Annotated in this window: 104 protein-coding genes (2 of these 104 running past the window's edge); 35 read left to right on the plus strand and 69 right to left on the minus strand. The window is 54.6% G+C overall.

The features are described from left to right. A protein-coding gene (locus DYU11_RS18870) for a PAS domain-containing sensor histidine kinase (protein WP_119669258.1) crosses the window boundary here: on the minus strand, positions 1-2,201 show its 5' portion. 103 nt of this gene lie to the left of the window's left edge; the window shows 2,201 of its 2,304 coding nt (coding positions 1-2,201); its start codon is at positions 2,199-2,201; the stop codon falls past the left edge of the window. A 280-nt stretch (positions 2,202-2,481) separates the two neighbouring features. Here DYU11_RS18870 and DYU11_RS18875 point away from each other — a divergent pair, with 280 nt between their 5' ends. Further along, positions 2,482-4,152, plus strand: coding sequence for an MFS transporter (locus tag DYU11_RS18875; protein WP_158600312.1), 1,671 nt, complete (start codon positions 2,482-2,484; stop codon positions 4,150-4,152). Between the two features lie 13 nt (positions 4,153-4,165). Here DYU11_RS18875 and DYU11_RS18880 read toward each other — a convergent pair whose 3' ends face one another. Then, positions 4,166-4,642 (minus strand): hypothetical protein, encoded by a 477-nt coding sequence (locus DYU11_RS18880; RefSeq protein ID WP_119669460.1) that lies wholly within the window; start codon positions 4,640-4,642, stop codon positions 4,166-4,168. Between the two features lie 183 nt (positions 4,643-4,825). Between DYU11_RS18880 and DYU11_RS18885 the strand changes: the two genes are divergently transcribed. Then, on the plus strand, positions 4,826-5,296 hold the full coding sequence (locus tag DYU11_RS18885; protein ID WP_119669260.1) for a nuclear transport factor 2 family protein: 471 nt from the start codon (positions 4,826-4,828) through the stop codon (positions 5,294-5,296). Between the two features lie 481 nt (positions 5,297-5,777). Here DYU11_RS18885 and DYU11_RS18890 read toward each other — a convergent pair whose 3' ends face one another. Genes DYU11_RS18890 through DYU11_RS18910 form a run of 5 tightly spaced genes read right to left on the minus strand, consistent with a single transcriptional unit; the run spans position 5,778 to position 10,346 of the window. Further along, on the minus strand, positions 5,778-7,223 hold the full coding sequence (locus DYU11_RS18890) for a M48 family metalloprotease (protein ID WP_119669261.1): 1,446 nt from the start codon (positions 7,221-7,223) through the stop codon (positions 5,778-5,780). Continuing rightward, positions 7,184-7,825 carry a hypothetical protein gene (locus DYU11_RS18895; RefSeq protein ID WP_119669262.1) on the minus strand — a complete coding sequence of 214 codons (642 nt, stop codon included), beginning with the start codon at positions 7,823-7,825 and terminating at the stop codon, positions 7,184-7,186. Before DYU11_RS18895 ends, DYU11_RS18890 begins: the two co-directional genes overlap by 40 nt. Beyond that, positions 7,825-9,054, minus strand: coding sequence for a sigma-70 RNA polymerase sigma factor region 4 domain-containing protein (locus DYU11_RS18900; RefSeq protein WP_119669263.1), 1,230 nt, complete (start codon positions 9,052-9,054; stop codon positions 7,825-7,827). The genes DYU11_RS18895 and DYU11_RS18900 overlap by 1 nt, the downstream gene beginning before the upstream one ends. 36 nt (positions 9,055-9,090) lie before the next feature. After that, entirely contained in the window at positions 9,091-9,774 is a 684-nt protein-coding gene (locus DYU11_RS18905; protein ID WP_119669264.1) for a tetratricopeptide repeat protein, read from the minus strand. Then, positions 9,720-10,346 (minus strand): RNA polymerase sigma factor, encoded by a 627-nt coding sequence (locus DYU11_RS18910; RefSeq protein ID WP_119669461.1) that lies wholly within the window; start codon positions 10,344-10,346, stop codon positions 9,720-9,722. Before DYU11_RS18910 ends, DYU11_RS18905 begins: the two co-directional genes overlap by 55 nt. A 149-nt stretch (positions 10,347-10,495) precedes the next feature. Between DYU11_RS18910 and DYU11_RS18915 the strand changes: the two genes are divergently transcribed. Both DYU11_RS18915 and DYU11_RS18920 read left to right on the plus strand, forming a co-directional pair. Then, the gene (locus DYU11_RS18915; RefSeq protein WP_119669265.1) at positions 10,496-10,675 is read left to right on the plus strand and encodes a hypothetical protein; all 180 of its coding nucleotides are present in this window, start codon (positions 10,496-10,498) and stop codon (positions 10,673-10,675) included. A 108-nt stretch (positions 10,676-10,783) separates the two neighbouring features. Then, on the plus strand, positions 10,784-10,972 hold the full coding sequence (locus DYU11_RS18920; RefSeq protein ID WP_119669266.1) for a hypothetical protein: 189 nt from the start codon (positions 10,784-10,786) through the stop codon (positions 10,970-10,972). A 53-nt stretch (positions 10,973-11,025) separates the two neighbouring features. On the opposite strand, the gene DYU11_RS18925 is transcribed toward DYU11_RS18920, so the two are convergent. From DYU11_RS18925 to DYU11_RS18995, 15 genes are all read right to left on the minus strand, one after another. Next, positions 11,026-13,830, minus strand: coding sequence for a CHAT domain-containing protein (locus tag DYU11_RS18925; protein ID WP_119669267.1), 2,805 nt, complete (start codon positions 13,828-13,830; stop codon positions 11,026-11,028). Between the two features lie 89 nt (positions 13,831-13,919). Then, a complete protein-coding gene (locus DYU11_RS18930; protein WP_229365930.1) occupies positions 13,920-14,921 on the minus strand; it encodes a matrixin family metalloprotease in 1,002 nt (333 codons plus the stop codon). Positions 14,922-15,138: 217 nt separating this feature from the next. Then, entirely contained in the window at positions 15,139-16,851 is a 1,713-nt protein-coding gene (locus DYU11_RS18935; RefSeq protein ID WP_119669269.1) for a GMC oxidoreductase, read from the minus strand. 11 nt (positions 16,852-16,862) lie between these two features. Further along, the gene (locus tag DYU11_RS18940) at positions 16,863-17,387 is read right to left on the minus strand and encodes a gluconate 2-dehydrogenase subunit 3 family protein (protein WP_119669270.1); all 525 of its coding nucleotides are present in this window, start codon (positions 17,385-17,387) and stop codon (positions 16,863-16,865) included. Between the two features lie 62 nt (positions 17,388-17,449). After that, the gene (locus DYU11_RS18945) at positions 17,450-18,214 is read right to left on the minus strand and encodes an NIPSNAP family protein (RefSeq protein ID WP_119669271.1); all 765 of its coding nucleotides are present in this window, start codon (positions 18,212-18,214) and stop codon (positions 17,450-17,452) included. A gap of 118 nt (positions 18,215-18,332) precedes the next feature. Beyond that, the gene (locus tag DYU11_RS18950; protein ID WP_119669272.1) at positions 18,333-20,111 is read right to left on the minus strand and encodes a glycoside hydrolase family 9 protein; all 1,779 of its coding nucleotides are present in this window, start codon (positions 20,109-20,111) and stop codon (positions 18,333-18,335) included. Between the two features lie 63 nt (positions 20,112-20,174). After that, a complete protein-coding gene (locus DYU11_RS18955) occupies positions 20,175-20,666 on the minus strand; it encodes an OsmC family protein (RefSeq protein WP_119669273.1) in 492 nt (163 codons plus the stop codon). 211 nt (positions 20,667-20,877) lie between these two features. Then, positions 20,878-21,390 (minus strand): GNAT family N-acetyltransferase, encoded by a 513-nt coding sequence (locus tag DYU11_RS18960; protein WP_119669274.1) that lies wholly within the window; start codon positions 21,388-21,390, stop codon positions 20,878-20,880. A 51-nt stretch (positions 21,391-21,441) separates the two neighbouring features. Further along, positions 21,442-22,767 (minus strand): MFS transporter, encoded by a 1,326-nt coding sequence (locus DYU11_RS18965; RefSeq protein WP_119669462.1) that lies wholly within the window; start codon positions 22,765-22,767, stop codon positions 21,442-21,444. Positions 22,768-23,080: 313 nt separating this feature from the next. Next, positions 23,081-23,662, minus strand: a complete 582-nt coding sequence (locus DYU11_RS18970; protein ID WP_158600313.1) for a DMP19 family protein — start codon at positions 23,660-23,662, stop codon at positions 23,081-23,083. Positions 23,663-23,706: 44 nt separating this feature from the next. Beyond that, positions 23,707-24,336 carry a Uma2 family endonuclease gene (locus tag DYU11_RS18975; protein WP_119669276.1) on the minus strand — a complete coding sequence of 210 codons (630 nt, stop codon included), beginning with the start codon at positions 24,334-24,336 and terminating at the stop codon, positions 23,707-23,709. 152 nt (positions 24,337-24,488) lie between these two features. Continuing rightward, positions 24,489-25,994 carry an acetyl-CoA carboxylase biotin carboxylase subunit gene (accC, locus tag DYU11_RS18980; RefSeq protein WP_119669277.1) on the minus strand — a complete coding sequence of 502 codons (1,506 nt, stop codon included), beginning with the start codon at positions 25,992-25,994 and terminating at the stop codon, positions 24,489-24,491. Between the two features lie 226 nt (positions 25,995-26,220). Then, on the minus strand, positions 26,221-27,030 hold the full coding sequence (locus DYU11_RS18985; protein ID WP_119669278.1) for a hypothetical protein: 810 nt from the start codon (positions 27,028-27,030) through the stop codon (positions 26,221-26,223). 641 nt (positions 27,031-27,671) lie between these two features. Continuing rightward, positions 27,672-28,364: a response regulator transcription factor gene (locus DYU11_RS18990; RefSeq protein WP_119669279.1), complete on the minus strand. Its 693-nt coding sequence runs from the start codon at positions 28,362-28,364 to the stop codon at positions 27,672-27,674. A gap of 5 nt (positions 28,365-28,369) precedes the next feature. Further along, positions 28,370-29,905: a sensor histidine kinase gene (locus tag DYU11_RS18995; protein WP_119669280.1), complete on the minus strand. Its 1,536-nt coding sequence runs from the start codon at positions 29,903-29,905 to the stop codon at positions 28,370-28,372. Positions 29,906-30,044: 139 nt separating this feature from the next. Here DYU11_RS18995 and DYU11_RS19000 point away from each other — a divergent pair, with 139 nt between their 5' ends. The 4 genes from DYU11_RS19000 to DYU11_RS19015 all read left to right on the plus strand — a co-directional run bounded on the left by DYU11_RS19000 (position 30,045) and on the right by DYU11_RS19015 (position 35,418). Next, positions 30,045-30,845, plus strand: coding sequence for a GLPGLI family protein (locus tag DYU11_RS19000; protein ID WP_119669281.1), 801 nt, complete (start codon positions 30,045-30,047; stop codon positions 30,843-30,845). A gap of 77 nt (positions 30,846-30,922) precedes the next feature. Further along, positions 30,923-33,670, plus strand: coding sequence for a TonB-dependent receptor (locus tag DYU11_RS19005; RefSeq protein ID WP_119669282.1), 2,748 nt, complete (start codon positions 30,923-30,925; stop codon positions 33,668-33,670). Between the two features lie 107 nt (positions 33,671-33,777). Beyond that, entirely contained in the window at positions 33,778-35,088 is a 1,311-nt protein-coding gene (locus tag DYU11_RS19010) for an aminotransferase class I/II-fold pyridoxal phosphate-dependent enzyme (protein ID WP_119669283.1), read from the plus strand. A gap of 144 nt (positions 35,089-35,232) precedes the next feature. Beyond that, entirely contained in the window at positions 35,233-35,418 is a 186-nt protein-coding gene (locus DYU11_RS19015; protein ID WP_009281143.1) for a BF3379 family histone-like protein, read from the plus strand. Between the two features lie 162 nt (positions 35,419-35,580). Here the strand turns inward: DYU11_RS19015 and DYU11_RS19020 are convergent, their stop codons facing one another. Then, a complete protein-coding gene (locus tag DYU11_RS19020) occupies positions 35,581-35,994 on the minus strand; it encodes a MaoC family dehydratase (protein ID WP_119669284.1) in 414 nt (137 codons plus the stop codon). 142 nt (positions 35,995-36,136) lie between these two features. Here DYU11_RS19020 and DYU11_RS19025 point away from each other — a divergent pair, with 142 nt between their 5' ends. Continuing rightward, positions 36,137-37,372, plus strand: coding sequence for an acyltransferase family protein (locus DYU11_RS19025; RefSeq protein WP_119669285.1), 1,236 nt, complete (start codon positions 36,137-36,139; stop codon positions 37,370-37,372). 9 nt (positions 37,373-37,381) lie between these two features. On the opposite strand, the gene DYU11_RS19030 is transcribed toward DYU11_RS19025, so the two are convergent. The 10 genes from DYU11_RS19030 to DYU11_RS19070 form a co-directional block, all read right to left on the minus strand. After that, entirely contained in the window at positions 37,382-38,278 is an 897-nt protein-coding gene (locus DYU11_RS19030; protein ID WP_119669286.1) for a 3-hydroxyacyl-CoA dehydrogenase, read from the minus strand. 171 nt (positions 38,279-38,449) lie between these two features. Further along, positions 38,450-39,220: a hypothetical protein gene (locus DYU11_RS33005; protein ID WP_147367971.1), complete on the minus strand. Its 771-nt coding sequence runs from the start codon at positions 39,218-39,220 to the stop codon at positions 38,450-38,452. A 16-nt stretch (positions 39,221-39,236) separates the two neighbouring features. Then, positions 39,237-40,139 carry a DUF4097 family beta strand repeat-containing protein gene (locus DYU11_RS19035; protein WP_119669287.1) on the minus strand — a complete coding sequence of 301 codons (903 nt, stop codon included), beginning with the start codon at positions 40,137-40,139 and terminating at the stop codon, positions 39,237-39,239. Further along, positions 40,136-40,801, minus strand: coding sequence for a hypothetical protein (locus DYU11_RS19040; protein WP_119669288.1), 666 nt, complete (start codon positions 40,799-40,801; stop codon positions 40,136-40,138). The genes DYU11_RS19035 and DYU11_RS19040 overlap by 4 nt, the downstream gene beginning before the upstream one ends. Beyond that, positions 40,798-41,328: an RNA polymerase sigma factor gene (locus DYU11_RS19045; RefSeq protein ID WP_119669289.1), complete on the minus strand. Its 531-nt coding sequence runs from the start codon at positions 41,326-41,328 to the stop codon at positions 40,798-40,800. Before DYU11_RS19045 ends, DYU11_RS19040 begins: the two co-directional genes overlap by 4 nt. Positions 41,329-41,495: 167 nt before the next feature. Next, positions 41,496-44,627, minus strand: a complete 3,132-nt coding sequence (locus DYU11_RS19050; RefSeq protein ID WP_119669290.1) for an efflux RND transporter permease subunit — start codon at positions 44,625-44,627, stop codon at positions 41,496-41,498. A 109-nt stretch (positions 44,628-44,736) separates the two neighbouring features. Further along, entirely contained in the window at positions 44,737-45,792 is a 1,056-nt protein-coding gene (locus DYU11_RS19055; protein ID WP_119669291.1) for an efflux RND transporter periplasmic adaptor subunit, read from the minus strand. Between the two features lie 21 nt (positions 45,793-45,813). After that, positions 45,814-47,142, minus strand: coding sequence for a TolC family protein (locus tag DYU11_RS19060; RefSeq protein ID WP_119669292.1), 1,329 nt, complete (start codon positions 47,140-47,142; stop codon positions 45,814-45,816). A 59-nt stretch (positions 47,143-47,201) separates the two neighbouring features. Further along, complete coding sequence (locus tag DYU11_RS19065; RefSeq protein ID WP_229365931.1) at positions 47,202-47,585, minus strand: MarR family winged helix-turn-helix transcriptional regulator; 384 nt, start codon at positions 47,583-47,585, stop codon at positions 47,202-47,204. Positions 47,586-47,958: 373 nt separating this feature from the next. Next, complete coding sequence (locus DYU11_RS19070; RefSeq protein ID WP_119669294.1) at positions 47,959-48,396, minus strand: YybH family protein; 438 nt, start codon at positions 48,394-48,396, stop codon at positions 47,959-47,961. Positions 48,397-48,621: 225 nt separating this feature from the next. Between DYU11_RS19070 and DYU11_RS19075 the strand changes: the two genes are divergently transcribed. Next, positions 48,622-49,497, plus strand: coding sequence for a diacylglycerol/lipid kinase family protein (locus tag DYU11_RS19075; RefSeq protein WP_119669295.1), 876 nt, complete (start codon positions 48,622-48,624; stop codon positions 49,495-49,497). Between the two features lie 125 nt (positions 49,498-49,622). Here DYU11_RS19075 and DYU11_RS19080 read toward each other — a convergent pair whose 3' ends face one another. The 8 genes from DYU11_RS19080 to DYU11_RS19115 all read right to left on the minus strand — a co-directional run bounded on the left by DYU11_RS19080 (position 49,623) and on the right by DYU11_RS19115 (position 57,004). After that, the gene (locus DYU11_RS19080) at positions 49,623-50,168 is read right to left on the minus strand and encodes a DUF7010 family protein (RefSeq protein WP_119669296.1); all 546 of its coding nucleotides are present in this window, start codon (positions 50,166-50,168) and stop codon (positions 49,623-49,625) included. Between the two features lie 157 nt (positions 50,169-50,325). Continuing rightward, a complete protein-coding gene (locus tag DYU11_RS19085; RefSeq protein ID WP_119669297.1) occupies positions 50,326-50,856 on the minus strand; it encodes a hypothetical protein in 531 nt (176 codons plus the stop codon). A gap of 229 nt (positions 50,857-51,085) precedes the next feature. Further along, complete coding sequence (locus DYU11_RS19090) at positions 51,086-51,769, minus strand: hypothetical protein (RefSeq protein ID WP_119669298.1); 684 nt, start codon at positions 51,767-51,769, stop codon at positions 51,086-51,088. 182 nt (positions 51,770-51,951) lie between these two features. Then, on the minus strand, positions 51,952-52,995 hold the full coding sequence (locus DYU11_RS19095) for a DUF262 domain-containing protein (RefSeq protein ID WP_119669299.1): 1,044 nt from the start codon (positions 52,993-52,995) through the stop codon (positions 51,952-51,954). A gap of 1 nt (position 52,996) precedes the next feature. Then, on the minus strand, positions 52,997-53,578 hold the full coding sequence (locus tag DYU11_RS19100) for a hypothetical protein (protein WP_119669300.1): 582 nt from the start codon (positions 53,576-53,578) through the stop codon (positions 52,997-52,999). A 274-nt stretch (positions 53,579-53,852) separates the two neighbouring features. Continuing rightward, positions 53,853-54,572, minus strand: coding sequence for an FRG domain-containing protein (locus DYU11_RS19105; RefSeq protein WP_119669301.1), 720 nt, complete (start codon positions 54,570-54,572; stop codon positions 53,853-53,855). A gap of 403 nt (positions 54,573-54,975) precedes the next feature. Continuing rightward, positions 54,976-55,662, minus strand: a complete 687-nt coding sequence (locus DYU11_RS19110) for a hypothetical protein (protein ID WP_119669302.1) — start codon at positions 55,660-55,662, stop codon at positions 54,976-54,978. Then, positions 55,655-57,004, minus strand: coding sequence for a B12-binding domain-containing radical SAM protein (locus DYU11_RS19115; RefSeq protein WP_119669303.1), 1,350 nt, complete (start codon positions 57,002-57,004; stop codon positions 55,655-55,657). Before DYU11_RS19115 ends, DYU11_RS19110 begins: the two co-directional genes overlap by 8 nt. A 237-nt stretch (positions 57,005-57,241) precedes the next feature. Between DYU11_RS19115 and DYU11_RS19120 the strand changes: the two genes are divergently transcribed. The 4 genes from DYU11_RS19120 (at position 57,242) to argC (ending at position 61,476) form a co-directional block, all read left to right on the plus strand. Beyond that, positions 57,242-57,793: a hypothetical protein gene (locus DYU11_RS19120; protein WP_119669304.1), complete on the plus strand. Its 552-nt coding sequence runs from the start codon at positions 57,242-57,244 to the stop codon at positions 57,791-57,793. A gap of 167 nt (positions 57,794-57,960) precedes the next feature. After that, positions 57,961-59,172 carry an argininosuccinate synthase gene (locus tag DYU11_RS19125; RefSeq protein WP_119669305.1) on the plus strand — a complete coding sequence of 404 codons (1,212 nt, stop codon included), beginning with the start codon at positions 57,961-57,963 and terminating at the stop codon, positions 59,170-59,172. Next, positions 59,153-60,412: a glycosyltransferase family 4 protein gene (locus DYU11_RS19130; protein ID WP_119669306.1), complete on the plus strand. Its 1,260-nt coding sequence runs from the start codon at positions 59,153-59,155 to the stop codon at positions 60,410-60,412. Before DYU11_RS19125 ends, DYU11_RS19130 begins: the two co-directional genes overlap by 20 nt. Before the next feature lie 83 nt (positions 60,413-60,495). Next, positions 60,496-61,476 (plus strand): N-acetyl-gamma-glutamyl-phosphate reductase, encoded by a 981-nt coding sequence (gene argC / locus DYU11_RS19135; protein WP_119669307.1) that lies wholly within the window; start codon positions 60,496-60,498, stop codon positions 61,474-61,476. Positions 61,477-61,856: 380 nt separating this feature from the next. Here the strand turns inward: argC and DYU11_RS19140 are convergent, their stop codons facing one another. From DYU11_RS19140 to DYU11_RS19175, 8 genes are all read right to left on the minus strand, one after another. Further along, positions 61,857-62,615 (minus strand): response regulator, encoded by a 759-nt coding sequence (locus DYU11_RS19140; protein ID WP_119669308.1) that lies wholly within the window; start codon positions 62,613-62,615, stop codon positions 61,857-61,859. A 30-nt stretch (positions 62,616-62,645) separates the two neighbouring features. Next, entirely contained in the window at positions 62,646-64,562 is a 1,917-nt protein-coding gene (locus DYU11_RS19145; protein WP_158600314.1) for a 7TM diverse intracellular signaling domain-containing protein, read from the minus strand. Next, positions 64,480-65,199 (minus strand): transmembrane-type terpene cyclase, encoded by a 720-nt coding sequence (locus DYU11_RS19150; protein WP_119669310.1) that lies wholly within the window; start codon positions 65,197-65,199, stop codon positions 64,480-64,482. Before DYU11_RS19150 ends, DYU11_RS19145 begins: the two co-directional genes overlap by 83 nt. Continuing rightward, complete coding sequence (locus DYU11_RS19155) at positions 65,196-66,359, minus strand: oxygenase MpaB family protein (RefSeq protein WP_119669311.1); 1,164 nt, start codon at positions 66,357-66,359, stop codon at positions 65,196-65,198. Before DYU11_RS19155 ends, DYU11_RS19150 begins: the two co-directional genes overlap by 4 nt. Before the next feature lie 168 nt (positions 66,360-66,527). Continuing rightward, positions 66,528-66,959, minus strand: a complete 432-nt coding sequence (locus DYU11_RS19160; protein WP_119669312.1) for an energy transducer TonB — start codon at positions 66,957-66,959, stop codon at positions 66,528-66,530. Between the two features lie 14 nt (positions 66,960-66,973). Beyond that, positions 66,974-67,918: an alpha/beta hydrolase family protein gene (locus DYU11_RS19165; RefSeq protein WP_119669313.1), complete on the minus strand. Its 945-nt coding sequence runs from the start codon at positions 67,916-67,918 to the stop codon at positions 66,974-66,976. A 289-nt stretch (positions 67,919-68,207) separates the two neighbouring features. Next, positions 68,208-68,816: a GNAT family N-acetyltransferase gene (locus DYU11_RS19170; RefSeq protein ID WP_158600315.1), complete on the minus strand. Its 609-nt coding sequence runs from the start codon at positions 68,814-68,816 to the stop codon at positions 68,208-68,210. A gap of 41 nt (positions 68,817-68,857) precedes the next feature. After that, a complete protein-coding gene (locus DYU11_RS19175) occupies positions 68,858-70,147 on the minus strand; it encodes a hypothetical protein (protein ID WP_119669315.1) in 1,290 nt (429 codons plus the stop codon). A gap of 185 nt (positions 70,148-70,332) precedes the next feature. Between DYU11_RS19175 and DYU11_RS19180 the strand changes: the two genes are divergently transcribed. Then, positions 70,333-71,316 carry a helix-turn-helix transcriptional regulator gene (locus tag DYU11_RS19180; protein WP_119669316.1) on the plus strand — a complete coding sequence of 328 codons (984 nt, stop codon included), beginning with the start codon at positions 70,333-70,335 and terminating at the stop codon, positions 71,314-71,316. A gap of 42 nt (positions 71,317-71,358) precedes the next feature. On the opposite strand, the gene DYU11_RS19185 is transcribed toward DYU11_RS19180, so the two are convergent. The 5 genes from DYU11_RS19185 to DYU11_RS19205 all read right to left on the minus strand — a co-directional run bounded on the left by DYU11_RS19185 (position 71,359) and on the right by DYU11_RS19205 (position 77,081). Beyond that, complete coding sequence (locus DYU11_RS19185) at positions 71,359-72,630, minus strand: replication-associated recombination protein A (protein ID WP_119669317.1); 1,272 nt, start codon at positions 72,628-72,630, stop codon at positions 71,359-71,361. A 137-nt stretch (positions 72,631-72,767) separates the two neighbouring features. Next, entirely contained in the window at positions 72,768-73,256 is a 489-nt protein-coding gene (locus tag DYU11_RS33010; protein WP_147367972.1) for a hypothetical protein, read from the minus strand. 155 nt (positions 73,257-73,411) lie between these two features. Further along, positions 73,412-74,014, minus strand: coding sequence for an RNA polymerase sigma factor (locus DYU11_RS19195; protein ID WP_009281182.1), 603 nt, complete (start codon positions 74,012-74,014; stop codon positions 73,412-73,414). A gap of 103 nt (positions 74,015-74,117) precedes the next feature. After that, positions 74,118-75,827, minus strand: coding sequence for an adenine deaminase (gene ade, locus DYU11_RS19200; protein ID WP_119669319.1), 1,710 nt, complete (start codon positions 75,825-75,827; stop codon positions 74,118-74,120). Positions 75,828-75,830: 3 nt separating this feature from the next. After that, positions 75,831-77,081 carry an acyltransferase family protein gene (locus tag DYU11_RS19205; RefSeq protein WP_374755994.1) on the minus strand — a complete coding sequence of 417 codons (1,251 nt, stop codon included), beginning with the start codon at positions 77,079-77,081 and terminating at the stop codon, positions 75,831-75,833. Between the two features lie 143 nt (positions 77,082-77,224). Here DYU11_RS19205 and DYU11_RS19210 point away from each other — a divergent pair, with 143 nt between their 5' ends. The 8 genes from DYU11_RS19210 (at position 77,225) to DYU11_RS19245 (ending at position 90,502) form a co-directional block, all read left to right on the plus strand. Further along, a complete protein-coding gene (locus tag DYU11_RS19210) occupies positions 77,225-78,898 on the plus strand; it encodes a UxaA family hydrolase (RefSeq protein ID WP_119669320.1) in 1,674 nt (557 codons plus the stop codon). 114 nt (positions 78,899-79,012) lie between these two features. Beyond that, positions 79,013-79,786 (plus strand): SDR family NAD(P)-dependent oxidoreductase, encoded by a 774-nt coding sequence (locus DYU11_RS19215; protein WP_119669321.1) that lies wholly within the window; start codon positions 79,013-79,015, stop codon positions 79,784-79,786. A 181-nt stretch (positions 79,787-79,967) separates the two neighbouring features. Beyond that, positions 79,968-83,045, plus strand: coding sequence for an amidohydrolase family protein (locus DYU11_RS19220; RefSeq protein ID WP_119669322.1), 3,078 nt, complete (start codon positions 79,968-79,970; stop codon positions 83,043-83,045). Between the two features lie 63 nt (positions 83,046-83,108). Further along, positions 83,109-84,416, plus strand: a complete 1,308-nt coding sequence (locus tag DYU11_RS19225; protein ID WP_119669323.1) for an amidohydrolase family protein — start codon at positions 83,109-83,111, stop codon at positions 84,414-84,416. 166 nt (positions 84,417-84,582) lie between these two features. After that, positions 84,583-85,533: a magnesium/cobalt transporter CorA gene (gene corA, locus DYU11_RS19230; protein WP_119669324.1), complete on the plus strand. Its 951-nt coding sequence runs from the start codon at positions 84,583-84,585 to the stop codon at positions 85,531-85,533. A gap of 168 nt (positions 85,534-85,701) precedes the next feature. Then, complete coding sequence (locus DYU11_RS19235) at positions 85,702-86,679, plus strand: helix-turn-helix transcriptional regulator (RefSeq protein ID WP_119669325.1); 978 nt, start codon at positions 85,702-85,704, stop codon at positions 86,677-86,679. Between the two features lie 182 nt (positions 86,680-86,861). Continuing rightward, positions 86,862-88,166: a vanadium-dependent haloperoxidase gene (locus tag DYU11_RS19240; RefSeq protein ID WP_199736743.1), complete on the plus strand. Its 1,305-nt coding sequence runs from the start codon at positions 86,862-86,864 to the stop codon at positions 88,164-88,166. Between the two features lie 128 nt (positions 88,167-88,294). Continuing rightward, positions 88,295-90,502: a TonB-dependent receptor family protein gene (locus DYU11_RS19245; RefSeq protein ID WP_119669326.1), complete on the plus strand. Its 2,208-nt coding sequence runs from the start codon at positions 88,295-88,297 to the stop codon at positions 90,500-90,502. A gap of 28 nt (positions 90,503-90,530) precedes the next feature. Here the strand turns inward: DYU11_RS19245 and DYU11_RS19250 are convergent, their stop codons facing one another. The 3 genes from DYU11_RS19250 to DYU11_RS19260 form a co-directional block, all read right to left on the minus strand. Next, positions 90,531-91,217 carry an ATP-binding cassette domain-containing protein gene (locus DYU11_RS19250; protein ID WP_119669327.1) on the minus strand — a complete coding sequence of 229 codons (687 nt, stop codon included), beginning with the start codon at positions 91,215-91,217 and terminating at the stop codon, positions 90,531-90,533. Then, entirely contained in the window at positions 91,187-91,504 is a 318-nt protein-coding gene (locus DYU11_RS19255) for a hypothetical protein (RefSeq protein ID WP_119669328.1), read from the minus strand. Before DYU11_RS19255 ends, DYU11_RS19250 begins: the two co-directional genes overlap by 31 nt. Before the next feature lie 235 nt (positions 91,505-91,739). Further along, entirely contained in the window at positions 91,740-93,440 is a 1,701-nt protein-coding gene (locus DYU11_RS19260; protein ID WP_119669329.1) for a M14 family metallopeptidase, read from the minus strand. 179 nt (positions 93,441-93,619) lie between these two features. Between DYU11_RS19260 and DYU11_RS19265 the strand changes: the two genes are divergently transcribed. Together DYU11_RS19265 and DYU11_RS19270 are read left to right on the plus strand one after the other, a co-directional pair. Then, entirely contained in the window at positions 93,620-94,072 is a 453-nt protein-coding gene (locus tag DYU11_RS19265; protein ID WP_119669330.1) for a hypothetical protein, read from the plus strand. A 230-nt stretch (positions 94,073-94,302) separates the two neighbouring features. Continuing rightward, positions 94,303-95,076: a hypothetical protein gene (locus tag DYU11_RS19270; protein WP_119669331.1), complete on the plus strand. Its 774-nt coding sequence runs from the start codon at positions 94,303-94,305 to the stop codon at positions 95,074-95,076. On the opposite strand, the gene DYU11_RS19275 is transcribed toward DYU11_RS19270, so the two are convergent. After that, positions 95,073-95,549, minus strand: coding sequence for a YdeI/OmpD-associated family protein (locus DYU11_RS19275; protein ID WP_119669332.1), 477 nt, complete (start codon positions 95,547-95,549; stop codon positions 95,073-95,075). The genes DYU11_RS19270 and DYU11_RS19275 overlap by 4 nt on opposite strands. Before the next feature lie 110 nt (positions 95,550-95,659). Here DYU11_RS19275 and DYU11_RS19280 point away from each other — a divergent pair, with 110 nt between their 5' ends. Continuing rightward, positions 95,660-95,881 (plus strand): VF530 family protein, encoded by a 222-nt coding sequence (locus DYU11_RS19280; RefSeq protein ID WP_119669333.1) that lies wholly within the window; start codon positions 95,660-95,662, stop codon positions 95,879-95,881. Between the two features lie 80 nt (positions 95,882-95,961). Continuing rightward, positions 95,962-97,197, plus strand: a complete 1,236-nt coding sequence (locus DYU11_RS19285) for a DEAD/DEAH box helicase (RefSeq protein WP_119669334.1) — start codon at positions 95,962-95,964, stop codon at positions 97,195-97,197. 13 nt (positions 97,198-97,210) lie between these two features. Here the strand turns inward: DYU11_RS19285 and DYU11_RS19290 are convergent, their stop codons facing one another. Further along, the gene (locus DYU11_RS19290) at positions 97,211-98,926 is read right to left on the minus strand and encodes a GMC oxidoreductase (protein ID WP_119669335.1); all 1,716 of its coding nucleotides are present in this window, start codon (positions 98,924-98,926) and stop codon (positions 97,211-97,213) included. Between the two features lie 198 nt (positions 98,927-99,124). Between DYU11_RS19290 and DYU11_RS19295 the strand changes: the two genes are divergently transcribed. Next, on the plus strand, positions 99,125-99,994 hold the full coding sequence (locus DYU11_RS19295) for an SDR family NAD(P)-dependent oxidoreductase (protein WP_158600316.1): 870 nt from the start codon (positions 99,125-99,127) through the stop codon (positions 99,992-99,994). Between the two features lie 109 nt (positions 99,995-100,103). Here the strand turns inward: DYU11_RS19295 and DYU11_RS19300 are convergent, their stop codons facing one another. From DYU11_RS19300 to DYU11_RS19310, 3 genes are all read right to left on the minus strand, one after another. Further along, the gene (locus DYU11_RS19300; protein ID WP_147367973.1) at positions 100,104-100,352 is read right to left on the minus strand and encodes a hypothetical protein; all 249 of its coding nucleotides are present in this window, start codon (positions 100,350-100,352) and stop codon (positions 100,104-100,106) included. Between the two features lie 118 nt (positions 100,353-100,470). Continuing rightward, on the minus strand, positions 100,471-100,815 hold the full coding sequence (locus DYU11_RS19305) for a hypothetical protein (RefSeq protein ID WP_119669338.1): 345 nt from the start codon (positions 100,813-100,815) through the stop codon (positions 100,471-100,473). Positions 100,816-101,034: 219 nt separating this feature from the next. Continuing rightward, positions 101,035-101,268 carry a hypothetical protein gene (locus DYU11_RS19310; RefSeq protein WP_119669339.1) on the minus strand — a complete coding sequence of 78 codons (234 nt, stop codon included), beginning with the start codon at positions 101,266-101,268 and terminating at the stop codon, positions 101,035-101,037. Between the two features lie 404 nt (positions 101,269-101,672). Between DYU11_RS19310 and DYU11_RS19320 the strand changes: the two genes are divergently transcribed. Next, a complete protein-coding gene (locus tag DYU11_RS19320) occupies positions 101,673-103,139 on the plus strand; it encodes a PQQ-dependent sugar dehydrogenase (protein WP_119669341.1) in 1,467 nt (488 codons plus the stop codon). 52 nt (positions 103,140-103,191) lie between these two features. Here DYU11_RS19320 and DYU11_RS19325 read toward each other — a convergent pair whose 3' ends face one another. Next, positions 103,192-104,238 carry an SDR family NAD(P)-dependent oxidoreductase gene (locus DYU11_RS19325; RefSeq protein ID WP_119669342.1) on the minus strand — a complete coding sequence of 349 codons (1,047 nt, stop codon included), beginning with the start codon at positions 104,236-104,238 and terminating at the stop codon, positions 103,192-103,194. Positions 104,239-104,371: 133 nt separating this feature from the next. Between DYU11_RS19325 and DYU11_RS19330 the strand changes: the two genes are divergently transcribed. Continuing rightward, positions 104,372-104,911: a DUF4136 domain-containing protein gene (locus DYU11_RS19330; protein WP_229365932.1), complete on the plus strand. Its 540-nt coding sequence runs from the start codon at positions 104,372-104,374 to the stop codon at positions 104,909-104,911. A gap of 52 nt (positions 104,912-104,963) precedes the next feature. Here the strand turns inward: DYU11_RS19330 and DYU11_RS19335 are convergent, their stop codons facing one another. From DYU11_RS19335 to pheS, 5 genes are all read right to left on the minus strand, one after another. Continuing rightward, the gene (locus DYU11_RS19335) at positions 104,964-106,010 is read right to left on the minus strand and encodes an SDR family NAD(P)-dependent oxidoreductase (RefSeq protein ID WP_119669344.1); all 1,047 of its coding nucleotides are present in this window, start codon (positions 106,008-106,010) and stop codon (positions 104,964-104,966) included. 93 nt (positions 106,011-106,103) lie between these two features. After that, the gene (locus DYU11_RS19340) at positions 106,104-107,462 is read right to left on the minus strand and encodes an OmpA family protein (RefSeq protein ID WP_119669345.1); all 1,359 of its coding nucleotides are present in this window, start codon (positions 107,460-107,462) and stop codon (positions 106,104-106,106) included. A 139-nt stretch (positions 107,463-107,601) separates the two neighbouring features. Next, positions 107,602-107,808 carry an exodeoxyribonuclease VII small subunit gene (gene xseB, locus DYU11_RS19345; protein ID WP_229365934.1) on the minus strand — a complete coding sequence of 69 codons (207 nt, stop codon included), beginning with the start codon at positions 107,806-107,808 and terminating at the stop codon, positions 107,602-107,604. Beyond that, on the minus strand, positions 107,805-109,052 hold the full coding sequence (locus DYU11_RS19350; protein ID WP_119669347.1) for an exodeoxyribonuclease VII large subunit: 1,248 nt from the start codon (positions 109,050-109,052) through the stop codon (positions 107,805-107,807). Before DYU11_RS19350 ends, xseB begins: the two co-directional genes overlap by 4 nt. 120 nt (positions 109,053-109,172) lie before the next feature. Beyond that, positions 109,173-110,237, minus strand: coding sequence for a phenylalanine--tRNA ligase subunit alpha (gene pheS, locus DYU11_RS19355; RefSeq protein WP_119669348.1), 1,065 nt, complete (start codon positions 110,235-110,237; stop codon positions 109,173-109,175). Positions 110,238-110,602: 365 nt separating this feature from the next. Between pheS and DYU11_RS19360 the strand changes: the two genes are divergently transcribed. Then, complete coding sequence (locus DYU11_RS19360) at positions 110,603-111,034, plus strand: LytR/AlgR family response regulator transcription factor (protein ID WP_119669349.1); 432 nt, start codon at positions 110,603-110,605, stop codon at positions 111,032-111,034. Positions 111,035-111,290: 256 nt separating this feature from the next. Continuing rightward, positions 111,291-111,710, plus strand: a complete 420-nt coding sequence (locus DYU11_RS19365; protein WP_119669350.1) for a LytR/AlgR family response regulator transcription factor — start codon at positions 111,291-111,293, stop codon at positions 111,708-111,710. Between the two features lie 208 nt (positions 111,711-111,918). On the opposite strand, the gene DYU11_RS19370 is transcribed toward DYU11_RS19365, so the two are convergent. Beyond that, entirely contained in the window at positions 111,919-112,611 is a 693-nt protein-coding gene (locus DYU11_RS19370) for a porin family protein (RefSeq protein WP_119669351.1), read from the minus strand. A gap of 248 nt (positions 112,612-112,859) precedes the next feature. Between DYU11_RS19370 and radA the strand changes: the two genes are divergently transcribed. From radA to DYU11_RS19385, 3 genes are all read left to right on the plus strand, one after another. Next, positions 112,860-114,245 (plus strand): DNA repair protein RadA, encoded by a 1,386-nt coding sequence (radA, locus tag DYU11_RS19375; RefSeq protein WP_119669352.1) that lies wholly within the window; start codon positions 112,860-112,862, stop codon positions 114,243-114,245. 16 nt (positions 114,246-114,261) lie between these two features. Beyond that, complete coding sequence (locus DYU11_RS19380; protein ID WP_119669353.1) at positions 114,262-114,990, plus strand: NRDE family protein; 729 nt, start codon at positions 114,262-114,264, stop codon at positions 114,988-114,990. Positions 114,991-115,055: 65 nt separating this feature from the next. Continuing rightward, on the plus strand, positions 115,056-115,343 hold the 5' end (the start) of the coding sequence (locus DYU11_RS19385) for a 2-hydroxyacid dehydrogenase (protein WP_119669354.1). Its footprint extends 705 nt past the window's final position; only the first 288 of its 993 coding nucleotides appear in the window; its start codon is at positions 115,056-115,058; its stop codon lies beyond the right edge, outside the window.

Here is a 115,343-nt window from a genome sequence, read left to right on the forward strand (position 1 = left end):
GCCAGGCCAATGCCGGTACCAGTGTACTGACTGCGGCCGTGCAGGCGTTCGAATAACCGGAAAATCCGCTCCTGGTACTTCATGTCGAAGCCAATCCCGTTGTCGGCAATGTCGAGAGCCACAAACGGCCGCGACTGTCCGTAGAGCGGGGCGGGTAGGTCGCTGGGGTCAACCCGGCGGGCGCGAATAACAATCCGGGCCGTGTTGTGGGGAGCGGTAAACTTCAGCGCGTTGCTGAGCAGGTTCTGAAAGAGCTGCCGAAGCTGCGTAGCGTCGCCGATCAGCGTGGGCAGGGAGTCAACGTGTATCTGGGCCTGATGCTCGGCAATGGCGGTGTCCAGATCGCCCAGCACCTCGCGGGTCAGACGATTCAGGTCGACCCGCTGGTAGGGCTGCTGGTGCGTAGCGGTGCGCGAGTACATCAGCAGCGCCTTGATCAGGTCCTGCATCCGGGCGGCTGCTCCCTGCATCCGGTGGATGAGGGTCTGGCCGTCGTCGCCGACCATCGGGCCAAACTGTTCGCCCAGCAGATCGCCGAACGCCTGGATCTTGCGCAGCGGTTCCTGCAGATCATGGCTGGCTACGTAGGCAAACTGCTGCAGACTTTCGTTGGAGCGCTTCAGATCAGCCACCGACAGTTCGAGCTGCTGCTGGAGATGCTTGCTCGACGAAATATCGACGAACGAGATCAGGATGTGGCCTTTGCCCAGCGGAGTCACTGCGATGTCGTACCAGTTCTGAAGCCCATCAAAATTATAAGCCGTTTCAAACCGCTGAATCTCGCCCGTGCGGGCCGTATGCAGGTAGTGGCTCATGATGCCCGATCTGGCGATCGAGGGGAACGCTTCGAGGAGCGAACGACCAACCAGTTCATCGACCGGGCGGCCATTCAGGCGGGATGCCGCCTGGTTGACCAGCGACATACGAAGGTCATAAATCAGGCCCTGTTTGTCCCGCATGGGCTCGCAGGCCAACAACCCGTTGAGGGAGCCCTCGACAATCTGTTTGAGAACCCGGGCCTGCTGCTGCTGGTCGAGCTGAGCCTGTTTGATGGCCGAGATGTCGAGGAACGTAATAATAACCCCGTGGTGATGCTGCACAACGGAGATGTCGAACCAGATTGTCTCTTCGGGATTACACCACTCGAACCGGGCGGGTTCGCCGGTTTCGGCTACGGTCCGGTAGCGATCGAAGAGGCCGTTTGTCATCTGGTGCGGAAACAGCTCGGATTGAAGCCGGCCGAGCAAATCTTCCAGCGGCCGGCCGGTGATCTGACGCATGGTCTGGTTGGCAAGCGCAAACCGGAAATCAATCAGCCGATTGGCTTCGTCCCGAACGGCCTCCAGCTTGGTGATGCCCGTCAGGGAGTTGTCCATGACCGTTTGCAGCAGGGCGGAGGTTTGTTCGCGGGCCATCTGCGCCTTTTTGACGGGCGAAATATCCACGAAGTTGACCACAATGCCGTCGCTCTGCGGGGCTACCAGAATGTCGAACCAGCCCCGTACGCCATCGGCATAATACGGTACTTCGAACCGGAGCGGCTGACCGGTTTCGATCGCTTGTTTATAAAAATCGAACAGACCGCCGATTTTGTAGTAAGGGAAGTACGTACTGACGCGCTGACCACGGAGGGATTCGACCGGGCGGTTGGTTAGCTGAGCCAGCGACAGGTTCACGTCGGCAAACACGAAGTCGGTAATGGTATCGGTCTCGTCCCGCACGGGCGTCATCAGGGCGATGCTGGTCAATGAGCCGTTCAGGACGCTTTGCAGGCGACTGGCCTGCTGCTGCTGGGTCAGCTGCGCCTGTTTCTGGAGGGTGATGTCGATGAACGTAACAACGATGCCGTCTTCAAACTTCACCGCGTTCACATCGTACCAGGCCTGAAGCCCATCGGCTGCGTAGTACCGCTCCAGGCGCTGATCCACACCACTTTCTACCGTGGCGACGTACGCGTCGAAAAAGCCTACCTCGCGGTTGGCCGAAAACAGGGTCAGCATGCGCTGGCCGACCAGCTGATCGACTGATCTGTTCAGGAGCCGGCAGGCGGCCCGATTGGCGCTCGTACAGACAAAATCAATGATTTGCCGGCTGGTGTTCCGAACGGCCGTAAAGGCCATAATGCCGTTGAGTGAAGCATCGAGGATAGCCTGCAGGCGCGTTGTAGAAACCAGTTCGTGATGGTCAGACACAATACTCATCGTGAGTAATGGATACGTAGTGGACACACTGACGGATAGAAGCCATGCCGGTGCAAAACGCTGAGGTCTTCAGCTGGCCCACTAGCGACTAGTAAATGGTAAAATAACACCCTGATGTCGGAACCTGGGGTGGTTTTTTCTAAAGCTTATCCAGCGGCCAGAGGGCAGGTCTGATTGAGGATTGTATGGAGCTGGCCAAAACGTTCGGTCGGTTCTGGTAGTTATGCCTTGCAGTAGATCGGCTGCTCAACCCGCTTGCGGCCGAATTGGCCTGGTGCTCATGAATGCTGTTAAACGTGAAACGTCGGCTGGCTCTTCAACGTCCATCTGGGAGGCCTTCCGGGTAAATATGTTTCGGGCGGTCTGGACGGCGGCCTTTATCTCAAATATTGGGACCTGGATGCAGAACACCGCCGGGGTGTGGCTGCTGACGACCCTGTCGGGCTCGTCGGTGCTGGTTGCGCTGATGCAAACGGCCACCAGCCTGCCGGTTTTTCTGCTCAGTATACCGGCCGGGGTCATTGCCGATCTGCTGGACCGCCGTCGGCTCCTGCTCACCACGCAGATTTTCATGGCTACGGCGGCCCTGATACTGGCCATCACAACCCTGCTGGGCGTATCGACAAGCTGGTCGGTGCTGGGGCTGACGTTCATACTCGGCATCGGGGCCGCGTTCAACGCCCCGGCCTGGCAGACCGTCGCGTCGGAGATCGTTCCCCGCCCCCTGCTGCCGGCCGCCCTGACGCTCAATGGCGTCAGCATCAACGCGGCCCGGGCGGTGGGTCCGGCGGTGGGCGGACTGATTATCGCGTATTACTCGCCGGGCTACGTTTTTCTGCTCAACAGCCTGTCGTTTGCCGGTACGTGCTGGGTGCTGTACCGCTGGAAACGCCAGCCTCTCCAGACGGACCTGCCCGCTGAAACCTTCGTGAGTGCGCTTCGGGCGGGTATCCGGTACGTCCAGTTTTCGCCTTCTATCTACGCCATCATGATCCGGGCATCGGCGTTTACGTTCGGAGCCAGTGCGTTGTGGGCGCTGCTGTCGCTGGTGATTGCCCAGAAGTTCCGGCTTGATTCGGGAACCTACGGGCTAATGCTGTCGTGTCTGGGAGCCGGAGCCGTGTCGGGCGCTTTGTTCATGGATTACATCCGTCGGCTGCTGACAACCAACCGACGCATACTTGTTGGGATTATCGGCTTTGCCTTGTCCACCCTGGCGCTCGGGGTACTACCGTCCGTAACGTTCCTGTATCCCATCCTGTTTCTGGCGGGCATCTGCTGGCTGCTGTCGCTGACGAGTTTCAACGTAGCGGTGCAGCTGAATCTGCCGAAGTGGGTACAGGCCCGGGTACTGAGCATCTACCTGCTGGTGTTTCAGGGGGGCATGGCGTTCGGCAGTCTTTGGTGGGGAAGTGTGGCCAGTCGCTTCGGCCTGGAAACGGCCCTGATCGGGGCGGCCGGCTGGTTACTGCTCAGTACGCTGCTGGCCATTCCGTTTCCACTCCGGCAGGCCGAGAAACTGAACCTGGCTCCGGCCGGAACCTGGTCGAACCCCGAGAACCACGCCAACGTCGATGCCGACGACGGACCGGTGGTTGTTATGATCGAGTACCTGGTTGATCCGGGTCGGGTACCGGCGTTCCTCAAAGCCATTGAAAAACTGAAGCAGGTGCGCCTGCGCGATGGTGCCCTGCGTGCCGGGGTGTTTACGGACATTGCGCGGCCAGAGCGGCAGGTCGAATTTTTTACGGTTACGTCCTGGGGCGAACACCTGCGCCAGCACCAGCGCTTCACGCTGGAGGATGTGGCGGTTGAACAGACCGTTCGGCAGTTTCACTTTGGTCCGAATCCGCCGGCCGTTACGCATTTCGTAGCGCGTACGGATAAATTCACCGACATGCCCGTACCGCTCCCGACCACCGGAACAGCCGCTACGCTGGAAGGGCAGTAGCCCGAAGGGAGTTTCAGGAAGCTTTGCTTTCCGGGTAAATTTTCTTGTGGTGAGCGAGTTGTTTCGCGTATTGCTCGGGCGTCAGAATGGCTTTGTATTTCTGAACCAGTTCGGATTCGACCTCCACGGCCAGGACCCGGAGCTTCTGCGCGTTCATACCCGACCGTTTCAGCTTTTTTACTCCTTCGTTAAACTTCACGGTTGCGTCGGTGATCAGCTGGCGGGCTTTGGGGAGCTGCTGATCCGTCAGGTTAAGGCGCTTTTTGTCCGCTTTTACCACCGAGTTGACCACCATGCCGATGGTCGCGCCGTTGTTCAGCAGCACAAATTTTTGTTTCTCGACGGATTTGGCCGACGCGGCTGTCGTAGACTGGGGGGCCGATGGCCTGGCGGTCTGGGCTGGTTTGGCCGGGGCTGCCGGTTTGGTTTGCGAAAAGCCGCCGGTCGATACGCCGGCAACGATACTGAGGGCCAGAAAAAGCAATTTCATGAACGCAGAAAATTTGACCCGGCTAATATAACCCATTTCGCGAGTTGCCCGAAGCCACCCGCTCGAATTGATGGGTAGCCAAATCCGTGTCCGGACGTCAGTTCGCCAAAATGTTGGGGGCTGTGCAACAACTACTGCCATCTGGTACTCTTTTAAAGGCTTTCGGATTATCATTTGCTACACATGAAACCATACCTTCTGTTTGTATTAATCACAACAACGCTGGCTGCCCCGGCATGGGCTCAGTCAGACAAGGGTCAGATTCCCGCTGATTTTGTCAGGAACTATTACCGGGCTTATGGCGGTCGGCCAACCAGTGAAAAACTCGCGCCGTTTTATGCCGACGATGTGCGGCTCGAAGATCCGACGTACTCGTTTGTTGGCGAAAACAAACAGGCGATCTTCGCCAACTTTGATTCGGCCAACCGGTATAACCAGTACGATTGGCAGGTGAGTCAGGTCATTACGCAGGGGAACGTGCTGGTTACCGAAGGGCTGCTCAAGGCCAGGTATGACGATTTGCCCTACGAAATGCGCTTTGTAAATATCTTTCATTTCCGGGATGGGAAAATCATCCGGCAATACGACTACTACGATAACAAAGACTACTTCAAGGTAATGGAGGAATGGAAGAAACGGCAGTCGAAACAGTAAAACAGGGTAGCCCTTGGTTTCCTGCCAGTACGTCAGCCCACTACCCGGATTTGGGTAATGGGCTGACAACGACACACATTACAATGTAGATGAACAGGAAGATGTGGATAGAAGTATGGCGTACTGATATACTTCATAGGTATATGCGGGCTGGACGGGTTCAGGTAACAGCTTCCGTGAAAAATTAAGAATAAACCGTCTGCTCACTGCCTGTCCGGTAAAAAGACACAACCTGTTTCCAACCGGGTAGATACCCTCGTGTCGGAGAACAGGCTGTGCAACAAGCGCCGGATTTTGCGTGTGGACGGAATCGGAAAGCGTTTGCCTCGGTACGCCTTGGGGTCTTTTCCGGTCCGGCTCCAGGATGTGACTTTATAGCAACCAGTCGTATATGCGTTCACGTAGATCGGAGGTAACACCTGATCTTAAATTTTTTTGCAGGGCAGGCCAGCTTTCCCAACGGACGGATGCCCTGCGGAGCCTATCCGCGAAACAGGGTATACGCTATCGTTAGGTCCAGGTTGTGCGACAGCATACGGGGCGTCGGTGTGGCCCGGAACCGGATAAACTGGGGTTCGTAGCTGACGGCCAGTTTATAACCCCGGGGCAAAAACGTTTTCTTCAGCCATTCCACGCCGAGCGAAAGCCGTGGACTCACCGAAAATTCCAGGGCTGGAACGTTGCCCGGGTCGATCACAACGGCGTTGTTCGTGTACGAGAGTTTGAGCGGAATCCGGACGCTCGGGCCGAGGCCGACAAACCAGCCAAACCGGTTGACCGAGAACCCAGCTTCCTGCCGGCGGCTCGTCGGACTCCAGCTAACCCGCGGAAAGACGGTGAGGTAACGTAAGGTGAAGTCTTCGATAAGCCGCTGGCTGTTACCATTGCCGAATAACGTACCGTAGCGCTGCTGCGACCAGGCCACGTCGCCCTCGAAACGCCAGGGCCGCTGCCACTGAAACCGGCTGACCGACAAACCCAGGTACAGGTTCGCGGCTTCGGCGGGCGAATACAGCAAGGCATCAACGGGGGCACCGTTCAACTGAAACTGCGGCCGACCCGCCACGGTCAGTCCGGCTACCAGCCCAACGTCCCAGAACGGATGTTCGGAGCGCAACGCTACATAGGCAGCGCCGGCCGCATCGGCAAAGTACCCTGCTCGGGCGATGGTCTGCGGCCGGGCTTTGAGTTCGTTCCAGAACTGCTCCATAGCCCAGATGCGCTTGTCGAACGTCAGGTGGGTAGCCGATTCAACCGAAGATTTTGGGGCTCCTTTGCGTCTTGTGGGGGCAGGGGTGAAGTTTTGCCTGGGCACGTCGACGAACAAAGTGTCGTAACTATTCACCAGTTTCTGAAATTGAAACCGGGGGTCAGTGCGGAACAAATACCATAGTCCAAAAAAATCGGCTTCAATTTCCTGTGCCTGCGGACCGGCCAGCGCCAGTTGGGATAAGGCCCCCTTTTTGCCTTTTGTGTCCCGATTGTAGGCCCGGTCGAGGTCGATAAACGATTGGCGGCCATCGAGATGGCCCAGTACGTGATGACCAATTTCGTGAGCCAGTACGTGCTGATCAACCCAGGTCATGGGGGCATCTTTCTTCGTAATTCGGTTTAGATAATCATTGTTGTACGTAATGTAGCGCTCCATCCGCTCACAGATCAGAGCCGTCGGGATGGTGCATTTGGTTTCCTTGATTCGGATGGTTTCGGTGAATTTGAGATGAGCATACCGCTTCATGTCAGTAAGCATTTGCTCAACCCGTTTGATGGCTTCGGTTTCGTTGGGCAGAAAGCCCAGGTGGTTTGTCGGTAAATCTTCGCACCGGCACTGGGTGGCGAGTTGCGCATCGGCAGTGGGCGTCAGCAGAAACAGAAAGCCCCAAATAATCAGGGCGTAAACGACAGTGGTTGTGGATTGTCGAGACATTCGCTTAGAAGACGGCGTGGTTGGTTAGGCGGTTGCACGTACAATTTTCGCTGGTCTGCGTTAAAAAGCAACTGTACCGGCTGCCATTGCGTCGTATCGCGTGAATTTTTTAAATAAACCGTCAGCGTATCGCGGCAGAAGGTGTAGGTTTGAGGCTCCTGCTGGCGACTGTTTTCGAACCAGCGTAGCCAGACCGAACCGCCGTAGTCGTCATACCCTTTTGTAGTTTCGTCGAGCAGCAATCGTACATCGCGCTTCTCGGTCCTGACCAGTTCCGGGCCAGATGAACCGGTGATGGAAGGCCACAGCAGCCAGGTGACCCAGCCGAGCAGCCCGGCCACACAGGCGGCCATGGCGTAGGTGTTCCAGGGCCGCGAACCGCCCGACAGGGGTCGTACGGTTGCGTCGGCTTCGGCCGCCTGTACCGCTTCCCACAGAAGCCGGTTTTTATCCTGCCGGGTCACCTGGGTCAGCATACGGTCCAGCTCAACGTCTTCCTGAAACGTTGGGTCGTCGCGCAGCAGGGCAAGATACTCCTGATATTCAGCATCAGTCAGCGTGCCCTGGCGGTGTTTTCGGATCAGTTGCTGGCGGTCGGTCATCAGGCAGTGGCTAACTGGTGTTGCGAAGCGCCCCCTCCGCGGGCGCATTTTTTTAGTTTATCCAGGCTCCGTTTGTAGATGCCCTCCAGCGATTTAACCGATTTCTTCAGGCGGCTCGCCAGCGTTTCGAAGGGCACCGTGTCGCTGTAGTCATGGTCGTGGTGGGCGTAGATAATATCGCGTTCTTCCTGAGAGAGCGACGCCATGCATTGGCGGAGTTTGGCGTATAGGTAGTCGTCCTCATCGGCGGCATCGTCCGTAGCAGGCAGATTGCCCGTGTCGGCGTCACCCACGGCCTCGTCTTCGTCGGCCGGCGGTTCGTTATCGCTGATGGGCTGTTTGTACAAACCGGTGAGCAGTTTCCAGATCGCCCGGCTTTGCTTCACGAATCCGATCAGGTACGTTGCCAGACCCGCATCCAGGTAAAACGAGTCGGGATTAGCCCGAAACCCCTCTACCTTCTGCATGAAGTCGAATTGCACCTTGCTCACAATGTCGTTGATTCCATTCAGCAATTCCGGCTCGGGTGGGCGTTCGTCGTCGATCACCCGCCGACGTATCCAGCCGCGTACGTTACCCAGGGCATCGTCGATGAAGGCCGCTTCGTTGGGTCCCCGGAACAAAAATACCCAGAAAGCCGACTGCTCAAAAAAATAGTCTTTGATGAGGGGAAAGCAGAGTTCGACCCGCTCTTCCCGCAGCCAGAATAAAGGTTCTTCTGATTGCTGCCGTTTGTACCGCGCTACAAAAGCCCGGAGGGTGCGTCGGGCCACAATCGGGAGGTCGTCGGGGTGGAGCAGCCGGATGATGCGGTGATGGTGGGTGCCCTTCTGGCTGTTTTGCCAGTACGTAAGCCGTTTCTGGATGGCCAGTTGCAGGGATTTGTCGGCTGCGGCTGCCGCTTCGGGCGATACGTTGCTGAGTTGCTGCTTCCAGCGGCAGACCGTAATCAGCTCGTCCAGTACGGTTTCGTAGTGGGAAATGAAATACCGGTCGTCTTCCAGCAGCGTTTGAATTAGTCCGCACAGTTCAAAGAAAACAGTCGTGCGAAGCGGGCTATTGGCCGGGTTGTTCGGCGGAAGCCGACTGTCGAGCAGCGGGGCGAATGTGGCCCTGACCTGATTGCTGAACTCGCGTATTGACGCAGCGTCGGTGAGGTGGCGACCCTGCCTGACCAGCGCCTGAATGTCGGGTTTTCGGCGGGACGAAAGAAAATCAAACAGGGCCATACGTAGCTCGGGTGCGGATCGAATGAATGGCCGGGGTCAGTCCAGCCACTGAGCCAGTTTTATGCGCCACCAGACTTTCCAGCGGTCGATGGGGTTGACGCTGTATTCACAATCGACGCAGCCGGTAAACTGATTGTACATGCGCTCGGCTTTGTCGGGTTGACCGCTTTTGAGGTAGGCCACGGCCAGGTGCCACTGTGCGGCTTCCCGAAAATACGGCCGGATGTCGGTGGCGGACAGGACCTGCTCAAAATTTTTGACCGCCAGCGCGTACTGCCCTTCCGTGAGGTGAGCCTGCCCATCAAAAAATTGCCCGAAAACCCGTTTCTGAACGGTCGCCGTGGTGTCGTCGGCGAGACTGCGCGTGACGCTCAGGTCATTTTCTGAGTCGGGGACCGTAATGGGGCTGAACGACAGGTACAGTACGAGCATCGCGGCCAGCGCGACGACACTCCCCAGCGAACGGGTGATTACCCGAAGCTGCCGGGTGCGTCGTCGGTCGCGAACCTGGAGCTGTCTGATCGTATCGATGGCCTGTTGTTCCAGAAAAGCTTCCTTCATCAGGTCGTGGGTGCGTTTTAAAAGGGTGACGTCGGTATCAAACGCCGGATCGGCCTGTCGTTCAGCCTCAACCACGGCGCGTTCATCGGCGGTCATCTGGCCGTTTAGATAGCGCTCAACCCAGTCGTGTTCGGCTTCTTTGTCGGTTGGTCGTTCCATAGATTCGTTAATTTTTTCAGTTCCTGGATACAGCGGTATTTTCTGGTTTTGGCGTTATCGGCCGTACCTAAACCCAACTCATCGGCGATTTGCTCCATCGTCAGGTGATCGCGGTAGAAAGCCGTAAGCAGTTCACGGCAACGATCGCTCAACTGGTTGAACACCGCCCAGGCCGATTCTACTTCTTCGGCGTTCAGGTACAGTTGCTCCGGCGTGGGTGTGTCGGGGAGCATGGACTGTTCGCGGTCGTAGCGCTCAAAGCGGGCCGTCCGGTTTTTCCGAAGCTCCAGTTCCCGCAGCCACTTCGTCTGGGCGATGCCGTAGATGTAGGTCGTCACTTTCGTATCGCTGCGAAGCTGGTATTTACCATCCCAGACATTCTGCAGAAAAATCAGAATGACGTCCTGAAATAAATCGTTGGCATTGTCTTCATCGCCGTGCTGCCGGGTTACCAGCCGGGTAATGGGTTTCTGGCACTGATGATACAGAAACTGCACGATGGCGCGGGTAAGCCGTTCATCCTTAGTTAGTAGACCATCCACAAGTTCCTGATCGGTAAACGTTTTGGGCATAGCGGTGGGGCTGCTTTGTCTCTTTATGCGGTACCGACGGCTGAAAGTAACAGGTGTAAAAAAATATTTTTCAAAAAGCAAGGGAAAACGAAATGCCAGGGCGTAAAGCTGCGAATTCGGATGGGCCGGGTTCGTAAACCTCATGCTTTATGCGTACTGCATTAAAAAACATCCTGGTAGTTGCCGCTTTGGCGACTACGTTTTCCCTGGTCAGTTGCCAGCCTGAGCCGGTTGAGCCCAAGTCAACCGTTAAGAAAATTCAAATTCCGTCTGAGTCGGTTCAATCCGATGATGAAGACCAGCCACCGAAGTCAGGCTGGCCAAAATAATGCTTAACAAATAATAAAAAAGCCTCTACGTAGAGGCTTTTTTATTATTTGTTAACAAGGTCATTCATGTAATTTTTTAATTTTGGTTGTTATCAACTTCCCTATCTCATGCGTACTGCATTAAAAAACATCCTGGTAGTTGCCGCTGTGGCAACTACGTTTTCCCTGGTCGGTTGCCAGCCTGAGCCGGTTGAGCCCAAGTCAACCGTTAAGAAAATTCAAATTCCGTCTGAGTCGGTTCAATCCGATGACGAAGACCAACCGCCAAAGACGGGCGGGAATGGTGGCGGTAACTAACGCCTAAGTAATTAATCAAAGCCTCCTGCGGAGGCTTTTTTATTGTCCGGTAGTCAGATGCTCATCAACCGACCAAGCCGGTTACGTTGCCAGAACGCTATTGCTACAACGCCGATAAACGCCAGCAGCCAGCCAGCCCCCCCCGGATGCGATACGGGCATCACGGGGGCATGATTACCCAGCAGGACGTAGTTCGCCCAATAATACGGATGGTCGTATTTCGCACGAAGGGGTGAATCAAAAAAATCCTGCCGGGCCCGCTGCAGCGCTTCATCAGTGGATAACCCCTGCGTTAAATACTCGTGCAGGCGGATCGTCAGGAAAGACGTTGTTTCGTCGTTAGCTTTCCAGAGTGTCGAAATAACCGATGGACACCCGGCGAAAGCGAACGCCCTGGCCAGCGACAGAACGCCTTCGCCGGCTATTACCTTACCCGAGCCCGTTTCGCAGGCCCCCAGCACAACCAGACCTGTTGACGATAAAGAAAGGTTATAAATATCATCGGTGTATAATTTATCCGCTTCGCCGGGAAAGAACGCAATGTGCGAGTTAGCCGGATCGATATCGTCGGTTTTGGCGTGCGTGGCGAAGTAAATCACAGGGCGGTCCAGGTCGGTGCGCTGAAAAGCCCGCAGCGTAGCGGCCGGACCGAGCAGCAATTGTCCGCCAATAGCGCGGGCTTCGGCTTCACTGGACCCCAATGGCTTCAGATTGTCCTGTCTGTTAACAGCTTCCAGTACGGCTCCAGCCCGGGCGAAGGGAGCCACCATCAGCACCGGACGGCTGGTCGATGCCTGCCTGGTCGGCTGAAAAAAAGCCTCCGCCGATACGGCGTACGCAATGGCGTACTGTTTAGTCAGGTAGTCGTTTGCCCGCCTGCCGGTTTCGAGCACCTCGAACGGCAGAAAATTAAAACTCCAGTCGCGGGCTATGACCAGTCTCGTTTTTCCGTTCAGACGCGGCCGCATAGGCTCGATGCAGGTAGCGTACAGCTCGGCGGCACTATCCATGCCTTTGTACCGGGCAAAGATAGGGTCCTGATACAGTTCTTGCTGGAGGGTAGTTAACTGCCTACTGAAGCGGGTGGAGTCAATCGGTTGCCGGATAAAGTTGACGCTGCTGCGTGTTGCCACGAGCATGAACAGGTTGTTTTTGTTTCGGACATAGGCAACGTAGGCCGTCCGGTTGTCCAGATGCTGCTGCAGGTTCTGGGCACTCAGATTGGTTTGCTGGTATTGAAGTTGATAATAGGCGGGATAATCCTGCCGAAAGGTTTCCAGTAACTGATGCCACGCCAATTGACTGGCCGTGAGCTCGGCACTGGCGGCTGAATCGCCGGCGGGACGTCGGCGCAGTTCGTTAATCTGCTGCTTCAGCTTCTGTTCTCGCTCAAGCAGTGCAGCGGGAATTGTACGGGGTTTGATGGCATTGAGTCGCAGTGCTTCGCGCAGACTACCGGCCTGGGCCTGCTCAAACAGCCCAACGAGGATGTCGCGCAAGGCTTGACTGGGCTGATGTTGGTAGGCTTCAAACGTCAGGTCGATGGCATCCGGTACGAGCGTGGGCTGGCGGGCCGCAAACAGCAGTTGGGCGTGTTCGGTATCGATACCGTGACGAACGCGTTCCAGTAGTTGAACGCCGTAGCGGTAGGTCTCAATGGCCGCGGCCAGATACGCCGGCTGGCGGTTGGTGCGGTACACTTGCTTCAGCAGGGCCGCTTTTCTGGACACAGCCAATAATAGTAGTACCTCATCAGAAACAGCATCGGCAACGGGGTTTTGCCATTGACGGAGCGGCCTGGTCGTATCGCGGCACACAGTTTGAATGGCAGTCTGGTAAGCCTGTAGTGCCCTGGCCGGTTCGTGTCGGGCTTCGTACCAGCGGCCCTGTTCAATCATAACTTTTGCGAGCAGCGGTCCCCGGCTCCCCAGGTACTTCTTGTGCAATTGGATGGCTTTTGACGAGTAACGAGCCGCTTCGGTCAGTTGATTTGCCGACCGATGGCAGCTACTGATCATGTACCACAGGTTAATTTGATAGGATAAATAATCGGTTGGTGATTTTCGGGGCAACTGGTTTAAAACTCGTTCGGCCAGGGTGAAATAACGCAGTGCTTCCGGGTAGCGGTGTAGTTTATGAAGAATATGACCAATTCCAGTCAGAAACTGACTTTTCCGGATGGTTGGTTTATGATAAAATGCATTAGCGATTTTTATATGTGTTAGTGCTAGGTCATAATTCCCCATCGCATTATAACAGCCAGCTAGATTACTTTGAATGTAAGTCAGGTCATCTAGCATATTGTAAGTCAAGGCTATCTGCCGGGCTTTGGTTAGGTACGTTAAGCAACGGGCATAGTTTTCGGTCTTTAATAGCCAATGGCCCTGGTTGTTCAGGTGAAACAGTACGTACAACGGAATCTGCTGCTCAATGCGTGGATTCCGGGCGAGCAACGCATCGGCCCGGCGAAAATAACTGCGGGCGGAGTCGGGGTAAAATAGCTCAATGTAGTACGTTCCGAGGCTGGAGTACAGCTTGAACAGGGCGGAGTCGGGTGGAGCGGCCACCGCGCGGAGGTGTTGCAGGCCGGTCAGGCAGCGGTCGGCGGCCTTGCGATTGTGGCCCTTCATGTAGTCCATGCTGCTGAGGTCTACGCAGAGGTTAGCGGCCCGCACGGGATCGGTTCCACGGACAAGTTGATAGGCTTTCTCGTAGTAGGTAGTAGCCAGCTCGTAGTGACCTTTGCTGTATTCAGTTTCGGCTCGCTGCCGATACGTATCGGCCAGTTGGGACTGACCCCGGCCAGGTCGTGGCAGCAGCGCCAGCACGAACAGCACAAACAGGAAAGGCGACTTCATAGCGGTGGATGGAAAGCTGAACGTACCCCAACGCCCTGAAGAGGAGAGGGGTAATAAACTTACTCTTTAGACTCAAGCGGCTCAGTAGGTCACTGATAATCAATCACTACATCGTAAGCGCCGGAGTTATTTCCCTTATCGTTGTCGTTTACCTCAAACGTTATGTCGATATATTGTCGACCGTTGGTCTGAAATGTGCGTTTATCACTCCAGTATTGCCAGGTTAGCTCGTTGTCCACTTTGTACATCAGCGCTGCGTGAAACATATCCGGAACGATGTTGTAAGGTGCTAAGGAGCCTCCTCCTAAACCTCCATCAATCTTTCCTTCCGGACCACTGGCGCTCACGAAAAAACCTATATTAATGAAACCGGAAGCTTTGATAGCAATAGTCCCCTGTTTGTCTAGCTTAATTGTCTTCGTGATCAAGTTATTTACTTTCAGCGAGCAGGGCAGGAAACTGACACTGGTCAGGTCCTTGCAGGGGGCCGTGTATAGCTTGTTGATGGCCAGCGAGTCGGTTTTGGACGGCGCAACGGCCTGGCCTACGAACAGGGGCGACATCAGCGAACCGGTTTCACTGGATGAGGTCATGCCTAGAAACACACCCGCCTGATACGCTACCGCTTTGGTCAGAGCGCCAGGGTCCCAGTCGTAGGCACTGTTCAGCAAAATGGCGTAAGACCCGTTGCTTTCCTGCCGCAGCGCCGAAACCGTCAGCGCCGATCCGCGTACCAGTCCGACCGGTACCTGTACGGCCTGCGCCTGTACAACCGACGGATCGGCAAAACGTACCGTCAGCTCCGGGCGGTCAACAAGTTCCAGAAAACCAACGTTGGGCGACAGGCGCTGCCAAACTCCCAGCCCGGCCCGGATGGCTTCGCGTTGGGTATTGTTGTCGAGTCGGCTGTAGGTATTGGCGATGGCGTACCGAAACGCGCAACCGGTCGACGGTCGGCGGGCTACGGCGTTTTCTGTGCCAACGTACACCAGCGGAGAGGCATCCGGCGGAGCTTCCTGGCACTGAACGAACAGAGCAGACAAGACTAATAGAATGAGCGCAAAACGGGGGAGGGCGGATTGACGAGACACGGCTGAGTAACGAAGTGGACTGGTTGTGGAATAGGCCAGCAATATACTGATGCTGATTCATTTACCTGTCGTTTTTTCGTTTTCGGTCGTGTGTAATTCTACATGAGTAACAACATTTTACTTATGAATTGCCACGCTCGTAAAAACAGTAACAAAAGAAACCCCCGTTACCGAATTGACTGGTAACGGGGGAGGCTATCAGGTGTGACCGGGCTGTTTACAGCGCCTTCGCGTTCATCTGCTTCACGGCGTAATCCACAGCGCGGGCGGATAGGGCCATGTAGGTCAGCGAGGGATTCTGCGTTGACGTGGAGGTCATGCAGGCACCGTCCGTCACGAATACGTTCTTGACGTTGTGAATCTGATTCCACTTGTTCAGCAGCGACGTTTTGGGGTCTTTACCCATCCGAACGCCCCCCATCTCGTGGATGTCCAGGCCCGGATTCCGCTTATCGTCGCGGGTGCGGATGTTGGTGAAGCCGGCCGCCGTGAACATCTCGGTCATCTGCTCGATGTAATCCTTCACCATCTTCTCGTCATTGTCGTCGTAGCCCACCGAAATTTTCAGCTGCGGGATACCAAACGGATCTTTCAGCGACGAGTCCAGCGCGACGTAGTTGGTTTCTTTCGGGATGGTTTCGCCCATCATGTGCGAGCCGACGTACCAGCCGCCCAGCGTAGGGTTCACCAGGTTTTCTTTCAGGCTGGCACCCAGACCCTCGTTGTTCGTCCGGGATATCCGACCGGCCGAGAAACCGGCCGCGTAGCCCCGCAGAAAATCTGTCTCCTGCTTGTGGAGGTTGCGGAAGCGCGGAATGTACGGACTGTTCGGGCGCTTGCCTTCGGTGGTCGAATCGAGGTACCCATCGTACTGCGCCGAAATGCCCGCACGGTAGTTGTGGAACGCTACGTACTTACCCAGCAGGCCGTTGTCGTTGCCCAGGCCGTTCGGGAAGCGGCTCGATGTAGAGTTCAGCAGGATCAGGTTCGTGTTCAGGGCGGCCGCGTTCACAAAGATGATGCGGGCGTAGAATTCCTGCATCTGCTTCGTGTTGGCATCGACCACCCGAACGCCGGTGGCCCGGCCCAGTTTCTCGTCGTAGATGATCGAGTGCACCACCGAATCCGGGCGCAGGGTCATCTTGCCGGTGCGGGCCGCCCAGGGAATCGTCGACGCATTGCTGCTGAAGTAGCCGCCGTAGGGACAGCCCCGTTCGCAGATGGTCCGGTGCTGACACTGCGCCCGGCCCTGCTCCAGGTGGATAGGCTGCGGCTTGGTGATGTGCGCGGCCCGGCCCATAATTACGGGGCGGTCCTTATACTTGGTGGCCATCTGCTGCTGGAAGTGTTTCTCCACGCAGTTCCACTCGTGCGGGGGCAGAAACTCGCCGTCCGGCAGTTGCGGCAGGCCGTCCTTATTGCCCGAAATCCCGGCGAACTTCTCTACATAACTGTACCAGGGCGCAATGTCCTTGTAACGAATCGGCCAGTCGACAGCGAAGCCGTCGCGGGCCGGTCCGTCGAAGTCGAAATCGCTCCAGCGCTGGGTTTGCCGCGCCCACATCAGCGATTTACCACCAACCTGATAGCCCCGAATCCAGTCGAAGGGTTTCTCCTGCACGTAGGGGTGCTCGGCGTCCTTGACGAAGAAGTGTTCTGAACCTTCGTAAAAGGCGTAGCACTTGCTGATGATGGGGTTGGCGTCGCGTACTTCTTTCCGCAGCTGGCCCCGGTGCTCAAACTCCCAGGGGTTGAGCATGGTAGTGGGGTAGTCCGTTACGTGCCGGACATCCCGGCCGCGCTCCAGTACCAGAGTACGCAGTCCTTTGCCCGTCAGTTCTTTAGCCGCCCAGCCTCCGCTGATGCCGGAGCCGATGACGATGGCGTCGTAGGTATTTTCTTTTTTCGCGTCGATTGCAAAATTGGCCATGTCGTTCAGGATTATTTAGCTGGAGTTTGGGAAACCGCTTTCGTAGCCGGAACCGGTACACAGCCGTGGTAATAGCCGGGGGCCATGACGTAGTGCGTCAGGTTGGTCATTACGTACTCGGATGTCATGTACCCGCGAATCGTCAGGCCCTTTACGAAGGAAAAGAACTCCTTCGGCGCTGCATCTGCCGATTGCGACAATCCCTGAAGCAGGGCCGTGCGTTGCGTAGCATCGGCAGCCGCGAAGTCTTTGCCAAACTGCTGCTGCGCCATTGCCGAAACCGTTTCCAGGCCTTTTTTCAGCTTTTCCTGCGACGGCTGGTCGTAGCAGTCGGCGACGATTTTCTGGATCAGCGTATGCACACCCAGCGCTTTCGCACCCGGCGTGTCGGTGGCCGGAATGATCGTTTCAACAATTTCGGCCAGGAGCGCATCCTCGGCAACCGTCAGCGACGGTGTAAACGACCGGACCGAGGCTTCGGTCCAGTTGGTAGCCCACGTCGGCAGGCTGATTAACCCGCCGATGGCACCGGCCATCGTTTTCAGGGCACTACGTCTTTCCACAGTAATAGAACAACAGGTTGATGACTAAAACTCCGTTAAATCTGTGAATAGGGGGTTGGTTCCAGAAATACCCGAATGATGTTTGACACCGTGTTGGCGTATTCGGGCAACTGCGATACGCGTTTCCAGTCCGGATTGTCGACAAACTGCTTCCAGTTGGCATCGCGCTCGTCCATGTTTTTGAACGTCAGCATGTAGGTCAGGCAGGGCATGTGCTCACCGGCCATTACCTCGCCGAAGAATACCGGATTCAACCCGGTTTTATTGAAAATAGGGAGTTCATCCACGTTGAACATCTTCACTTTCCGCCGAACGGCATCCTCCGCAAATCCTTCATACGTTCGCAACTCAAAGATACGACTTTCCCGGTTAGGAATCACCATGTTGGGCAGGGCATCGAAGGCGTTCATGAGGGTGGTCGAATAGCGGGCAAAGGGGGCTTTGTCGGGCGTCAGGCTGACGTATGCCTGACTGGCCGTGGCATACGCTTTGTCGTCGGCCAGCTTCGTTGCCAGGTTGGCGTACTCGTCCCACGAAGGGTGGGGGATCAGGACGTACAGCCTGGCCGGTTCGCTTTTGCTCATCTCCTTAAACACCCCTACGTTCTTGATCTTGTGCCGGTTCAGGGCGGGTATCAGCGCATCTTTCAGGTAGTTTTCGGTGGCCGGACTGGAGCCACCGCGAAGCTGATAGGTACGTAGTTCGTATACTTCTTTTTTAGGCGCTTTAGGTTCGGCCTGCGCGGTCGTCAGGGCGGAAGCGGCCAATACGGAGGCCGACACAAATTGTCTGCGTTTCATTGTATTAGAGGGGTTAATTGGGTAAACGGGGCATCAGGTACACCGAGACGGCACTGAGCCGCTGGTCGCTTCTTATGCCTGTTCTCAGTTCGCGGTGCCGGAGTGGTTAAATCAGCACTTACTTAAATCTAAATTCGGGTTGAAGGGCTTCGATCGCTGCCGCGAGGTACACAAACGGCGCGTTCCAGTTGATGGCAATTTCGTTGGATGCGTACGAGCAGTCGTTGTCCAGAAACGTCTCGTCCGGCGACGTAGCCGTGTAGCCGGGACACTTGTCCTGTTTGGGCGCGTTACCGTTGGGACCACCCGAAAGCAGGCCCGGTACCGGCTCGTCAACGCCGTCGGCCACCGACGGGCGGTGGTGCGGGTGCATCACGGGTTTGTCGCCGAAGCCGGTCAGGAACGAGTAACCGGTGGCGTTGCGGCCCAGCAGGAAATCCAGGTTTGCCAGGGCGTGGCCAAGGTAGCTCCTGTCGTTCGTCAGCCGATACGCCTGAATCAGCGCGATGCCCTGATTGGCAGCCACCGAACTGCTGCCCCAGATGTAGTCGCGGGCCGATTTGCCCATCACCGTACCGTACGGGTTCTGATCGGTGCCCTGAATTAGCCCATCGGCAAATAGAGTCAGGCGTTTCTTCAGGGCGGGTACGTCTTTTTTACCCGTGGCCGTCAGGTTGTCGGCAAAGCGGGCGAGGGTGTAATAGCCGAGCGTGCGTACCTGGTTCCAGGAGGGCAGGGGCGTTTTGTCGTCGGGGTACAGGTTGACGGCGGTGTAGTAGGCATCGTCTTTTGTGGTGACGTACAGTTCCGCAGCCGCCCAGATCCATTCGTCGCTTACGTCGCGGTCGCCGTACGCTCCCGTCGATACATCGGGGTCGAACTGGCGGTTCATGGCTTCCTGCTCGTACAGAACGGCCGGGTTCTGTCTGGCCCAGTTCCAGGCTTTGACAGCCGCCGTCAGACACGAATCGGCCAGTCCCGGTACGGTCCGGCTGTTGCGCCGAAACACCCGGCTCGCCTGGGCCATCACGGCCGCAAAATCGAGCGTAGCAGCCGTACTTTTCTGCACTACGTAGCGGTCTTTGGTTGCCTTGTCGGGCATGACCATCCCGTCGAATTTTGCGTTGGTCAGTTTGTGGTACACTCCGCCGTCGGCTGGGTCCTGCATGGTCAGCATCCAGCGCAGGTTCCACAACGCTTCGTCGAGTAGGTCGGGCAACTGATTGCCGGATTCCGGAATGTCAACTTTCAGCGAGGTGGTGTACGCGGGAAAATCTTCGTACAGCGACAGCAGCGTGCCCATCGTAATGCCCGAGTTCACGATGTACCGGTTGTAGTCGCCGGCATCGTACCACCCCCGCGAGGAAGCAATCACTGTATTTTCCGGGCGACCCGGCGATGCGGCCGATGCGTGAACCAGCGCCCGCGAGTCGGCGTGACCAGCCGGGCGGCTCCACTTGCCGGCGTAGCGGGCGGGCAGGTCAACCGATACCCGCTGGTAGTAAAATCCTTTGATCGACCCGGCGGCAACGGCCTGGTGAACATTCGGCTTGATCTCAAACGGGTACGAATGGCCCATGCCCGGCACGACCACGACGTACGTACCGGGTTTGGTGACCGCCGAAAAGTTGGCCATGCGATTCACCTTGCCCGACAGCGGGTTCGTCTGCGGGGCGGAGAGGGTACCGGTAAATACTACGGTTTTGAGATCTGAGGTCGCCACCTGGAACGTGGCGCCAGACTCGCCGACCACCACGGCTTTTTTGGGGGCACTGGGATAAAAACCGATCTGGTTGAGCCGGATCGACTCAGAGACAGTCTGCGCCTGAGCCGTCAGTGTGCAGACTAAGGCACCGAGCCGACAGGCGGCCCGGACATGAAAACGGATTGTGTACATTGTTCAGGGTATTCACCAGCAAAACGGCGCAAGACAGTATTTCTACTGATTTGATCCAGGTGTTTAATTAACGGACGGTTCGGCGGTCGCTGCCCGGCATTTCGGCTGATGATGCACCGGAAAGTTGCAGGAGTTGGCAATAAAGCACAGCTTGTTCGCCTGGGCATGCAGGTCGTTGGCACGGTCAATCATAGCGTCCTCCGTAACGGTTACGGTTGGGTGAAGAGTAACTTCGGTGAAGTGCCCGCCACCGTCCGGGGTTTCGACCATGATACCCATTGCGTTGTCGACGTAATCCGTTACGACAATGCCGTTCTGCGCGCAGAGGTGCAGAAACCAGAGCATGTGGCAGGTCGACAGCGAAGCCACCAGCAGCTCTTCAGGATTGTGCCGGGTAGGATCGCCCCGAAAAGCCGGGTCCGACGACCCGAGGATGTCGGCTTTGTTCGGCACCTGTATGGTGTGACTCCGGTCGTAGGCCGTGTAGGTTTTCGTGCCCTGGCCTTTGTTGCCGGTCCATTGGACGGTCAGCGCGTAGTGGTGTTGTCCTTTCATGAGGTCAGACGGGTTGAAAAAGTATTGTTACAAATAGTGTAGCCCGTTTTTGTCATCCTGAGATACGAAGGATCTGCGGTAGTTACTGGTTTTTCAGCCTTTGCCAAAGATCCTTCGTACTTCAGGATGACAAAAAATGCAGGATGACAAAAATAGCCTGATGGGGCTTCCAATTTCAAAACTTCCCTGATGAGTTAATTGACTCTGTGAATTAAGGGGCTGTGCTTTCAAACAATAGCAGTTCTTCGCTGTCGGTTGTCAGCGTAACCCGTTTCCGGAATTGTAAGCCCAGTTTTTCAAGGAGTTTGATGGACGGCTGGTTTTCCGGGGTGACAATGGCGGCTACCGTATCAATGCCGAGGGTTGTGTGTGCGTAGGCCAGAACGGCTGAGGCTGCTTCAAAACCGTATCCGTGCCCAACGTAGTCCGGCAGGAAGGCAAAGCCGATGTCTGGTTTGTCGAGCGTTTCGCGTTGTAACAAACCGCAAAGGCCAATGGGCGTATCGGTAGGCCTGCGAGTGACCAGATACAGGCCAAACCCCCACCGTTCATAGCTCGCCAGAGGTCCCCGAAGAAGGTATTGACGGGCGTCGTCGAGCGTTCGTACGCCACGATCACCAATGTACGTGAGCCAGGCCGGCGTATTGAGCAGGTCAAGGATAAAGGGTGCGTCCTGAACCGATAACAGACGAAGGTGCAGGCGTTTGGTTGTCAGAAGGGTCATGCGGAAAACAAAAGGGTTGCCCTGCCTGTGGGCATAGGCAGGGCAATGGGGTTAATAGGCCGATGATAACGTACGGTAGGCTTTTGATCGTATAGCCAGCAGCGTGATCACCAGACCAATCAGGCCGGTCAGGGTAAACAGCAGCGCCAGCCCGCGGTCAGAACCCGTACCGAACCAGGAACCGATCAGGCTTACCCCGGCTCCGGTTGTCATGAACGGAATAAAGATAAGCTGTGCAATAGGACCGATCATCAAGGCGGTAAGGGGCGATGCGGCCTGTTCAATGCTCTGGGCAAAACCAAATACCCGGCCCTGGCGTTCGGGCGGAATCACTTTCTGAATGATGGTCTGCTCGGCCGCTTCGACCACCGGAATCAGACACAGGTAGATGAACATCCCGGTAGCGAGCAGAATAATTGAAGCCTGGATGGTGAAGAACACGCAGACCGTCCACATGGCAATGTTGGCCAGAAAGAGCGTTCGCAGCGGTTTTTGACCGAGCCCAACGCGGGCCACGGCCAGTCCGCCAAAGATGAATCCCAGACTCAGGAAGCCCCACAAGATGCCCCACATCTGAACCGATACGAGCGACAGCCCGTAGGCGTCCATGAGCGACATAAAGACGCCCCCGAGGAAGTTATTGATCGTGTTGAAAAAAATCAGGCCGAACATGCCGGGAATGAGCTGAATGGCCCGGATCGTGCCGCGAATGTCGATGCTGTCGTTCTTGGTTTCGGTAGAGGTTATTTCCTGTTTGGGGAATGCTACCGTCAGCAGATGAGCGATAACGGCGGCCGTAAGGCCAATGGCCACCGCCAGGGTCCAGAACATACCGATGAAACCGATCGCCAGTCCGCTGAAGATGGAGGCCACCAGAAAGGACACCCCGTTGGCCGTGCCGACAAGGCCATTTGCCCGGTCGCGCTGTTCGGCAGGTACAAAAATCGTCACCACCGTAGCCAGCGCAATGGACCGTATGTTGCCCGCAATTGCGCCCAGAAGCGACAGAATAATGAACGCCCACAAGGCAATGCTGGATGGGTCTTTCAGAGTAGCCGCCGGGGTTGTCAGGTAAATGGCAGCGGCCAGGAGGTAAAGGAGTAAGGTCAACCCGCTAGAGAGCAGCATCGCGTATTTTTTCGGGTAGCGGTCGACCAGTGAGCCGAGAAAAAAGCCGGACAGCGCAACTGTACCCGTGTACACGCCGGCCATGATCGAGGTGGCTACCACGGATTTTGTCTGAAGATACACCCAGAACGTAACGGCGAACCACACGAAGTTATTCGTCAGAGAGGCCGTCAGGGAGTTGACCAGGATCGTGAAAAACAACCGGGGTATTCGGTCGACAGCCTGTGCGGATGAGGGGGGTAGAGTCATACTTGCTTCCATTCGTGATCAATCGGTATCTGTTGTTCGTCTCAAAAATACGACAAACGCAGCACCTGAATGGGGGCAATACCGACAGAAACCGGGGTGATTCCGACAGTCGGATTCATTGGTTTTTTCTGAGCTATAGTTGCCTTTTTTTGCCTTGTTGATGACTGGTTGAAATGCCTTCTTTTCCGTCAGGGGCGTTAAAAACTAATAGTATACTGGATGAGTGAGTCGTCCCGAGTACAAGTTCTATCTGGCGAACGGAGCTGCCATGTAAACAACAACCTAAGTACGCAAGATCCCGTAATCGGGCCGGTTACTTGCTCACAAACTCGTCTTTATGACTCCTGATGTATTTGATCCGGAACGCAGACAGACTTTGCCGTTCGTTCATCGACTGGAATTCAGCGTCCACCTCGTGCAACGGTTCATCCGGGCTTTTTTTGCTGAGCAGTTGCAGGGACGCCAAGTTCAGAACGTCCAGGTCCGGCTTCATCTCGTTATAGGTTTCGCTGGCCTCCTGCATGATGTCCTCGAAGGGCGTAGCGCCAAGCACCTGAATGCCTTCCAGAGCAAGCTCGGCAAACTGATCGGGCGTATTGCGGAAGAACTGAAAAAAGCCGCCGTTTGTGACCTCGTTTTCCAGTACCCACGTAATGTAGACCGCCCGCTGCCCTTTCGACAGCGTTTTGATGACGTCATACTCCCTGGCCAGGTCCTTGTTGACCCGTTCCGATAGCGCATCCATGACGATTCGTTCGAGTTCGCTGTCGGGAGCCTTATCGAGCATCGCCCGGGTAATGCCGGCTGGTGTTGTGTCGCTGGTGCTGCCGGCTGACTGGCCGAGGCAAACTTTCGAACAGAGCAGGATGAGAGTAACAAGAAAAAAGTTTTTCATGGACGTGATCGATCGGTCGGGGTTGATAGCATACCCGACAGGTATCATGGAGTTGTAAAGTCAGTCTTTCGGTAAATGGCCTGCATTGGTAGTTCGAGAGCCCCCAACCGAACCACCGAATCCAGTGAGCGATAGTCATGATTGAGCCACTCGTCCGGTACATTCGTTCGGGAATACACCGAAGCGAATGGTCGGTCCTGGTCAACAAACAGCATGTATTGCAGCGAGGGAATGAGCTTGTAATACGTCAGTTTTTCCATCAGATCAAACCGGCGGGTGCTCTTCGACAGTACTTCGACGATAATCTCCGGATTCTGAATCCGTACCGTCGAAGGGCGACCGCCGGGTGTGGTGCCGTATTCAACGGGTTCTTTCACAACGGAAAGGTCAGCGTTGAAATCACCAGCCTGGTTGGGTATCGCAATTTTGATATTGCTGCCTAACACATCATACCCTACTCGGTCAGTAAAATAATTTGATAACAAAACTGCCAGAACAATAACCAATGACTCATGTTGACGGGTAGCTTGTCCCACAATAATCTCGTCGTTTAAGAATTGAACGGTGTAGGGTGACGTATCAACCAGGCTGTGGTACTCATCCCAGGTGGCCGGCAAACGCAGTAGGGCGTCTTCTTCCAGTGCGTCAGGCAATTTGAGTGTAACGGCTTCCATACATTGCTGGGGTCAGGCTACTAATTTACAGTGAATTATGGATACGTGCCAACTTAATCCACTAAAGGACAGCTAACAAGTGGAATGGCAAAACCGGCTTACATGGATCAGATGCGTAGCCATAATTCACGTTAATTTACCGAAAACGTACGTCAGCTCAACCGGTTTGTTTTCCACTTGCTCCGGGGCTGTGCCACCTGAATGCTGGTGCCATTCGTTTTTGGCTTCTGCTGTTGCATCAGCCAGGCCGCCAGCACGGCCGCCAGTTCCGCTTCGGCGGGGTCGGCGTCGGCAATCAGCACATCGGGATTTGGGGTAAAGTACCGGCCCACAAAGCCCGTGTCGAACTGCCCCGACCGGAACGCTTCGTGTTCCATCACGAACCGGCAGAACGGCAGCGTCGTCTGGACGCCCGTAATCTGGTACTCATCGATGGCCCGGATCATCTTCTGGATGGCTTCCTCGCGGCTGTCACCGTACGTAATGAGTTTGGCGATCATCGGGTCGTAGTAAATCGGGATGGTCATGCCCTGCTCGAAACCGTCGTCGACCCGAACGCCGTTGCCCTGCGGCCGTACGTACGTTTCCAGCGTACCGACGTCGGGAAGGAAGTTGTTGGCCGGGTCTTCGGCATACACACGGATCTCCACAGCATGGCCTTTAATGGCCAGGTCTTCCTGTTTAATGGGCAACGGCTTGCCCTCGGCGATGTAGATCATCTGCTTCACCAGATCGACGCCCGTAATCTGTTCCGTGACGGGGTGCTCTACCTGGAGCCGGGTGTTCATTTCGAGGAAGTAGAAATTGAGCTGATCATCCACGATGAACTCCACCGTGCCGGCACCGTAGTAACCACAGGCCCGCGCTACGTCCACGGCGGCCCGGCCCATCGCGTCGCGAATTTCCGGCGTCAGGATGGCGGAGGGCGCTTCTTCGACGACCTTCTGGTGACGGCGCTGGATGGAACACTCGCGCTCGAAGAGGTGAATGATGTTACCGTGCTGATCGCCCAGCACCTGAATCTCGACGTGGCGGGGCGACGTAACGTATTTCTCAATGAACACTGAGCCATCACCAAAGGCCGACAGGGCTTCGCTCACTGCGCGGTCCATCTGCTCGTCAAATTCGGCGTCGTTCTCGACAATCCGCATGCCTTTGCCGCCCCCACCGGCGCTGGCCTTAATCAGCACTGGATAACCGATTTTGGCCGAGATGGCTTTGGCTTCGGCCCGGTCGGTGATGGCACTGGGCGTACCGGGCACCATCGGGATGTTGTAGGTCGCGACGGCGGCTTTGGCGGCCAGTTTGCTGCCCATGATCTCGATGCTCTCGGGCGATGGACCAACGAAGATCAGACCGGCCTCGCGGACCTGCCGGGCGAAGTTGGCGTTTTCGGATAAGAAACCGTAGCCGGGGTGAATGGCGTCGACGCCTAAGCGTTTGCATACGTCAATGATGACGTCGCTTTTCAGGTACGACTCCGACGACGGGGCCGGACCTACGCAAACCGCTTCGTCGGCGTAGCGAACGTGGAGGGCATTGCGGTCGGCTTCAGAGTAAATGGCAACGGTTTTGATGCCCATTTCGCGGGCGGTACGCATGACACGCAGGGCAATTTCGCCCCGGTTGGCGACGAGGAGTTTGTTGATTTCGGGCATGAAGTGACGTCTGATTGAGTCGCGGATGATTCAGCCGTCCGACGGCCGAATCAAGTTCGTAAACTTAGCAGTTTTGGCCGGTTCACACAATCAGTTTATAGCCTACGCCCCTCAGGACTGATCGGTCAGAATTAAACGTGTTTAAGAATTGGGTTAGATGGGGCCGTATGTAGGTAGCTACCGAAAAATGGTTTGCTGCGTACCCTGCGGTTGTTGGCTAGCCGTTTTAGTAGTACTCCAGCTCAGTAGCCCCCCCGTTCTGGACAATACGACCTGGTAGGCCATCGGGACGGTATTCGTACGTCAATCCCTGAGCCACCTGTGTGTTGGGGCTTAGAAACAGGGCGGCAGGGTAGTGAACCGTATTGAAATAAGGATTACGGCCAGTGCCATACTCATACGTGAACGTGCGGTCTGAAAGATCAGCCGTTGCTGTGCTGTTCTGTTCCCTGACAGCCACTACGTTGCCGCGAGAATCATACGTTAGTGTCTGTGTAAGCGTGCCTACTCCTTGTGCATCAGATCGTACTACCTTAGTGAGCTGTCCCTGAGCAGTATAGTCATATAGGCTCTTGCTACGAAAATCCCAGTCACCATTACCCTTAAGGTACGTCCGGCTTTCAGTAATGCGTCCGGCCCCGTCGGTCGACAGTTCATCGTAGCTTGTCCATTCCACTGGACCCGTGCAATTGAATACACTCGAATAGCCGCAATTATTAGAAAAGTGCTGCACATAACGTAAGCGGCCATTCACATCATAGCGGTATTGAAGGGCTGATTCGACGGCGTTAAATCGGATGATCCGCCATTCAACCAATTGGCCGCGCTGGTTGTAACGCCACTCTCCGGTGGTATTGCCATTCTGAATTTCACGTTTAAGACGTCCGGCAATCTTGGCCCCCTCCTGGAAGGCTTGATACGTAGCAGGCAGATCTGCCAGGGACGCAACAGGAGCATCCAGGGGCACCACTTCATTCTGCTCCCGACAGCCGGCATTGAGCAGTAGAATACTTACACACGTAAATAGGTAGCGCATAGACTTTTACATTTCGCAATGTACAAGAGACCCTTATGCGTCATAAAAGGTTGGAAATAAATACAATGACGTCGGCATGGATCAGCGAAAAGTCTCGTATCAAGCGCGGAATCACTTATACCGATTCATGAACAGAGAGAACGGCCAAAGCAGCGTGGCCGAAACGGCTTTGCTCCAGTTCGGTCGGTTGGGGTTCGTCCGAATAGCCCTGGTGCAGTACCAAACCAACACAGTTCCTGATATAAGCCAGGCGATTGCCATTGTAAAGAGGGTTTATAACGGTTCCTCAAAACGAAACCAAAACACTGAATAAGAAGTCCTGCTCTGAACTGAGTAGCAGGACTTAAAAAGACAATCCACTTATTAAACTGAGTCCTTGTGTTGTTTTCGGATTCTGAAGTAGCTATAAAGTGTATATCCTTCCCAGAATACGCCACTAATTAAAAGTATCCTTCCTGGTACCTGGTTGCCTGAAATGAACAAAATGCATCCTATTACAACTACAAGTGCTCCTAACAAAAACATGTGAAATGCTCTGGCAAAAAGCGGGTTATGAATCATAGCGTTAGAGTAATTAAGTTCACCACATACTGATCGTGTAAGATAACAAAATTATTGTATAAGTGTTACATAGCCGCTAATTACACAATCAGTTTATAGCCAATGCCCCGGATGTTGACGATCTGGACTTGCGGGTCGTCTTTGAGGTAGCGCCGGAGCCGCGTAATGAATACGTCGAGGCTGCGGCCATTAAAAAAGCTGTCGTCGCCCCAGAGTTCCTGCAACACCGCACTCCGTTCAAGAACCTGGTTCCGTTGCTCATACAGCCGCCGGAGCAGTTCGGCTTCGCGGTGGGAGAGGAAATCTTCGCGGCCGTCGAGGATCAGCTTCTGTTTGGGCGGGTCGAACTGGTAGCGGCCAATCGCCAGCAGGCTCGGTGGCGGTGGCGTTTGCTCGGCCAGACGGGGAAGTTGTCGGCGTTTCAACAGGGCGTTGATGCGGACAATCAGCTCGTCGAGGCTGAACGGCTTCTTCAGGTAATCGTTGCCGCCCAGCTCGAACCCTTTCACGACGTCGGCGGTTTGCGAACGGGCCGTCAGGAACATAATCGGAATGTCGGCGTCGGTCTGCCGGATGGTTTCGGCCAGCGAAAAGCCGTCCATCGTGGGCATCATCACATCAGCCACCACAATATCGGGTTTCTGTTCCTGGAACAGGGCCAGTCCCTCGGCCCCGTCGGTCGCGTACTGTACCGTAAAGCCGCGGACTTCGAGGCTGTCGCGAACGATCATACCCAGCGCCAATTCATCTTCAATCAATAATACGGTTGCCATGCAAGCTATGCGGGAGAAGGAGTGCGAAACAGGGGGATAGGAAATTTCCGGATGCGGGCGTGGCCGTCGCCACCGGTCTCGGGAATCAGCAGGATGAATTCGCTGCCAACGCCGGGTTCGCTGATGACGTCGATCTGACCGCCGTGCTTGTCGATCACCTGCCGAACGTACGAAAGCCCCAGTCCAAACCCTTTGACCGGGTGCAGGTTGCCGGTCGGGACGCGGAAGAAGCGATCGAAGATAGCCTCTTGGTACGATCTGGGAATGCCAATGCCGTTGTCTTTGACCGACAGCCGCCAGACTCGCTCCTGCCTGCCGCTGGTAATCCGGATCGTTACGGACTCGCCAGAGTATTTAATGGCGTTGTCGATCAGGTTGTTGATGGCATTGGTGGTATGAAACCGGTCGATCCGGACGGGCTCCTCGCCGGGTTGGATGTCGACCTCGAAGTGAACCGGTTTGTCGGCTTTTACCTGGTGGTTGCTGATGATCTGATTCACCAGCTCCGACGGCCTGATCCACTCGGGGTTGAGTACCAGCTCTTTCTTCTCCTCGACCGCCAGATTCAGGACCTTCTCGACCAGATCCGATAGTCGCTGCAGGTTAGTGCGCGAAACGGTCAGGTACGTCTGGGTTTTCTGCGGATCATTGAGCGCCCCGAAATGCTGCAACGCGTCAACGGCCGCCGTGACCGTAGCCAGGGGCGTTTTCAGTTCGTGCGTCATGTTATTGATGAAGTCATTCTTCACGTCCGACAGCTTTTTCTGCCGCAGAATTGTCGAGAGCATGAACAGAAAACAGCCCGTCGTGAGGGCCAGCAACACCACCGAGCTGCCCAGCAGCCAGCCCATCCGGCGCAGCAGGTACAGGGTCGGTGTGGTGAACGAGGCCTGCACAAACAGGTTTTTTACGGGGTTGATCGGTATGGGGGTAGTGGACAAACTTTCTTTGGCAGCAGACGCCGTCAGATCCTTGAAAATAAATACGTTATCCCGGGAGCGTTTGGGCCGGATGGTCAGCGTATCGAGCTTGAAATCAGCATCGATACCCCGCTGAGTCAGCTCGGAGCGGTACGTTGCTGCAAACGTGCGGAGATTGACCCCGGTGTCTTTCGCCCAATCGAGCAGCAGCAGCTTTGAAATCCGTTTGGCCAGCGAGTCAGCCGGTACGCCGGGCGGGGCTGCTGACTTCCGGCTCCTCACAATCATCCGCGTGGGCTCAGCCTGCGATCGGACCTGGGCAGAAACCGTATCCAGTTCCTGGCTGATGAAAATACGTTCTGAATCGCCGGCATCCCCACCGAACCGCCGAATAACCATATGACTCCGAATGCCCTTGGTAGCAGGCTCATTGCCCAGCAACACGCGGGCGTCGGTCAGGCGCTGCTGCTGAACGGCCTGCCACATGGCATCCTGCACCGTCCGCTGAAACTGCTGACGGTTTAGCTGATACGTCGTGAAAAGCCAGTACCCCTGGAAAGCATTGATGCCCAGGATACAGAGGATCATCAGCCAGAAGATGGAGCGGATTCGCCGTTTCATTCGTTCGGGGTTTCGTATACAAATCTACGTAGCTGAGCCTGGCTGTACAATGGCGTTAACAGTGTTTAACACTAAATAGCAGTGCATTACATTCCGGTGCCGGAAGTTTGTACGGTCATTTCAAACCAGACAAATTTCCATGAAAACGCACGCAATCGCACTACGTATCCTATTGGCCCTCGCGGGGGCTATGTCCCATCCGCTCTTTGCTCAGGCGCCAACGTCGGGGCAGATTACCTACGAAGGGGTCCGCAAGATTGACCCGTCGGGAATGCGGATCGTGATCAACGGCGAAGAGGTCAAGCCCGGCGATCCCAACTTTCCCACCGATATTCCCGACACCCGCACTTTCAGCCAGAAGCTCATTTTCGCCGGCAACTTTGCCAAAGAAGATCGCGGGGAGCAGAACGCCGTTATCCGGACGTTTGTAGGTGGACCCGGCGGGGGCGGTGCTCCTCAGACAACCAACATGGGCCGACCATTCGACGAGCAAACATTTGTGGACCTCACCGGCCAGAAAACCATTACGTTGCTGACCGTCGGCAAGGACAAAGAAGCCAGAACGTACCGGGCCGAAGCCCCCATCAAGCGGGTTGGTAACTGGCAACTGACCGATCAGACCAGGAAGATTGCAGGCTACACCTGCCGCAAAGCCACCGTACCCTACCGCAACGATACGTATACCGTCTGGTTCACGACCGAACTGCCGTTTACGTATTCGCCTATCCGCGAACTGACGCCCGAATCGGGGGTGGTGCTGCTGGTCGAAAGTAACCGGGAGCAGTTCCGGGCGACAAAAGTGGCCGCAACGGCCGTCGACCAGAACGACGTTCAGCCAAAGGCCCAGGCTGAGACGGTTGCTCCCGAAAAGCTCACTGATCTGCGGGACAAAGCCATGGCGGATTTCCGCCAGCAGTTGATGATGGGCGAGCGAAACTAAGACACTACTGGCGTCCCTTTGACCCACGACTCAAATCGTGGGTCACCCCTCCTCTGAACAGTTTCAACAACATACGAATGCGTATACTTTCCTTTCTTTTTTTCCTGGTAGGCTGCGGAGTTACCTGTCTGTACGCGCAGAAATCGGGCAGCAAGACCCAGCTCCAGGGGATTGCCGTGGATTCTGCAACGGGCAGACCCTTACGAACGGCATCCGTATCGCTGCTTACCGCCCGCGATTCGGCTTACGTAACGGCTACCATCACCGACGGCGACGGCCGGTTCCTGATCCGAAACGTAGCGCCGGGGCAGTACCGGGTACTGGTAACGTTTGTGGGGTATCGAAACGGGTCTCGCTCCGTTACCGTTACACCTGATAGCCCCACTGTAGACGCTGGAACGCTCCTCATGACCGAACAGGCCAGTATGCTCGGCGAGGTCGTGGTCACGCAGGAACGCCCCCCTATTACGGTAAAGCAGGATACGCTGGAGTTCAATGCCGGTTCGTTCAAGACGCAGCCGAATGCGCAGGTCGAGGAGTTGCTGAAAAAACTGCCGGGCGTCGAAGTAAGCCGCGACGGGACCATCCGGGCACAGGGCCAGACGGTCAGTCGGGTGCTGGTGGACGGCAAGCCATTTTTTGGAAACGACCCGAAAATGGCCACCCGCAATCTGCCCGCCGACATCGTCGACCGGGTACAGTTGTACGACCAGTCGTCGGATCAGTCGCAGTTTTCGGGCATTGATGATGGCAACCGCGAACGGACCATCAACCTGACCATCAAACGCGACAAACGAAAAGGGTACTTTGGCCAGAATTCAGTTGGTGCCGGAACCGACGGGCGTTACCAGGGACGGCTGAACGTCAACCGGTTTAATAATGGTCGCCAGATCTCCGTGACGGGGCAGGCCAATAACCTCAACCAGCAGGGTTTTACGCTCCAGGACGGACCCGGGGGCGGTGGACAGGAACCGGTCTTTGTGGGCCGACCCGGTGGTGGAAATCCGTTTGGAAACCAGTCGCCCACCAACATCATCGAGACCAAAGCGGCCGGTATCAACTACCGGGATAAGTGGGGCAAAAAGGCGGAGGTGGCTACCAGCTATTTCTTCAACCAGGCCGTAACGACCACCGACCAGCAAAGTCGGCGGGAAAGCATATTGCCGGGTCAGTCGCTGCTGACCGATCAGAGCAATTTTTCGCGCAACCGGGTCAACAACCACCGGCTGAACCTCCGGCTTGACTGGAAACTGGACTCCGTGACGAGCCTGCGCTTCACACCCAACATATCGTGGCAGAACAGTGGCTTCGACAGCCGAAACGTGAGTCGCTCGACACGGCCGGATGGGCAACTGCTCAACGAAGGCGATACGCGTTTCGGCTCCGTTGGCGACGGGCTGAACGTATACAGCAATCTGCTGCTCATGCGAAAATTCCGGCGGGAAGGGCGGACTCTGTCGCTGAACCTGAATACAGTCGTGAACGACCAGTTGACCAACGCCCTCAACCAGTCGGTCAATACGTTCTACGACTCAACCGGCGGTAATCCACGCCCGCTTCGGCTCGATCAGCGCAACCGACAGGACAACTACGCCCCCCAGAATACCCTCACGGTGTCCTACACGGAGCCGCTGTCGCTGACGCGCAAGCTGGAACTGCGTTACGCCTACGGCACAAACCGAAACCAGGCCGACCGAGACGTAGCGGATTTCAACGAAACGACCGGCCAGTATGATCGCCGGAATCTGAACCTGTCGAACCAGTTTGCCAGTAGTTTCAATACGCACCGGCTGGGCGGGACGATCCAGACGCGTCGCCTGCGTTATACCTACGCCCTCGGCTTTGAGCTGCAGCAGGCCGAGCTGCGAGCCGAAAACCGATCCGTCGATACCAGTCTGAACCGCCCGTATTTTCACGTTCTGCCCAATGCGCTGTTCAACTACACGTTTTCGGGTAACCGCAGTTTGCGGCTTCAGTACCGTACCCGCCTGAACGCGCCCTCGGTGACACAATTACAACCGGTCGTGGACAACACCAATCCGTTGGCCATCCGGCTGGGCAATCCGGCCCTGCAACCGGAGTTTTACAATACCGTTACGCTGACCTACAACGGCTCCAGCGGCCTCGGTACCAAAAGTCTGTTCCTGTTTGCGGCTTTGAACCAGAGCAACAACCGCATTGCAACAGCTACTACCGTGAACGCGGCCGGTGCGCAGACGACGCAGCCGGTCAATATCGGCGGCTATTGGGCGGCCAACGGTTTCCTGGCGCTGGGCCGAAGGATTCAGGCCGTCAAACTGAACATCAACCTGACCACCAACGGCAGCATCTCGCGGGCGCTCAGTCTGATCAACGACCGGAGCAATGAGTCGCAGAACGTAACGGTGGGGCAGGGGTTACGGCTGGAATCAAACTTCAACGGCAAGTTTGACTACGGCCTCAGCGGGAACATCAGCTACCAGACCGCTACGTATTCACTGCTGCCCCGGCAGAATACCGCCTTCTGGTTGCAGTACGCCACGGCCGACCTGAACTGGCAGCTGCCTTTTAACTTCATGCTGCGAAGCGACCTGACCTACACCGCAACGTCGGGGCGGTCGGCGGGTTTCAACCAGCGCTACACCCTCTGGAATGCGTCGGTAGCCCGACAATTTTTTAAAGGAAAGCAAGGCGAAGTGCGGCTTCAGGTTTTTGACCTCTTAAACCAGAATCGCAGTCTGGTACGCAATACGACCGATACGTACGTAGAAGATGTGCAGAGCCGCGTGTTAAAACGGTATTTTCTAGTCAGTTTGGTATACAACCTGCGGAAGTTTGGTGTCTGACCATTCCCCAAAATTTAGGGTGTATTTTGGTGCAAAAAAACATTTAGGCTATTTTTGCACTTATCGCTTTAAAAACAAGGGTTTAACGCCAAAACATACCGCTAAAAGTGGATTTATTTGAGAAGTTGCGCACCAACCTCGGCTCAATCGGGTCGTATTCAAAGCAGTTACAGGGTCACCACTATTTCGCATTTCCAAAGCTGGAAGGCGAACTGGGCCCGCACATGGTGTTTCGGGGGAAGAAGATGTTGAACTGGAGTCTGAACAACTACCTCGGTTTAGCCAACCATCCCGAAGTACGAAAGGCCGACGCCGAGGCTACTGAGCGCTGGGGGCTGGCTTACCCGATGGGTGCCCGTATGATGTCGGGCAACAGCGACCTGCACGAAAAGCTGGAGCGCCAGTTAGCCGATTTCGTTGCCAAAGAAGACGCCTTCCTGCTCAACTACGGCTACCAGGGGGTTATGTCGGCGATTGAAGCCATCTGCGATCACCGCGACGTGATTGTGTACGATGCCGAGTGCCATGCCTGTCTGATCGATGGAATCCGGCTTCACAAAGCGAAACTAGGAGAGTACTACAAGTTCAACCACAACGATATGGCCAGCCTGGAGAAAAACCTCCAGCGGGCTACGAAGGTGGCCACCGAAAAGGGCGGGAGTATTCTCGTCGTTACGGAAGGTGTATTCGGGATGTCGGGTAAGGTAGGCAGCCTGGATCAGATTGTTAAACTCAAAGAAAAATACAATTTCCGGCTGCTGGTCGACGACGCGCACGGATTCGGTACGATGGGTGCTACCGGCGCGGGCGTGGGCGAAATGCTGGGCTGCCAGGATGGCATCGACATCTACTTCTCAACGTTCGCCAAGTCGATGGCGGCCATCGGCGCGTTCATCGCGGCCGACCACGATGTGATCATGTACCTCAAGTACAACATGCGGTCGCAGACGTACGCCAAGGCGCTGCCCATGCCCTACGTCGTAGGCGCCATGAAGCGGCTCGAACTAATCAAGAAGCATCCCGAACTGCGCGAAAAACTGTGGGAGAACGTACAGGCCCTGCAGAGCGGTCTGCGCGAGCGCGGTTTTAACATTGGCGATACCTCATCGCCTGTAACTCCGGTGCTGTTGCAGAACAACGGCGGCATTCCGGAAGCGACGGCGATGGTGCGCGATCTGCGGGAGAATTTTGGGGTGTTCTGCTCGATTGTGGTGTACCCGGTCGTGCCGAAAGACGTGATCATGCTGCGCATTATCCCGACGGCTGCGCATACCCTGGAAGACGTTCAATACACCCTCGAAACGTTCACGGAAGTGTCGGATCGGCTGCAGCGCGGCTACTATCAGGAACTGGCGGCTTCGGGAGCGGCTGTAGCCCCCGAAACGGTTGAAATATCGGCCGAATCTGCCGCAGAATAGCCTTTTTTGCAAAAAGTTGCATTTTTCGCCTATTTTTTTGGCTTGCCTATTGCGTTGCGTGTGATAATCATTAAATTTCAGCCGAAAACCGCGTTTTTAGCGGAATTTGGGCATTTTTTCACACTTTAACCCATACGTATCGCTATGGCACGCTTCGATGAAGTAAAGAATCTGGTAATGTCACTGGAGGCCGATTTCGAAAAGTTCTACGAGAAGAACAATCAGGCCGCAGGTACTCGTGTTCGCAAGGGCATGCAGGATCTGAAAACCCTGGCACAAACCATCCGCTCGGAAGTTCAGGACAAAAAGAACACCGCCGAGAAAGCGTAATCTACCGGCCAGTATGGCCAGGCCTCCCCGGCCAGCAAAGCTAGCCCCGCCCAAGCGTTTTCTTCGGCGGGGTTTTCTGTGGTTTGTGGTTTTGCCGTCCGTGGTTTTAGAGTTTGTGGTTCGTGGTTTGTAGTTCGCGGGCCAGACTACAAACCACAAATTTTATATCTTCTCCTGGTGCATCAGCGTAGCGACGCCCCGCATCACTACTTTTTTCGTCTGAACGTCGCGGACTTCGCCCTGGATTTCGGCCGTATGTTTAGCCGGGTTGACGGCCTGTACCGTAAACGTCACTTCGTAGTCTGTATCGACGAACATCGGCCGGAGAAATTCCAGGGTTTGTCCTAAATACACGGAGCCAAAACCGGGGAACTCGGTACCCAGCACTTTGGTAAAAACGCTGGCCCCCAGCATGCCATGAATGATAGGGCGTTTGAACGGAGTCCGGGCCGCAAAGTCCGGGTCGAGGTGGAGCGGATTGTTATCACCGGTAATACGGGCAAACTCAATCACGTCGGCCTGCGAGAAGCGGAACGTGTACTGATGGACAGCGTTGAGGCCAAATTCGGTTGTCATACAATACGTAAAGTCAATCGGTTGAATTATTGTCGCTGCAAAGCTACCCAGTCCATTCGCTATTTTCACGCTAAAATCTGCTCAAATGAGCGTAGTTTTGTTTCGCGGGCCGACCAATCCCTGATTGCGGCTCATCGTACTTATGCTGAAAAATCTGTTTTCGCTCGGTGTGTCGCATGTCCCGCGGGTATTCGGGCTGGACGTTATGCGGGCGGCTGCCATCCTGATTGTGGTGGATGCTCACGCTACCGTAGCGCTGAAAGACTATTACCGGGGCGGTTTCTGGCATGTCCTGCTGCCCGACGGCGTAGAGCTATTCTTTGTCCTGAGCGGCTTCCTGATTGGCGGTATCCTGATCCGGTCGTATGAGAAAAAAGGGCGGTTCGACCGCGATCTGCTGCTCAACTTCTGGACGCGCCGGTGGTTCCGAACCCTGCCTAACTACTACCTCGTGCTGATCGGGCTGGTGGCGTTTAACCTGCTGCGGGCCTGGCGGAGCGGCCTGCACCATACGCTGCCACCGAAAGAAACCCTGGCTAAATACTTCTTTTTTCTGCAAAACTTTGCCAGCTACATCCCCGATTTCTTCCCGGAAACATGGAGCCTGGCCATTGAAGAATGGTCGTACATTACCCTGCCGCTCGTGCTGTGGCTATTCCACGCACTGATGCCTGCTCACTGGCCGCGTCGCCGGATTGTGCTGTCGACGGTACTGCTGATCATTCTGGGGACAAACGCCTACCGATTGGTTAATGCCATCCGGATACCGATTTCGGAAGGGGAGCTGGGCTACCGGGGGATTGTGCTGAGTCGGCTGGACGCTATATCGTACGGGGTGCTGGCCGCTTACGTCAAGCAGTACTTCCCGACCTGGTGGAATGATCCGCGCGTTCGTCGGCAGACGTTGATTGCCGGGTTGTTACTGACGATGCTGACGGCGTTTACGGCCTCCATCTTTATCCTGAAGTACTACGTCGAGGCTGGAATTTACAGTGGGTACGTTTTCTACAAACGGACGTTCTACTTCCCGGTAGCCGGCCTGAGCATGGCGCTGCTGCTGCCGTACATGGATGGCTGGCGAACGGCCGATGCCGCGCGGCCCGCCGTATGGGCGCGGGCCGTGACGCACATCAGCCTCATTTCGTATTCGATGTATCTGCTCAACCTGACGCCCATCATGGTCAACATGGTGGAGCGCATTCCTACTACGTCCGAAACAGTCGGCTGGGCAAAAGTCGGGTTATTCTGGGTGCTGGTGCTGGTGCTGTCGACGCTGCTGTACAAGTTCTTCGAGCGCCCCGTAACCGACCTTCGCGACCGGCTATCGGTCAAAGAACCCAAGATTACCGAACCGGCCGGTCTGAGTAAACAACTCTGACAGCGGGCGTTACTTCAGGAAATCAGGCTGCCGAAACGCCGGGTTGGGATACGTATAGAAACCCGCCCGGGTTGCTACGCCTAGCTTGCCTTTGTCGATAAAGTTTTCTTTCAGCAGTTGGGCTGCTTGCAGCATGTCGGTGTCGCCGGTTGCTTCGGCGTTTTTCAGCGTAATGTTGTACGCCGTCGTCAGGCCGACGACATCATAGATTGCGAAGGGGCCGTTGGGCGCTCCGGTGGCGATCATCCAGGTTTTGTCGATGGTTTCGGGATCGGCCACGCCCTTTACGTACAGGCGGAGGGCGGCTTCGAGCAGGGGAACCAGCAGCGAGTTGAGGATATAACCCGGCTGTTCTTTGTGGATCGGAAGCGCCACCATGCCAATGGCTTTGGCAAAGTCAACCACCGTATCAAAAACGGCCGGATCGGTGCCCGGGTGCCCCATGATCTCGGCGGTGTTCTGTCGCCAGATGTTGTTGGCAAAATGCAGGGCCAGGAAGCGGTCGGGGCGGCCGGTCTGCTCCGCAAATTGACTGGGCAGCAACGTAGACGAGTTGGTGGCAAAAATCGTTTTAGCCGGTGCCACCTTCCCCAATTGACTATAAAAATCGCTTTTAATCCTGACGTTTTCCGGGATAGCCTCAATGGCCAGGTCAGCATCCTGAACGGCCTGGGTCATGTCCGTCGAGTAGCTTATCCGATGAAAGGTCGCATCGATTGCGTCCTGAGCTGCGCCAAGATCTCTCTTAAAATGCTCCCCCAGCTCCATGAAGCGGGTTTTTGCCTTGTCGAGCAGTTCATCGTTCAGATCGTAAACGGTTACGTTAAACGTGTGAAAAGCGGTTTGGAAAGTAATCTGGCTGCCCAGCACACCCGATCCAAATACGGCGACGTTCTTGATATCCATCCTGATTGGTTGTTGATTACGCTTTCATCAGTCACCCGTCTGGCTAACTGTTCTGTAAAAACATTAACCTGATCCGATGGACAAAGGCCGGATTTTCTGCTAGGCTTTTATTTCCCAGTCGCAATTTTAATGAAATTGTCAGGATACGGTTCTGAGGTTCAGCTAACGTACTTACCAACCTAATCCGACAATGACATTAATTCTGAACGAATACGACGAAGCTCCTAACATACTTCTATAAATGTAATTTCTTCCATAAGTAGTAATCTCTGGTCCTATGTTAACATCAGTATAGCCTCGTCTACCTAAGCGTTGCTGAATTCCCCATTGAAAAGCAAAAGATGGTTGATTAAGCTTGCTTAAAGGCGTGTTCGAAGAAGAACGATTTTCTCCATTGATAGGATCATACTGGCGATAATTCGAGTAAAATAGTATAGGACGCTCGGCTTGTGCTGCTAAATAAAAACCTGATAGATTATTGGCCGATTTACCTTGACGTATTCGTCGGGCTAATCCGTAATAGTAGCGAATGGCTGTTTTGGCATTTATTGATGCAGCAAGGCTTTGAATTTCAGTTTTATATGGAGGATTAAATGTAGTAGTTCTGTCAAGTTTATTTGATGAGTAGTCAACTGAATTTTCTATACCGAACAAAACAGAGAAGGAAGGGCTTACTTTTCGTTCAATAGAAAGATCTGTGTCAAGGCCGACACCAAAACCTATCTTTGATGATTGCGCTAGTAATCTCGTGTTCGGCCAGAATCCTAACTTTATCAATGTTTTCTCTTCTACGTTAGCACGAGTGATGTAGCGGATGAAGCGTTTGACCTCGGCTTTAGAGATCTTATCGTCTTCTGTTTGGTACTCGGTTCGAACAGAGTCAGTCTGGGCATGGGCTGTTATGGCAAACAGCAGTAGGATGGAGGTAAAAGGGTAGCGCATATGATTAGTGTTAATTTTATTTGCTGCTGAAGGATCGTTCGCCCTGAATCGTCACCGGGCTATAGGTGTTGTGAATAATAATCTCTGTCTTTCGGCCGGCCGGCTGGAGCGTGAACGTCTGTCGACCGCCGTAGCTACCCACCTGACTACTGTAGGCTTCCGGAACGCGGATGGTTGATTGCGCGGCCATGACATCGTAGCGGAAATCAGCCACGCGCTGGGGAGAAAAGACAATATCGGTACGGGCGGCTTCTACACGTAACGCATTGAGCGTGGCCGCATTGGGCACAATGGTTAGCTTTCCGTACCGGCTTTCAATATGACTTGTTCCGCCGAGGTCGAGCAGGCTGATATCAGCTTTTTGCGCTTTGCAGACCAGCGTTGCGTTTACACCCCGACCGTCGACATCGCCGTACTCGGACGTAATATTGAGTTTGCCGGCTACGTCGTCGAGCGTCAGCCTGCCAAACTCAAACTTCAGCGATACGTCGCCGGACAACTCGCGCAAGGTCACATCGCCAAATGAATTATTCAGTGAGAGAATGGCCTTACTGGGAACACTCACTTCATAAATAGCCTTAAGCTGGCTCTGCAACTTGCCTGCCCGCTGCGGAATTACAAACCGGTTTGATAAGTCCAGTTCGTTACCGTTGGTCTGGAGGGTGTATTGGTGGTACGCCACTTCGCGCTCGGCAACAGATCGGTCGGGGTGTTTGGCTACGAGCCGGAGCGTAACCGAAACCGTGGGGCGGTTCCAGCCTTTGATCGTTACGTCGGCTTTCTGGGCGTTCAGGTGCAGTCGTTGGCCATTGGTGTAAGGCAGGTCTTTCTCAATGACTTTGGTCACCACCTGCACGGACGTCTGCGCCAATCCTGGAAGCGGGATACACAGTAGGGCGATGAGTTTCAGGAGTTTCATGAGCGCAGGAGGGTAATAAGCTCTTTAGTGACTTCGGCTCGTTGGTTTTCGACCCGAATCTGCGCTTTGATTAGCGCTGGATCGTCGCCGAAGGTCAGCCGTTCTTTCTCGATGCGTTCCCGCTCGGCGTTTAAGTCGGTCAGTTGATTGCGGAGTTCGTGCACTTCGGGGCGCTGGCAAACGAACCGCTGTTCGAGGCACTGCTGGGCGATAAACGCTTCGGCCCGTTCGTCGGCCGATGTGGGTTCAGATTCCGGCAGCGCCGTTGTCGGGGTGGGGGAGGCAGTTTCTACGGCGTATTCAACCCGTATCTGCTCGTCTGCTTCGAGGGGTAAGGTTAGCCAGAATCCAACTGCGAGAAACACCGCGGCTGCCGCAGCCACCCAGCCCCAGAGCGGGCGAAGCTGGCCGCGCTGATCAGCCGTTGCCGGATGGGGAACTACCGGAGTTTCGGTCGCTGCCGGGCCGCGGGTACTTCCGGCCTCGCTGCTCAACTCACGTTCAATCGAAGACCAAAGATCTGCTTTGGGTTCATAGTGCGGCAGGTCATTGATGGCCTTCGTTAACCGCTCGTCCGCATCCAGGTTAGCCGAGACCCGCGCCCAGAGGTTTTCGTCCGGGTCGTGTTCGGGCAGGTCAGAAAAGAGGTCGTTTATGGTCATGATAGGCGCTGTCTTAATAATTTCCTGGCGTAATTCACCTGCGATTTCGAGGTTCCTTCGGCTATACCGAGCATCTCGGCAACTTCCTTGTGGCCGTAGCCTTCTACTTCTACCAGCAGGAACACCGTGCGGGCGCCGTCGGGAAGCGAGCGGATGGCCGTATCCAGTTCTGCACCGGTCAACGTATCGCGCACAACGACTGGTTGGTCGTGGGCGCTCTCATCAAGCGTCAGAAACCGGCCTTCGAGCTGTTGCTTGCGAAGCGCCTGCCGGATCACGATCGTCTTGATCCAGGCCCCGAGTGTCGAGCGGAAACTGAACTGATCGAGGTTTCGGAATACGTCCACGAAAGCATCCTGCAAGGCATCGTTGGCATTGTCGTAGTCATTCAGAATACGGAACGCGGTAGTATACATGGCCCGCTTGTACCGATCGTACAGCAGCCGTTGCGCGGATCGGTCATTACTACGGCATCGCTCGACCAGGTCGGATTCGGATATGTCAGCGGGAGTGGCCAAGCGGAACATGATGTCTACTGTTACGTACCAAAGTGCAACGTAGACGCGAAAAGGTTGGAAGCCTGAGAAATTTTTATGATTTTGGTTTACCCCCAACCGTCCTTCAGGGGGTTGGGGTAAACCAAAAAAAAGCCTGCTTTTACGAGCAGGCTATATAAAATCACTATAGATTAAGATTAACCAATCGCTTTGGCGACCTCCAGTTCCTGGGACTTTTTCGGGGTTGTGGGTTTCTTCGTAAACCGGGCAATGAGCCGGTCAACGACGAGGTACATGGCCGGTACCACCAGCAGCGTCAGCAGCATGGACGAGGTCAGACCGCCGATGATGACCCAGGCCATACCGTTCTTTGTTTCGGCACCGGCACCGCTGGCCAGCGCAATCGGCAGCATACCCAGAATCATCGCCAGGGTCGTCATCAGGATCGGGCGCAGACGTTCCTTGCCGGCTTCGATCAGCGCGTGAACGACATCGTGGCCTTCCGCTTTCAACTGATTGGCAAAGTCAACGATCAGAATGGCGTTCTTGGCAACCAGACCGAGCAGCATGATCATACCCACAATCGAGAACACCGTCAGGCTTTCCATCGTCAGCGCCAGGGCCAGCAACGCTCCGATCAGGGCAACCGGAATCGAGAACAGAACGACGAACGGATACACCACGCTTTCGTAGAGCGCCACCATGATGAAATACACCAGCAAAATGGCAATCATCAGGGCCAGGCCCAGACTACCGAAGGCGTCGGACTGTTGCTGCAATTGACCCAGGTACTGAATTGACACGCCTTCGGGCAGTTTTTGCTGAGCCATCTTGGCCTGAATGTCGCTACCGACCGTACCGACCGGACGGCCTACCACCTGGGCGTTGATCGTTACCGACGACAGTCGGTCGATCCGTTCCAGTACGCTTTCGCCGATCTGCTCCTGCACCGTCGCAAACTGCGACAGTTCGAACGTTCGGCCCTGGTTGTTGACGAACGTCAGCCGGCTTACGTCCTGCGGACTCGTACGGTCAAAACGATCCAGGCTGATCAGGATGTCGTATTCGTTACCGCCCTGTTTGAACTTCGACTGGTCGTTGCCGCGGAAAGCGTTTTGCAGCGCCATACCTACGTCCGTTGCGTTGATACCCAGTTGGGCCATCTTCTCCCGGTCGAGGTTGACCGTTACCTCAGGCTTCGGATCTTTCACCGAATACTTCACGTCCTGCGTGCCCGGCACCGATTTCGTTACGTTCATAACGGTAGCGGCTGCTTCCCGAATGTCCTTCAGGTTAGTGCCTTTCACCGCGATCTGGATCGGAGCCTGCTGGGCACCGACAATTCCCACGGGGCTAACCGTAACTTTTACTCCCGGAATCTGGCCCACTTCTTTCTTCAGTACCTGCCCAAACTCTTCGGTCGATATGGTACGCTGTTTTTTGTCAACCAGCTTCACGTTCAGGTCGGCAATGTTGCTGTTCGAGGCCGTCGCCAGACCGTTGCTGCTGTACCCGACGTTGGTAAAGACGTTGGTCACCTCAGGGTGCTTCATGATGATCTGCTCAGCCCGTTGTGCCAGCGAGTTGGTCTGGTAAATCGAAGCCGTTGGAGCCAGCTCGATGTTTACGTTCATCTCGCCCTGATCACTCTGCGGCATGAACGCGCCACCGATGAAACCCGCCGGAACGAGGGCAATGGAACCCACCAGCAGGGCAATGACGGTTAAGAAAATCCAGCGCTTGTGACCCAGCACCCACACCAGAATACGGCCGTAAGCTTCCGTCAGGCGGCTGATCATGTTTTCAAAACCTATGTTCAGGCGACCCCACAGCGACTTCGGATTGAGCACTTCGATTTTGCCAAACCGGGAAGCCAGCAACGGCGTCAGTGTGAACGACACCAGCAAGCTCATCAGCGTCGAGAAAACGACCACCAGCGCAAATTCGCGGAGAATATTTCCGATCAAACCACCGGTCATGGCCAGCGGCACGAATACCACAACGTCCACCAGCGTAATGGCGAGGGCCGTAAAACCGATCTCGCTCCGGCCGTCGAGAGCCGCCGTACGCTTGTCTTTCCCCATTTCAAGGTGTCGGTTGATGTTCTCCAACACCACAATCGAGTCGTCGACCAGGATACCAACAACGAGCGAAAGGGCCATCAGGGTCATCAGATTCAGTGAGAAGCCCATCAGGTACATCAGCGCGAACGTTGGAATCATCGACGACGGCAGGGCTACCAGCACGAACATGGCCGACCGGAAGCTGTGCAGGAACAGCAGCATAACCACCGATACGATCAGAATGGCCAGCCCCATGTCAAACACCACCGCGTCGGCCGAAGCCAGTGTGTACACCGACTGGTCGGCGGCAATATTGAACTTCAGGTTGATATTGCTGTACTGCTTCTCAAGCTGCCTGATGCGCTGCTGCGTCAGTTGGCTCACCGACACGGCGTTGGCATCCGACTGCTTCTGGATCTGCAAACCGATGGACGGTTGGGCGTTGATGTGGTTAATAGCCGTCGGTTTGGTCGTTGCGTCGACCACTTCCGCTACGTCCTTGAGCAACACTTCGCTGCCGTTGGCCCGGCGGGCCACGATCAGATTACGCATCCGGTTCGTCGTCTCGACGGAGGCATCAAACCGAATCGAATACTGAGACTCCCGGGTTTCTAGCTGCCCCGCCGGGAAACTGGTATTGGCGGCTGCAATGGCCTGTGACACCTGCCCGATAGACAAACCGTAGCCCCGGAGTTTTTCCTGGTTAACGTTAACCTGAATTTCGCGCTCGTTACCACCGATGACGTTAACCTGACCAACCCCTGATACGTTGGAAAGCTGGGGTTTGATGTTATCATCAATCAGGTCGTACAGTTTTGTCGGCGGCAGATTGGCCGTGACGCCCATCCGCAGCACCGGCAGTTCGTCGGTCGAGAACTTGTTGATAATCGGGCGGTCGGCTTCGTCGGGCAACAGGTTGATAATCTGTTCTACTTTCCGTTGGGCATCCTGTTGCGCCAGGGTTGTATTCACCCCGTTTTTCAGTTGAATAACCACGATGGATGCCCCCTCCTGCGAGGTAGACGTCATGCGGTCAAGACCTTCCAGTGACGACAAGGCGTCTTCAATACGCTTTGTTACGTTGGTTTCCACCTCATCGGCCGAAGCGCCCCGGTAGGTTGTCGCCACGCTGACCACGTTGGCTTCGAACTTCGGCAACAAATTGTATGACAACTGCTGGTAACTCAATGCACCGAACAGAATCAGTACAGTGAAGACCGTGAGAACCAGCAGCGGCCGTTTGACGGCAATTTCGGATACAGACATGTTGTTGATTAGTGAATGAGCGAATTAGTGAATGCATGAAGTAGTTAGGCAATCGACCCGCACCAGCGGCCAGGATCTGCTACTTCACGCATCTACTACTTCACTGATTTTATTTTGTGATTTGCACAGGCTTACCGTCGCTCAGGTTCAACTGACCGGTGGTGACGACCTGATCGCCGGCCGCTAATCCGCCGATGACTTCGATGGTGTCGCCGAAGTCGCGACCGACGGTGATGGCCCGCCGTTGGGCTACATTCCCGTTCACGACGTACACGTACGGGTTCTTGATGCTTTCGACCAGCGCGATACGCGGAATCTGCAGAGCTTTCTGGTTTGATTTCTGCGAGAAGTCGACGTTTACGAACGTACCGGCTTTCAGACCGTTGGCGTTGTCGATGGTGATTTCAACGGGGTAGTTGTGCTCCGCCGTGCCCTGGGGGGCAATGTAGGAAACACGGCCGTTGAAGGTCCGGCCCGGAAATACGTCAGCCGTCACCTTCACCGCCTGACCTACCCGTAACCCATACACATCGCTTTCGTTGACCGCTACGTCGACTTTCAGCCGGGCTACGTCCAGGACGCGCCCCAGCACCTTGCCGACGGTGATGTATTCGCCGGGTTCGATATCTTTCTGTACAATCTGGCCGCTGATGGGCGACTTGACGTTGGCGTCTGCGATCTGCTTTTTGATCTGCTCGGCCTGATTCACGGCGTTTTCGTAGTTGAACTTCGTTTCGTTTACCTGAATCTCCGTAGTAGCGTTGCCGGCCAGCAGCGTGTTGTAACGAGCCACGTCTTTCTTCAGCTTGTCGATGGACAGCTGCGTTGATTCCAGCGCCAGCTCCTTCAGCCGGTTATCCAGCTGCACCAGCGTAGCGCCCTGCCGGACAGACGACCCCAGGTTAAAATTGACCTGCGTGACCTTGCCGGCCGTTGTGGCAATGATGTCGGCTTCCTTGAATGGAATCAGGTTGCCCGTTCTGACAAGCTGCTGACTGACCGTAGCTTCCTCTACCGGCGTAACCGTTACCGGAATCGCCACGTTCGTCTGCACGACCGGCTGTTTCTGGGCATCAATCTTCTCTTTGTTGGAAGCCAGCCGGAAACCGATCAGAGCGGTGATTGAGACTAAAGCCACGACGACGATTAACGTTGTCTTTTTCATGGTGTATGCTGCGTCTAAAACTTACAGTTGATTATAAAAATTGAGTAGTGTACCCTGCGATTGCTCCAGGTCAAGCCGGGCCTGGTAGTAATTGATCAGCGAATTGATGTAGTTCGACTGCGCCTGCCGGTACGAGTTGTCGGCGTTGATAAGGTCCGTCAGCGACTTCGTACCCTGCTTGTATTGCAGTGTCGTTACGTTATACACTTCCTGCGCCAGCTTCACGGTACGTTCGTCATTCTGGGCCGTGATCTGAGCCCGCTGCATCTGCGACTGCGAGTTGTTGAACTGGAGCTGAAACGACGAGGTGTTCAGTTTTTGCTGCTCTTCCTGCGTCAATACGGTCAGCCGTTGCTGCTGAATCTGGGCGTCACGTTGCAGCCCGTCGAAAATGGGCACCCGCAGACTCAGACCGATGTTTCCGAATCCCGTGAATCGGTTGAACGCGTCGCCGAACTGGTTGGCAAACGCCAGCGTACCGTAGCTGGCCGTAGCGCTGAGGGTCGGCTGATAACCGGCCTTGATCCGGGCCAGCTGGAGCCGCTGCAGCGCCAGATTCGACTCGCCCTGCTGGAAGCTGACCAGGTTGCGGACGTTGAAAGGCGTGTTCTCGATGGGCGCAATCTGTCCGAACGACAGCGAGTCGGGCAAAACCAGTTGCTGGTCCTGCGACAGGCCCATCTGGAATTTCAAGCGGTTGATCGACAGATTCAGGTCGTTTTCAGCCAGCGAAAGCTGCGAGCGGGTGTTGTTGAAACTAACCTCCGTGTTGGTGTAATCGATTGGCTGAATGACACCGTTATCCCGCTGCAGCTTAAGGATGTTCAGCACCTGCTGCGTACGTTCCAGGTTGTCGCGGAGCAAACGGATCTGCTGCTGCGCGATAAACACCTGGTAGTAGTTGCTGGCGATGTTGTAAATGATGTCCTCCCGCGTTTGGCGCGTGTTCAGCTCGGCCAGTTGCTGATTAGGCTTGTTAGCCTTGATGCCAATCAGCAGCGAGCGGTCATAAATAGGCTGGTTTGCCTGCGCAACCAGGTTCGTCTGGTACTTCTGGCCAAAGGCTACCCGAACGGGTTCCGGACCAAAAACACCCGCCGGAATGATGTTTGTCTGAAGCTTGACGTTGTTGGTAAACGTACCTGAACCGGTCACCTGCGGCAGATACTGGCCAAGCGCCTGACGAGCCTGCTGGTCGGCGGTCTGCGCCTGGTACTGGGCAATGCGCGTCGTACCAAAGTTTTGCAGGCCGTAATCAATACACTGTTTCAGCGACCAGTTCGTCTGAGCCCAGGCGCTCAGTGGTCCTAACAGAATGGCAACTAAGCCAAATGCAATTTTACGTTTCATAAGTACAATACGTTGACCTATCAACTGTAGATATATCAACGATCTGGTTAAAAAATATATTACTTCTCAAGTATCGTTGTGATTTTACGGAGCGTCGTCAGAAACGAGGCTAATTCTTCGGCCGACAACTGGTCGGTAACCTGTTTATCCATGACTTCGGCCGTTTCGATTACTTTTTCAACGACCAGCTTTCCGGCCGGCGTCAACTGGATCAGATTCTTCCGGCGGTCAACGTCGTCGGATACGATTCGTAAATATCCATCGCGTTCTAAGGTGCGAATCGAGCGCTGAATGCCTGATTTATCTTTCTGGAGCATGTTGGCAATGTCCTGCTGAGACAGCAAATTATCCTCGGAAAAATAAATGATAAAGAGGATAGGAAACTGTTCGATCTGCAGCGTAAAGCCCAGGCGCGTCAGTTCGCGGTTAGACTTGCGAGCCATTAAATGACCGGCGTGGCTAATCATGAAAATGAACAAACAACCCAACCGCTCGGAGAACTTATCCTGTATTTCCATTTTTTTCTCTCCTACCATGGCGCAAATGTATACCCTGTTGATATGTCAACCAAATTTGGGAAAGAAAAGTTTGACTAGGCTTATATAATAAATGTGCAAACGTCAACTGCTTATTTGTGATATAGATCAACTTGTTAGGATTTGAAAATGAGAGAGGAGTAGGGGTGATTTTGTCATTCCGACGCAGGAGGAATCTTAGGTAAAAGCAAACCATTCAGCTACCTAAGATTCCTCCTGCGTCGGAATGACAAAATCACGCTAAAATTGACGTTTTATATAGCATAAAGAATTAAATCCCTTAGCTACTATGGTCGCTGACAATGACCCAGCGCTTTTTGATTTTTCGCCAGAGAAGCGTAAAGTGACCGCCCGCGTCACCAACTTTTGGGCGCGTTAAGTGCCAGCGCCCGATAACGTAGGCTACGTTCGGCGCGGGGAATTCCATTTGCAGGATGTCGAATTTCAACGTGCCCATCGACGCCCGGTCGGGGTAGCGTTTCTTGTAATTGGCCAGCGTAGCGTTGTAGCCGTAGGTGATTCCAACCTTGCCTACGAACGTCAGGGAGTCAGATTGCCAGTAACCCTCCATAAAGCGATCCACCCGGCCGGCGTTCCAGTCTCCGGTCTGGCGTTTCAGGATGTCGAGGATAGCCCGGCGGTCGGCAGCGGTCTGTGCAAAGGCCGGAACCAGCACCAGTACCCCCCCCAGCAATACGATGTAGCGAATGGTTTTCATTTTTTATGGCGAACTTTGTTTACAAGAATAAGCCTTTTACTGATTAAACTGTTATCAATTCGCCAGTGGCTTCAGTAGCAATCCAGTAAGGATCAAGGCGATTCCGTACATCATGAAGCGCATTCGGGACTTTTACAACGAGTATAAGCCGTACATTTTTTCCGATGGCTGGTACTACGTATTCATTGTTATTTTCATCATTCTGCTTTTTATCTTCTTCTCGTAGTGGCTTCACCTGCTGTTCTGGCAATTATCAATCCGCTCTCGGGCACGGCTTCCCCGGCTTTTAAAGCGCGGCTTCATGCTTATTTTCTGCGGCAGGCCGAAGCGCTTGACTACGCGCCCGAGGCCGTCATGACCGAATACCCCGGCCATGCAACTGAACTGGCTAAATCGGCCATCCAGCGGGGTATTAGCCGGGTGCTGGCCATCGGGGGCGATGGTACGGTCAACGAAACGGCGCGGGCATTGCGGCAATCCGGTACGGCGCTGGGCATCGTACCGATTGGGTCGGGAAATGGACTGGCCCGGCACTTGAAAATCCCGCTGAATCCGACGCAGGCCATCGACAAGGCCCTGAAAGGCCGACCCGTGGTTATTGACAGCGGCCTTATCAATGAGCATCCGTTTTTCTGTACGGCCGGACTCGGCTTTGAAGCCTACGTAGCGCACCTGTTTGCCCAACAGCCCGTTCGGGGCTTGCCTACCTACATCCGGACCGCCTACCAGGCGTTCTGGCGCTATCAACCCGGACGGTACGTACTGGATGGGGCGGAGAAAGCGCTCTTTTCGCTGACGTTCGCCAATGCGGGGCAGTTTGGCAACGGCGTCTGGGTGGCACCAACCGCCAACATTGCCGACGGCCGACTCGAACAGTGCGAGGTACGCCCGTTTCCCAAACACCTGGCGGGGCTGCTGACGTGGCGCTTGTTTAACCGGAGCATCAACCAATCGGCCTACTGGTCGGGTCGACCCGTAACCACTGCGACGGTGCAGACTGACGAACCGCTGCTGATCCACGCCGACGGCGAACCGCTGACGGTGCCGACCGGCCGGGTAGAAGTGCGGGTGATGCCGGGCAGTTCGCTGGTGTTGTTGTGAGGGGAGGAGGTAACGGTTCGGGCTAATTACTATGGTTGCCGGAACAACTGCTGATCGTTGCACATAACTGATGTGTATTCAGTCGCGAGTTCTGGCAGGCCCTCTGTAGGAAGACCGTTTTAAGATCAGCGCTTTCTGTTTATCAAAATTGTAATGGTGACCGCGTAGATGCCAACAATAGCAAACGGAATGGCAACAAATCGGTGTTGAGGCAATACGTACCAGAGCACCAGCACAACAATGGTTCTTGCAACTGCGTGAAAAACGCCAACCCAATGGTCAATGATCCAACTCAGGGGTAGCCACATCAATCCCGTCAGGATTCCTACGGTAAGAGGCAATGACGAATAATCCACCAAAAAGAACGGGATGGCAATGGAGTAAACCAGGAGTGCTTGAGCTACGGTGTAGAAGAAAAGTGTATCAAAGGTGTTTTTGGGCTTATTCTTATCAAGAAAGTTTTCACCGGTGAATTTTGATATAAACATGCCCAGATAGACAATACTCCCTGTGGCAATAAAGAGTACCCAGACCTTACCTGTGGGCGATAAAAACAAACCGGCAACGCCAACGATAAGCCAGGCCAATAATCCAGCGATTGGTGTTGCCAACAGTTTCTGCTCTTTAAACGCCTGCTTTTGCTCCTCAAGCGTCCTGATAAGTTGTGTCATCGCAGACTGTCAAATGTTCAACGTGGAAGCATTGGTGATGTGACGGTATTTCGTGTTCCGTCCAGCCCTGGATAAAGATATAAAGCAAAATTTGAAAACAGACGCTCAGCCCATGGTCGTTAGCCCACACGATGCAAACGCCATGTTGCCCGCTGGCTTATTTTGTAGATACGATGCCCTTGTATTTTTTTGGTTGTGAATAAATGGTCGCACCTAGTAGTTTCCATTCTATAGTACCATGAACAGAGTACTCGAACTTGGTATTGTCGCTTGTCCGGTCTACAAGGATATATGAAGGTTTCCAGTTTGTACCGCTAACAAAGCCTGTTGTCCATGAATTGCCGCTTATGGGAATATTTATCTGTCCTTGTCTGTCCTTGCCATACTTGATGCCCAGTTGATATTTTGAAATCAACGTCTTCTCTAACTCTACGTCAATAAAATAGGTTGCGTTTCTACTTAAGCTGTCCTCCGAAGTAAACTTCCAGGTTCGGATTTGTGACGAGTTGGGTTCTTTATTGACTTCGTCGTCGTTGGAATTGCTGATGAACGATAGAAGTCCAAACACAAAAATTATGGATGTAAACAGCCCAAATTGTTCACGCACAAGTCGTGTCGCTCTGAAACAGGTAATAACAAAAAAGAGGAATACTGCGATGTTTAAAAGTCCCCATAGTAAGTAAAGCATACTGGTATGTTTTTAGCGGTCTAAAAAGTTTGCAGGTAGCGGAAAACTATTACCGAAGGTGAGGGGGATAACGTCCCGCTGATGCTGCAGCTTGGTTTTATTTGATGATGAAAATAAGAACTTTTGCTTGACTTTATTCGTCCAGCCAATAACTGCTGCTGGGTAGCGAACCGAAGCCTTTTGCTTCAACGTCGAACCCCAATTGCAGCAATACACTTGTTGAGCGAAGCTACGGTTTTGTCAAGCCAAAATCCGGTACTGGAATTACTTTATAGTCAAATTCTACATTTATACTGTTAATTTCTGCCATAGTTTTAGTGATAGAACTATGAAATTTATTAAAAGGTAATGTGTCATTCGATGAAGTCACGTTTGGGTTTGTAACAGCATAATTATAAAGTTCGCCTTCTAAATTGTCATAAAGAATGAACTTTCTAAGGTTGGTCGAAATATTTGTTTCCTGTTTAAATACTAAAGGTGATAATGCGTAGAACGCCGTCAATGCTGCCAATGTAAAAAAAATAGTCCGTACGTACGGACTTGTATTGTTCATTCCGACTTGAGCTGTAAGGAATAATAGTACTACAGAAATAGAAGATAAAATTAATAACAGCGCTGACGACGCGAAATGATAAGGATAGAATTCTAAGAAAGCCGCCTTATGCTGCTCTTTTTGGTTTTCTATTCTATCAAATAAATTCAGAAGTCTTTGAAGGTTTGATTTTTCAAGTGTAGAAAGGGTTTTCATCCCTTCCTTTAGTATAGAAGAGTTTTTGGATAACGGAGCTAATATTTGCTCACCATTTGAACGTGCCATATATCGAAGAGCAAATGCTCCAATTTGCCAAACGATAAGCATTCCTAAACCTACCAATGAGTGTCTAACCCATTTTTTCAAAAAGAATTCTTTCATAAATGAATAGTTAAGATTTGACATTATATTATTTCATTTTGTCAGATTTGAAGTGTCCAGCATGATTACACCCAACGTTCACCTGCGTTCTGTCAGCTAAAACTGCTGCTGAAGAGAAGTACTACAGATGATGATGCTTTCGTCATTCCGCCATAACGCCAAACCCCTGTTGGCTGCAGTACTTATTTCAGAATGTCAGCCAATAGCTTGTTTAGTGCTTCTTCTCTATTTCTCCTAGCTCCTAGGTCAGATGATGCCCTCAAGTTCAAAGCATACTGCGTGACTTCTTGCGAAACATGAGCGGTGTCTCCTGCTTGTTTCTCTATAGTTACAAATTCGTCTACTGCGTGAGCAAAACTCATTAAAACTTCTCTTGCTTTTTCCCTTTCTTGCGTCCCTAAGGGTAACAAATGCTTTTTGTTGGCGAAAACCAAAAAGAGAGAATAAAAATCTGTTTTTTTTGCCCAGCGTGTATCGCCAAAATCTGGGATAATATTAACAAGTTCTCTCAAAACCAAATCGAAAGTTTCTTTGATTTTATTTCTTTCTGCAAATTCTGTCTCATAAAGTGCATAATATTTATCGAGAGCAATTTTCTTATTCTGCAAGCCATGCAGGATAGCAATTGCTAATTCGCTTACAAATTCAACATCAAGCATTCTTTTAATGTCGTTTGAGGAAAACACATCCAGCTTTTGCCAAATTCCGAGGTCTGCCAACTCATTCATTGTTTCAATAAATGGTCCCCAGTATGTTGCTTGTCTAAGTTCTTGAGGGTTTAAGGCGACGTTATTGATATTTAAGCGACGAAAAATTTCTCTCAGTTCACTGTCACCAATAGCAGGTAGCAAACGAACTAGAAATCGGTAGCTGTATATCTTCTTTTTCTGCTCAACAGTAAGGTCATCAAAAGTCAAGTTAGCAAATGCTGGACTATCCTTTGGGTCTAAGGCGAATTGATTGGTTAAAAATTCTAGGCAAGCTGTAATTCTTTGTTGCCCGTCAACGACAATAGATTTTTTGATTCCATTTTCATCAACTAATTCTTGCATGTAAATTTCTGGAATTGGGAAGTCGTTTAATATAGTGTCTATTAGATAGCTTTTTTGTTTCAGTGTCCATACTGGGTTTCTCTGAAAGGGAGGTTTCATATCTAACTCGCCATTCTCAAAAGCATTTTTGAACTCTGCAACGTTTTTATGAGTGGTTTGAATGAAACTTGACATTTTACGGTTTTAAAAGTGTGTCTTTCAATTTTTTTATACTTCCAGTTTGATAGCTCCTAAGAGCTTCAAAATCTTTGTAAATTCTAAAGTTAATCTCCCTATCTTTAGTTGGCTCAATAGTCCTCATGTTATCAATTGCATCAACCCATTTTTTGCCGAAAGGAAGTAATTGCACAATTTTATCAGTAGCTATTGTACCCCAGTAAATCAACCTCTGCCTGTGATCATCAATAGCATTCTTTTCTTTTGGTTTTAATCGAAATAAATCAGTGCCAATATTCCGCAAATAATGCCATGAAATATTGAAATAATGAGTTGAAATAATTGCTACGTCTACATCTGAACTCTCATCAAAAGGCTTAAAATTCTTTTCTGGATTTAAACTAAACCCAACTGCAGAACTGCCAGTAAAAACGATAGATTTACTGTCTACACCAATTAAGAGTGATAATCTCTCTTTCCAATCAATATAGAGTTCTATGTCACCATTAAAAATGAACGGAACTCTTTCGACAACCCATTTAGAAGTAATGTAGTTTGGAGGCTCATTTTCTATATCTGTAAGCAGTTGTTCTTTAACCATAATGGTGAAAATACTTGGATTGCTAAAAAAGGTAACATCTTGCCAACATTAAAGGTGGCGGTACATTTTCAGTATGGGAGCCAATATTGAAGCATTGGCGAAGACAGGGAATTGATAGCTCGTCTTTCGGTGCAGATGCCGACTAGTATAAATTGTTAATTCTGAAGGTGATTGAAAAACGTCTAGCTGATGAATACTACGGATTAGCGAATAAAATGACGATTGATTTTTCGCCAGCCTTGCTTTTGCCAATGCACTGTTAGCAGTAGCCTTGTTAACCAGTTTGAGGAATCTCGCTTTGATATTTCCAATTAAGGTGAAGGCATAAACCCTCAACATCAGGATAGATTGTACGATAATTGACTCCAAGGTTTGAGAGCATCTTTAAAATATTTTTCTTGCTTTCGGCTGGTATCTCGATTTCCACAATTTTAAATCTTTCTTCTTTCCGAGCTTCTAGCTCAATAAAACGGTTTCGGCTTCTAGAAAACTTATGTGCAGTGAACCACCCAGATTGGGCTAATATCCTCTCGTTATTCAAAGTGGGTCTTAAAATTCTTGTTTTGGTATTTGAGAAAGGAGACTCAGCTTGGGTTAAATCAACTAGCATTTCTTCGTTTGCTGATAATTCATAAACGTATGAGTCTCTGTCTAGAACATACTCATTTGAACAAGCAAACCATAAAGCGACCAACGGATTACTTGCCCAATCTAAAAGCCTTGTCTTGAGTCTAAAATGTTGAGCCAATACCAACCATTGCCAATCAGAGGCCGGCGGCTTCGCCACAAGTAATGGGGAACGCCTTTTTAAATCTTCAAGCATTCTGATTTCAATTTTTGTGGTGTCAAAGTGAGGATTAACTCTCGCAATTGATGGAAGCAAGGGTTGACTATAACTTTGTCCACGGAATAAATGTATCTGATAGTTATCGTTCCGATTTTGCTCAACTTCACTCAAATAATCTAGGAAGGTATTTATTCGTTTTTTTATCATGAGAGTTTTTAATCAAGTATACTGCCAACTCATAAATATACGCACTTTTTGTGCATCAAGGTAAATGTGCTCAAAAACTGATACCGAGCGAGTAGTTTCTGGTATGAAATCAGCTTAAATAATTGGATATCAGGTAATTATATTGATTTAAGCGAGTGGTTTAAATTCAAATAATGCAAAATGCGTGTAACAATTAAAGCCTGTCGAGTGGGCTTTTGATGTTTTTGAGACCTGGTTATTCACACGTGTGCAACGGAGCGTACCTATTTAAGGTCATTGTGACCAAGTAGTTCCTGTTATGAACCTTATGTCTGAACCAGTATCAAAAAGGGGCTGATTCATCGGACTGGTTGGTAAACAGTATCTTATTCCGTGTGGCCCCGGTCAGATCCCGAACGACAGATTACGGTTCAACGTACTGCTTTTCCTTCTTCCGTTGTTCACTTCGGCGGATGATCGCTACGCAATAAACGAGCAGCAACGGCAAGGTCAGAACGGCGGAGACAACTGTTAAAGCGACCAGAACGGCATACGCCCCGTCGTGTGGGGTTGCGTTTCGCAGCCCGCCCATGATGTCGAACACGGCCCGTTGCAGATTCAGTACGGTCAGCGTACTGATGATCAGGCAGATGGGCATCAGCGTTATGGTGATAATGTAGTTCACGCCAAGCCAGGTAAACACCCTCAGAAAGTAGAACAGTAACCCCAGCCGCCAGGCAGCCACGATGGCCAGAAACCAGACATTGATCCTGTTGGCAGTAGCCAGTGGGGTAAACTGCTCGACCGGTATGGCGTAGAAAATGGCCGGAAAGGAGGTAAGGCTGATGAAGGTCAACACCGTGCCGTAGTGCCAGTTGTCTACCCGTAACGGCTTTACAATAAGCCAGATGAAAAGCGATAACAAAAAAATGTAAATGACGGAGCCTAGGCCGGTGTGTTGTAATAAACTGGCGCCTGCGTCGTCCCAATACCGGCCAATCCCGACAAGCCAGGTGCCGATCAGGCCGGCTATAAAATGCTTTCTGGTGAGGTTGAGCAATTCATCTCTCGTTATCCGAAAGGTTAGTAACCTGAGAACGGTTTCAAGCATGGGTTGAGGTTATTTTATTCGTCAGGGTTTGTTTGAATGTTCGTTTGCGTTCCGCTACCGTCTTCCTGGCGTACACACTGCCCATGAGCTCCTGAAAAGAACTCTCTAATTCGTCGACCGTAAAATTGGCGGGCGTGAAGGTCACGTCGAATAAGGTACACTTGTCCCAATACGTATCGGCCAGAAGTCTGTTTTGCTGTTTCAGCTGCCGGTACAGGGCGGTGCCGGGAAACGGTGTCAGTACGGTTAGCTGAACTTCGGACAGATGACTGGCTTTGATAAACTGCTCCGTATGCGAAAACGTCTCCTTCGTGTCCGTGTCAAAACCCAGGATAAAGCAGCCGTTTACCGAAATGCCATAGGATTGAATCTTCTCGATTGATTTCAGGTACGTATCAAACTGCCGCAACTTCCAGTTATTTCGGTCAACTCCCGTCAAACTCATGGCCTGCGCAGTTTCCAGACCGATCAGTACCTGAGCGCAGTTGGATGCCGCCAGCAATTCGAGGAGTTCATCATCCTGAGCAATGGAAATATCGGTTTCCGTAAACCATTTCATTCGATACGACGCAAACAAACGTAGCAGCTCCTTTGACCAGTTTTTATCGACGAAGGTGTTATCGTCCGCCAGTTCGATAAACGGCCGTTGCCAGACCTCGAAAATGGCGGCCAACTCGCGGTCGATCTGCGCTATGGGTTTCTTTTTGTAACTGCTGATGGTTCGGGATGCCGCACAAAACACGCAGTCCAGCGGGCAGCCCCGCGTGGTCTGTAAGGTCAGCCGGTTGTACTTGTCAATGTCCAGTAAGTCATACCGGGGCACTTTATGGCAGTCGACGCGATAGGCGTACTGCTTGTTGGTCAATGAGCTGTAGACCGGTTTTAGCCGGTTGTGCTGAAAGTCGGTTAGTAGTTCAGGCCAGATCAGTTCACCTTCACCCTGGATAACGCTGTCGGCATGAGGCATGGCTTCGTCGGGTAAGGCCGACACGTGAAGGCCACCCATCACGACCGTAATGCCCATCTGCCTGAACCGATCGGCCAGCGCATAGGTCTCGTTGATGCGGGCGGTCAGGGACGAGAACGCAATCAGGTCAGGTGCCTCGTTCAGAATATCGTCAATACTGGCTTCGGTGATGGCATCCAGTTCTTTGTACAAAATCGCCCAGTTGTCGGGCGAGTGAGCCGCAATGGTGAGCAACCCTAAACTGGGAAGGCTCGCGATGACCTTACTTCTATCAACAAAGCCCGGCAGGGTCAGGCCAAGTTGCAGGAGTTTCTGATTGTACACCCGAACCCCACTCATTGAAACAAGTACGGCCTTAAAGTCTTTTTTCAGCATTATTGTGCAGTGTCGATCCGGTATACATTGACACATGTTTTTAACATACTACTAAAGTAGCTTACACCAACAATAATTACCCGAACCGGGTGTAAAAAAGAAGTACAAAACGGTGGCATAAAAGCCCGGGTTAGTTTATGACTTGCCAGCTAACAACGAAGTAGGAGTCTGGATTACTGCCAGGCAGGCGAGTAGTGTTGCCGGGGAGTTCACTGGTTTTAGTATACTTGCGGTACTATGAGCCGCAATCCGCCCAAACGCAAAGTTGTCGTTACGCTCGATACGTATCTGAGCATCCTGGCCGTCGTATCAAGTTTCTGCGCCATTGGAATTACGTTTTATCAGGCCTATTTGCAGCGAACGCAGCAATACGCATCCGTCATTCCAATTCTGGAAAGCTACAATACCTCCCAATTGCCGGATGGTGGTAAAGGCTATGCCATTATCATTGCCAACAACGGGCTGGGTCCCGCTTTCATCGAGGACGTTTCTTTTGAATACAAAGAAAAACTCTACACTTCTGTCGGCGAAATGGAGAGAGCCATATTAAACCCGGCCAACCTGAAAGACAGCACCAGTATGACCAGTGATTTGTGGAAAGGGCGCGTAATTCCTCAGGGCGAACGGTTTGCGTTAATTCAAACATTCGATAAGCGTGTGGAGCAGTTCATCCGGAACAATTTAGAGAATGTCCAGATAAAGATCATCTACAGATCAGTGTACGGAGAAAAATGGAAACACCAGTTTCCGCCTAACGGAATAGGTGATCGAAATACAAAAGTTGAGTAGTGTAACGTCACGTGGTTCATTGATGGCGGGGCTGGTACAGCCAATCGGACAAAGCCAAACCGACAGAACCTTAAATTCAATCACGCATAATCCCGGTGAATGACCGATATTTGCCTCGCTAAAACTATACTGACGGCGGGCTGTTGGGGTCCGGCGTCCCACGTCTGATGTCTCAAAAAGTAGTTCTTGCCTTCAGCGGAGGTCTGGATACCTCCTTCTGCGTCAAATACCTGTCCGAAGATAAGGGCATGGAAGTGCACTCGGTGCTGGTCGATACGGGTGGTTTTTCAGACGAAGAACTGAAAGCCATTGAGGACCGGGCCTACTCGCTCGGGGTCAAATCCCACGCTACCATTGCCAAAACCGACGATTACTACCAGCAATGCCTGAAGTATCTGGTGTATGGGAACGTCTTGAAAAACAACACCTACCCGCTCTGCGTCAGTGCCGAGCGGATCTTCCAGGCACTGGCCGCGGCCGAATACGCCCGGAAAATCGGTGCCAGTGCCATTGCGCACGGCAGCACCGGCGCGGGCAACGACCAGGTTCGCTTCGACATGGCGTTCCGGATTATCATTCCCGAGGCCGAAATCATTACGCCCATCCGCGACCTGCGGTTGTCGCGCGAAGCCGAAATCGAATACCTCAAAAGCAAGGGCGTCGATCAGGAGTGGCACAAAGCGGCCTACTCGATCAACAAAGGGCTGTGGGGTACGTCGGTGGGCGGCAGGGAAACGCTGACGTCCGACCAGTTTCTGCCCGAATCGGCCTGGCCGACGCAGGTCACCAAAACCGAGCCGGAAACCATTACGCTGACCTTCGACCAGGGCGAACTGAAAGGCATTGCTGGCTCAACCGTTGGTGAGCAGTCGTTCGAAAACCCGGTTGATGCCATCCGGAAACTAACCGAGATCGCCGGACCGTTCGGCGTTGGCCGCGACATCCACGTGGGCGATACCATTATCGGTATTAAAGGTCGCGTGGGCTTCGAAGCCCCGGCCCCGCTGATTATCCTGAAAGCCCATCATACGCTCGAAAAACACGTCTTGACCAAGTGGCAGCTGTACTGGAAGGATCAACTGGCCAACTGGTACGGCACGATGCTCCACGAAGGGCAGTTCATCGATCCCGTGATGCGGAACATCGAAACCTTCCTGACCGACACCCAGACGCACGTATCGGGTAAGGTACACGTCCTGCTGGCGCCGTACCGCTTCCAGGTGCTCGGCATTGAGTCGCCGTATGATCTGATGTCGTCGGCCTTCGGTAGCTACGGGGAGATGAACAACGCCTGGACCGGCGACGACGTGCGGGGCTTCTCGAAGGTGATGTCGAACCAGGTGATGATCTACGAAAAAATTGCTGAACATAACCGTTGATGCCAGCCTGCTTGGGCTGGGGGTGTACCACCGGCAGGCGCGAACGGGTGTCGGGCGGGTGAACGAACAACTGGTGCACGGGCTTTGGCAGGCACCGGACGTTCGGCTGTCGCTGGCGGCACCCACCCACCTGGCCGAAACGATGCGGTACGCCCGCCAGACTTTCGGCACCGGTGGGCCGACGTTCATCAATAGAGTAGGGGAGCAGCGCTGGGCCGGGCTGGAGAATACGCTGCTGTCGCCGTTTAGGCCGGAAAGCCTGCCCTCGAAAGTGATTCGGGAGGGGTTTTTCCGAACAAAGAAAGCACTCGGCACTCATGAAGCCCGTTTCAGCGTAGGACAGATACCGCGAGGTAGTGTGTATCACTCGCCCTTCTACGCGATTCCGGTCCCGATCGGGCAGGATACCGGCATTCAGACGGTGCAGACCATACATGACCTGATTCCGGTGTTTCATCCCGAGTGGTTTCCCGACGGTGACGACAGCGTGAAGCGAATGATTGGAACCCTGCCCGCCGATGCCTGCGTTGTGACCGTATCGGAAGCGACGAAGCAGGATTTTTGCAACTATACCCGCTTTGATCCGGCGCGGGTTATACCGATCCGGCTGGCGGCTTCGAAAGACCTGTTCCACCCGGTCACAGACGACGCCCGGAAGCGGGTGGTTCGCGAGCGGCTGGGTGTAGGGGAGGAGCCGTATCTGCTGAGTCTGGCGACGCTCGAACCCCGGAAAAACATCGATCACCTGATTCGGTGCTTCGTGCAACTGGTCGAGAGCCGGGCGTTACCGAACGAGGTAAAGCTGGTGCTGGTGGGGACTAAAGGCTGGAAGTTCGACAAGATTCTGGCGGAACTGGCCCGCAACGAATCGATACGTTCGCGGCTGGTATTCACGGGTTTCGTGCCGGACGAGGACCTGGCTCCGTTGTATGCCGGGGCGCTGGCGTTTGTGTATCCGTCGTTGTACGAGGGGTTCGGTCTGCCGCCGTTGGAAGCCATGCAGTGCGGTCTGCCGGTCATTACGTCCAACGTGTCGTCCTTGCCCGAAGTCGTCGGCGACGCAGCCATTCAGGTGGCTCCGACCGATGCCGATGCGCTTTGTCAGGCCATGCTGACGGTAACCCAGTCAGCCGCGTTACGTGCCGAACTGGCTGCCAAAGCCGTTCAGCGGGCCGCGTTGTTTTCCTGGGAGAAGTTTGTGCAGGAGCACATTACTTTATATCAAACATTAACTAATTAACCGCAAAGGGCGCAATGGAAGCGCCAAGTTCGCAGTTTTGTTTTGCGCCCTTTGCGTATTCTTAGCGCCTTTGCGGTAAAAAAATGAGAATCAACGTAGGCATCATTGGCGGAGCGGGCTACACGGGTGGCGAACTGCTGCGTATTTTACTCAATCATCCTTTCGCGGACGTAGCGTTCGTGCACAGCAAAAGCCAGGCCGGCAAACCCGTGTACGCGACACATACCGACCTGCTGGGCGACACCGACCTGACCTTTTCGGGAGAGGAGCCCGCTACGCTGCTGACGCAGGAAGGACTCGATGCCATTTTCCTGTGCTCGGGTCACGGTGAGTCAGCTAAGTTTCTGGCCGAAAACGAAGTGCCCGATAACGTCGCCATCATTGACCTCAGCACCGACTTCCGCGACGAGTCCGGGGACTTTGTGTACGGTCTGCCCGAGCTGCAGCGCGACCGGATCAGGGAATCAGACCGGATTGCAAACCCCGGCTGTTTCGCTACGTCCATTCAGCTGGCTCTGTTGCCCCTGGCTGCCGCCGGCCGACTCACCGACGCCGTGCATGTCAGCGCCGTAACGGGGAGTACGGGGGCGGGTCAGGCCCTGGTGCCGACTACGGGCTTTACGTGGCGCAACAACAACCTGTCGATTTACAAAGCGTTTTCGCACCAGCACCTAAACGAAATCCGGCAGAGCCTGACCACACTGCAGCCGGATTTTGAAAAGGCGATCAATTTTGTGCCGTACCGGGGCGACTTCACGCGTGGTATCATGGCCAACGTCTACACGCCCTTTGCCGGAACCCGCGAGGAAGCCAAGGCACTGTACCGGGCGTATTACGAAGGACATCCGTTTACCCACGTGAGCGAAACGCCGGTCGATGTAAAGCAGATTGTGAACACCAACAAGTGCTTCCTGCACCTGGAGGTCCACGACGGTCAACTACTCATTACCAGCGTGATCGACAACCTGACCAAAGGGGCGTCGGGGCAGGCCGTGCAGAACATGAACCTTATTTTTGGCTTGCCCGAAGAGGCCGGCCTCCGGTTGAAACCGGTGGCGTTTTAATGCTCATCCGAATGGATGCTGCCTTGAGACAACAGAAAGCGCGGGTGGGATGACCCGCGCTTTTATTTTACCTACATAGCAAGCCGGTTTGCCTACCAACCCCCGGCTTTCACCGTCATCGGTCCCACGGGCCCGGTTGTAGCGGCTACTTTTACAGTGTCAATCAGACGAAACAGTTCGCAACAAAACAACGTACCGCTATGAAAACCTTCCTCTCTGTGTTCAACCTGGGCTTTCTGCTGGAGCTGGAAAACCATACGCTGGGTTCGGTTACCTGCTAACCGGACAACCGGCTCATGCGTATCGGCAACACTCCTGGCTAAGTCCCAATAGCGGGTGCAATACGTCTGGTTCGGTCAGGTGGCATTGAGCCGCCTGACCTATTTAAATCGGAAGCTGTTCAGAAACTCGTCTTTGTAGTTTTTGCCGAGCGGAACGATATGCGGCCCGATGGTCATTTCGTGGTCGTTGAACACATCCACGCGGCTGATATTGACCGCATACGAGCGATGCACACGGACCAGCCGTTTGTGGTTCAGTTTGTCAAGAACGGCCGTCAGCGGCAGGCGCAGCGCGTACTTCTTGGTGGTGGTGACAAACGTAGTGTAAATGTCCTCGGCTTCCAGAATCAGGATGTCGCTGAAGTGAATCTTCACGTACTGATAGCCCTGCTTGATAAACACATCATCGTCGATTTGCAGGATGGTGTCCCGCTCCGGAGCTGCGGCCGTGGTCTTGCCGGTAGGCAGGGAGCGCGTACTGAACGTATGCAGCGACATATCGATGGAAATCCGCAGGTTGAGCAGATTATACGGCTTGGTCATGTAGGCCGCCGGGTACGTTTGTTTGGCGCGGTCGAGGGTGTCCGAATCCGACAGGGCGGTCAGGTAGATGACCGGAATCGGCCGGACGTTGGTGATGCGCCGGACCGTTTCGATGCCATCGAAATCGCCTTTGATGTTGATATCGCACAGCAGTAGATCCACCGGGTTACGTTCGAACAGATCGACGGCTTTGGTGCCATTGTTGGCGATACCGACCACGTTGTACCCTTCGGCTTCCAGGCTGTCGCTGAGGGCCATTGCCAGAATAGCTTCGTCTTCAACGATCAGAATATTAACTTTTGTGTTCGACTCCATGGCAGGATGTACTAGTGATGATGTCTGAAATCAGGCCAGTGCCAGTTCGCTTTCCGGAATGTGCAGTTGAAACCGGGTGCCGTTCGTGTTGTCAATGGTAAACTCACCCCCCGTCTGCTGACTCAGGCCTTTGATCAGCCGTTTACCAAACGAACCACCCGACCGCTCCCAGTTCGATACATCGATGCCGGGGCCGTTGTCCTGTACTTCGAGCACAAGCCCGGCCTGTTTGTGGAGGTTGATGATCAGAACCGGCTTGTCGACGGCCCGGTACGCATACTTGAAGGCATTGGTCAGTAATTCGTTCAGAATCAGGCCGAGCGGAATGGCCAGGTCGATGTTCAATTCATCGAAATCACTATGGAACTGAAAATCAAACGAGCGCTCGCCGAAGCCGTAGGCGTGGATAAGGCCGGCTGTCAGTTCGCGAATATACTGACGAATATCGATAGTCGAAATCTGATCCGTCTTATATAACTGCTGGTGAATGAGGGACATAACCTCGATGCGCTGCTGCCCTTCCTGAAACGCCCGAATCGCCTGCTCGTCGGTCAGTTGGTTCGATTGCAGGCTCAGCAGGCCCGAAACGATGCTGAGGTTGTTCTTGACCCGGTGGTGCAGTTCCTTCATGACCATCTTCAACTGGTCCGACTGCTCCTGAATCCGGATTTTATCTTCGGCCAGTTCGCGGGTTCGTTCGGCTACTTTCTGCTCCAGCTGGATGTTCTGCGCAACAATGAGCCGTTCCGTTTCGTCCTTGTACGTCTTGATTTTGTAGGCAATGGCAATGGAAAACAGGATCGCATGGGCGTCGCTGCTCATCAGCAGCATGGTGTGGTTCAGCCATGAATAGGTCAGGATGCCGTAGATGTACAGCGACAGGTAAAGGATCGCGAAAATGGGAACGGAGTAGGCGATCAGGAACAGAAACGCCGGTTTATAGCCCGTGCGGTAAATCCGGGTACCCGTGTACAGCATGAAGGCCGCGGCCAGTGGGGTCGTGTTCTGGTAAAGAACCGCGATACGGCCAAAACCGAACACCGCGGCTATCAGAAAAATCAGAAAAAAGCCGAACAGCAGCCGAAATCCATACCGGATGATGGGGTCGGTCCGGGTTTTGATCCTCAGAAAATAGTAGGCAAACGCAAACGACAGCAGCGCCGTCATGATCGGGATGGCGTAGAACAGCCGGTCGTTGAGCCAGAACGGAATGTCGCGAAAGAGTTCGTAAAAGTGGCCCGAAAAAATGGCCAGTTGAAGCGTGAAGGCAAACAAATACCCGCCCAACAGCAGATAGTCGCGTTCGTGCGTTACGGCGTAAATCAAGAGCTGATACAAAACGACAGCCAGCAGAATACCGAACAGCAACCCCTCAATAACATCCGTTGGGTGCGACTCTCGAATCAGGGCGTACTGCGGATAAATACTGGCCGGCAGCGACTTCCGGTCGAACCGGTTCATTCTGAGCAGGTAAGTCTTCTGCTGCCCCGGCCGAAGCGGCAACCGCATGATGTCGCGGCTGGCGGGCAGGTATTTTTCGGCCATTACCGCCTGAAGGCCCCCTTTACCGATGGGGAACGTCCGGCCGTTAGACCATTCATAGAGCAGTACGGTAGCATAGCCGAGCGTTGGCACCACCAGGTACAGCGATTCGTCGGTCTGGTTGCGTACGGTAAACCGAAACCAGTACACATTGTTGGTGTCAACGTCGATGCGGACCTGGTGGTAGTCGAACGGCCGAAACGCCGACCAGTGCTTCCCGATCTGGTCGGCATGGACGCTGGATGTAAGCATGTCGCTATGGTCGGCCACAGCATAGATGCGCTTGGAGTCGGCAACGGTCAGCGGTTCGGCGGCCCAGGTGTCAGTTAGCCTGAACAGCAGCAGACTGATGAGGAAGCACCGGATGACGAAGTTCGGTCGCCTGCCTGTGTTGGATAAAAACATACACTGCATTCAGAATAAAAACGGCAAGGGTTAACAACTGGAGAAAATGCTTGTCGGGGTATTTGAGCCAGACAAACACGCTCATCAGTGTGTTGCTGATAAGCTGACACCAGGCCGATAAGCCTGAAAACACGCTGCCCGCCGGCCGGCTGATAATGTGCTGAATATACAGCGCCGACATCACGACCGTAATGATGTAGGCCGACGTAGCGCCCATGCTGGTGTCGTAGCCTTCCTGATAGAAGAAATAAAACACCGGAATCCAGAACAGAAACACGGATATCTTGATCCAGGCAAAATACGGCCGCACCGCGGGGTTAACGATTTGCTTGCTGCCGTAGCGCAGGAGCAGGATAAAAATGAAAATATCCATAAAGAACCAGCCGCGCAGGCCCCAGACAAACAGCCGGCCCATGTCGGTGAGCAGGACGAAGCCCCACACCAGCTCCCAGGCAAAGTTGGACGCCCCCGCCAGATACGGCATCTCGACGTACTGGTAACGGAGGCCATTGCGGATGATGATGCCGTAGGCAATGTTCCAGAATACCGTACCGACCAGCACGAGACCAATCTCAAGGGGGGTGTAGTCGCAGAGGTTAAGCCACTGATCGGGCGTATAGGTACAGGGTGGTTTCATCGGGGTTCGTTTTGTCGGCGAAGGGCCTCAGCGCCTTCGGTAAGGTAGGAGGGTATGTAGAACTGAACGTGCTTGAAGCCGTTGAACATCGTGGTGGTGTTCTGCAGGAAATCGACGGACATTTTTCCGAGCAGCCACCGCAGCACGGGTACGAGGGTTTCGGCCCGCTGACGCCCCGAAGTCAGCAGCTTGATCCGGTTGGCTACCCGGCGCTGGTTGGCCAATGGGATCTGACCAATACCCAGTACGTCGCCGACGTGGTTGCCGCAATAGTAGCGGATCAGCACGGGCACCGCCGGTTTGAGCAGTACCCCCACTTTCCGGCCCATGTCTTCGGCGAGTGCCGCGGCCAGCTGAACACCCCAGGGCGAAGCCGCCAGCTGCTGGTCGAAGATCGTGTAGCCCAATTGCAGCGCTTCGTCGTAGTTGGGGGCCATCAGCCGTTCGTCGAGGCCCAGCCAGTGACCCACTACGTTCCAGCAGTGGATGTACGCGTCTTTCTGTTCCTGACTCAGCTTATAGCCGCTCATCTCAAGGCCTTCGACGACCAGCGCGCTGAACGACAGCAGCGTACCGGCCATATCCTCCTGATTGATCGGCGCGCCGTGGTTCTGGTGATCCCAGTCGCGCTGGGTAATGAGCAGGTGCCGGATCGAGGCATGAATCAGCCGGACCTTCTGGGTTGTTATAATCCCACGCCCGCCCGGCGACAAGCCTCCCGGCTCCATCGCATAGATGACAAACTGCGCCGTTTCCATCAGCCGCCGGACCAGATTCGGTACGCCATCGCGGGCGGTGAGCAGCCCGGTTTCGTAGAGCACTTTCGAGCCGTTGGCGCAGGAATAGGCCATGGGCAGCGAGCGAAAGTTCAGCAGCATCGCGATCGTAACGGCGTTGGTGGCAAACACCCGCTGGGCCGTACGGATGGCATCCGGATTGGCCCAGGCTGGGGGCAGGGCAGTTTCTTCGAGATACTGGTCCAGTCGTTCGCCAATTGGGCCGGGTAGCAGGCTTCCCCGCAGGTCGTAATTGCGGGTCAGGGTTTGCAGCAGGCGGTTGGCTGCCTGGATGTCATGATCACGCACCAGATCAGCGATCAGGGCGTCGGCCACGGCATCCTGTTGCATTCGGAAAGCGGAGAGGTCGGTGGCAGGAAGCATTTATTAAAAAAGTAAAGGTCAGGTCGTTCGTGTGGCTATAAAGCTACCAAAAATTGCATTGGTCTGCATGAAAATGGTCGGGGACGACCAGCGCCCCCGACTGGCCCGGCTGCAGAAACGGGCCTTCTTCATGTATAGTTGGACAAGCGTACTGATTTAGTTTGTTGATTAATCAATTTTGAACGTAACCGGAAAGTCGATCCAGTGAGCAACCGTTTCACCCTGCAGCTGAGCCGGCATCCAGCGGGGCATTTTTGCAACCGCATCCAGTACCGCCTTGTCGAGCAGTTTCCCGGCCGATTGAATGATCCGTACTTTTTCAAAGGTGCCGTCGGGTTTGACCCGGAACTGCACACGAACCGTTCCTTCGACGCCCAGGCTGCGGGCTGCTTCGGGGTATTCTACCGTAACGGCCAGGTAGGCGTAGAGCGCCCTATGACCACCCGGGAAACTCGGGGCTACACTGACGGCCGGACTGTTTTCTACGTTGTAGGCCGGTAAAGCGGGTTTTTCAAAGTTGGCCTGTACCAGGGTTTGAGCAGACGCAAACGTTACCAGGGTGCTGAAGGCAGCGATCAGGAGGAAGATAGTCGGTTTCATGATGAACACTAGATTTATTGTTGGTTGATTGGTTGATACGCGTAAAAAGCAAAGTGTGGTGATGCGGAACGGGACGTTGGCTGGGGTGGGACCGGTGTGGGCAGATACGTGTCGAACCAGTCGCTAACCATGTCCCATAGAAAGCTGGCAAATCGCTTACGGAAAAAATTCAGGTGGCCGACCGGCTCGTGTTGTGTAGCGGCCGGTTCGAGCCGCCGGCGGACAATCCGGGCGTTGGACAGTTCGCCGAAAAAGCGGTCCAGTGCCTGGGTCGTGCAGATTGGATCGTCGTACGTGGTCATGGCCATTACCGGGCAGCGAATCCGTTCCGGCGTTGGCTGTAGGCCCAGCGTTTTCAGGTAAGTGTAGATGTCGGTGTATTTCCGGCGGTTGTGGATGTCGCGGACCAGCGTAGCGGGCAGGTTTTCCATCCCCAGGTGCCATTGCCGACCGGGCATATAACCAACCAGTTTCGTTACCGTCGGCATGATGACATGCCAGTTCAGGAAGGTCTGGGTGCGGGTCCACCAGTCGGGGCCCCAGTCCTTGTAGTAAGCCATCTGCGTACCGACCGTAAACATGGTGTAGAACCGGTTGTTCTTCTGCGACAGCACGGCGCAGATACCGCCCAGTGAGTGGCCAAGCAGACCAATGGGTTTGGTTGGAAACGCGCCTTCAATCCAGCCAACCACATCGTCGAAGTCGCTGGCCATGACGCTGATACCCGCTTCGAATCGGCGCGTCAGCCGTTCCGGTGCCGACTGCCCGATACCCCGGTAGTCGTAGGTCAGTACGGCAAATCCCTGCTCTTCGAGGAATGCCGCGAGATTGAAGTAAAAGTATTGCCCTACCGCACAGGCACCGCTTATAAGTAGTACTGCTTTTGGGTTGACAGGCTGGAACAGGTGTGCTGTCAGTGAGTATCTGTCCCGGGTCGGTATGGTAAATTGCACCTTCATGACTTTCAATCGTTTTATCTTGTTCAGATTGACGATTCAAAGGTGCAAAGCGGATCAATACCCGTTTTGAGGAGGTAGGTTAAGCGCCGTATTCAGTAGGTTAACGGGCGAACTGTGTAGGTGAAAAATTTAACGGTAACCAAGCGATCGGTCATGTGGCGTAACCTGCCCGACAGTTGTTTGCCAAATCAGCCTGCTTAAGGGTTGCTTCGGGCGAGTGCGGAACTTCTTTGGTATTGTATTCTGGGTTGCCTCGGCAAGGAAAACGAACCGATGAAGGAAAATCACCTCAGGTCGATAGCCGTTTCATTGTCCAGTACGTTGGCCCACCATTGGGAAGGGTACACTTACCCAATGTCTGAAAGCCGTGCTTTTCGTAAAAATGCAGGTTTTGTCTGACAAATGTTTCCAGATAGCAGGCTTGCCCGGCCCTATCAGCCTGGGTCAGGACTGGTCGTATTAAGTGGCTACCCAGGCCCTTTCCCTGCTGGTACGGATCAACCGCCAAGGCCATCAGATACCAGTGAGGTTCTGGCATCAATGCCCTGCGTTTGCTGCTCAGATGCGTTCCAAGTTGGCCAAGACGTACCACTGCACTGAATCTCAGCCGCAACGGTAAAGCTAAAAAACCCGCTCGCCATGAGTCAATGAAGCCTGCATGACGACCGGGCGCGGCCCAGATGGCAGCTCCATTACGTTCGTCAGTTGTGTACACAGTGCCCACCTGCTGCCCGATCCGGATGAAACAACTGAACATGGCAGGCAGGGTTTGTCGACGCCGGGCTTCGTCGGGCTGCGTATAAACGAAGTTTGGACCCTGCAGAAACGCACGGGCCATCGTCTCCGCCAGGGGGCGTACATCTGAATCAATCAGTCGAATAACCGGAGGTTGTTCCATAATTGAGGCACAAGTGGGTCGGGCTATTTTCAACATCAAGCTTATAGCTTGCGATATCGTCGACTGGCCAACAGTCGCTGGGGATAAACGACGGCTTGGATGAAATTGAATTCGAGCTGTTGAAACGAAATGGATTGGCCGTTCACCTGCGTCTTAAGGAAAGGCGAGTAGCGCAGATTGGTACGCAGAATGATCGACTCATAACGGACCGGCCGGATATCCCAGCCAAACACTAGCCCCGGCGTATAGCGTAATTCACGTTGATTTGTTACCGAAGCGCCTTCATCCACTTCACGGACGCTCAATTGCTCCCGCGAAAGACTTAACCCCAGGAATGGAACAAAACCGTGGTAATCCAGCAGATATTTGTAAGCCTCCAGACTTATGGACCGGCGGGCGAACTCCTGGGTTAAGCCATAAGCGGTATGGTCGGCAACAATGTAGCGATGGGCCAACCGAATATCGAAATCAGGTTTGTAGAAATAATAACCTGCCGACAGGTCGAGGAAGGCCTTGTTGCCGGGTGGATTGTTGAGGTAAGGCCGGTTACGGGTGTTGTACTCCGAACGGGGTAACGTAAAAGCCGCCGATGGTCCAACATCAAGGTGAAAGCCGCTCAGTTGCCGACGTTCCCGTAAGTACTGACCGAACGAATCTTTGTTGTCTTTTTCCAGCGGACGCGTCACATCGAGCAGAAATTTATAGGCAAGCTGCACCGTAAAAGCGGGGAAACGAACCGGCGCGCTGGTCTGGCGGGAGGTGGCGTATGTCAATTCGCGGCTGGGCAGGTACTGAACTCCCAGCTCGAACCAATGCGGCCCGGCCAGCCAGCTCAGACCACCTTCCAGCGTGATAACATCTTTGGTAAAAGTGGTTCCCGCGAGTTGTTCATTTATCCGCTGATTGTAGGCCAATGTAGCCCAGGATGCACCCACGTACGGGTTAAGCCGGTGGTAGCGTAGCTGGAGCGGATGCACTCGGGCACCGGTTGTTACATTCGTTGATACGTTATATTCTTGAACCTCAGGCACCTTTGGACCAAGCGAGGTTAGCGGAAAGGAAACGTACAGATCAACTAATCCCCAGAAGTGAGTGGCGCCAATAGTGAAGCGCGGGTGATACGTACCGGGTACCGTAAAGGGTCGTTGTTCACCCGTGGCGCTTAAATACCCGCTACGGATCGGAGGAATGTATTGACCGTCGAAGCCCAGATGCATCTGCGCGAACCGAAAGCGCGTTTTCTGGTCAACGACTTTCTGAGCGACTGTAAAGCCTGGTTGACTAACCAGCCAGGCTTCCACGAGTATGAACATCAGGAGAATCCGAATCATGACGCTAATGGTTTAGAGTGCGTTTCGCCCGTAAAATTGTCGCGTCGCTGTCGAACTCGGCTACGTCAAACGGATTCTCACCCACGCGAGACGGATTATCTGTCAGGGCTCGTTGGGCAGGCCTGCATACTCCATTTTTCCGTATATTCGTCAAGAGAAGACCAAGCTAACCTCTGGATAAGGCGATGGTAATTAAGGCGAAAGACGGGGCCGGCCGGTATATCTCTTACGAGAGCAAATACCAGGTCGAAACGGATGAGCGGGCCGGGTTAACACAAAAGCAGATTTCCGCGCTGAATGCTGGAATTCCCTGGTCAATTACGGAACTGGTAATGGAGAATGTAAAGATTACGCACGCCCTGAGTCAGACCGACCAGGACATCGTCTTGCGAACTGAACAGAATGAACCAACGGTTGATCTGTTCGTGCAGCTTAACGGGCTAAGCAATATTCGCCGATGTCACCAGGCCAATCGGCATTACCAATCCGGTCAGTGCAATCTGGTGTATACCCCGGCCTACGAGGGTGACCTGCACCTGCAAGGGCCTTCTGTTTCAACCTTTGCGGTGCAATTTTCACCCGGGTTGTTCCGGCGGTTTCTTGATGATCAGCACGGAATCGATTTTCTGGATTCGTTGGCTGAAGATATGGATAAAGAAAAAGCGCACTCACTAGCTCCTTTCAATCCATCGGCGACACCGGCCATGAAAGCGATCCTCTATGCTTTCTTAAACTGTCCGTTTGTTGGCTTGACTAAACGCTTGTTTCTCGAAGCTAAATTACTGGAATTACTGGCCTTGCAAATTGAACAGGTCAGCGCGACTCAATCGAGGCCGGCCACGGGGCTCAGAAAGGATGATGTAGATAAATTGATAACGGTCAGAAATTGGCTGGATGAACATTTTCTCCAACCCACCACCTTGTTAGAAATTGCGCGCTCGGTAGGTTTGAATGATTTCAAACTTAAAAAAGGCTTTCGCACACTGTTCAACACGACGGTGTTCGGGTACCTGACCGACTTGCGCATGAATCACGCCCGTCAACTCTTACTGGAGCGACAGCAAACCGTTGCTGAAGTTGCCGACACACTGGGCTATCAGTATGTCCATCACTTTTCACATGCTTTCCGTAAGCATTTTGGCTATCTACCGAGCGAGTTACGGGCGTAGCCGACTCTCTGCACAAGCATCATCTGTCTTGCTGGAGCCTGCTCAATACCCGTACCACTCCCCCCACCACTTCTGCAGACTCCGCCGGATTTCGGCTTCGCGGGCGTTGTGACCGGGCTCGTAGAGTTTGTGGCCTTTCAGGTCGTCGGGCAGGTAATTCTGTTGCGAAAAATTGCCGTCGTAGTCGTGGGCGTACTCGTACTCTCTGCCGTAGCCGATCTGTTTCATCAGCTTCGTGGGGGCGTTGCGCAGGTGCAGCGGTACGGGCAGGTGGGCGGTCTGTTCGGCCAGGGCGATGGCCTCGTTGATTGCTACGTAGCTGGCATTGCTTTTCGGCGATGTGGCCAGATACACTGCCACCTGCGACAGAATGATCCGGCCCTCCGGCATACCGATTACTTTGACGGCCTGAATCGCTTCCGATGCCATGATCATGGCTGTTGGGTTGGCGTTGCCGATGTCTTCCGACGCCAGAATCAGCATCCGACGGGCAATGAACACCGGATCTTCGCCCGCCACCAGCATCCGTGCCATCCAGTACAACGCTGCGTTCGGGTCGGAGCCGCGCAGGGATTTGATGAATGCCGAAATAATGTCGTAGTGCTGCTCGCCGGATTTGTCGTAGCGGGCGATGTTCTGCTGGGCAACGCTCATTACCAGGTCGTCGGTAATGACCAAAGGTTCGGCCAGTACATGGGCCGATGCCACGAGTTCCAGCAGGTTGAGGAGTTTGCGGCCATCGCCCCCGGACAACCGGAGCAGCGTATCGTATGACGCTACGGTGATCTGTTTCGATTGCAGAAACTTGTCCTGTGCAATGGCCCGGTCAACGAGCTGGATCAGTTCGTCGCGGCTCAGGGCTTCAAGGATATAAACCTGACAGCGGGAGAGCAGGGCACCGTTGACCTCAAACGACGGGTTTTCGGTGGTAGCGCCGATCAGGGTAATCTGCCCTTTTTCGACGGCACCCAGCAGGGCGTCCTGCTGGCTTTTGTTGAAGCGGTGAATTTCGTCGATGAACACCACGGGCGGAAACAGACCGGCCGGTCGGCTCAGCACCTCGCGCACTTCCTTGACACCGGCGTTGATGGCACTCAGACTGACGAACGGCCGCTTAACGGCCTCGGCCAGCAGCAGCGCCAGTGTCGTTTTGCCAACGCCCGGCGGTCCCCACAGAATCATGGACGGCAGCCTGCCCGCTTCGATTGCCCGACGCAGCGGCCCCGAGGGACCCAGCAGCTTACGTTGGCCAATGATGTCGTCGAGTGAGCGGGGGCGGACCCGTTCGGGAAGGGGCGTTGAGTTGATATCCATAGGGCGAAGTTACCCGCCTGGTGGGACTGAATCAACATCAATATTACTCCGCTAATACAAGCCATTGTGGAAGTGAAGCTGAATCAATACGTTAAAGCCAGCTTTATTGGTTAAACAGAATGGGGTGAGTTACTCATTCAGTAATTGTCCAGTCCAAGTGGTCTTGAATGAGTTAAGCTAGAACCGTATCCTCTAATTATAAAGGTCTTCTTCGGACCGGTTGGCAATCTGGTTAAAAACTTCTGAACAGAATTATCTTTAAATGTCAGTACATATCGATGTCTTATTGCCAGATCGTCAATGATCAGGTGTTCATTCTGTAAGTAAACAGCCGCATTGTTGATGTCTCGAACGAGGATGTTCTGTTGTCGCTCCCGGTCTAAAATGTATTCATAAAAATATCTATCACCCTGAAACACCTTGGCTCGAATGCTGCCATGTGGCTCCATTTTGATGGCTACCCGACCACGTATTTCCGTAGGAGGTTCGAATAAGCTGTCCGGAAAACTTGTCGGCGGTGCAGAGGCAGAAAGTTCGTCTGTATTCGATTGGCATTGCATGAACAATGTCATTGAAATCAGCCCTGTGGTCAGGAAACTAGCTCGAATGATAGCCCTGGAGTTCATACTAGTATCAGCTATATACAACCATACATAATATTAATAAATAAAAACGATATACATAGTTTATGAACGAAAAATTTAGTTTTTGGATACATGATAAAAAGAAGCCCGGCCGTTTGTACGGCCGGGAAACTAGTAATGATTCAAGGGCTTAGGAATTACAATGACACGTTTTCGGGCGTAACGTAACGCTTAAGGTTACTCATGGCCCCAAAAATTAAATTGTAAACCGATTGAATGTTTATTTGCATCAACGCCGAAATTTCTTCGTTGCTCATGTTCTGAAAATACCGCAGGTGAACGGCTTCGCGCTGCCGGCGCGGTAGTTTCTCAAGCGCCTGGTGCAGACAATCGTTCATGAACGAGTCTTCTTCGTGCGAGATCAGCATGTGTTCATGCGATGGGTCACTGCCAAGGAGCGTATCACCCATCCGACGGCCGTTGGCCACTACATCATCCTGACTAACCAGCTTTTGCTCAGCCGTTAAGTGTCGAACCAGCTTGCGCTTGATGGATGCCATCAGGTAAAACCGAACGGAAGTAGTCGGGCCGATGGTTTGCCGATGCCGCCATAGCTCAACAAACAGATCGTGGATGCAATCCTTGATCAGGGCTTTGTCCGTCGCAAAATGCGCGCAATAGTGGTAAAGAACTTGAACGTAGTGCTGGTAGAGTTGAGCGAAGGCGTTTTCATCGCCACTGCGAAACTGATTCCAGAGGGTTTCATCATCCGGACCGTGTTGAGAACGATTGCGGGGCATATTTGTAGCGGGTAAGAGGTTCAGGACAGGTTGGCGTCTGTAAACTTATTGATAAAAAATAGAATTTAAAAATGGATATTAAAATTTTTTTAAAAAATGCCCCTTACGCCAAATAAAGAGGGGTGAAGGTGAAGGTTTTGCCATCGAATAAACCTTTATCGCTAAGTTTTAGCGTAGGAATTACCAGAAGAGCCATAAACGATAACGTCATAAACGGAGCGGCCAGTGAACTGCCCAGCTCCTGCTTTGCAAACCGATCGAGGGCTTCGTACTGGGCCGCTATGTCGAAACCATCGGCGTCGGTCATCAGGCCGGCCACGGGCAGGGGAAGCACCTGGGTTTCGGGCGTAGTGGTCAGGCGCAGAAACGCCCGGCGGCTCATGCGTTCATGATCGTGGTCATGGGACGCTGCTTCGGCTACGGCTGCCAGCCCCCCCCGCGCTTCGATAATCAGGTTAACGGCCTGGGCAATGCTCTCGTCGTCACAGCCCACGGCGGTGATGTTGTGCGAGTCGTGCCCCACCGAGGAGGCCAGCGCCCCGTGCTTCAGGCCGAAGTTTTTGATAAAGGCAACCGCTGGGGGGGCATCTGCATACCGGTTCACCACAACCAGCTTCAGGATGTCGCCTTCAACGTCGGGTACCAGTTGACCGTTTTCAACCTTCGGTGCCAGATGCAGTTCGTTCGTAATGAGTTGCCCGTCCAGGGCTTCGATCACCCGGATTAGTCCGAGCGGGTCTGAGCCGTCCTGAGCGGGCACCGCAAAATCGGCTGCCTGTTTGGGCGGGCAGTCGAACCGATTGACGTGTTCGCTGCTCAGACTTTCGATCAGCGACCGCCCGTTAACGGCAACTGCCTGGCCATTGATCACCGTCTGCTCGATGTCAAACGTCGTGAGGTTCGTCACGACGATGTAATCGGCCGGGTCGCCTTCCCGCAGCAAACCGACCGGCAGCCGGTAGTGCAGTACCGGGTTCAGACAGGCTGCCTGCAATACGTGCCAGAGCGTGTGGCCGTGCTGCAGCGCCCGCACGACGAGCTGGTTGATGTGTCCGGATACCAGCGTGTCCGGGTGTTTATCGTCCGAGCAGAACATAACCTGCTTGGGAAATTCGGCCAGCAACGGGATCAACGCGTCGAAGTTGCGGGCCGCGCTGCCTTCCCGAATGAGGATGTTCATGCCCCGCTGGGCTTTGTCGAGCCCTTCTTCGTACGTAAAGCACTCATGGTCCGTGTAGATGCCGGCGTCTATGTACCGCTGTGCATCATCGCCCCGCAAACCGGGGGCATGCCCATCGACGGGTTTATTGAACGCCCGGGCCAGGGCCAGTTTGGCCATAACCTCGGGGTCGCTGTTCAGCACACCCGGGAAATTCATCATCTCGGCCAGGTAACCGATCTCCTTCAGGCCGAGGAGGTAACGAACATCGGACACGCTGATGGTGGCCCCGGCCGTTTCGAACGGGGTGGCCGGTACGCAGGACGGTGCCCCGAAGGAAAACTTGAACGGCACCCGTTTGCCTTCCTGAATCATGTATTCGACACCCGCTACGCCCAGTACATTGCCGATCTCGTGGGGGTCCGACACCGTTGCAACGGTGCCATGAACGACGGCCAGCCGGGCAAACTGCGGAGGGGTCAGCAACGAACTTTCGATGTGAACGTGGGCGTCGACGAAGCCCGGCAATACGTAGGGATGGCCCGGGCTTTCGGGGCCGAGCCGTTCAATCTGGGCAATGCGGCCATTCTCGACCGTAAGGGTGCCATAAAAAATGGTCTGGTCGAACAGGTTCAGGATATTGGCAGTCAGCATACGTTAGATCCGAATGAAAAGTCTTCGGCGATACATCCACAACAGAATCAGATAGAACACGCCCAGGGTCGCGGCTCCGGTCAGGAGGGGTTCGTAGGCGGGGCCAAGCACCTGAAATGGACCGTGGCCAAGATGAATATGAAAGGAGTTGATGATAAACTGGTCGATGAGGTGCACGAGGCAGTAGATGGCGATGGAGTTCATGCCGATAACGGTCAGGAAAAACGCCCAGCGTCGTTTGCCCGCTACGTCGATGAGGCCGTAAAAAAGCGCCATGAGCCAGCAGCACCAGCCTCCGCTGAACAGCACCCAGGCCGGTGTCCAGATCCGCTTCACGATGGGGCAGAGACCCGTTACGTCCAGCAGCAGGCCCAGCGCCAGACCTACGGCCCCAGCGATCAGGAACCGACGAAGCAGGGCCCTTGCCGGAAGGCCTGCCCGCAGCCATTGACCGGCCAGCAGGCCCAGCAGCATGGTGCCGAGCGTGGGAATGAAACTTAACGTAGCATAGCCGCCACCGTTAAACAGAAATGACTTTTCGCGCGGAAACAGGTTGAGAAACCAGCGGTCGAACGCCCAGGCCGCATTGCTGTTTTTGTTAAAATGAGCGGCAAGGCCGGTATAATGCTCTGGCCAGTCGGGGGGGACACCCACGGCTTCGTAGGCAAAATTGGGGCCGGGAGCCGGATACAGCACGAACAGCAGCCAGTAGCCGACCAGGATACCGGCCAGGGCTATCCATTGCGTTCGGGGGCGGGTGGTGCCGAGCAGAAACAGAAACGGATAACCCAGACCAATCTGCGTCAGGGTGTCCTCGAAGGTGAAATAGGTTTGCTCCCGGTGCGTGGAACGCAGAAAAATACCGAGCAGAATCAAAATCAGGGATCGGCGCAGGGCATGACTGAATTGCGTTTGCAGGGATTGCCCGCGCCCCAGCCGACTGGCGAGGGAGTAGGGGAGTGCTACGCCGACCAGAAACGAAAACGAGGGCTGGATCAGATCGTGGAGCGAACAGCCGGCCCATTCGACGTGGCTCTGGTGGTAAGCCAGCAACCCCCAGAGCACACTGCTGGGAAACGCTTCGTGGAGCCGGTGAAACTGCAGGAGTTCGGCCGCCATCAGCAGCATGACAAAGCCCCGGTACGCATCCATCGACATCAGACGGTCGCCGGTCAGGCCGCCCGACAGGGAACTGTCCCGGGGGGCGGTGACGGTTGCGGGGCGATCCGACAGACCGGAATTGGAGACAGACATAGGGTTGAGAAGGGCTGAAGGATGGAATCGAAGCCCAAAGTTGAGATTGGTATAGAAATTAGCAAGGAATTGCCGTAAAGTTTTTTTGAACAGGGGTATATTTCGAGTGTAGAAGCCTCTTTACGGAAAAAACAGTATCAAGTATGCCCGCCCGAGTGCTCAAAGTACATCCCGCCGATAACGTAATCGTCGCCCTTCGCGATTTGCCGGCTGGGGAGCAGATTGCCTTCGATGATCAGACCTATACATTACCGCATCCCGTGGGTGCGAAGCATAAATTCGTGACGGAAGAGCGGCAGCCCGGCGATCCGATTACCATGTACGGCGTACTGGTCGGCAAGGCCACCCGGCCTATCCATACCGGCGAACCAATCACCACGTTTAACCTCAAACACGACGCCGATCGCTACGGCCTGGACCGGAAGCAGTCGTATAGCTGGCAGCCGCCCGACGTTGCGCGCTGGCAGGGACGTACGTTCATGGGCTACCACCGCGCCGATGGCCGGGTCGGTACGCGTAACTACTGGCTCGTGATTCCGCTGGTGTTCTGCGAAAACCGCAACATCCTGATCCTTAAAGATGCGTTTGAGCGCGAACTGGGGTATGCGCAGCCGGAGATGTATCGGGAGCAGGTGCGCGAACTCCTGCATCTGTACCAGGCGGGCGAACTCGACAAGGTAAAGAAAATGCAGCCGTTCGTAGACCCGTCGCAGTTGCACACCCTGAACTACAACCAGCCGGTGGTGGCACGGCCCTTCGCCAACGTAGACGGCATCAAGTTCATCACGCACGAGATGGGCTGTGGCGGCACGCGCCAGGATTCGGCGGCTTTGTGTTCGCTGCTGGCTGGTTTTATCAATAACCCGAACGTAGCGGGGGCTACCGTGCTGAGTCTGGGTTGCCAGCATTTGCAGGGCAGCATGCTCGAAAAGGAAATCCGCCGGCAGAGTCCGAAATTTGACAAGCCGGTGCTGATCTACGAACAGCAGGCCGGTACTGAGTTCGCGATGCTGTCGCAGGCGGTCAAGGAAACTTTTCTGGGGCTGGTTCAGGTCAACAGGCAGGAGCGTCGGCCGGCACCCCTCAGCCAGCTTACGGTTGGCCTGAAATGTGGCGGGTCTGACGGCTTCTCAGGCATCTCGGCCAATCCGGCCATCGGTCATCTGTCGGATCTGATCGTTGGTCTGGGCGGCAAAACCGTACTGGCCGAGTTTCCCGAACTCAACGGCGTGGAGCAGGAACTGATCAACCGCACCACCGACGAGGCCAAAGCACAGAAATTCATCGACTTGATGCAGACGTACTCAGCCCAGGCGGAAGCCGTTGGGTCGGGATTTGATATGAACCCGTCGCCGGGCAACATCAAAGACGGCCTGATCACCGACGCCATCAAATCGGCCGGAGCGGCCAAGAAAGGTGGTACGGCCCCCGTTGCCGACGTACTGGATTACACCGAGCCGGTGCAGACGCCCGGCCTGAATCTGCTCTGTACGCCCGGCAACGACGTGGAGGCCACCACCGGTATGGCCGGCTCGGGGGCCAACGTAATTCTGTTTACTACGGGTCTGGGCACACCCACCGGCAACCCGGTATGCCCCGTTGTGAAGATCTCGACCAATACAGCTCTGAAAACCAGGATGCCTGATGTGATCGACTTCGACAGCGGCCCCATCATCGACGGGCAGCAAAGTATTGACGAAAACGCCGAGGCTCTGCTGGAGTACGTCATCCAGCTGGCATCCGGCGAAATAACCACCAAAGCCGAGCAACTCGGTCAGGACGATTTCATCCCCTGGAAGCGGGGGGTATCGTTATAAAAAGGAGGAAGGGGAGGAGAGGAAGACAGGAGAAAAGGACACGTTGCTCGCAGGTATCCTTTTCCCGTTTTTCCTCTCCTCCTTTCCTCCCTTCTTCCTTTTCTCCTTTCATTTATGTTCTCACTACACAACAAAACGGCCCTCATTACCGGTGGAGCCAGTGGTATTGGGCTGGCGATTACGCAAACCTTTGCGCAGGCCGGGGCAACGGTTCATATTCTTGAAGTCAACGCCGATCAGGCGCAGCAGGTGGCCGAACAGATCGTGGCCGAAGGGGGGAAGGCCCAGGCTCACGCGGTCGACGTATCGAATCAGGCCCAGGTGCTCGAAACCGTAGACCGGATTGTGGCCAAGGGGCCCATTCATATTCTGGTCAACAACGCCGGTATTGCGCACGTCGGTACGGTCGAAACGACCAGCGAAGCCGATTTTGAGCGAATCTTCCGGGTCAACGTCAAGGGAGTTTACAACTGCCTGTACGCGGTCATTCCGCAGTTTAAAGCCAACGGGGGCGGGGTGGTGCTCAACATGGCATCAGTGGCGGCCACCATCGGGCTTCCCGACCGCTTTGCCTATTCCATGAGCAAAGGGGCCGTGCTGACGATGACGCTGCAGGTCGCTAAAGATTACCTCCGGCACAACATCCGCTGCAACTGCATCTCGCCGGCGCGGGTGCACACCCCCTTTGTCGACGGCTTTATTGCCAAAAATTACCCCGGCCAGGAGGCTGAAATGTTTGACAAACTGTCGAAAACGCAGCCCATCGGCCGCATGGCCAAACCGGCGGAGATTGGCGCCCTGGCCCTCTACCTCTGCTCCGACGAAGCCGGCTTTATCACCGGCTGCGACTACCCCATCGATGGCGGGTTCACGCGGCTAAACAATTGACAGCCACCCATGCCCTGACCGTTTTGGTGGCTGGTCAGGGCATGGAATATGCATACCTCTGTATTCGGCGAATCTTGGCTGGCCGGCATTTGCAAAATCTTATATTGCGATTGCGGTAATTCCTGCCTCTTTCTTCTTATTTTTGACAGTTTCGCCCCAATTTATCTTCTTACCTATATCTATGAAGAAACGTTTCCTTACGTTGCTTCTGGCGGCTGGTCTGTCTTATACAGGCTGGGCGCAGACAACGTTTCCCCGCAACGGGGTGTTCGACGAGCGGCCAGGTCTGTACGCCTTTACCAACGCCACCATCATCGTTGATCCCCAGACTACCCTCCGTAATGCAACGCTGCTGATCCGCGATGGTCGGGTCGATGCCGTCGGATCCAACGTGAATCTGCCCGCCGGTACGGTCGTGACCGATCTGAAAGGCAAGTCAATTTATCCCGCTCTGATTGATCTGGACTCAGACTACGGTATGCCGGAGGTACGGCGCGAGCCCCGCAACTTCGGCGCTCCTCCGCAGTATGAATCCAACAAGAAAGGTGCCTATTACTGGAATCAGGCCATACAGCCCGAGAATGACGCCAGTCTGCTGTTCAAAGCCAACAGTGCCAAAGCCGACGAACTTCGTAAAATCGGTTTTGGGGTTGTGCTGACGCATAACCACGACGGCATTGCCCGGGGTTCGGGGGCGCTGGTAACCCTGGCCGACGACCGCGAAAATACGCTTGTGCTGAAACCGAACGTAACGGCTCACTACTCGTTCAGCAAAGGCAGTTCGGGGCAAACGTACCCCAACTCGATGATGGGCTCCATTGCGCTGCTCCGGCAGGCACTCTACGATGCCGACTGGTACAAGCGTGGGGGAAACCGGGAGCAGGCCAACCTGTCGCTGGATGCGTTCAGTCGGCTGGCGGGCCTGCCGACGTTCTTCGACGCCGGTGACAAGCTGGGGGTGCTGCGGGCCGATAAACTCGGCGATGAATTTGGGACGCAGTACGTAATTCGGGGCGGTGGCGATGAGTACCAGCGCATCGATGAGATCAAGGCGACCGGGGCTGCGCTGATCGTGCCGGTCAATTTCCCCCAGGCCTTCGACGTGGAAGACCCCTGGGATGCCGACAACGTATCGCTCGCCGAGCTGAAGCACTGGGAAATGGCCCCGATGAATGCCGCCCGGGTGGCGGGGGCGAACATCCCCTTCGCGCTGACTACCGCTGGTCTGCGGGATAAGAAAGAGTTCTGGGCAAACGTCCGGAAGGCCATCGAGAACGGTTTGTCCGAAGAAAAAGCCCTCGAAGCCCTGACGGTGGCCCCCGCCCGGCTGGTCAAGGCCGACGATATGCTGGGGACCCTGCAGAAAGGCCGGGTCGCGAACTTCATCATCACCTCGGGCAGCCTGTTCAGCCCCGACGTGGTCATCTACGAAAACTGGATTCGCGGCAAACAGTACGTCATCGGCAACAAGGACGCGGCCGACCTCCGCGGAACCTGGCAACTGACCGTTGGCGACCGGTCGAATCTGAAACTGAACATTACGGGCAAATCGGCCGATAAGCTGGATTATCAGATCATGGCCGATACGACCAAGATTACGCCGAAGGTATCAATCAGTAACGATCTGATTACCATGCAGGTGCCGCTGGACAAGCGATCCGGCACGACGCGCCTGACCGGCTACCGCACCTCGCCGACAAACCTTCGGGGGGATGGCGAATCGCCCGATGGCAAACGCATCACGTGGTCGGCGGACCGTACCGCCGACGCGCCAACCTCAGCAACCGCTACCGCGGCTGCGTCGTCGACGGCTACGTCGCCCGTGGCAACGACCGCCAGTGCAACCGTACTGTATCCGTTTGTCGGTATGGGGAATCCGCAGAAGCCAAAGACCCAGACGATGCTGATTAAAAACGCGACGGTCTGGACGAACGAAAAAGACGGCGTGATGCAGGGAGCCGACGTGCTGGTGCGCGATGGTAAGATTGCGCAGGTAGGCAAGAACCTGACCGCGCCCGCCGGAGCGAACGTAATCGACGGGACGGGCAAACACCTGACCAACGGGATCATCGACGAGCATTCGCACATTGCCCTGTTCTCGATCAATGAAGGTGGTCAGTCCAGCTCGGCGGAGGTTCGCATGGCCGACGTAATCGATTCGGAAGATGTCAACATCTATCGGCAGCTGGCCGGGGGCGTTACGTCGTCGCAGCTGCTGCATGGTTCGGCCAACGCCATCGGTGGCCAGTCGGCGCTCGTGAAACTCAAGTGGGGCGAATCGCCGGAAGGGCTGCTGATCAAAGGGGCGGATGGCTTTATCAAATTTGCCCTCGGCGAAAACGTCAAGCAGGCGAACTACCCGAACCCGAACGTACTGAGCCGCTTCCCGCAGTCGCGGATGGGCGTGGAGCAGATTTACATGGACCACTTCACCCGCGCCCGCGAATACGACAAAGCCTGGGCGGCTTACAACAAACTGCCGGCTAAGGACAAAGCGAAAGCGACACCCCCGCGCCGGGACATTGAGCTGGATGCGCTGGCCGAAATCCTGAACGCCAAACGCTTCATTACGTGCCACTCCTACGTACAGTCGGAGATCAACATGCTCCTGCACGTTGCCGATTCGCTGGGCTTCAAAGTCAATACGTTCACGCACATTCTGGAAGGCTACAAAGTGGCCGACAAGATGGCGAAACACGGGGCGGGCGGATCATCCTTCGCCGACTGGTGGGCCTACAAAATGGAGGTAAAAGACGCCATTCCGTATAATGCGGCTCTGATGCACCGCCAGGGCATTACCGTATCGATCAACTCCGACGATGCTGAAATGGCCCGCCGACTGAATCAGGAAGCCGCCAAAGCGGTCGAATATGGGGGGATTTCCGAAGAAGATGCCTGGAAAATGGTGACGCTGAACCCGGCCAAACTCCTCCACCTCGACAACCGGCTCGGCAGCATCCGGGCGGGTAAGGATGCTGATCTGGTGCTGTGGAATGCCAATCCGCTCGCCATCTACGCCCGGCCGGAAAAGACCATCATCGACGGCGCCGTTTACTTCGACCTCCAGGCCGAAGACCGTAAACACGAGGAACTGCAGAAAGAACGCGCCCGACTGATCCAGAAAATGCTGACGGCGAAGTCGGGTGGAGCGCAGACCCAGCGCCCGAATTTCCGGCGGCAGCGGATGTGGCACTGCGAGGACGTTGAAGGCGTAATGGCGGAGGGTGAAGAACAGGAACAGGCTGAAACCCAGAAGTAGACGACCGGGCAACGGCAACCGCTGCGGAATCGCTGCTGCCTCTGCGTTTAAACACATACTGACATGAAACAGACATTTTTAACCATACTCGCTTTCGCGGCCATCACGCTGGCGAACGCCCAGAATCCGGCTCCGGCCAAGCCCCAGGAGCGGGCTGTTGCCCTGACCGGCGCGACGATTCACGTCGGCAATGGGCAGGTGATTCAGAACGGAACTATTGTTTTTGATAAGGGCGTAATCACGGCGGTGGGCAACGGCGATACGCCGACCGCCGGGGCCGAGGTCATCAGCGTCGCCGGTAAGCACGTGTATCCCGGTTTGATTTCGCCCGCGTCGCTGGTGGGCCTGCAGGAGGTTTCGGCCGTGCGTTCAACGGTCGATTCGCGGGAGATCGGCGTCCTGAACCCCAACGTCCGGGCCCTGATTGCCTACAACACCGACTCCGAAGTCATTCCGACCATTCGCAACAACGGTATTCTGCTGACGCAGGCTATGCCATTAGGCGGTACTGTATCGGGGTGTTCGTCGATCATGCATACCGACGGCTGGAACTGGGAGGATGCCGTACTGAAAAAAGACGACGGTATGTGGCTGAACTGGCCGGGCTATTTCGCGCGTAGTTTCAACATGGAAGACTTCTCGGTGTCGCTGCGAAAGAACGACAACCGGAGCAAGGCCATCGACGCGCTACAGGCCACGTTTGCTGATGCGAAGGCCTACGCGGCTATCAAGAACCCCGAGCCGATGAACCTGAAGCTGGAGGCCATGCGGGGGCTGTTTACCGGAGCCGCCAACCTGTACATCCGGGCCGATTTCGGGAAGGATATTATCGAATCAGTGAAGTTTGCCAAGTCGTTTGGTATCCCGAAGGTGGTGATCGTGGGTGGCGAAGAAGCCCACCGGGCCGTTGACTTTTTGAAGGAAAACAACGTACCCGTGATTCTGAGCGCGCTGCACCGCCTGCCCAACCGGCAGGACGAAGACGTGGACCTGCCGTACCGGATGCCGGGCATTTTGCAGAAGGCGGGTATTCTGGTAGCGCTGAGCTACGCCGACGAGTGGTGGCGGACCCGTAACCTGGCGTTCCTGGCAGGTACGGCCGTCGGGTTTGGTGTCGGCGATCGCGAGGAGGCTTTGAAGATGATCACATCCAACACCGCCAAAATTCTCGGGGTTGACAAGCAGGTCGGTACGCTTGAAAAAGGCAAACACGCCACTCTGTTTGTCTCAAAAGGCGACGCGCTCGACATGCGGACCAACGTAATCGAACACGCGTTCATCCAGGGCCGTCACGTCAATCTGGACGATAAGCACAAGCGGCTGTACAACATATACCGCGAAAAGTATAATCAGCCAATGCAGGGGAAGTAGCCGCCCCGGTTTGAGCCGACAACGTATATGTGAAAAATTAAGGACTGAACCTAGGGTACGTGAGCGGGCCGATTTTTGATCGGCCCGTTTTTTTTTGAACTTTGCGGCCGGAGATACGGCTTCATCCGTACATCTATTACCTATCGTAAAATCGGGTTGCTCAACCATGATTCGCATCTTTCAGCAAGACGAAACCGCCGTTCGAAAAATCCGTGACATCGATTCGTTCTCGAACACAGAGCGAACGCTGTGGGTGGATCTGCAAAACCCGACATCAGGTGAGATCAAGAGCGTTGAAGAAAAGTTTGACGTTGATTTTCTGAGCCAGCAGGAGCAGGCCGAGATTGAAAGCAGTTCGCGGTACATCGAGGAGGACGATTTCCTGATTGCCAACTCCAACTTCATGATTCCGCACCAGGACGAAGGCTATATCAACGTACCGGTGAGCTTCATTCTGAAAGACGATACGCTGTTTACCTACCGCAATGCTGACCTGAAGTCGTTTGCCGATACGGTGCGGAGGATCAAATCGAAGCGGGCGACGTTTAAAGACGGCGGACAGATTATGATCACCATTTTCGAATCCCGGATCGACGCCGATGCCGACCTGGTCGAAGCTGTATCCAGAGAGGTCAAAGCGATTAATCGCCAACTGGATCTGGATTCGAATCTGGACCGCGACATGCTGCTGCAAATCAACGAATATCAGGAGCTGACCATGACCATCCGCGAGAACGTGGTGGACAAGCAGCGGGTGATCTCGTCCATGATCCGGTCCGACGGCTGGTTCACCGACGACGAACAGCTTCGCTTGCGGGCGCTCATCAAAGACATTAACTCGCTCATCGACCACACTAACTTCATCTTCGAGCGGCTGGAATTTCTGCAGAATACCTACCTCGGTCTGATCGACCTGGAGCAGAACCGGGTCGTTAAAATCTTCACGGTTGTGTCGCTGATTTTCCTGCCGCCAACGCTCCTGGCGAGTATGTGGGGGATGAACTTCGATGCCATGCCCGAACTGCACTGGTCGCTGGGCTACCCCACGGCCATTGCCGCCATGATCCTGTCGTCGGTCGGGACGTGGTACATCTTCAAACGCAAGAACTGGCTGTAGGGATTCAGCCCCTGAGCGGTTACCGTTCGATTGATAAGCCGCTGATACATAGACCGGTTAATAAGCCCTTTTAAGAAGGAAGCGTCTGCCCGATTTATCTTTGAGGAGCAACCGGGCCGGCGAAGGTCGACTGGTTGCGTAGTGTACCGGTTATTTCCTGCCTGACACATGGTAACCACGGAAGAGATTGAACACACCCTCGGGGAAGTTTACCGCCTGGCCAAGGCAACATCGGTTCATATCGAACAGCCGGACCTGGCTCGCATCAGGGTTGGCGTCGAAGAACTAAGCGGAGCCAAACTGTTTCATAACCAAATCACTACCGAAAACGGTCGTCTGATTGTTCCCGCCCGGCGACCTGAGTCGGCGATGATCATGTATTTCCAGCTTGGAGGCAAATGTACGTTCAATCTGAACCATCAGTATAAGGTGCCCGAGCGCCATCATTGCCTCTGTTATTTGCCGGTATTTCAGTCCGATTTTATCGTTGGTGAACATAAATCATTCCACGGCCTGTCGATCCAGTTCAAGCCGGACGAAGTGGCCGCGCAACTGCTCGAAGAAGGTATGTCAGACGACGATTGGCTGCGCTTACTGGGAGATAGCGATCAGCCGTTTTCGACCGTCAGGGAAAGCCGCCCAATAAGCCTGAACATGCAGTCGACGGTGCATCAACTGCTCAATTGCCCGTACAAAGGCAAATTCGGACAGACGTACAAAGACGCGCTTATCCGGCTGATGCTCGTTGAGCAGTTGATTGTTTTTCGGCAGGATCGGCAAGCGATGGCCGTAGTAACCGATACGAAACTGAGTCGTCGGGATATCGATACGTTGCAGGCGGTGAAGACGTACCTCGACCAGCACTATCTCGATGAGCTGTCGCTGGAGAAGATAGTCAAACTCTTTGGCCTGAACACCTTCAAGCTCAAGTACGGGTTCAGGAAACTGTTCGATACGTCGGTGATGCGCTACATCGACGACCAGAAAATGGCCTACGCCCGCCGGTTGCTGCTCGATGAGAAGCAGGAGGTCTGGACCGTAGCTGATCAACTGGGCTACAACCATTACACCAACTTCAGTACGGCTTTCAAGCGTCGGTTTGGCTACTCACCCGCTCAGCTCAAAGAACAGGCAGTCGTGTCATAACAGAACGCCCCGCACCAGTTGCAAACCGCCCCACCGGACGTCCGGTGGGGCGGTTTGTTTTTCAGGCTATCCGGCCCGTATCAGGAAATACCTTTCGCATAGGTGCTAATCCGTTTCGCATATCCGGCACCCGGACAAGGGGCTGCAACTTTGTCCCGTAAACCAAACACTAGTTGATCACAATGAAAAAGTTAAACATGTTCACTATCCTCTTCAGCGTTCTGCTGCTGTTGGCCTGTAAGTTTTCAAATGGCGTAGATCCCTCGGCTGATGGGAAAAAACCGCTGCTGGCCAACTACTCAAATCAGGTCATTCTGGATTGGAATCAGATGGCTTACCAGGCAATGGGCGGACCGGCGTATCAGCACAGTTTGCTGGCATCGCGGATCAATGCAATGGTTCACCTGGCCATGCACGACGCCCTGAACAGCATCGCTCCGGCTTACCAGACGTATGCGTTCTTCCGCGAGGAGCGTGACGCCGAACCGATCGCAGCAGCCGCGTCGGCCGCCCATGCGGTGCTGACGGCTTCTTTCCCGGACAAAAAAGCTATGCTGGATTCGGCTTTGACGCAGTCGCTGGCCAAGGTGCCAACCGGCGACCGGCTCAACCGGGGTATTGCGCTGGGTAAAGAAGCCGCCGGTGCTATTTTGGCCAAACGCCAGAACGACGGAGCCCTGCAGGATCCAATCGCCGTAATTGACCCCACGGCTCAGCCGGGCGAGTACCAGGTTGTAACTCCATTCAACTTCATCTTTGCCCCGTTCTGGAAACAGATGCAGCCGTTTGGACTGACCGCGCCCAACCAGTTCCGCGTGGGACCGCAACCGGCGCTGATCAGCCAGGAATACGCCAGGGATTTTGAGGAGGTGAAAACCGTTGGTATGAAAGACAGCAAAACGCGCACGGCCGATCAGACGGCTTACGGCAAGTTCTGGTACGAGTTTTCGGAGGCTGGCTGGAACCGGGTTGCCCGCGCGGCCTTATCCGGTCGCAAACTGGATCTGCTGGCTACCGCACGGCTCTTTGCTCTGGTCAACATGGCACTGGCGGATGCCTACACGGCCGGTTGGGAATCGAAGTTTTACTACAATTTCTGGCGGCCATTGACGGCTATTCAAAAAGCCGAAACTGACGGTAATGACATGACGAGCGCCGATGCAAGCTGGGAACCGTTGTTGCCGACGCCACCGGTACAGGACTATCCGTCGACGCACAGTGCCCTTGGCAATGCTGCGGCCACGGTGTTGGCAAACGTTCTGGGAGATAAAACCGGCTTCTCGATGAACTCTCCCACGGCTGACCCGGCTACCCCAACGCGTAGCTTCAGAAGCTTCAGCCAGGCGGCCCAGGAGAACGCTGACTCTCGGGTGCGGATAGGGATTCACTTCCGGTTCTCCTGTGATGCGGGTCTGGATATGGGCGGTAAAATCGGTCAGTGGACGGTAGATAACCACCTGAAGCCTAAAGTAACCGCCATCAGGTAAGCCCTTTGCCGCACGGGTTGACTCATCCGGTACGTAGTGAAGTGGCCGGATGAGTCAATGGGTAAGCCGGGTAACGCTTTCAGTATACCATCACATCAGGATCAACCGCATAGTCCTCTTTACCACTCATGATACGAATACCAGTCTACTTTGTCTTCCTTATCCTGGTGAGCACAAATCCGACCAGAATCTTTGCTCAGTCGGATACCGCCCGTAGTCAGCCGACAATCCGAACCCAATTCCTGGAGCCAGTGACGATCCGGCAGCCGCGCTTCCGTTCGGTTGAATCATTACCCGATGTCTACGGTACCTACCTGATGGCCGGGAAGCGGAGTGAGGTGATTCGATTGGCCAGTTTTGACGTAAACGTGGCTGAGAAAACCGGTCGGCAAATTTTTGCCCGCATCCCCGGTGTGTTCGTCTACGATATGGACGGCACCGGCAACCAGATCAACATCGCCACGCGGGGCCTGGACCCTCACCGCTCCTGGGAATTGAACGTCCGCCAGAACGGCATCGTCACCAACTCGGACCTCTACGGGTATCCCGCCAGCCACTACTCCCCGCCGTTGGAAAGCATCGACCGGGTCGAGCTGGTTCGGGGTACGACTTCGCTGCAGTACGGGTCACAGTTTGGTGGCATGATTAACTACGTCACCAAGGGCGCCGACACAACCCGAGCGATTGGCGTCGAGACGATCACTTCGGTAGGGTCGTATGGGGTACGGAGCACGTACAACGCCCTGGGGGGGCGGATCGGCAAATGGACGTATTATGTGTACGATTACCGGCGTCATTCGGACGGGTACCGACAGAACAGCCGCTCCGACGCCCAGGCACAGTTTGCCAGTCTACACTACCAGGCTTCCAATCGGCTGCGGCTGCGGGCCGAACTGGGCCGGTCCACCTACCGCTACCAGATACCGGGTCCGTTGACCGACTCGATGTTTGTGCAGAACCCACGCCAGTCTACGCGCAGCCGCAATTATTTCAGTCCCGACATCTGGGTACCGTCGTTGCGGCTCGACTGGCAGCTAACCGACCGAACGCAGCTTGTCTGGACCACGTCGGCCCTGCTGGGCACGCGCAGCAGTGTTCAGTTTGATGCCTTCGCGACCGTAGCGGATGCCATTGACCCGCAAACGGGTCAGTACAAGCCGCGTCAGGTGGACATCGACCGCTTCAACAGTTATACGTCCGAACTCCGGCTGCTGCACCGCTACGCTCTCCTGAACCGGGAGGCTGCACTGGCAATTGGGGTTCAGGGCATCAACAACGATTTGCACCGGCGACAGTTGGGACTGGGTTCCACCGGTACCGACTATGACCTGACTTTAGCGGAGGGGACGGGCTGGGGACGCGATCTGCATTTCCGAACGCGGAACGTAGCTGTGTTTGCCGAAAACCAGCTTCGGCTAACGTCCCGATTTACGGTTTCGGCGGGCATACGGGCCGAGAACGGAGCGAGCCGGATGAGCGGTACGATCCGCTACTACGCGCCGGCCGACGTTCCTAATACCATCGCGCACCGGTTTGTGCTGGCGGGCGTCAATGCGCAGTACCGGTTCAATGATGCGGTACGTATCTACGGTGGCTGGTCGCAGGCGTATCGGCCGGTTCTCTTCAAAGATATCATTCCGGCTTCGGTGTACGAACGGGTTGCGCCAACTCTGAAGGATGCCACCGGTTTCAATGCTGAACTTGGCATCGAAGGCCACTGGCAGGCGCTACGAATACACGTAACGCTGTTCGACCTGCTGTACCGAAACCGGATGGGTAATCTCGTCACGACCGACCCGGCCGGACAAAGTCTGGTGCTGCGTACGAACATCGGTGATAGCCGCAACCAGGGTGTGGAAGCGTTGGTTGAGGCCGATCTGGTCCGTACGCGTCGGATGGGCGTTCAGGTGTTTTCATCGACGGCCTATATCGACGCCCGCTACGTCAACGCGTCGCTGTCGGATGGAAAAGAAAACGCAGTTATCAACGGCAACCGGGTGGAATCCGTACCGGTCTGGACAAGCCGAAACGGCCTGGTCGTGCGTTACGGGCGGGTTCGGCTGACAACCTTGTACAGCTACGTTGGGCCGACCGTTTCTGACGCCCTCAATACACGCGTACCGACGGCGAACGGTGCCAGGGGACCCGTGCCGGCCTACAGTCTGTGGGACGTTACGGTAAGCTGTCGCCTAAATCGCCATGTGCTCATTCGGGGCAGCCTGAATAACCTGCTGAACCGGCCGTATTTCACCAAACGGCCGACGTTCTACCCTGGGCCGGGCATCTGGCCGTCCGACGGCCGTAGTGGCGTGGTTACGGTTGGCTTCACGGTGTAAGGGTTCAGGCGTTTCCGGATGCCGTCGCTTACCGCAGGTAGCCTACGTCTTTTAACTGCTGTTCGGGCTCCGTCAGCCGGACCGTACGCCCGCCCGAGGTCAGGACATACACCGTGTCGCTTATGTCCAGTACGTCGCGGTAGTAATGATCGGTCAGCAGGATGCCCTTCTGCTGCTTGACCGTATTGATCAGGCCTTTGAGCGTTTCGACATGCAGAGGCATTACGTTTGAGAACGGTTCATCAAGCAGCGCAAAGTGGGCCGGACTCGTCAGGATCAGGACGGTTTCGACCAGCCGCTGCTGCCCGCCGGATAACCGGTCGAACCGCTGCGGAAACGTACTGGTCAGTTCCGGAAAAAACGCAGTAGCCTGGGCCACTGCAGAACCGTACAGGGCAAAAACATCTTTGACCAGCAACGTACCTGGAATGAATGATTTCTGCGGCAGAAAGGCGATTGTGTTGGGGCGCTGGTACAGTTTGTCAACGTAGCGGCCATTGATGCGAACCGAGCGGTTCTGGGCCGGGCGGGTGCCGTAAATAATTTCCAGTAACGAAGACTTGCCGTAGCCATTCCGCCCCAGCAGCCCCACCACCTGACCAGCATCCACCCGAACGTAGATATTTTGCAGAACCCGGTGCTGACCATATTCCAGCCAGATGCTATCGGCTTCCAGCCGCGCTGCTACAGGGCTACGCTCATCAGACAAATCCATAAGCCGAGACAAACAAGGTCGATCAGGTAGCTCAGTAAAGCCAGCTGACGTTCCGACCAGCCGAAATGATTGTAAAAGAAAAAGCCTTTCCCGTTGGTGGTGCGGAACAGGTACCAGATCAGCAGCTGGCTCAGAGTCCGGGTCCAGAGTAGAAACACCAGTGCTTCATTGAAAGCTTCGGACGACACGGTTGGCAGTCCGGCCAGCAGCCACAAAACCAGCGATGTGGCAGCGCTGTACACACCAATCTGTTTGTAAAGAACCCAGACGACCCGCAGCCGAACCATAGCGCCTTCTTTTCAGGAAAGATAGGCGGTTGGGAAAGACCGAAAGCAGGCTTAACAAACTTTAACAGCCTGCGTATCGCTTTGACTGGTGTAGGCAGAATTTGACCTTTTTTGTCATGCTGACGAAGGAAGCATCTTAGCGTGTGTGAGATACTTCCTTCGTCAGTATGACAAAAGAAGCTACATTAAATGTGCTAAGCTGTTTGCGAACGTATTTGCCGCATTATTGATCTTATTACTCAATCCGATACACCGGATACCGGTTATGCGTCGTCTCGTAATACGGCGAATGGCGGTACACAAACTCCAGCTGAGCCTCGGCGTCGCTGGCAAACGTCTTGTCGGCTGCCCGGCGCTCTTCCAGTTTCTTACGGAGGGCCGGGTCGTTTTTCAGCAGTTCAGCGGCCGTGTCCTCAAAGATATACGCCGAAAAATGCTCTTTCTGCCCCAGAATACTGTCGAAGAAATTCCAGGCGAAAAACGAGTCGATGCCCTGCGGTTCGAGCGTTTCAACAACGTAGCGGTTGGTAGGCTGATCGGTTGCTACCAGATAGTCGCCCTTGTAGAACTGAATCTGTACCGACTCCTTGCGAATCGCTACGTTCGAGTGCACGTAATGTCCCTCAAACGGTCGCTGTGCTGTTTTTAAATCCTCGATATAATACGCCTGCACGGTCATCAGCGAATCGGCCGGTAAGGGCTGCAAGGGCGCGCCGTTACGTTTCAGCCGGTCGATGATGGCTGTCCATCCCTGCGGAATCACGTAGGCGTTCGGTTTGCGTACCAGCACGTCGGGTACGTAGCTGTTCTGATACGGAATCTGCTTGGTAAACGGCGCGGTGCGGTCATAATACAGTCGTTTCAGGCCCGATACGTCGCTGGGTTTGTAGCGGGCTTCGTAGCCGTTGAATTTGATCAGGTCGCGTTTCGTTCGATCCAGCTTGTAGGTTAGCGCAAACTCGGTCTGTGTACTGACGGCCTCATCAGCGCGTTGCTTGTTCCGAATCAGGGTGGCGGCATCCCGGCCGACGATGCGCAGCGCTTCGTCCATAAACACGAGCGTACCCTTTACCCGGCTTGGATAGTCTTTCCACATGTGCAGTTCAACCACAAAGCCGATGCAGTTGAACAAAGCCGCGTAGCCCGATGAGTAGCGGGGCGAATCGTTGAAGGCCGGGAACCCGCTTTCGGGGGTATCGGTGAAGTTGTTGACGTACGGAACCGGCTCGAAGCCCTTAGCCGTCAGCGCCTTGTCCAGTTCGGGCTGGAGGGTCTGGGCCATGTAGCCCGCTACGGCCGGGTGCAGCTTGTCCTTCAGCGTGGTAAAATACGTCATGATGTGCTGGTAGTCGGCACCGTTGCTGGTGTGGTTGTCGATCAGCACATGCGGCTTGTACGTCTGGAACATGGTCTGCCAGGTCCGGGCATCTTCCGTATCGGTCTTGATGAAATCGCGGTTGAGGTCGTAGTTGCGGGCGTTGCCCCGGAACCCGTATGCCAGCGGTCCGTTCTGATTCACCCGCGATACTCCCCGGTTCAGGCAACCGCCGATGTTGTACACCGGCACGATCGCCAGCAGTACGTTCCGGGGCAGGGTTTTGCGGCTCAGCATATCCCGCACCCACAGCATGCTTGCGTCGATGCCTTCGGGTTCGCCGGGGTGAATGCCGTTGTTGATCAGCAGCGTCACCTTCCCAGCCGTGGGGGTAAACCGCCGGTCCGGATCAAGCAGAAACAAGTGCAGCGGTTTGCCGGCGTCGGTGGGCCCCACTTCAATCAGTTTAGCTTCGTCGTACTGGCGATCAAGCTGCTGGTAGAAGGCGATGATTTCGTCGTAGGTAGCGGTCTCTTTTCCCTGAGACCGTTCATAGCGGATTGTCTGAGCGGAGGTAGTCACGGCAAACAGGCAGAGGAAAAACGTAAGGAATCGGATCATGGGTTAGACGGTCTCAACGTGCAAAGAAACACAGCGTTGGTGAGTTGAGCGACAAGGAATCCATATTTTGGCGGCTTGGCGGCACCGGATCGTTCCCGGCAGGGTCGTTCGTCGGCCTAAAACAACTTCTTACCCCTATTGTTTATACTGGTAACAGGCATTCACTCAACGACGTTATCATGACAACGACTACGAACGCTGCGCAGGCGCTGGGCAGCGGACTAACCGGGGCCATCGTCCTCACGATTCTCCACGAAACCGTACGCCAGTTTTTACCCCAGGCACCCCGCGCCGACAAACTGGGTGAACGGGCTCTTGCCAAAGGGTTTCGGGCCGCCGGCAAACAGGCGCCACCCGAGAACGATCTGTACGTACCGGCCATGATCGGGGATATTGCGTCCAACGCATTGTATTACAGTCTGGTCGGTCTGAACGACGGTAAGTCTCCATTATTACTCGGAGCCGGGTTAGGTGCAGCCGCCGGATTAGGCGCAGTGGTGTTGCCCGGACCGATGGGACTGGGCGAAAAGCCAACGCGCCGATCGACGGCAACGGCCACCATGACCGTAACCTGGTATCTGGTGGGTGGCCTCGTGGCCGGGGCTGCGTATACGTTGCTGAAGCGGCTGTAGCAGGGTAAACGGGTCAATTCCTGCACGTTTAGAAATTACTTTATCCTTTCGCTCAAAGAGTTGACTTGCCGAACAGGTCTGATGGTACTTTTGTGCAATCCGTTTGAGGGCTGATTGTCCTGGTTCAGCCCACCGGGCCCGCGTTCTATTCTGGTATCATCAACATGTCATTGACAGTCGGCATACGCCTTATCAGTTGGCTTGCTTCCGTGAGCGTAGCCTTCCTCTTTATGCATTGCAGTAATTCTCCCTTATCAACCGAGGAGGTTACGGACCCGTCGCTTCTTCAGGTCAATTTTCTGATCACCCGCCGGGATGGGAACGACATCGGCAAATCATCGACGATCGAAGCCTATGTCCGGGACCAGAAAGGAAAAAGCGTTGCCAACGCGGCCATTAAGCTAAAGGTCAATGGCAAGGCGCTACGTCTGAACAATGGCTCTGTCAATTACTACGGCGCTTTTCCCTTCTATGAACTACGCGATTCGTCGGTTGAAGTAAAAGGGAATACGGACTATGTCTTCACGGTGGTTATGACCGATGGGCAGGAACATACGCTCGGACGGATTCGGACGCAGCCCGATCTGACCTCGGACCGACTGGTTATTCCGGCAAAACTCCGCCGAAATCAGGCGCTCACCATTCAGTGGGATGGGGTTGAGCAACAGAATTTTTTCGTCAGCCTCTGGAAGCGGTGCCTGGGTGAAGGGTCCAGGAGCGAACTGAAAATCTACAAAATCAAGGAAACGACCGATAAATGGGGGAACGTCGTACAGGAAGCCGGGAGTGTCGACGAAGCCGATTATCTCAACACGCCGGTTCGGTCGGGGAGTGGTACGTATGCGGTTCCTCTGTCGTATTTAGCGGGGCCGCAGGATGACTACAGCGCCCTCGGCATAGCGGTAACGTCGACCGAAACGGTGAAAGTGGATGACCATTTCCTGCCCGGTAGTTCAATTACCAGCCAGCGCGAGGGGCTATACCGCGTTGAAGTAACCAACTAACCCCGCTTCAGCTTTAACCGATCAATCATCCGGATGGCCCGGTCGATGCGCGTCTGTATGCCCTTGGCCGACGCTACGTAGTACATAATGCCCCGTTGACGACCCGGGGTCAGCTCGTGAAACCGCCGGTTTCCTTCATCGTCAATGGCCAGCAATTCCGCCAGTTCTTCCGGCATGGCCTGGCCATAGGGGCTGTCGTCCTGCCGAATCGCAGCGTTCACCGATTGCCCCAGTACCAGCCCGGCTTTCCGGCGGATCGGCGGGCCAACGCTGATGAAAAACATTCCGTTACCTTTGGGCATCAGAGCGCAGTGAAACTCAACAGCGTCGTTAAGGGTGCAGATCACCCGGCTGTAGCCGCTGGTGGTAAACTGATGGGCCACCTCGTCGGGTACGTCGATGTAATGAATACCCCCTTTAAACGTAAACCGCTCGATGCGGGTGCTGAATCTGAAGAACTGGTTTGCTTCCATAAACCAGGCAGTCTGTTTGGTGGTTGGTGAGAATGAGTTTGCAATGTATAATAGCAAATCACAGTTGTCCAGGTAACGAAAATACTTTTGTTCGAAATAAACGGTTTTGCATGAGTGCCGAACAACCGAATAACCCCTTACACGGTAAAACGCTGGAAATGATTCTGAACGAGCTGGTGGATCGCTACGGATGGGACGGCCTGAGCTACCACATCCCGATCAATTGCTTCATGAATAACCCCAGCATCAAGTCCAGTCTGACGTTTCTGCGCAAAACCCCCTGGGCCCGGCAGAAAGTGGAAGATTTATATTTGCGCATGAAACAGAAATGAGCGTTCCGGTTCAGATTCAAACCGGCTGTTTGTTGAAACGCCGATGCTGAACCGCCGACCGTGTATCGAATACCGACATCATGAAATTTGACGAATACAATATCGCCCCCGAGATCAAGCGTAATCTGGAAACGATGGGCTTCAAACGGCCGACCGACATCCAGTACAAAGCCATTCCGTCGATCCTGAAAGGCGAAGACGTACTGGCCATCGCCCAGACCGGCACGGGAAAAACGGCCGCGTTTGCCATTCCGGTTATCAGTATGCTCCACCGCCAGAAAACCTCCAGCCGGTCGGAAGGGGTTAAATGTCTGGTGATGGTGCCGACCCGCGAACTGGCCCTTCAGATTACGGACGTGTTCCGGTCCCTGGCGCAGTTCACCCGTACTAAAGCTTTCTGCATATTTGGCGGGGTGGAGCAGGACCCGCAGATCATGCGGCTCGAAAAGGGAATCGATATTCTGGTAGCCACGCCCGGCCGGATGTTCGATCTGGTCAGCCAGGGGCACCTCAACCTCGACCGGGTTGAGATGCTGATTCTGGACGAAGCCGACCACATGCTGGACCTGGGCTTTCTGAAAGACATCCAGGATCTGGTGAAGCGGTTGCCCCGGAAGCGGCAGACGCTGTTTTTCTCCGCTACCATCGACGAAACAATCAAAAAGCTGGCATATTCGCTGGTACATAACCCTATTCGCATTCAAATCTCGCCCGAAAACCGCGTAGCCCGCAACATCGAACACTCCGTTGCTTTCGTCGAGATGGACGACAAACGGTTCTTTCTGGAACGTATCGTCAAAGAGCATCCCGACAACAAGATTCTGGTGTTCGTACGGACAAAGGTCCGGGCCGAGCGGGTGGCCAGCGCCCTGCACCGCATGAATCTGTCGGCGCAGACCATCCACGGTGATAAACAGCAGTCCGACCGGCTTCAGGTGCTGAATCAGTTTCGGAAAGGCGAGGTAAAAGTGCTGATCGCTACGGACGTCAGTGCCCGCGGCATCGACGTACCAAACGTAGACTATGTGGTCAACTACGACCTGCCCGAGCAACCCGAGAATTACGTCCACCGCGTGGGTCGGACCGGTCGTGGTACGCAGAAAGGAACGGCGGTTTCGTTTTGCAGTACCGAGGAAAAACCCCTGCTGGCCGACATCGAAGCGTATCTCGACCAGCCCGTTGCCCGCATCGACATTACCAAAGATGATTATATGGCTACCCGCGAGCTGAGCGACGACGCCCGCGTTGATTTGAAGGCACTGATGCAGGAGGTCGCGGACTTTGAGCAGACCAAGAAAAAAAAGAAGGGAAAGTAGCGGAAACCAACCGCTATAAATTCCCTTTCTTCAGTTCCCGAACGGCATAGTCGGCGGCCCTTGCCGACAGCGCCATGTAGGTCAGCGAGGGGTTCTGGCAGGGCGACGAGGTCATGCAGGCTCCATCGGTGCAGAACACGTTCCGGACGGCATGATGCTGATTAAATTTATTGAACACCGACGTTTTGGGGTCATTGCCCATCCGCGCCGTTCCCATTTCGTGGATGCTTAGCCCCGGGTGCGCCTGGCTGTCGAATCCCTCAATGTTCGAAAAGCCGGCTTTTTCCAGCATCAGCACCGCCTGTTCCCGGGCGTCCTTGCGCATCAGGGTCTCGTTTTCCCGGTAATGCACGTCCATTTTCAGCACCGGCTGCCCCCATTTATCCGTAACCTCACTGGTCAGCTGCACCCGGTTGTCGTAGTAGGGGAGACACTCGCCGAACGCATCGAGGGTGATGGTCCAGTTGCCGAATTGCGTGGCTTTCTCTTTGAAATCGGTTCCGAACCCTTCGAGGCCGTAAGCGTGATCCCAGTTCTGCCGACCGGTATACACCTCGAAACCGTAGCCCCGTTTGAACGGCTGCTGATCCTGACCCAGGTTGCGAAAGCGGGGAATGTACAACCCGGCCGGGTGCCGACCGTAGTAAGCCTTGTCGAGGTCACGCTCGTATATGGCGTTGGCTCCCACGTGGAAGTGGTGATCCATCAGATTGTGGCCGAGTTGCCCGCTGTCGTCCATGCCGTTCGGAAACCGGTTCGAGCGGGAGTTGAGCAGGATAAACGTTGACCCGAGCGCCGATGCGTTCAGGAAGATGATTTTGGCCCGGAATTCGTGCCATTGGTTGGTCTGCTCATCGATCACCCGGACGCCCGTAGCCTTGCCGAGTTTTTCATCGTAGATGATGGCGTTGACAATCGAGTGCGGCCGAACGGTCAGGTTTTTGGTCCGCCGGGCCGCGGGTAACGTAGCCGACTGGGTGCTGAAATAGGCACCGTAGGGGCAGCCGCGCATGCACATATTCCGGAACTGGCACTTTGCCCGCCCCAGTTCCGTCTGCTCTTTGGTCGGGGCGGTGATGTGGGCCGCCCGCGCCGAGATCACGTTCCGGTCGGTAAACTGCTGGTTAACGGATTTCCGGAAATGCTGCTCCAGGCAGTTGTCGGGTAGGGGCGGCTGAAACTGCCCATCGGGGAGATGCGGCAGGCCGTCGCGGTTACCGGCAATTCCGGCAAATTTTTCGACGTAATCGTACCAGGGGGCAATGTCTTTGTAGCGAATCGGCCAGTCGGTAGCAATGCCTTCCCGGGCGTTGGCTTCAAAATCGAGGTCGGAGAATCGGAACGAATACCGCCCCCACATGAGCGACCGCCCGCCAACATGGTACCCGCGAATCCAATCGAAAGGCTTGTCTTCTACGTATGGATTATCAAGGTCGTTGACGAAGTGATGGTGTGTGGCTTCGGTGATGGCAAAACCGGTGCGGTTCTGGACCGGGTACTTTTGGAGCAGTTCGTCGGGCATCCGGGCATTGCGGTGCGGAAACTCCCAGGGCGCTTTGGTGGCGGTGTGGTAGTCGGTTACGTGCTCAATCATGCGGCCCCGTTCGAGCAGCAGAACCTTGAGGCCCTTCTCGCACAACTCTTTGGCCGACCAGCCTCCGCTGATTCCCGAGCCTACAACGATGGCATCGTAGTGGTCCGGCTGTGGTGTCTGTTGCCCAGTATTCATAGTGTTCCGGTACGTTACGTCTCTGAATGAAACGTCTAATTTACCGGTTTTTGTCCGGGTTTACTCATTGGTTTGCCCATTTGTTGACAGGCCCGCCGACGATCGGGAACCACCGGCCAGAGTGGCTTGGGCCGGATCGTCGGTTAACTTCTGGGCTGGTATGAGGTTACTACATATATGATTAATACGTTACCTAGTATGAATCGCTATTGTGCGTTGATAACGGGAGGAAGTGACGGCATCGGACGGGAGTTTGCCCTGGCCTGTGCACGTGAGGGCTACGACATTGCGATTGTTGCGCTACCCGATCCGCAACTGGCAACGACTGTTCGACTCATTGAAGAGGCTGCCCCGGTGCGGTGCTTTTCGCTGGGCCTGGACCTGACCAAAGCCGGAGCCGTGGAGAAGATTGTGGACTGGGTTGGTCAGAAAAAGCTGGCGGTTCGCATTTTAATTAACAATGCGGGGCTTGGCTATACGGGCCGGTTTGAGGCTATGCCTCCCAGTCAGTTGCAGAACGTAATTACTGTCAATACCATGCTTAGCAGCGTACTGTGCCACGCGCTGCAGCCGGAGCTGTTTCGAAACGCACCCTCGTACGTACTGAATCTGAGCAGTATTGCCGGAACAATGCCCGTGCCGTATTATGCCGTGTACACAGGCACGAAGCACTTCGTTTACAGCTTTTCGCTGGCTCTGCGGCAGGAGTGGAAGGGCCGCGTGGCCGTTAGTGTGATGTGCCCGGGACCGGTCCTGACAAATCATCCGCGGCATCAGCGACGCGCCGGGCACTTTGGCTTCTGGTCGCGGCTGATCACACTGACGGCCAGCGAAGTGGCCCAGATCGGCATTGAAGGCATGTTACAGAATGAAGGCCTGATTATTCCCAAGCGCGTAAACCGCTGGGTAATCCGGCTCATGCGGACACTCCCGGTACGGCTGCGGCTCCGGATACTCAAGAAACTGTTCATTAAACTCAAGGATGATTACCGCTACGAACCCACGCGTCAGCCTTCGTCTCAGGGCTTAAATGCCGAGGCCCTTGTGATGCGTCGTGACGAGGAGTAAGCGAACAGCTGCTACCTGACAAACGGGACCAAATCCTCAAAGAAGGGACCTTGTCGAACGCCTGGCGGGATAAATTGTGGTTATCTCCTAAGCTCGTTCCGGGTGGGAACTACGACCAGTTGTTCGTTACGTGGGGTCGTTCGGTATCAAACCCGCTAGCCGGACGAGAGAGAAGGATAAACGCTATGACCGCCGTGATCAGAACGAAAGCCGTTGCCAAACGAATCAGGGTTGCTTTGTGGGTATATCTGCTGAGTACGGCCTGTTCATCGAACCAATCGACCGAAACCGTCAGATCCAGCACGCCGATGGATTCAGTGGCAACGGAAGCAATTGATACCCTTTCGTCAATCGGCATTGATACCTCTTCGGTACCACAACCAGGAATACCACGTAATTCGTTGCCCGGCAGCACGACGCAATGAGCTGGCCGAGGGCCGTCGGCTACGTTGATGCCGGCTGACTGGAAACCTTTATCAATTCAACTGGTATTTTGACGGCGTGTTCAACGACTGGTACAGCCACCCCAATCCGTCGTTTTCAACCTCCACTTTCCGTTTTGTTGCCCCGGCCCGTAGCATCAGCATGGGGGTACGGGCCAGGCAGGCAAAGGATCTCAGCTCATTCATGATCATCAGGTTATCGGCCCCCATGTCCATTAAAATCAGGATCGGCTGTAAACCGTTGGCGAGTTCGTTCAGCAGTACGTCATCAAACAGGCAGAAGCGAATGTCGGCGTGGGGGTAAAGTTGCTTCAACGGCTGGCCAACCTCGGCTTTCAGCGCCTGTACATAATCGGATATGACGAGTATCGTAGCCATGTTGGTAGGAAAGTTTACCTGTTTGAATATCAATTCTAATTAACCCGATTGCTATGCTGAAGGCAGCCTGCGAATGACTCATTGTAAGGGAATGGTTCCGGGCAAAACGGTACGGCAGCATCGGACTACTGACTTGCCGCTGCCTCGGCCCGCGTGCATAAGCCGCAACTCGCTACGGCCTGAAACAGCCTGTGAGTACGGTATCTAAAGGCGGAGGAGTCACGACTCCGTCGCCATCGTTTCGTTTTCGCCGGTCTGGTCGCGGTCGGTACCGGTCAGGTCGGAAGTCGTTTGCGGATTGACTTCATCCGGGTTCTGGTCTGTACCAGCCGGTTCGTCGTCCGAAGTCAACAGGCCACCTTCCAGCGTCGTTAAGGCCAGAGTACCGGCATCGGTTTCAGCTTCTGACCGATTTTTCGGCCTGGTTGTGGGGGGCGGTGAGTTTGTTTTCATAACATGCGCGTTGAAATAAGCCGACCGGTTCAGTCTCTAAACCAGTCTGTTATAAACTTTCGTTAATCGGCTCAGGTACAGTCCGGTTGGAAAAGATGAGCGTACGGTCCGGATCTTACGGGTAGAACAGACCCATTCAGGCCGGTTTAGGTTCACTTGAATGAAACGGTAGCTACGGTCGAAAACTGAAACCGGCTGCTGACAGGCTTCAGCGGGGTACCTGGTTCAACGACCACAGCACCAGCTTGGTTAGTTCGGTTGGGTAAGGGCGAAGCCGATGAGGCCGCAGCAGACCGACAGGCCATTGTCTCAGTTTTGGCGATTTCGACCAACATTCGGCCAACCGGACGGGATTTAATTCTGAGCAACAGTTATCTGGAATTGTGGTAAGAGTTACGGGTGTTATGGCTTTGCTGCTGGCTTTTGTAGGCCGGAGTCAAGCGCAGTTTAGTTCCGGGCCAAACGGAGAAACCTTCTCGGTGCGGGTCGTAATCGATAAGCTGAGTGATCCCTGGGAGGTGACCTGGGGGCCGGATGGGTACCTGTGGGTCACGGAGGCTAAAGGCTACCGGGTGAGCCGGATTAACCCCGCTGATGGTAAAAAAACGCTGATGCTGGACCTCACCAAAGCCCGGAATTTTCCGCGTTATGACGTGATCCCCGACGAGCAGGACGGTGGCAAACCCTGGCCGCAGGGTGGGCTGATGGGATTGGCTCTGCATCCGCAACTGCTCAGCGGCAAACCCTACGTTTACCTGGCTTATCTGTACAAAACCCGTGTCGTACGATATACCTACGATTCCTCTACCCAGGTGCTGACACAAGCCGTGAGTTTGTGCGATACCATCCCCGGAAGCAGTGATCATAATTCCGGTCGATTGCTGGTGGCGCCGGTTAACGGTAAACCCTACGTATTTTACACCGTAGGCGACATGGGAGCGGGGCAGTTTGACAACGTCGGGCGACCGAACCACGCCCAGCAGATCAGCGTCTATGAGGGGAAAGTACTGCGGTTCAATACCGAGCCGGATGCGGATGCAAACCCGGCCGATCAGTGGATACCCAACGATAATCCGTTCAACACGACCCGCCAGAACGCCGTCTGGAGCTACGGGCACCGCAATGCGCAGGGGCTGGCCTATGGTGTGGTGGGCGGAACCGGGCGGCTCTATGTATCGGAGCATGGCCCCATGGGCGACGATGAGGTCAACCTGATCGAGAAAGGAAAAAATTACGGCCACCCCCTGGTGATCGGCTACGACGACAACAATTACAACGGCCTGGCCGCGGGGGTGAGTGCATACGACAGTCTGCCCGGCATCTGGAACACAACCTACCCCACAATCGGTAGTGAAACCGACAATGCCCGCGCCATCGGTGCGGCTACGTATCGGGGACCATTGAAAAGCCTGCACCCGCTTTCCAGTACAGTGCTGACCGATATATTCATTAAAATCCGGACGAATGAGCCAAAGAAGCCCGACTGGCCCGCTGAAGCCCCCAGCAGCCTTGCGGTGTATACGGCATCGGCCATTCCCGGCTGGCAGAACTCCCTGTTGATTCCAACGCTGAAAACGGGTAAGCTGATCCGGCTGCCGTTAAGTCAGGACGGCCGCGCGGTTGTTGGCGATACCCTGACGTATATCAAAGGCCGGGTGCGCTACCGCGATATTGCTCTATCGCCGGATGGCAGAAAGCTGTATCTGGCCGTCGACAGTTCGGCCGTTACGTCGGGACCTTCGGGCGAAGGGGGGCCGGAAGCCGGTTATCGGGGTTGTATTCTGGAGTTTACGTATCAGCCGCCGAAAAAGGGGGCTACTCAGGAAACGGGTACCGGGCAGGCCGATCGGCCGCGACGGAGAAGACGATAATCAGGTTACCGGAATCCGGAAAGCCCGAACGGGCTTTCCGGATGGTTTAATATCAGGCAAAGGCGTTGCTGAAGGCCTGTTTGGCCGCCTGCTCAATGGTCGACCAGGTGTCGCCGGCCGTAGTTTTAGCGTCGCTCACCAGGTCGTCGGCACCATCGAAAGCGCCGTTTAACCTCGCTTTCAGCCGGTTCGTGTCGAGCAGGTTACTGTTGCCGTACCGGGCGAACAGAACGACCCCCGCAATGGCAACGGCGGCAATACCGATGCCCAGCGCCAGGTTATTGGCCCGACGGTCGGCTTCGGGATCTTTCGGCTCATTTTTATGGCGCATGATGCCGGTCAGCATTTCGGCCGGAGCCAGATACGACGACAACTCATACGCCTTGTTTTTGATACCCCCCGGCACCACCTTCAGTTCCCCTTTCATCAGCGCCTTGTAGCCGTCTTTGGCCACCATAACCGGATCCTGTACCTCGTCAAGAACCCGAATATTGGTTGCGCCTGCTTTATTGAAAAAGTCCGTGTCGGTTGCGTTCGGCAGCAGGGCCGTTACGGTCACGTTGGTACCTTTCAGCTCATTCGCCAGCGACAGGGAGAAGTTATAGACGTAGGCCTTTGTAGCGGCATAGACTGCCTGCAGCGGCATGGCCGTCAGCGAAACGAGCGACGCCAAGTTCAGGATTTTGCCTTCGTTCCGTTCCACCATGTCCTTTACAAACAGCTTGGTCAGGTGGGTCAGCGTGATGGCGTTGAGGTGAATGAGTGACTTCTCGGCTTCCCAGTCGGTTTCCGTGGCGAATTTGCCGTAGGTACTGATGCCCGCGTCGTTGACCAGCACATCGACCGTAATGCCCTTGCCCGTCACTTCGTCGTACACTTCCTGGGCAACATCTTCTTTCGAGAGGTCCTTGCCAATCACCGTGATCTGCTGGGTGCCGTAGTTACTTTTAAATACGTCGGACAGCCGGTCCAGGGTGTCCTCGCTCCGGGCGACCAGTACCAGGTTGTAGCCGTCTTCGGCAAAAAGTTTGGCCAGCTCCTGACCGATTCCGCTCGAAGCCCCCGTAATCAGGGCCGTTTTTCCCGTTTGTGTGCTCATAACTATTGAGTAATTGATGTATCAGTTAAATAACTACCACATACAGTAGATGTTTAATTGTCTGGCCTGTTCAGGAACATTTAGGACCTATATCCACGACAAATTTGTTAAGTATAAAAACGGTATGAAAAGCATGAAAGCCCTTATTGTGATTGGTTGCTGGCTGTTGATTGCCAGTTGTTCACCCTATCGGATTGTCAGGAACCAGGCCGATTCGAATGCGTCGTGGTCGTCGTACCAGACGTTTGCCTTTGTTGATACCAATCGGATTGAAGCTACCCCGCGGGATACGTACCAGGCGGCTATGGAGCAGATCAAGCAGGCCGTTACTGCCGAACTGAAACGACGGGGGTATCAGCAGACGACCGACAACCCGGACCTGCTGGTAAACCTGGGGGCAGTGGTGAAGGAGAAAACCCAGACGCGTCAGACGACCATCTACGAAGCGCCCATCTACGTGGGACAGCGCCGGTACTCGTGGCGGAGTCAGGAGGTGCCCGTCGGGACGTACCAGGAGGGTACCGTAAATCTGCACGTTGTCGATGCGCAGAAAAACGCGCTCATCTGGGATGCGGCCGTATCGAGTGTGCTGAACCGCCGGAGCGTAAACCCGCAGCAGATCGGCGAGGCCGTCGGGAAGGTATTTGAGAAGTTTCCCGGTAAGAACGTATGAAAAACGGCCGATGTCCATCAGGGCATCGGCCGTTTCAGAATAGAGCTAACGCCTACACGAGCGCCTGTTCAACGTCTGCCTTGGCATTGTGGTAGGCGCCGTTCGCCGAATCACCTACCGACGCCACCGCGTTTTTTACCGACCCCAGTGCCTTGCCGGCTTTGTACCGGTAGCGTGCGCGGTCGTAGGGGCTGGTGTTGCGGTACATGGCAGCGATAACGATGCCCGCCACCACCACGCTGGCAATACCAATCCCCAGCGCCAGTGCCGACGTTTTTTCGTCTTCCTGCTTCTGGGATGAGTCTTTATCTTCCATCAGCTTCCGAACGTTGGACGTTACGACCTGATCGGGCAGTACGTAGCCACCGGCCACCTGCACTTTATTCATCAAACCATGGACTACCTTGTCTTTGCCGGCCATCAGCGCTTCGTAACCCGTTTTGGCTACGTCGGCCGGATTGGTTGACCGGGCCTGCTCCTGGGCTTTGGTGTTCATAGCCCCCGCTTTGTTGAAGAAATCCGTATCGGTAGCCCCCGGCATCAGCACCGTCACCGTTACGTTCGTATCCTTCAGTTCATTCCGCAGTGCTTCTGAAAACGAGTAGATAAACGACTTGGTGGCACCGTATACAGCCATCAGCGGATTGGGCAGCACCGAGGCAATGGAGCCCAGCATCAGGATTTTACCCTCGTTGCGCTCCACCATCTCTTTGGTAAACAGTTTGGTAAGCTGTACCACGGAGGCAATGTTCAGCTGAATGATTCCCAGTTCTTTCTGCAGATCCGTTTCGGTGGCAAATTTGCCGTGTTCGCCAATACCCGCGTTGTTAACCAGTACGTTCACGGTCAGTCCCTGCCGCTTCACCTCGTCGTACACCTGCTGTGGTGATTCGGATTTGGACAGGTCGCTTTCAACAACGGTGATGTTGCTGGTGCCGTACTGCTGCCGGAACTGCTCGGCCACTTCATGTAGTTTGTCTTCCTGGCGGGCTACCAGAATCAGATTGTATCCGTCCTTGGCAAAAAGAGTGGCCAGTTCTTTACCAATACCGCTGGTTGCGCCGGTAATCAGGGCCGTTTTTCCAACTTCTGTCGTCATACCTAGTGAGTAATTGGGTTATCCCATACTCAACCGGTAAGGGACCGAGTTGTTTTGGCCACTCAGTCAATAGTCGTTTGGTAGCTGGTTCGCTTATTTAACGACCACCCTCATGTCGATTTTGCGGAGGGCTGGTTTGTTGAGCGAGGCACTGTCGCTGCGAACCCGGCCCGTTCCTCGTCCGATGGCGTCGATCCGGATGTAATTGATGCCCGACGACACGAGCTGCTGCTTGATCTGATTAACCCGCTTGAACGATAAAGCTTTGTTGGTCAGGTCGCCCCGGGCATCGTTGGCGTAGCCGATGAGCTGAATTTGCAGGTTTGGATACGTCTTCAGCAGCGTAGCCAGTTCCGTAACGGCCGTTTCAGAGCCCGGCGTCATTGTCAGCGAACCCGGCTGGAACGCAACCCCCGACAGGGGGAATACCCGGCCTTTGGGCAGCGCTGCATTGCCCAGGTAAGGCGTCAGCTGCTGGCTCAGGGTTCCGGAGGCAGGCCCGGCCGCTGCGGTCGGTGTTACGGCCGAAGCAGCCCTTGGCGGAGTGGTCAGGCGGGCGGCTGAGTCAACCGGTACGGCCAGCGACCGGGCCACCGTATCGGCCTGTACCGTATCGCTGGTCACAACGGTTTCGTCGGTGAGTCCGTTGCCGTTTGAGTAGTTCTGGGTGTTCTGATAGATGTAGTAGCCCCCGGCAATGACGACGGCGGCAATCAGGCCCCCAACTGCCCATTTGACAAGCGAGCCGTTGTCATCCGATTCGCCGGCGGGTTCGTAGGTGATGGCCGGGCGAGTGGCGGTCGACGTCGGACGTGAAGCGGGTACCGACTGCGTTACCGTAGACGTTGGGCGGGCTGCGGGTTCGGTAACCGTCCGGCGGGCCGGTGCCGCAATGCCGGCAACTACCTGATGGATACCCACTTTATCCACGAGCCGGGGCATCAAATCCTCCGGTACGATGTTTACGAACGCTTCACGCTGCTCGAACAGGGACGCTGCCAGCGAATCGGCGTCCAGTTTCCGCTCCCGTACCTGTTTGCCCAGTACGTGCAGCACGACCGTCGTTGTCAGACCGAGCAGCGAAATGGCCGATGAGTTGCGGATACCGGCATAACTTGAAATCATGCTGCCGATCGAGCTTTTCATGGCCGGCAGCAGGTGACTGATCACGTCGTTGCCCTGGGTGATCAGCGAATTGGTACGGGAAGGGTCATTGAGTACCTGCACCAGATTGTCGGTGAGTGAACCGTCGTAATGCCCTTTCTGGATATGATTATATAACTGATTAACGCCAATTTCGGTGGTAGTCCGTTTCATCAGGCCGCCGATGATGGTATACACCAGAGCATCAACGGCTTTGCGGGTTTTTTCGGTCGGCTCGTCAACGTACAAGGCCAGTCGTGACAGCACGTCCGAATTCAGTACTTCGTTAAATGTGGGGAATAAATTCATATTATGTATTCTCAGTCAGGCTAACATGGGTCTCTATACGTACAACACGTTCCTCGTCAACGGCTCAGACACCCTGAGCGATAAAGTTAGGTAAGGTTTGTTACAAGTCCCATATCAGCATACCGTAAAATTATCGTTTTCATCGTTTAGGCAGGCGCTCAACGGCATCCCGGTATTCGGCTTCGACGTCGCGCAGCCGGCTCTGGCAGAAGGCGATCAGCTCGGTTGCCAGCCGGATCCGGGCGGGCAGCTCGTCGAGCGGAACGGCTTCACTTTCAATGTCGTCGATCAAGGTTGTCAGCTGATCGTAGGCTTCCTGATAGGTCATGTGAGTCAAATTGGTCACGTCGTCGGTTGGCTGGATGCGGGCAGATCATCAGCCGGTTGGCTAACGATCACGTCCAGCAGTCCATCGCTTAACTGTAGTTGGGCATTGTCGCCGGGCTGAAGATCGGCCGCCTTCGTGATGATCCGGCCGTTGCGCAGCAACAGGGCGTACCCGCGTTTTAACACATTGGACGGATCGAGATGCCGAATGGTCACGGCTTTTTCGGTGAGTTCGCTGTGGCGGTCGCGGAAATACGTGTGCAGAACGAACCTGAACCGCTCCGTGTCGCTATCAAGGCGTTCGCGGGCGTTCTGCAGGGCGTCCCGAACGGCTCCCGTCAGCCGGTCGCCCAGATGCAGGCAGCCTTCTTCAAACCGCCGGTTATGCTCAATCAGAAACGCAGCCGCTTTGGTGGGCGTTTTAACACTCTGGTGACACAGCAGATCGGTGATGCTGACGTTTCGCTCGTGGCCGATACCGGCCAGAACCGGAATGCCAAAACCGGCAACGGTATGCCCCAACTGGTACGTATCGAACGAGCCAAAATCGAGCTGCGAGCCACCCCCGCGTACCATGATAACCGCATCGTAGGGAATGGCGCTGTTCTGAATCCGTTGCAGCTGATCACAGATAGCCTTTTCAGCCCCCTGTCCCTGTACCTGCGTCAGGTACTCATCTACCTGAAAAGCATAGCCAAACGGGTTCGTTTGCAGCTCGTGGCGGAAATCGCGCCAACCGTCCGAATTAGGGGCCGTAATCAGGGCCAGCCGCTGCATGACGGTCGGTCGGGGCAGCAACTGGTTTGCCGTGATGTACTGGCCGGCTTCCTGCCAGATCAGGTCCGGGTGGTCGCGCAGCAGGGCATCCAGCACCGCCTGGCGTTCCCGCTCCAGGTTACCCAGTGTGTAGGAAGGGTCAATTTTCAGGATTTCAAGCCGCAGGCCATAAACCGGGTTGAAACCGACTGATACCAGCAGCAACAGCTTGATGTTGCGGGCAAAGGCAACGCCGGTAGCGGTTTCAAACTCACGGATCGTATGGTAGTTTCTGCGCCAGATGCAGGCTTCCAGCTTCGCCAGCGTTTCCTGCTGACCAGCCGAGCCGGTTTCCCGTTCCACCAGGGTAAGAAAGCAGTAGTTCCGGTCGGGGTAATTTTTGATGTCGCTCGTTTCGGCCACCACCCACACGGCTTTCCCACCGAATTGCTGATCAACCACGGCTTCAAGCGTAAACGCTAAATCGGACAGACGAATGGGGGACATAGGGGGAAAGGAGGAAGGGAGGAGAGGAGGAAAGGGAGGAGAGGAGGAAGGGGAGTAGAGGGATAGCCGGTATCTGGTTTCCCTTCTCCTTTCCTCCCCTTTCTCCTCTCCTCCCTTTTTTTATAATCCTTCAAACTGGCGCAGGAAGCGAACGTCGTTTTCGGTGTACAGACGGAGGTCGTTGACGACGTATTTAAGCTGGGTAATGCGTTCGACTCCCATTCCGAAGGCGAAACCGGTGTACTCTTCCGGATCGATGCCGCAGTTGGCCAGCACCTGCGGATCGACCATGCCGGAACCGGCAATTTCGACCCAGCCCGAGTGTTTACAGATGTTACAGCCCGAACCTCCGCAGATCTGGCAGGAGATGTCAATCTCGGCGCTGGGTTCGGTAAAGGGGAAATACGACGGACGGAACCGGATGCGGGTATCTTTATTGAACATCTCTTTCACGAAGTGATAGAGCGTATCCTTGAGGTCTTTGAACCCCACGTTCCGGTCGATGTACAGGCCTTCGACCTGGTGGAACAGGCAGTGCGCCCGCGCCGAAATGGTTTCATTGCGGTACACCCGACCCGGCATAATTGAGCGGATAGGCCGGAAGGTGTCTGCCTTGCTGTGTCGTTCCATCAGCCGGATCTGGACGTTGGAGGTGTGCGTCCGCAGCAGTACGTCGTCGGCCGAATCCTGCCCCGTTGCCGATTTCTTCTCGACAAAGAACGTATCCTGCATGTCGCGGGCGGGGTGGTTGTCGGGGAAGTTAAGCGCCCCGAAATTGTACCAGTCCGTTTCGATTTCAGGCCCGTCGGCTACGTTAAATCCAATCCGTTCAAAAATCTGGATGATCCGCTGCCGCACAAGGGTCAGCGGGTGCTGCGTACCGGTCAGGTTTGGTACGGTCGGCAGGGTCAGATCGACAGGCGGAGTGCTGTCGGCCGCCGACTGCTGTTCGTCGATGGTTCTGGTAAAGGCCTCAAAGCGCTCAAGGGCGAAGTTTTTCAGGCCGTTCAGTTCCTGACCCACGGCCCGCCGGTCTTCCTGAGGTACGTTCTTAAGTCCTTCAAATAATTCAGTAATGACGCCTTTGCGCCCAACGAACCGGAGCCTGAACTGCTCCAGCTGATCTTTAGACGCTACGTTGAATTGTTCTATTTCCTGGTAAATTTCTTTGACTTTGTCCAGCATACCGCACCCGATTTAATCGCGACTGCTGCAAAGATAACACATCTGGGCGGATCGTGGCTTTCCGGAGAAACACATGAAAGGGGGTGCGGTCTTTCTTACCCACTATCGCGTAAAAAAATCACCACCTTATTTTCATACGCTCAGATTAACCGGTAGTGATTAAACGGTAAAAGAAGTATGAAGACAAGGAACTTACAGGCTTGTAACGTATAAGAAGGGAACGAATGTGGAGTAAGGTCTGATTGTTGCGGGGTAAGATGATGTAGTACATGATTGATTTAGCGGCATAAGCAGTCATGTCAGAAGGATAAGTAATTGATTGTCAAACTTAAACTGTCGTCAAACAGACCTCACTCAATTCAGCTATGAAAACATTCGCAAACGACTCGATTTTCGACCCTATGTCCATGCCGTTCCACAAAAGTGTGGAAAAAAATGCCGATTCCTCTTGCCTTCAGAAACTCCTGATTCCTTTTTATGACCGCAAACGTACCGTTTCGGTGGATGAAATTGTACGGTTGGAAGGATCGGGTAATTACACCAATTTCTTTCTCAAAGACGGAACCAAGATGCTGGTTTCCCGCACACTGAAAGAGTACGAAACATTGCTGGATGGACAGGCATTCGTACGGGTACATAAATCGTGTATCGTTAATCTTGGCTTTGTCCGTAAGTTTTACGTAAAGAAAGAAGGAGAACTAGAACTGACGGACGGTCAGCAGGTGAAGATTTCTCGCCGGCGCGCCCAGATGTTCATGGATCGGATCCGGGAGTTCCAGCCGGTGGCCGTGAGTTAATTGAGAAAATGAGGGTTTATTCCCGTAAAATGACACAGTAGGTAGCCGCTATACCACACTGCGTAGTTTTACGTAATCAGCAGGGTACTTACACCCGAAGATTCACCAATCAGTGCACACTAAACGCCTGATTAACAAGCCGTTATCGCAAAAGTGCGTCGCTTGTTAATCAGGCTTCTTTTTTGAGCAAACGGCAAGGTGGGTAGTTTTGTCACATCAATCGAACAACAAAATACCGAACCAAAACTTTTTCAGCATGGAAGCCAACCTTTCTTCAACTATCCAGCCGCTTGCTATAGTGCCTCATTTCCCGGCCTCTTACCAGCGCGGTTCGCACCGTATTGCCTTGCCGTATTTGAACCGTACTATATTCATCGTCGTCGACGACGTGCTGTGTCTGCAGGGAGAAGGAAATTACACCTTCCTCTTCACTCGCGACCGGAAGCGGTATCTGGTGTCAAAAACGCTGAAGGAGTTTGAAAAAACGCTCGATCCGGCTATGTTCCTGCGGATCCACAAGTCATACATCGTGAACCTGGCGTATGTACAGCGGGGCGTTTTCACCAAAGATCGTCAGGTACGTCTGGCCGATGGCCGGGAAGTCGCTATCTCACGGCGTCGGATGAAAGAGATTTCGCAGCAGCTGAGCCGCTACTGGCAGACGCTGTTTAACTAAATAATTGACGTAGTAACGGCCTGACGTAAGGCCGGATACGTCAATCATTTCGCATAATTTAGTGGGTTAATTGAACGGACAACCGTTGCTGCAACTCCCGTAGGGATGGACAGCAACGGTTTGTTTTTAATTGATGGAGAAAGGGGAGGAAAGGAAAAAGGGGAAGACTTCGCGTAAGTTTTTACTCCTTCTTTTCTCCCCTTCCTCCTTAAAACAACCTGTACGCCAGGGTAATCTGCCAGGATTTGAACTTCTGGCCAAACTTGGCTCCACTATCTTCGATCTGGGCGATGTCGGAAAGGTTACCTTCATAACGGACATCGAGGCCGAACGACCCGATATCCAGTCCGCCCCCAACCTGATACCCGTAGTAGGCATTGGCCCAGGCGTCGTTCAGCGTACCATTCGTGTACTGACGAACGGCTTCGCCCAGCCGCTGGTTATCGTCGATCCGGAACGAGATAATCGGACCGGCTACCACCCGCAGGGGGCCACCCTTTAAACCCAGCAGCACCGGTACGTCGAAGCTGGTGGTTTTGACCGTAACGCGCTCGGAATACGTCTGCCCGTTGTTGTCCGTGCGGACGATGTCGAATGAACCGGCCTTCGTTGAATAAAGCAGTTCGGGCTGCAGGAATAGGTTGCGACCAAAGCGCGTGTAAATCCCGAACGACGTACCGGTCTTGCTGTCGAGGCTGGCCTTCAGATTATCGCGGAATGTCTGGCCATCGACACTGACGTTGGGTGAACCGTTGGCATTGGTACCCGTGTTGACAAAATCACCGAAGCTGAGTCTCGACAGATTCACTCCGCCTTTGATTCCTATTTGAAATGAACTCTCCTGGGCGAACGAAACAGCAGGTAGAGCGGCCAGGGCGACGAAAAGCAGGATTTTTTTCATTGGTTGGTTGTATGTAGTTTAACGAGAACTCGATTTGAGCAGGCGTTGTTGTAACGGCCCGATGGTGTAAACGCCACATCCGCCGTGCCGGTATATCCCCTCAACTTATTTTGATGGAACGGCGTTGTTGTCATCACTACCGCCCGACGTTGGCGTTAGCTGCGATTGGATGGGTATAGCCTGCGAAGGTTTAACGGCTTGGTAAATTCCGTTAGTTTTCGTATCTTATACCGTATTGTGTACTCTCAATGGCCAAGCTAAAAACCACCTATTTTTGTCAGAATTGTGGCCACCAGTCGGCCAAATGGCTGGGACGCTGCCCCTCTTGCGGGGAGTGGAATACCTTCGTTGAAGAGCTGGTTCAGAAAGACGAACCGGAGAAAGGAGGCTGGCGAAATCCATCGTCCGGTCCGGGGGGCATCAAAACGGCTCCCAAACCCAAAGCGCTTCACGCGATCAACTACGAAGAACAACCCCGGCTGACGACAACCGATGGCGAACTGAACCGGGTGCTCGGCGGAGGCATCGTTCCCGGTTCGCTGGTCCTGATTGGGGGGGAGCCGGGAATCGGTAAATCGACCCTGCTGCTTCAGATCGCCCTGAGCCTCGCCGGAATGCGGGTCCTCTACGTATCAGGGGAGGAAAGTGAACAGCAGATCAAAATGCGGGCCGAACGGCTGGACGCGCCAACGTCCGATTGCCACATCATGACCGAAACCTCGACGCAGAGTATTTTTCGCGTCGTCGAGCACTTTGAACCGGAGGTGCTGATTATCGACTCCATCCAGACCATGCAGTCGTCGCTGGTCGAATCGGGAGCGGGGAGTGTGTCGCAGGTGCGGGAGTGCACGGCCGAGTTCATGAAATACGCCAAGGAAAGCGGTACGCCGGTGTTCATGATCGGGCATATTACCAAAGAAGGCTCGCTGGCCGGTCCGAAAGTACTGGAACACATGGTCGATACGGTGCTGACGTTTGAGGGTGACCGCCACACAACCTACCGGATTCTGCGGACCACCAAGAACCGCTTCGGCAGCACCTCCGAACTGGGGATTTATGAAATGTTGGGCTCCGGACTGCGGCAGGTAACGAACCCGTCGGAGATCCTGATTTCGCAGCGCGACGAAGCCCTGAGTGGTGTGTCTATCGGGTCGATGCTGGAAGGCAACCGGCCACTGATGATTGAACTTCAGGCGCTGGTCAGTGTGGCCACCTACGGAACCCCTCAGCGGAGCAGCACGGGCTTCGATGCCAAGCGGCTTCAGATGCTGCTGGCCGTACTCGAAAAGCGGGGCGGGTTCCGGCTCGGACAGCAGGACGTGTTCCTGAACGTAGCCGGTGGCCTGAAAGTCGAAGACCCGGCTATCGATCTGGCCGTTTGCGCGGCCATCGTGTCCAGCTACGAGGATATTGCCATTCCGCCGTCGGTAGCATTCGCGGGCGAAGTGGGGCTGGGGGGCGAAGTGCGGGCCGTCAGCCGCATTGATTCGCGCATTGCCGAAGCCGAGAAACTGGGTTTCAAGCAGATTTACGTATCGCGCTACAACCTGAAAGGGTTGGAAACCAGCAGTTTTAAAATTCATATCAAGCCCGTCTCAAAGCTGGACGAAGTCTTCCAGGGGGTATTGTTGTAAACAACTTAACCAACGTATGTGCGTCGTTACCCTCCTGCCGCTGCCCGATGGGTTTGTGTTAACCACCAATCGGGATGAACATCATAGCCGCCCCCGGGCGATTCCCGCTCAGTCGTATGTGATTGGCGGGCGAACCGTTACGTTTCCCAAAGATCCGCTCGGGGGCGGAACCTGGGTGGCGGCTTCGGCCGATGTTACGCTTTGTCTGCTCAATGGGGCCTTCGAAAAGCACAAACACGAGCCGCCGTACCGACGGAGCCGGGGCCTGGTGGTGCTGGACTTTTTTGACTTCGGTGAGCCACGCCGGTTTGCGGATGGGTATAATTTTGAAGGAATCGAGCCGTTTACGCTCGTGGTTGTGCAACGGCAGTTGGAAGAACTGCTGGTTCATGAGCTGCGCTGGAACGGCCAGCAGATTTACCTGCGCGATATGCCCGGCCATTTGCCCCACGTCTGGTCGTCGGTTACCCTGTACGACGCCGATACGGCCGCCCTTCGCAAAACGTGGTTCGCTGATTTTTTGAAAGCGCAGCCACACTTTACCCCCGACGACGTATTCGGCTTTCACCAGACGGCCGGTATCGGCGATCCGCAGCAGGACTACGTCGTGAGGTTGCCCAACGGCGTCCGGACGGTGAGTATTACGCAGGTAGTACAAACGGGGTCGACGCCGGCCATGCGGTATCTGTCCCTGGGGTCGGACGAGCCGTTGTCCGAAGTGAAGCCGAATCAGGTTATGGGCTGATACAGATCATAGTCCGGCGGGTAGAAAGGTGGCAGTTTTGTCCTGATCAAAAACGGACAACACGTATGCGAATCGCCTTTTTTAACACCAAAGCCTACGAACGGCCCTGGTTCGAGCAGTACCGGGGGCATCATCAGATCAGCTTTTTTGACGAGCCCCTTACGACCTTCCACGCCGAGCTGGCCAGTGGGCACCAGGCGGTTTGCGCCTTTGTTCAGGACAACCTCTCGAAGCCGACGCTGAAAGCCCTCAAAGAGGCCGGGGTCAGTATTGTCGCCATGCGGTGCGCCGGGCTGGATAATGTGGATCTGGAAACCGCTGAGCAATTGGGCCTGACCGTCATCAACGTCCCC

The organism is Fibrisoma montanum, assembly GCF_003583365.1.
Classification (GTDB): domain Bacteria; phylum Bacteroidota; class Bacteroidia; order Cytophagales; family Spirosomataceae; genus Fibrisoma; species Fibrisoma montanum.

Coding starts and splice junctions, on each gene's coding strand:
- DYU11_RS18875 (WP_158600312.1), top strand. CDS start 2,482: ATGAATGCTGTTAAACGTGAAACGTCGGCTGGCTCTTCAACGTCCATC.
- DYU11_RS18880 (WP_119669460.1), bottom strand. CDS start 4,642: ATGAAATTGCTTTTTCTGGCCCTCAGTATCGTTGCCGGCGTATCGACC.
- DYU11_RS18885 (WP_119669260.1), top strand. CDS start 4,826: ATGAAACCATACCTTCTGTTTGTATTAATCACAACAACGCTGGCTGCC.
- DYU11_RS18890 (WP_119669261.1), bottom strand. CDS start 7,223: ATGTCTCGACAATCCACAACCACTGTCGTTTACGCCCTGATTATTTGG.
- DYU11_RS18895 (WP_119669262.1), bottom strand. CDS start 7,825: ATGACCGACCGCCAGCAACTGATCCGAAAACACCGCCAGGGCACGCTG.
- DYU11_RS18900 (WP_119669263.1), bottom strand. CDS start 9,054: ATGGCCCTGTTTGATTTTCTTTCGTCCCGCCGAAAACCCGACATTCAG.
- DYU11_RS18905 (WP_119669264.1), bottom strand. CDS start 9,774: ATGGAACGACCAACCGACAAAGAAGCCGAACACGACTGGGTTGAGCGC.
- DYU11_RS18910 (WP_119669461.1), bottom strand. CDS start 10,346: ATGCCCAAAACGTTTACCGATCAGGAACTTGTGGATGGTCTACTAACT.
- DYU11_RS18915 (WP_119669265.1), top strand. CDS start 10,496: ATGCGTACTGCATTAAAAAACATCCTGGTAGTTGCCGCTTTGGCGACT.
- DYU11_RS18920 (WP_119669266.1), top strand. CDS start 10,784: ATGCGTACTGCATTAAAAAACATCCTGGTAGTTGCCGCTGTGGCAACT.
- DYU11_RS18925 (WP_119669267.1), bottom strand. CDS start 13,830: ATGAAGTCGCCTTTCCTGTTTGTGCTGTTCGTGCTGGCGCTGCTGCCA.
- DYU11_RS18935 (WP_119669269.1), bottom strand. CDS start 16,851: ATGGCCAATTTTGCAATCGACGCGAAAAAAGAAAATACCTACGACGCC.
- DYU11_RS18940 (WP_119669270.1), bottom strand. CDS start 17,387: ATGGCCGGTGCCATCGGCGGGTTAATCAGCCTGCCGACGTGGGCTACC.
- DYU11_RS18945 (WP_119669271.1), bottom strand. CDS start 18,214: ATGAAACGCAGACAATTTGTGTCGGCCTCCGTATTGGCCGCTTCCGCC.
- DYU11_RS18950 (WP_119669272.1), bottom strand. CDS start 20,111: ATGTACACAATCCGTTTTCATGTCCGGGCCGCCTGTCGGCTCGGTGCC.
- DYU11_RS18955 (WP_119669273.1), bottom strand. CDS start 20,666: ATGAAAGGACAACACCACTACGCGCTGACCGTCCAATGGACCGGCAAC.
- DYU11_RS18960 (WP_119669274.1), bottom strand. CDS start 21,390: ATGACCCTTCTGACAACCAAACGCCTGCACCTTCGTCTGTTATCGGTT.
- DYU11_RS18965 (WP_119669462.1), bottom strand. CDS start 22,767: ATGACTCTACCCCCCTCATCCGCACAGGCTGTCGACCGAATACCCCGG.
- DYU11_RS18970 (WP_158600313.1), bottom strand. CDS start 23,662: ATGAAAAACTTTTTTCTTGTTACTCTCATCCTGCTCTGTTCGAAAGTT.
- DYU11_RS18975 (WP_119669276.1), bottom strand. CDS start 24,336: ATGGAAGCCGTTACACTCAAATTGCCTGACGCACTGGAAGAAGACGCC.
- accC (WP_119669277.1), bottom strand. CDS start 25,994: ATGCCCGAAATCAACAAACTCCTCGTCGCCAACCGGGGCGAAATTGCC.
- DYU11_RS18985 (WP_119669278.1), bottom strand. CDS start 27,030: ATGCGCTACCTATTTACGTGTGTAAGTATTCTACTGCTCAATGCCGGC.
- DYU11_RS18990 (WP_119669279.1), bottom strand. CDS start 28,364: ATGGCAACCGTATTATTGATTGAAGATGAATTGGCGCTGGGTATGATC.
- DYU11_RS18995 (WP_119669280.1), bottom strand. CDS start 29,905: ATGAAACGGCGAATCCGCTCCATCTTCTGGCTGATGATCCTCTGTATC.
- DYU11_RS19000 (WP_119669281.1), top strand. CDS start 30,045: ATGAAAACGCACGCAATCGCACTACGTATCCTATTGGCCCTCGCGGGG.
- DYU11_RS19005 (WP_119669282.1), top strand. CDS start 30,923: ATGCGTATACTTTCCTTTCTTTTTTTCCTGGTAGGCTGCGGAGTTACC.
- DYU11_RS19015 (WP_009281143.1), top strand. CDS start 35,233: ATGGCACGCTTCGATGAAGTAAAGAATCTGGTAATGTCACTGGAGGCC.
- DYU11_RS19020 (WP_119669284.1), bottom strand. CDS start 35,994: ATGACAACCGAATTTGGCCTCAACGCTGTCCATCAGTACACGTTCCGC.
- DYU11_RS19025 (WP_119669285.1), top strand. CDS start 36,137: ATGCTGAAAAATCTGTTTTCGCTCGGTGTGTCGCATGTCCCGCGGGTA.
- DYU11_RS19030 (WP_119669286.1), bottom strand. CDS start 38,278: ATGGATATCAAGAACGTCGCCGTATTTGGATCGGGTGTGCTGGGCAGC.
- DYU11_RS33005 (WP_147367971.1), bottom strand. CDS start 39,220: ATGCGCTACCCTTTTACCTCCATCCTACTGCTGTTTGCCATAACAGCC.
- DYU11_RS19035 (WP_119669287.1), bottom strand. CDS start 40,139: ATGAAACTCCTGAAACTCATCGCCCTACTGTGTATCCCGCTTCCAGGA.
- DYU11_RS19040 (WP_119669288.1), bottom strand. CDS start 40,801: ATGACCATAAACGACCTCTTTTCTGACCTGCCCGAACACGACCCGGAC.
- DYU11_RS19045 (WP_119669289.1), bottom strand. CDS start 41,328: ATGTTCCGCTTGGCCACTCCCGCTGACATATCCGAATCCGACCTGGTC.
- DYU11_RS19050 (WP_119669290.1), bottom strand. CDS start 44,627: ATGTCTGTATCCGAAATTGCCGTCAAACGGCCGCTGCTGGTTCTCACG.
- DYU11_RS19055 (WP_119669291.1), bottom strand. CDS start 45,792: ATGAAAAAGACAACGTTAATCGTCGTCGTGGCTTTAGTCTCAATCACC.
- DYU11_RS19060 (WP_119669292.1), bottom strand. CDS start 47,142: ATGAAACGTAAAATTGCATTTGGCTTAGTTGCCATTCTGTTAGGACCA.
- DYU11_RS19065 (WP_229365931.1), bottom strand. CDS start 47,585: ATGGCTCGCAAGTCTAACCGCGAACTGACGCGCCTGGGCTTTACGCTG.
- DYU11_RS19070 (WP_119669294.1), bottom strand. CDS start 48,396: ATGAAAACCATTCGCTACATCGTATTGCTGGGGGGGGTACTGGTGCTG.
- DYU11_RS19080 (WP_119669296.1), bottom strand. CDS start 50,168: ATGACACAACTTATCAGGACGCTTGAGGAGCAAAAGCAGGCGTTTAAA.
- DYU11_RS19085 (WP_119669297.1), bottom strand. CDS start 50,856: ATGCTTTACTTACTATGGGGACTTTTAAACATCGCAGTATTCCTCTTT.
- DYU11_RS19090 (WP_119669298.1), bottom strand. CDS start 51,769: ATGAAAGAATTCTTTTTGAAAAAATGGGTTAGACACTCATTGGTAGGT.
- DYU11_RS19095 (WP_119669299.1), bottom strand. CDS start 52,995: ATGTCAAGTTTCATTCAAACCACTCATAAAAACGTTGCAGAGTTCAAA.
- DYU11_RS19100 (WP_119669300.1), bottom strand. CDS start 53,578: ATGGTTAAAGAACAACTGCTTACAGATATAGAAAATGAGCCTCCAAAC.
- DYU11_RS19105 (WP_119669301.1), bottom strand. CDS start 54,572: ATGATAAAAAAACGAATAAATACCTTCCTAGATTATTTGAGTGAAGTT.
- DYU11_RS19110 (WP_119669302.1), bottom strand. CDS start 55,662: ATGCTTGAAACCGTTCTCAGGTTACTAACCTTTCGGATAACGAGAGAT.
- DYU11_RS19115 (WP_119669303.1), bottom strand. CDS start 57,004: ATGCTGAAAAAAGACTTTAAGGCCGTACTTGTTTCAATGAGTGGGGTT.
- DYU11_RS19120 (WP_119669304.1), top strand. CDS start 57,242: ATGAGCCGCAATCCGCCCAAACGCAAAGTTGTCGTTACGCTCGATACG.
- DYU11_RS19125 (WP_119669305.1), top strand. CDS start 57,961: ATGTCTCAAAAAGTAGTTCTTGCCTTCAGCGGAGGTCTGGATACCTCC.
- argC (WP_119669307.1), top strand. CDS start 60,496: ATGAGAATCAACGTAGGCATCATTGGCGGAGCGGGCTACACGGGTGGC.
- DYU11_RS19140 (WP_119669308.1), bottom strand. CDS start 62,615: ATGGAGTCGAACACAAAAGTTAATATTCTGATCGTTGAAGACGAAGCT.
- DYU11_RS19145 (WP_158600314.1), bottom strand. CDS start 64,562: ATGTTTTTATCCAACACAGGCAGGCGACCGAACTTCGTCATCCGGTGC.
- DYU11_RS19150 (WP_119669310.1), bottom strand. CDS start 65,199: ATGAAACCACCCTGTACCTATACGCCCGATCAGTGGCTTAACCTCTGC.
- DYU11_RS19155 (WP_119669311.1), bottom strand. CDS start 66,359: ATGCTTCCTGCCACCGACCTCTCCGCTTTCCGAATGCAACAGGATGCC.
- DYU11_RS19160 (WP_119669312.1), bottom strand. CDS start 66,959: ATGAAACCGACTATCTTCCTCCTGATCGCTGCCTTCAGCACCCTGGTA.
- DYU11_RS19165 (WP_119669313.1), bottom strand. CDS start 67,918: ATGAAGGTGCAATTTACCATACCGACCCGGGACAGATACTCACTGACA.
- DYU11_RS19170 (WP_158600315.1), bottom strand. CDS start 68,816: ATGGAACAACCTCCGGTTATTCGACTGATTGATTCAGATGTACGCCCC.
- DYU11_RS19175 (WP_119669315.1), bottom strand. CDS start 70,147: ATGATTCGGATTCTCCTGATGTTCATACTCGTGGAAGCCTGGCTGGTT.
- DYU11_RS19180 (WP_119669316.1), top strand. CDS start 70,333: ATGGTAATTAAGGCGAAAGACGGGGCCGGCCGGTATATCTCTTACGAG.
- DYU11_RS19185 (WP_119669317.1), bottom strand. CDS start 72,630: ATGGATATCAACTCAACGCCCCTTCCCGAACGGGTCCGCCCCCGCTCA.
- DYU11_RS33010 (WP_147367972.1), bottom strand. CDS start 73,256: ATGAACTCCAGGGCTATCATTCGAGCTAGTTTCCTGACCACAGGGCTG.
- DYU11_RS19195 (WP_009281182.1), bottom strand. CDS start 74,014: ATGCCCCGCAATCGTTCTCAACACGGTCCGGATGATGAAACCCTCTGG.
- ade (WP_119669319.1), bottom strand. CDS start 75,827: ATGCTGACTGCCAATATCCTGAACCTGTTCGACCAGACCATTTTTTAT.
- DYU11_RS19205 (WP_374755994.1), bottom strand. CDS start 77,081: ATGTCTGTCTCCAATTCCGGTCTGTCGGATCGCCCCGCAACCGTCACC.
- DYU11_RS19210 (WP_119669320.1), top strand. CDS start 77,225: ATGCCCGCCCGAGTGCTCAAAGTACATCCCGCCGATAACGTAATCGTC.
- DYU11_RS19215 (WP_119669321.1), top strand. CDS start 79,013: ATGTTCTCACTACACAACAAAACGGCCCTCATTACCGGTGGAGCCAGT.
- DYU11_RS19220 (WP_119669322.1), top strand. CDS start 79,968: ATGAAGAAACGTTTCCTTACGTTGCTTCTGGCGGCTGGTCTGTCTTAT.
- DYU11_RS19225 (WP_119669323.1), top strand. CDS start 83,109: ATGAAACAGACATTTTTAACCATACTCGCTTTCGCGGCCATCACGCTG.
- corA (WP_119669324.1), top strand. CDS start 84,583: ATGATTCGCATCTTTCAGCAAGACGAAACCGCCGTTCGAAAAATCCGT.
- DYU11_RS19235 (WP_119669325.1), top strand. CDS start 85,702: ATGGTAACCACGGAAGAGATTGAACACACCCTCGGGGAAGTTTACCGC.
- DYU11_RS19240 (WP_199736743.1), top strand. CDS start 86,862: ATGAAAAAGTTAAACATGTTCACTATCCTCTTCAGCGTTCTGCTGCTG.
- DYU11_RS19245 (WP_119669326.1), top strand. CDS start 88,295: ATGATACGAATACCAGTCTACTTTGTCTTCCTTATCCTGGTGAGCACA.
- DYU11_RS19250 (WP_119669327.1), bottom strand. CDS start 91,217: ATGGATTTGTCTGATGAGCGTAGCCCTGTAGCAGCGCGGCTGGAAGCC.
- DYU11_RS19255 (WP_119669328.1), bottom strand. CDS start 91,504: ATGGTTCGGCTGCGGGTCGTCTGGGTTCTTTACAAACAGATTGGTGTG.
- DYU11_RS19260 (WP_119669329.1), bottom strand. CDS start 93,440: ATGATCCGATTCCTTACGTTTTTCCTCTGCCTGTTTGCCGTGACTACC.
- DYU11_RS19265 (WP_119669330.1), top strand. CDS start 93,620: ATGACAACGACTACGAACGCTGCGCAGGCGCTGGGCAGCGGACTAACC.
- DYU11_RS19270 (WP_119669331.1), top strand. CDS start 94,303: ATGCATTGCAGTAATTCTCCCTTATCAACCGAGGAGGTTACGGACCCG.
- DYU11_RS19275 (WP_119669332.1), bottom strand. CDS start 95,549: ATGGAAGCAAACCAGTTCTTCAGATTCAGCACCCGCATCGAGCGGTTT.
- DYU11_RS19280 (WP_119669333.1), top strand. CDS start 95,660: ATGAGTGCCGAACAACCGAATAACCCCTTACACGGTAAAACGCTGGAA.
- DYU11_RS19285 (WP_119669334.1), top strand. CDS start 95,962: ATGAAATTTGACGAATACAATATCGCCCCCGAGATCAAGCGTAATCTG.
- DYU11_RS19290 (WP_119669335.1), bottom strand. CDS start 98,926: ATGAATACTGGGCAACAGACACCACAGCCGGACCACTACGATGCCATC.
- DYU11_RS19295 (WP_158600316.1), top strand. CDS start 99,125: ATGAATCGCTATTGTGCGTTGATAACGGGAGGAAGTGACGGCATCGGA.
- DYU11_RS19300 (WP_147367973.1), bottom strand. CDS start 100,352: ATGCCGATTGACGAAAGGGTATCAATTGCTTCCGTTGCCACTGAATCC.
- DYU11_RS19305 (WP_119669338.1), bottom strand. CDS start 100,815: ATGGCTACGATACTCGTCATATCCGATTATGTACAGGCGCTGAAAGCC.
- DYU11_RS19310 (WP_119669339.1), bottom strand. CDS start 101,268: ATGAAAACAAACTCACCGCCCCCCACAACCAGGCCGAAAAATCGGTCA.
- DYU11_RS19320 (WP_119669341.1), top strand. CDS start 101,673: ATGGCTTTGCTGCTGGCTTTTGTAGGCCGGAGTCAAGCGCAGTTTAGT.
- DYU11_RS19325 (WP_119669342.1), bottom strand. CDS start 104,238: ATGAGCACACAAACGGGAAAAACGGCCCTGATTACGGGGGCTTCGAGC.
- DYU11_RS19330 (WP_229365932.1), top strand. CDS start 104,372: ATGAAAGCCCTTATTGTGATTGGTTGCTGGCTGTTGATTGCCAGTTGT.
- DYU11_RS19335 (WP_119669344.1), bottom strand. CDS start 106,010: ATGACGACAGAAGTTGGAAAAACGGCCCTGATTACCGGCGCAACCAGC.
- DYU11_RS19340 (WP_119669345.1), bottom strand. CDS start 107,462: ATGAATTTATTCCCCACATTTAACGAAGTACTGAATTCGGACGTGCTG.
- DYU11_RS19350 (WP_119669347.1), bottom strand. CDS start 109,052: ATGTCCCCCATTCGTCTGTCCGATTTAGCGTTTACGCTTGAAGCCGTG.
- pheS (WP_119669348.1), bottom strand. CDS start 110,237: ATGCTGGACAAAGTCAAAGAAATTTACCAGGAAATAGAACAATTCAAC.
- DYU11_RS19360 (WP_119669349.1), top strand. CDS start 110,603: ATGAAAACATTCGCAAACGACTCGATTTTCGACCCTATGTCCATGCCG.
- DYU11_RS19365 (WP_119669350.1), top strand. CDS start 111,291: ATGGAAGCCAACCTTTCTTCAACTATCCAGCCGCTTGCTATAGTGCCT.
- DYU11_RS19370 (WP_119669351.1), bottom strand. CDS start 112,611: ATGAAAAAAATCCTGCTTTTCGTCGCCCTGGCCGCTCTACCTGCTGTT.
- radA (WP_119669352.1), top strand. CDS start 112,860: ATGGCCAAGCTAAAAACCACCTATTTTTGTCAGAATTGTGGCCACCAG.
- DYU11_RS19380 (WP_119669353.1), top strand. CDS start 114,262: ATGTGCGTCGTTACCCTCCTGCCGCTGCCCGATGGGTTTGTGTTAACC.